The sequence below is a fragment of the Asanoa sp. NPDC049475 genome, assembly GCF_040676915.1.
Classification (GTDB): domain Bacteria; phylum Actinomycetota; class Actinomycetes; order Mycobacteriales; family Micromonosporaceae; genus Asanoa.
Genome location: NZ_JBFAPY010000001.1, coordinates 367538 through 480559 on the forward strand (window position 1 = coordinate 367538; position 113022 = coordinate 480559).

Here is a 113022-nt window from a genome sequence, read left to right on the forward strand (position 1 = left end):
ACGCCACCCTGGAGTCGTACGCCAAGATGGCGGTAGCCCAGGCCGAAGCAGGCGCCCACATGGTCGGCCCGTCAGGAATGATGGACGGCCAGGTAGGCGTAATCCGCCAGTCCCTGGACGCCGAGGGCTACCAGGACGTAGGAATCCTGGCGTACGCGGCAAAATACGCGTCAGCGTTCTACGGCCCGTTCCGAGAAGCAGTGGAGTCCTCCCTACAGGGCGACCGCCGCACGTACCAACAGGACCCAGCCAACTTCCGCGAGGCCCTACGCGAGGTAGCGCTAGACGTAGAAGAAGGCGCGGACATCGTGATGGTCAAACCAGCGCTCACAAACCTGGACGTAATCGCCGCGGTCCGAGCATCAGTAACAATCCCGGTAGCGGCGTACCAAATCTCCGGCGAGTACGCGATGGTCGAAGCCGCAGCAGCCAACGGCTGGGTAGACCGCGAACGCGCACTCCTGGAAACCCTGACCTCAATCCGCCGAGCCGGAGCCCAAATCATCCTGACGTACTGGGCCACAGAAGCAGCAACCCTCCTCCGCTCGCGCTACTAAAGATCACCCACCCCCGGGGGGTTACCCCCGGCTTCACCACATTTGCTCTGCACCCATATACGCACCACCCCCGCGTAGGGCCGGTGCGTATGTGGGTGCAGAGCAAATGTGCGGAAGTTATCCACAGGTTTTGGGGCGGGGTGTTGGCGGGCGGTTCTGGGCGGCATGCTTGCGTGATGGGTGGGATGGCCGGTTCTTTGGCGCTTCCGGTTTCTGGTCTTCTGCGCGCTGCTCGGCGGCAAGCCGATCTCAGTCAGCGGCAACTCGCTGCTCGGAGTGGGGCTAGTCATGGGACTGTTAGTCGGATTGAGGCTGGGGCGCTCGTGCCTAGTCTCGCCATGATGGAGAAGTTGCTCTCCGCTTGCGGGTACAAGTTCATCGTCGTCGATGAGCGGCGGCGGACTTTGCGGCCCATGGTGGATAGTGACAACACTTTGGATGGCGGGCGTCGGCGGTTTCCGGCTCATCTTGATGTGATTCTTGATCCGTTGCCTGGGGAGTGGTGGGCCGATATCTACGGGCTTGCTCGGCCTCCTGAGACCTTCTATCGAGACCGGGCCAAGCGGGATCGGCAGCGGCGGCGGAGTGTTTGGGAGGTTCGGGTCAAGCAGAATCGGTGGCGGCCGCCGCCTCCCGCGCGGGACGAGTTTTATGGCTGGACGCGAAACGGCCCGGCCGCAGTGGCCGGGCCGCTTCTCGGGTCGGTTGGTTAGTCGTCGTTGCGGATTGTTCCTACGCCGATCGGGTCTGCTAGAACGAGACCGGGGATTCCTGCTACTACCAGCGTCAGGGTTTCGTTCGGCTCGCGCTGCCGGTCGCCCTTGACTGTTACGTCGACCGTCGTTGACGTGGATCCTGCTGCCAGCGTGCGGCAGCCGATCACCGGGTCGTAGTCGCTGCCTGCTCGGGCCGTCAGGCCCAGGGTGGTGCCGCACAGTAGGACCGGCTGGGAGAGCGGGCGCGAGACCGAGACCGTGAAGGTGAGCTTTGTCGTGCCTGCGTTGCCTTCCGCGACCTCCGCGTCCGAGACTCGCAGTTCTGCCCTCGAGTTGAAGCGGGCTACCTGCGGGTCGTGGTCGCTGGAGCCCCTCGAGCCGTCTCCCGTGTAGTTGGCCGCCCAGTCCGCGTTGATGTGGGCCGCGCGCATCTGCACCAGGTCCTGGTGCAGCGGGTCGTTGACGAACAGGTGGTCCAGGGTCTGGGCCTGTCCTTCGAAGCTGTACGAGTACGCGCTGGCCGGAACGTCCTTGACCAGGTCCTCCCACAGGTTGTGCAGGCCTGCGTCGTACAGCGGGGCCAGTTGGTCGCCCTGGTTGATCTGCACCGGGTCGTCCGGGCGCGGGAAGACGTTGAGGTCGCCGCCGTAGACGACCCTCGCATTCGGGTCCGACTGCTCGATCGCCGTGACGATGGCGGCTCCGTAGCGGGCCTGTTCGCGGCGCTGGCCTACCCGGCCGTCCGGAGTCGACGAGTAGTGGTTGCTCACCGCCCACAGGACCGACTTCTCGTTGCCTCCAGGAGTTGCCGCCACCAGGAACTTGGCCACCTGGGGTGCGCGGGTGAAGACGTCCGAGCCGTCCACGCCCGTCGACGTGTCCACGTCCGCGGGGAGGTCGGCGTTCAGGGACTTCGGGTTCTGGACATCCGTGTTGTACGCCAGGCCCGGTGCCCGGTAGGAGACCGTCGGAGTGGCGCCGAGCACCGCGTCCGTCTCGGTCGCCGGCGCCAGGGTCACCCGGTCCGTGCGGTAGAGGAACGCCGCGGTGATGCCTCGGTCGTCGGCGCCGTCACGGTCGTAGGCTGCCGCGTACGCCGGGCCGCCCTTGGCCTTGATGGTGAGCGCGAGCTCCTGGATGGTGTCGGGCGCGCCGTCGGCGTTGTCTGTGGTGCCGCAGGACAGCGCGTTGCCCGCGACGGTGCAGATGTCCTGGTCCTCGGCTTCCTGCACCAGGATCACGTCGGGGCTGTGCAGGTCGGTGGTGACCTGGTCGGCCAGCGCGGCCAGCTGGTTGTCGTAGTCGGCCTGGTCGACCGGCACGTAGTCGAACGGCGGGCTCACGCCCGGGCAACCCGTGTTGCCGAGGAAGTCGCAGCCGTCGAACGGGTCGTCGCGGAAGTCATAGAGATTCTCGACGTTGTACGTGGCGATCGCGTACTCCGTGTTGCGGTTGGCGGCCTGCGGCGGGTTGTTCTTCGACGGGTCGGCGCCGCCCGCGAAGGTGACCTGGCCCGCCTGGATGCCGTACTTGTCGAACGAGAAGTACAGGCCGCCGACCGCGTCGTTGGTCAGGGTGTCGAAGGTGTGCGCCGGCGGGAGCAGCGTGAGGCTGTCGCCGGAGCTGTCCTTGACGCCCATCGAGCCGAACATGATCCGGTTGCCGTTCTCGTCGTCGAACCGGGCCGGGTTGTTGTCGAGCGGGTGCGAGTCGCGGAAGACCCGGCGGGCGTACGGGTCGGCCCGGTCGAGCAGCGGATCGTCCTTGTCGACGACCCACACCTCGGAGTCGGCGGTGCTGGCGAACACGTCGCGGCCGCTGACGGCCTGGGCGCCCGCCCGTACGCGCATCTGCATGCCCTCGTGCCGCTCCCAGAAGCGGTCGGCGCTGCCGAGGTCGACCGGCGGCACCGCGTCGGTGGCCGGGACCTGCACGCCGCTGGCCAGCTTGGTCACCAGTGAGGCGCTGGCGAGCTGGCTCAGGTTGAAGTACTCGGTGACCCGGGCGCGGACCACGATCTCGTCGCCGACGACCGGCTGGTAGCCGCCGATCAGCGTGGTGAACGTGCTCGTGTAGACGAAGATGCCGTCGGAGGTCAGCGGGTCGCCGTCCTCGGTGCCGGGGCGGCTCTGCAGGAAGAACCCGTACTGCAGGGCGCCGGCCGAGGTGCGGGACAGGGTCCGCTGGGTCACGACGCCGCGCACGTCGTAGAGCTGCTGGCTGTTGCCGCTGGCCGGGGCGAGGGGCGAGCGGTCGAGCTTGCCCTCCTCGGCGTCGGTTGTCTGGCCCTGCACCGCACCGATTGACAGCACGCCGTTGACCTGGACGGCCAGCGTGCACGTCGCGGGGGTGCCCGAGTCGTCGGTCGACGTCAGCCCGACCGTGTAGCTGCCGGCCGGAACGTCGGCGCTGACGGTGACCGTCGCCGTGGCGGTCGTACCCGGACCGGTGGCCGCCGTGAACGCCGTGCGGCTGATGGTGCCCGAGGCCGGGGAAGGTGTGACGCTGGTGACCGCGAGGTCGGTGATCGTGTCGTCCGCGTCGACCGCCGTCACGTCGCGGGCCGCCGCGCTGCCTTCGGCGGTGGTCAGCGCGCTGCCGCAGGTGAGCACCGCGGGCGCGTCGACGGGGCCGCCACCGGTGGAGTGGCTGCCCAGACCGTCGAAGGTGTCGGTGGCGAAGCCGTCCCACTGCACCGCAGGGTCGAAGGCGTCGCTCGGGTCGGTGTCACCCGCCTCCACCGTCGACTTGCGGCGCAACGTGTTGTCGGCCGTGCTCGTCAACCCCGTGCCCCACTCGGTGCCCGGGTCCACTCCGACCTGGCCGAGCGAGTCGACGACCGCGTCGCCCTTGCGGAGCACGACCGCGTCGTCGCCGTTCCAGAGCCCGGAACCGGTGGTCTGGTCCGCCTGGGCCAGGATCGCGGCCACCGAGGCGGAGTGGGCGAACACGAAGACGTCGCCCGCCGCGACGGTGCCGGTCAGCGACGCGTTGAAGGACGCCGCGGTCGCGCCGTTGAAGTAGACCGACAGCTGGTATCCGGTCAGGTCGACCGGGGCGCCGGTGCCGTTGTAGAGCTCGACGGCCTTGTTGTTGGACGAGCCTTCGACGTACTCGGAAATGATCAGATCGGTCGGTGCCGCGTAGGCCCCAGTGGACACGCCGAACAACGTGGCGGTCGTCGTGAGGGTCGCGGCAGCCAGCAGTGCGGGCGCGCGCAACGAGCGCAAGGAAGCCTCCAGGGGTGGTGGGGGCGTAACGAGGGGTTGAGCGATCAAGGGCTGTGTAACAGCCCCGTATGGCGATCCAGTGTCTGCCAGCTAAACGCCGCGCTCAAGGTGTCGGAGGACGTCGGCGACATCAGCGCCGTATTCGTACCATTCACGGTCCGGCTGGAAGCCGAGCTCCGCGTTGACCTTGAGCATCGACTCGTTGGCCTGTGCGTTCCAGGTCTGCACCTCGGCCAGTTTGGGCTCGGCCGAGCGCAACTCGAAGAGCATCCGGGCCTTGATGGCGCGGTCTATGCCGTAGCCACGGTGGTCCTGGGCCACGATCGTGTCGTACTGGTCGGCGCGGGTCGGGTGTTGGGCCGGGACGACGACCTCGGTCAGGCCCGCCACGTCGCCGGTCTTCTCGTGGATCGCGAGCACGATGTAAGGCTGCATGCCCCGGCGGTGCAGGCAGTCGAGGCTCGCCCGTAGTCGCTGGGGGTCGTAGGAGCTCGGTCGTAGGTCGAGGTCGCCGTCGTCGATGTCGCGGAGCTCCGCCTTGGCCTTGGCGTACGCGTCGAGCAGGTCGTCGGGCGGCCCGCCCGGGCAGAACTCGATGCGGTAGCCGGCGCCGATGCCGCGGGCCATCTCGCCGAGGGCCAACCAGTCGACGGAGTTGAGCCGAAGCACACTGCGGGTCTCGGTGTATTCGCGGACGAATCCCACGGACTCGAAGAAAGTGACGGCCGGGGTGCCGCCGACGACTTCGGCGCCGATAACGGAGAAGCCTTCGTGATACGTCTTGCGGGCGGCCTGGGCGAGCATTTCCCGGGCGAGACCGGCCCGCCGCGCTTTGGGGTGGATGAGGAGCTCGACCACGCCGATGTCGCCCAGGAGCAGCACGTTGGCGTGCCCGACAACCCGCCCTGCGGGTTCTTCGGCGAGCCAGGAAATGCGTCGCTCACCGGGCATCGTCTCCGCGAGATATTCACGGAGAAAACTCTCTTGCCACAGCGGGTCATCCGGGAGGTCCGCCATGAGCACCGCATTCAGGCTGTCCAGCATCGAACGGAGCTCGTCGGCGGAGGCGGTTTTCGGATCCCACTCGCGCACCATCACCTGTCTAGCTTGCCGCTAACAGACCCGACGCGAAAGGCCTTAGTTCTCCAAAGTGCCGATGCGGCTACGCTACGTGCGACTCTTGGTGCCGTAGTCGTTGGCCGTGTCGAACACGGCCTGGGCGTATCGCCGCACGTCGTTGTAGCTGAGGATGGCTCCCCACCAGTCCTGGGGGTTCTGCAGGTTCCGGCCGTTACGACACAGATAGTTAGCGGCTGCGAGGGCTGCGTCGTCGATGTCGTGCGGGTCCTTGATGCCGTCGTTGTCCGCATCCTCGCCCGCGTTGGCCCAGGTGGACGGGATGAACTGCATCGGACCGACGGCCCGGTCGTACGTGGGGTCGCCGTCCATCTGGCCGTCGTCTGTGTCGGCGATCCGCTGGCGCCCGCCCTGGCCGTCGAGCGGCAGGCCGATGATGTGCGGCAGCGACTGCCCGCTCGGCGTCAGGGTGGCTCCGTTCGCGGTGCCGTGCGCCGACTCGACCTTGCCGATCGCCGCGAGCGTGGTCCAGGTGAGGTGGCAGGACGGCGTCTTCTGGCCGACGACGAGCTCGGCGTAGCCGTAGGCGCGCACGGCCGTGGCGCTGATGCCGGTCTTCGTGGAGATCTGTTGCGCCCAGGAGTTGATGACGTCGGCCGGCTGACCGAAACCGCCACCCACGGGCGGCGGCACGCCCACGCCGGTGGACGTACCGGCGGTCGGGAACGCGGTCGGGAACCCGGTCGGGAAACCCGGGTCGCTCGGTGCCTGGCCGGTGGGGAACGCGGTGCCGGGCGCGGCGCCGGCGGACGGGTCGACCGACGGGTTGGTCGCCGGGCTGGGGTGCGCGGCGGGCGGCGCGTTGGCCGGCAGCACGACGGCACCCGCTACGGCGGTCAGCGTGACCAGTGCGAACAGCAGCACACCGGGCAGGACGAGCCGGCCGCTCGGGCGGCGGGACCAGGCGCCGACGGCGGTGGCACCGGACCGCACGGCGGCCAGGCCCGGGACTCCCCGGACGGTCGGACGCTCGATGCCGGGCGGCGGACGCTTCGCCGGGTCCCACTCCTTGTCGAGGTCTATGTCGACTTTGGTCGGTGGTGACGGCGACGGTGTCGGCTCCGGACCGGCCGGCGGGTCGCCCGGCGGTCGCTGGTCCGGCACGGAAGCGCGCAGCTTCTCCGCAGCCGTCGGTGACTCCTCCCCGGCACCCACATGAGCGAGCCTACCGATCCGGGTGAGGGTTTCGGCAACGCGGAGGCCGTACCCTGTCTGGCATGCCCCGGTATGAGTTCCGCTGCCGCGCTTGCGGGAGCACCTTCGAGGTCAACCGTCCGATGGCCGAAGCGTCCGAGCCGGCACAGTGCCCGGACGGCCACGGCGACACCGTCAAGCTTCTCTCCGCGGTCGCCGTCGGCGGTCGCGGCGGTGCGGCGCCCGCGCCGGCCGCGGGTGGTGGCGGCGGTGGTTGCTGCGGCGGCGCCTGCGGGTGTTGACCCCCGGTCCCTGACCCCCTGTCGATCATCCTTTGGGCCGGGAAGCTTGGCCGAGGGTGCCGCATCCACCCTTGGAACACCTCGTTACTCAGCCGTGTAACCACGGGCCGGACACCCGCGGTTAACCCCGGCGTGGCACGTTGCTCCAGGTGGGAGCGGGTTTTCGACCTTGGGCCCTGCCGGGCCAGCCGAACCTACGATGCGCCGGCGGTCCGGAGTGCGGCAGCATGGACCCGACTTCCAGGGGGGCGGAGGTTTCAGGCGTGCCGGGACGAGTTCACCTTCCCAGTGGGCTGGTGACTTTCTTGTTCACCGACATCGAGGGCTCGACGCGACTTGCCCAGATGCTCGGTGCGGGTTACCGGCCGGTGCTCACGGAGCATCGGCGACTCTTGCGCGCCACCCTCGCGGCCAATCACGGTGTCGAGCTGTTCACCGAGGGCGACTCGTTCTTCATCGCGTTCGACGACGCCGCCGCCGCGCTCGACGCGTGTGTCACCGCCCAGCGGGCGCTGGCCGACCACGAGTGGCCCACCCCTGAGGCCGCGCCGCGGGTCCGGATGGGCCTGCACACCGGACACGCGGTCCCGCTCGCCGGCGAGTACGCGAGCCCCGAGGTGCACCGCGCGGCCCGGATCGCGGCCGCGGCGCACGGCGGCCAGGTGCTGCTCTCCGCGTCGACCGCGCACCACGCGGCCCCGCTGCCGGCCGACGCTTCGCTGATCGACCTGGGGCTGCACCGGTTGCGGGGCTTCGACGACCGCGAACGCCTCTTTCAACTCGTCGCACCGGGCCTGGGCCGCGACTTCCCGCGCCCGCGCACCGTCGACGAGACCGCGCACAACCTGCCGACCCAGGTGACCTCGTTCGTCGGCCGGCAGACCGAGCGGGCCGAGCTTTCCGCCCTGGTGCGCGACAACCGGCTCGTCACGGTCGTCGGGGCCGGCGGCGCAGGCAAGACCCGGATCGCCGTCGAGGTGGCCGGCACCCTTGTCGACTCCTATCCGGACGGCGTGTGGTTCGTCGACATCGCCACGGTCACCGACCCGGGCCTGGTCGCCTTCGCGGTCGCCGCGGTCTTCGGCCTGCGCCCGGAACCCGGCCGGCCGATGATCGACACCCTGGTCGACTACGCCGCGGGCCGGCGCATGCTGCTCATGCTCGACACCTGTGACGCCCAACCGGGTGCGTCCGCCGAGGCCATCTCCCGCCTGCTGACCGGTGGCAGTGCGCTGCGCGTGCTGGCCACCAGCCGGGAGCCGTTCGGGCTGCCCGGTGAGGTCGTGTGGCGAATCCCTCCGCTGTCGACGGAGCCAGGCCCACACGGCGGGCCGAGCGACGCGATGGCGCTGCTGCTCGACCGCACCGCGGCAGCCCGTGGCGGCCGGCGCGGCGGCCTGACCGAGTCGTCCGAGCTGCACCGGGTAGTGGCCCGCCTCGACGGCCTGCCGCTCGCCATCGAGCTGGCCGCGGCCCGCCTCCGGGTGCTCTCCGCCAGCCAGCTCGCCGAGCGCCTCGACGACGTGCTCGGCACGCTCGACGCCGGCCGGGAGGACCCGGTCTATCCGGCGACCGAGTTCGCGGGCGGCCAACAGGAAGCTGGGATGCAAGAAGACACCGTCGACCTCAACGCTGCGGCGCTGGGTGGGGCGCGCAGCCCGCAGACCAGGGCCGCGTTGCGCTCGGCGACCCAACGGCACGCCACCATGCAGGCCACCGTCACGTGGTCCTACCGCACGCTCGGCCCGCGCGCCTCCCGGCTGCTGCGCGCTCTCGCGGTCTTCGCCGGCCCGGTCGACCTGGCCACTGTGGAGTGGCTGCTCGACGACGACCCGCTCGACCCGCTGGCCGTGCTGGTCGACAAGTCGATGATCCAGGTGGAGCCGAGCGGGGCCTCGAGCACCTACCGGATCCTCGACCCGATCCGGGCGTACGCGGCCCGCCGCCTGGTCGACGCCGGCGAGGAGCAGGGCGCCCGTGACCGCCACGTCGCGTGGTGCGCGCACGCGCTGCAGCGGGTGTTCCACGGCGCCGACGGCCGGCCGGTGACGCTGTCGCTGGCGACGCTCGACCCGCTGGCCGACGAGCTCCGCGCCGCACTGCGCTGGACGGCGACCGGTGGCAGCGCCCGGATGGGTCTGCGCCTGGCCGGCGGGCTCGACCAGTGGTGGCGCGAGCGCGGGCTCGCCCGGGAGGGCCGGCTCTGGCTGTTCCGGTTGTACGGCCGGATCGCCGAGACCGGTGAGCCGATCCCCGATGCCGAGCTGGCGGCGGCGTACCACATGCATTCGCAGCACGCGGCAGCCGACGGCGAGTTCGCCGAGGAGCTGCGGTTCGCCCAGCGCGCCGAGGCCGCCGCCCAGCAGGCGGGCGACGCGGGTCTGCTGGCCCGGGTGATCGCCGGTCGCGCCGGCCCGCTGATCGACATGGGCCGGCTCAGCGAGGCCGAGCGGGCCAGCCGCGACGTGATGGAGTGGGCCACCGACAACGGCGTCGCGAGCGAGGCGCTGGTCGCGGTGCTGAGCCTGGCCGAGCTGCTGTGGCAACGGGGCGCCCTCGACGAGGCCGCCGAACTGCTCGGCGCCGCCCGCCCGCTCGAGGCCGCCCGCCCGGCCGAACGCGGCCGGCGCACCGTCGACATGCTGCTCGGCATGGTCGCGCTCGCCCGCGGTGACCTCGTGGCGGCGCACGACCACCTGGTGGTGGCGCTGCGCTCGCGAATGGCGTACGGCTTCCGGAGCAGGGCCTGCGACAGCCTCAACGCCATGGCGGTCCGGTGCGCCCACGGTGGCGATCCGAGGACCGCGGCCCGGTTGTTCGGCGCGGCGCAGGCGACCCGACTGACCCAGCGCGGCGCGGGCGGGCTGTTCGCCGCCTACTGGTCGCGGGAGCAGGCCGCCATCCGGTCGGAGCTCGGCGACGCGGCGTTCGACGCGGCGTACGCGGGTGGTGCGGAGCTCACGCTCGAGCAGGCGGCGGGGATGGCGCTCGCGGTCGAGCACCCGGACCTGGCCGCCGGCTCGAGCCGGTTCGCCGCCGAGCCGGAGACCCCCGCGGTCGAGCCGGAACCGCGGCGCCCGGTCCAGGCACGGCACCGGGCCGACGGCGACGACAACACCACGATGGTCATCGGCGATCCGCGTCCTGGCCGCGGCACCGACCCGCAGCCCCCGCACCCCCGGCGGTCCCGCACCTATCGGGGCGCGCTGATCGGCGACGCCGAGTCCGACAAGGCCTAGTCGTCGTCACGGTGCGCGTCGTCGCGCGTACCGGGAGATATCGACCGCGGCTGGTGCATTCCCGGGCGTCGGCCGTCGCGGGGCTCGTTTAAGGTGTGGGCGTGCGGGAGACGGCGTGATCCACTTTCCCCGGGTACGCCAGAGTCCACTGCGCGCACTCGGCGTGCGGCTGTTGGCCGCGGTCGGGCTGGTGCTGGTGACGGTCCTGATCGTCTACGTCGACCGGGGCGGCTACCGCGACGTCACAGATACGCCGCTGTCGTTGCTCGACTGCGCGTACTACGCGGTGGTGACGCTCTCCACGACCGGCTACGGCGACATCACGCCGGTCAGCGAGTCCGCCCGCGTGGTCAACGTCTTCGTGATCACCCCGGCGCGCGTGCTCTTCCTGATCATCCTGGTCGGCACGACCCTCGAGGTGCTGACCGAGCAGTACCGCACCAACCTGCGGCTGACGCGGTGGAGGAGGAAAGTGAAAGACCACGTGATCATCTGCGGGTACGGGACGAAGGGCCGCAGCGCCGTCAATGTGCTGCTGGAGAACGGCCTGGACAAGCGCAAGATCGTGGTGGTCGAGCGCGACCAGACCGCGCTGCGGTCGGCGATCGCCAACGGCCTGGTCGGCGTCGAAGGCTCCGCGACCCGGTCGGCGACGCTGCTGGAGGCGCACGTCAAAGACGCGAAGTCAGTGATCATCGCCACCCACAGCGACGACGCGGCGGTGCTGGTGACGCTGACCGTGCGCCAGCTCACCGCCGGCAAGGTGCGGATCATCGCCGCGGCCCGGGAGGCGGAGAACGCTCCGCTCCTGCGGCAGAGCGGCGCGCACCACGTGATCGTCTCGGCGTCGACCGCCGGCCGGCTGCTCGGCCTGTCCACCTCGGCGCCGCCGCTGATCGAGGTCGTCGAAGACCTGCTGACCCCGGGCCAGGGCATGGCGCTGGCGATGCGCTCGGCCGAGCGCGCCGAGGTCGGCTCGGCGCCGCGCGACCTCGACCCGCTGGTCATCGCGCTGGTGCGACGGGGCAAGGTCGTCTCGCTGGCCGACCCGGCCGGCCTCACGGTCGAGACCGGCGACCTGCTGGTCTACGTCCGCGACGACCGACCGTCGACAATGGCCGAAAGCCGCCCCACCCCGAGCTAGCCGACAGCGTCAGCCGCCGGCCAGCCGGGGCGCCAGCTACAGGATCGTCCAGGTGTCGCCGGCCGTGAGCAGGCCCGCGAGCTGCTCGTCGGGCGTACCCGTGGCCTTGGCCTTGGCGGCTTCGACCTGCTCCACCACGCGCTCGTCGTAGGACGGCCGCTCGACCTTCCGGAACACCCCGATCGGTGTGTTGCGCAGGTCGAGGCCGGGGAGGCGGGACAGGGCGAACGCGTACGCCGGCTCCGACACGGTGGCGTCGTGGACCACGATGTCGGCCGGGTCGACCGACGCCGTGTCGCGGACCTCGAGGCCGAAGCCGCCCGGCGGGTGCACCACGCAGCGCTGGCCGTCGGCGCCGAAGGTGATCGGCTGGCCGTGCTCGAGCCGGATCAGGTATTCGTCGCGGGTGGCCGGGTCCTTCAGCGTCTCGAAGGCGCCGTCGTTGAAGATGTTGCAGTTCTGGTAGATCTCGACGAACGCGGAGCCGTTGTGCTCGGCCGCGGCGCGCAGCACCGACTGGAGGTGCTTGCGGTCGGAGTCGAGGGTCCGCGCGACGAACGTGGCCTCGGCACCCAGCGCCAGCGAGAGCGGGTTGAACGGCGAGTCCGCCGAGCCGACGGGCGTCGACTTAGTGATCTTGCCAAGCTCCGACGTCGGCGAGTACTGGCCCTTGGTCAGCCCGTAGATCCGGTTGTTGAACAGCAGGATCTTGAGGTTGACGTTGCGGCGCAGCGCGTGGATCAGGTGGTTGCCACCGATCGAGAGCGCGTCGCCGTCGCCGGTGACCACCCAGACCGACAGGTCGGGGCGGCTGACCGAGAGGCCGGTCGCGATCGCCGGCGCGCGGCCGTGGATCGAGTGCATCCCGTAGGTGTTCATGTAGTACGGGAAGCGCGACGAGCAGCCGATGCCCGACACGAACACGGTGCGCTCGCGCGGGATCTTCAGCTCGGGCATGAAGGACTGGACGGCGGCGAGGATCGCGTAGTCACCGCACCCGGGACACCAGCGAACCTCCTGGTCGGACTTGAAGTCCTTCTGAGTCAGCTTCACTGCGACGGGATCAGCCATTCTTAACGACTTCCTCGAGCATCGACTCAAGCTTCGCGGCCGTGAACGGCAGGCCGCTGACCTGGTTGTACGGGATGGCGTCGACGAGGTAGCGAGCCCGGATGACGTGGGCGAGCTGGCCCAGGTTCATCTCGGGGATGACGACGCGGTCGTAACGGCGCAGCACCTCGCCGAGGTTGGCGGGCATCGGCGACAGGTGCCGCAGGTGGGCCTGCGCGATGGGCAGGCCGCGCTGGCGCAGCGCCCGGCAGGCGGCACCGATCGGGCCGTAGGTCGAGCCCCAGCCCAGCACCAGCGTGCGCGCCTCGCCGTCGGGGTCTTCCACCTCGACGTCCGGCACCGGGATGCCCTCGATGCGGGCGGCCCGGGTGCGCACCATGAAGTCGTGGTTGGCCGGGTCGTACGAGATGTCGCCCGTCTTGTCGGCCTTCTCCAGACCACCGATCCGGTGCTCCAGCCCCGGCGTGCCCGGAATGGCCCACGGTCGGGCCATCGTGACCGGGTCGCGCAGGTAGGGCAGGAACGTCTTGCCGTCTTCGCCGTTGGGCTCGGTCGCGAAGTCGACGCGCAGGTCGGGCAGCGAGTCGACCTCGGGCAGCAGCCACGGCTCGGAGCCGTTGGCGACGTAGTTGTCGGACAGCAGGATCACCGGCGTGCGGTAGGTCAGGGCGATCCGGGCCGCCTCGAGCGCGGCGAAGAAGCAGTCGGACGGCGACCGCGGCGCGACGACGGCGACCGGCGCCTCGCCGTGCCGGCCGAACAGGGCCATGTTGAGGTCGGCCTGCTCCGTCTTGGTCGGCATGCCGGTCGACGGGCCGGCCCGCTGCACGTCGATGATCACCAGCGGCAGCTCCAGCGCGACCGCCAGCGAGATCGTCTCGCCCTTGAGCGCGACGCCCGGGCCGGAGGTGGTGGTGATGCCCAGGCTGCCGCCGTACGAGGCGCCGAGCGCGGCACCGATCGCGGCGATCTCGTCTTCCGCCTGCATCGTCGTGACGCCGAACCGCTTGTGCTTGCTCAGCTCGTGCAGGATGTCGGACGCCGGGGTGATCGGGTAGGCACCCAGGAAGACCGGCAGGCCCGAGCGCACGCCGGCGGCCACGAGGCCCAGCGAGAGCGCCTGGTTGCCGGTGATGTTGCGGTAGGTGCCGGGGCTCATCTTCGCCGGCTTGACCTCGTAGCGGACGCCGAAGTCCTCGGTCGTCTCGCCGAAGTTCCAGCCGGCCTTGAACGCCGCGATGTTGGCCGCGACGAGCTCCGGACGGGCGGCGAACTTGCGCTCCAGGAAGCGGATCGTCGAGTCGTAGGGCCGCGAGTACATCCAGGAGAGCAGGCCGAGGGCGAACATGTTCTTCGCACGCTCGGCGTCCTTCTTCGAGACGTCGTGCTCGGCGAGGGCGCCGATCGTCATCGCGGTCAGCGCGACGGGGTGCAACGAGTAGCCGTCGAGCGAGCCGTCCTCGAGCGGGTTCTCCGCGTAGCCCACCTTGGTGAGGTTGCGCTTCGTGAACTCGTCGGTGTTGACGATGATGTCGGCGCCGCGCGGCAGGTCACCGATGTTGGCCTTGAGCGCTGCCGGGTTCATCGCGACCAGCACGTTGGGCGCGTCGCCCGGCGTGAGGATGTCGTAGTCGGCGAAGTGCACCTGGAAGCTGGAGACCCCTGGCAGGGTGCCGGCGGGCGCCCGGATCTCCGCGGGGAAGTTGGGGAGAGTCGAGATGTCGTTGCCGAGCTGGGCGGTCTCCGAAGTGAACCGATCGCCGGTGAGCTGCATGCCGTCGCCGGAGTCGCCAGCGAAGCGGATGACCACGCGATCCAGTTGACGGACCTGTTTGGCCACGAGAAGCTGACCTCCTTGCCGGACGGCGGCGGCGGGGTCGCGCGTCGTTGGGCCGTCCCGCTCCATGTTGTGTCTTGGAAAAGCGTACGTCCCGGGAACAGCCTTTCCACGTACCGGGTCCCGCCCGGTGAGACGACCTTCTCACGTCGGGGTCAGGGTTACCTTACTTGTGAGCGAAAGCACTGCTAGTGGGCCTAGTCCCGGGACGCCGCATCGAGGGCCGCGGTGGTGTCGTCTTCTATACCGCGACGCAGCGACGTCGTGGCGAGGAAGATCGCCAGGATCACCAGGAGCACCGAGACGATCACCAGAGCGAGCGCCGTCTGCTGGACGCCGGTCAGACCGCCGCCGTTGTCGGACGCCTTGGCGAACCCGCCGCCGATCACGCCCTGGGACGCCGTCGGGTCGGCACCCGACGGGCTGGCCGTCGGCGTGGCGCTCGACGCGGCCGCGGTGATCCGGAAGCTCATCTGCACCTGCTTGGTGCGGCCACCCGAGGTCAGCATGCCGAACACCGCGCCCGACAGCGGAGCCAGCCGCTGTGCCTCGGCCGTAGCCCGCAGAGGCAGGGTGCTGGTGGCGGTGTCGCCGGCGGCCACCCGGCCGAGATCGCATCGGAAGCGCTCGCCGCTGGCCGCACAGCCCTCGGGCTGGCCGTCGATCGTCACTCCGTCGGGCAGCAGCACCTCGACCGCGCCCGTCGACGCCTCGTCACCGGTGTTGGTCAGCTTGATCTGGAGGTTGGCCGGGCCGTCCGGGGACTGGAAGTTGACCTCGCTGGCGGCCAGCCCGATGCCGGCGACCGGCGGGCCGGGCGGGAAGAGCACCGCGAAGCCCTGGTTGTCGGCGACCGTGCCGAGGTCCGGCCGGGAGACGGCGGCCGCGGTGACGTCGACGGAGCCACCCAGCGGCATCTGTCGCCAGGCGTCACCGGCCACCCGCACGCGGATCGAGGTCTCGAAGCGACGGCCCGGACCGGCGACCCAGGATCCGCAGACGTACGAGCGTCCGCCGGACAGCGAGCAGCCGGCCGTGCCGGCGTCGGTCACCCCGGTCGGCAAGGTGTAGCGCATGGTCAACCGCTCGACGATCGAGCCCGTGTTGGTGACCACCACCCGCAGCGTGGCCGGGCTGCTGGACCGCGACCAGTAGGACCAGCCCAGGTTGATGTCGCTGGTCCAGACGGCGGCACCGAGCCGCGGCTGCTGGCCGGGCAGCACAGGGCCGGGCTGTTCGGTGGGGTCGGCCGGCGGCACCGTCGGCCGCGTGGTCGGCCGCGATGTGGTCGGTTCTGCGGTCGGCTGCTCCGTCGGCTCCTCGGGCGTGGTCGGTTCGGTGGTCGGCTCCGGCGACGTCGGCTCGTCGGTCGGCACCGGGTTGGTCGGCGGGGAGTCGGGCTCCGTCGAGTTGGTCTCGGGCTCGCCCGGGTCGCTGCCCGTGTCATCGCCGGGGTCGAGCGCGGCCGTTACACCGACCGGGCCGGCCGCACCCGCGCCCACCGACGGGACGGTCACGACGAGCGCCATCACGCCGGCCGCGATCAGGCCGGCGACAGACGCGCGCAGCAGGGCGTACGCGCGCTCGCTGCTCGCCATGGATCCTCCGACCGTCGTGGGTGCCTCATTATTCGGTGATAGTTGCCGCCTGACACCCGTTCGGTCGGAAACAAAACCGTAACTCCCGCCCTTCGCCGCCTGACCCGAGATCATCGGCCGGCTCGAATCGCCCGATCGGCGGTAGAGTCCCGGCCATGACGGGTTACCTCGGGTCGTACGCGACGCTGGGGCTCCTCCTCCTGGCGAGCGTGCTGATCTTCGTGGGGGCGTTCACCGCCAACCGGCTGCTCAGCCCGGCCAACCCGGCCGAGCCGGCGGGCAAGCGCGCGACCTACGAGAGCGGCGTGGACCCGGTCGGTGGCGACTGGGCACAGATGCAGATCCGCTATTACGTGTACGCGTACCTTTATGTGCTTTTCGCGGTCGAGGCCGTTTTTCTCTTCCCGTGGGCGGTGGTCTTCGACCGTCCCGGATTCGGCGCGACGACCGTGGTGGAGATGGCCATCTTCGTGGCCGTCCTGGCGCTCGGCATCCTCTACGCCTGGCGCAAGAAGATCCTCAACTGGACCTAAGCCAGGCCCCGGCGGGAGACCGCTGGTGGGCGGTCGCCGCGGATCGACGCCACGGTGTCGAGCACGCGGCGGGTCTCGCGCACCTGGTGGGCGCGGAACAGCCGGGCGCCGAGCCAGGCGGAGACCGCGGTCGCCGCGAGGGTGCCCTCCAGCCGCTCCTCGACCGGCAGGTCCAGGGTCTCGCCGATGAAGTCCTTGTTGGACAGCGCGACCAGCACCGGCCAGCCGGTGGCCACCAGCTCGCCCAACCGCCGGGTGAGCTCCAGCGAGTGCCGGGTGTTCTTGCCGAAGTCGTGCGCCGGGTCGATGACGATGCCGTCCGCGCGTACGCCCAACGACTCCGCCCGGCGCGCCAGCGCGGTGACCGTCTCGACGGCGTCGGTGACGACGTCGGCGAACGCGGCCCGGTGCGGGCGGGTGCGCGGCCGCAGGCCGCCGGCATGGGTGCAGACCAGCCCCGCACCGGTCGCGGCGGCGACCTCGGCCAGTCGCGGGTCGGCGCCGGCCCAGGTGTCGTTGATCAGGTCCGCGCCGGCCGCGACCGCCTCGGTGGCGACCTCGGCGCGCCAGGTGTCGATCGAGATCACTGTGTCGGGGAAGGCCGCGCGGACCGTGGCCACGGTGGCGACGGTGCGGGTGATCTCCTCCGTCGGGTCCACGTGGTCGCCGGGGCCGGCCTTCACCCCGCCGATGTCGATGATGTCGGCGCCGTCGCGGACCGCCGCCTCGACCGCCCGCAGGGCCGCGTCGGCGGCATATGTCGCGCCCCGGTCGAAGAACGAGTCGGGTGTCCGGTTCACGATCGCCATCACCACGAGGTCCGTCGGGCCGAACGTACGCGGACCCAGCCGCAACTCGCCCGACATATCGATTCCTCCTGCCGCCGTCGTACCACTGGCTTGATCCTTGCCCGCGAAGGTGGACGACGGGGTGGCGGGGTCGACCCTCTCGGCGCGACATGCCACGATCGGGCGTATGGGTCAGCTACTCCTTATTGTGGTCGTCGCGGTCACCGTCGCGGCGGTCGTGTTCGGCGTGACCGTGCTGGTCAGCGGTCGCGACCCGGGCCTGTCGCCCGCCGAGCCCGACGGCCGGGCGTTACCGCTGCCCACCACCCGGCCACTGCTGGAGTCCGACCTCGGCGACGTGCGCTTCGACCTGGCCACCCGGGGCTACCGGATGTCCCAGGTCGACCAGGCGCTGCGCCGTGCCGCGTACGACATCGGCTACAAGGACGAGCTGATCGGAGTCCTGGAGGCCGAGGTCAACGCCCTGCGTGAGGGGCGGGTGCTCGACGCCGACGCGCTGCGCCGGGCTCGTGAGGCCGCCCAGGCTCCGCCGCCCGCACCGGTGGCGACCGAACCCGGCAAGCCGGGGTGGACCGAGTTCACCCGCCCGGCTGACCTTGGCGAAATCGCCGACGAGCCCGAGGCGGCCGCTCCGATCGAGACGGCTGCGTCGGAGGAGTCCGCGGACGGCGCTCCGGTGCCGGTCAGCGACGCTGCTCCGGTGGTCGAGGTGGCACCTGACCAGGCCGAGTCGGCCGCCGCCGAGCAGGACCCGAAGGCGGTCGCGGAGGCCCGGTCCCGCGGCCTGGCCGACGAGTCGGAGCCGGCCGAGTCGCCGGCCGCGGCCGAGCCGCCTATCGCGACCGGGTCGCCTATCGCGACCGAGCCGCCTATCGCGACCGGGTCGCCGGTCGCGACCGAGCCGACTGTCGCCGCTGAGCAGGCGGGCAAGGCCGAGGCGTCCACCGGGTCCGACCCGGCCGTCACCGAGAAGTCGATCTCGCCCGGCTCGACCGCGGCGGCCGCGACAGAGCAGCCCAGCGAGGTCGAGCCGGCCGCCCCGGCCAAGGCGCGGACCACGCGGCGAACGCCCGCGACCCGCACCTCGCGCCCGACCAAGCGCTCGGCCGCCGCGGCGCCGGCTGACCCCGAGTCTCCGGCCGTTTCGCCGGAAGACGCGCCAGTCAGGAAATCGGCCATCGAGTCGGAAACCTCGGAAGTCGCGACTCCGGCGGAAGACGCTGAATCGGCGCGCCGATGAACGAGGAGGACCTGCGGGAGGCCGCCCAGCCGGGTGCCGGTGAGGTCACCGCGACGGTCATCGTCCGCGCGCCCGCCAAGCAGGTCTACGAGGCGTTCACCGCCTGGCGCCGGCAGGGCGAATGGATCCCGTTCACCACCGTTCGGGTGATTTCGGGCGACGGCGGCGAGGGCTCGGTGATCGAGGCGGTCACGGCGCTCGGTCCGGCGGTCCTGCGGGACGAGTTCCGGGTGGCGCGGCTGGACCCGCCGTACGAGGTGCGGGTCATCCACCAGGGCCGGCTCCTGCGTGGCCCGGGCGTGCTGCGCTGCACCCCCATGGGCCAGGACCGCACCCAGGTCGTCTGGCACGAGTGGTTCCACCTGCCCGGCGGTGCCGCGGGCCGGGTCGCCTGGCCGGTGCTGTGGCCGGGCTCGAAGCTCAGCCTGACGCAGGCGCTCAAGCGCTTCGCGCGCCTGGTCGAGGCCGGCCGGCTGCCGTAAGAACTGTCGTACCCGGCTCATAGGCTCGGGTTCGTGAAAGACCTCGTCATCGGCGCCGACGGCAAGGCGCGCTGTCCGTGGGGCAGCAGCACCGACTACCTCGCCTACCACGACACCGAGTGGGGGCAGCCGTTGCACGGCGACGACCACCTCTACGAGCGGATGACGCTGGAGGCGTTCCAGTCGGGCCTGTCGTGGCTGACCATCCTGCGCAAACGCGACAACTTCCGGGCGGCGTTCGACCACTTCAAGATCAAGAAGGTCGCGGCCTACGACGCCGACGACGTCGCCCGACTGATGGCCGACGTGGGGATCGTGCGCAACCGGCAGAAGGTCGACGCCGCGATCGCCAACGCCCGCGCCGCCCTCGAGGTCGGCGGTGGCCTGAGCGAGCTGCTGTGGTCCTTCGCGCCGCCGCCCCGGCCACACCGCCCGCGGGGCTCGGCCGAGGTCCCGGCCATCACCCCCGAGTCGACCGCGATGGCCAAGGACCTCAAGAAGCGGGGCTTCAGGTTCGTGGGTCCGACCACCGCCTACGCGCTGATGCAGGCGACGGGCATGGTCGACGACCATCTGGAGGGCTGCCACGTGCCGCCGCACTGACCCGCCGACCCGCTGTGATGGGATGGTCCGCATGGCACAGTGGGCGGTCGTCATCCCCGAGGCGAGACTGGCAAGCGAGCGGCTTTTCCACCACGAGACGCTCGAGCTGTCCGACGGAGGAGACGTCCCGGGGCCGACCGAGGGCGACCAGGTGCTGGTGGTCGCCGAAGACCCGGCACCCCGCGTGGTGGCGCTCGGCCGCATCACGGCCGCGGCCGGCCGGGCCGACGACGACCCGGACAACGCCGACGTGGCGCCCGGCGGCCCGGTGGTCGTCACCTACACGCGTCGCTTCTTCGACGAGCCGGCCGACGCCGCCGAGCTGACCCTGGCCGGCCCGTTGACGCCGGTCGACGCACCGACCTTCGACGCCCTGTCGGCCCGGCTCGCGCCCGCCGTCGACAACCGCACCTGGCTGGTCAGCCTCGACCTGCCGATCGAGGCCCCCACCCCGGCCGAGGCGGTCCGCCTCTTCTGGTCCTACGTGATGGAGCTCGGCCCGCGCGAGCTGCCCACCTATGTGGCGCCCTCCGACGACGAGCTGGCGATGCAGGCCTTCGTCCTGGGCGAGGAAGCCAACCAGGACCCGGAAGAAGAGGACTAGCAGCGCTTCCCCCGCCCGGACGTCGGCCGCCTGCGGGGGACAACCGGCTGGCCGGCCTCGCCGGCCTGCGCCGGGCTGGACCCTGGTCGGCTTTGCGCGGTGCGCGCGGCTGGCCGGCCGTGCCCGCGCCGGCGGGCAGCCGACGGCGGGTCTAGCGGCCTTCGAAGGTGGGCTTCAGCTTGTTGACGAAGGCCGTCGTGGCGTTGCGGTGGTCGGCCGTGGCGCCGCTGATCGACTGGGCCTGGGCCTCGGCGGACAGGGCGTCCTGCAACGTCCCGGCGTCGCCGACCGAGAGCTCGCGCTTGATCGCCGCGTAGGCCACCGTCGGACCCGAAGCCAGCCGGGCCGCGAGCTCCTGGGCTGCCGACACCACGTCGGCGTCGTTCTCGACCACCCGGGTCAGCAGGCCGAGCCGGTGGGCCTCGTCCGCCTTGACCTGCTCCGCCAGCATCAGGAGCTCGATCGCCTTGGCGTGGCCGACCAGGCGGGGCAGCGACCAGGACAGGCCCGTGTCGGCGGCCAGGCCGACGTTGGCGAAGGCCATCAGGAACGACGTGCTCGGTCCGCCGATGCGGAAGTCGGCCAGCAGAGCCAGGCCGGCACCGGCGCCGGCCGCCATGCCGCCGACCGCGGCGATCACCGGCTTCGGCATGCTGCCGAGCTTGGACGCGATCGGGTTGTAGTGGCGGCGGACCGTGTCGAGGGCGTCGGCGCTGCCGGACTCCAGCACGCCGACGTGCTCGCGCAGGTCCTGGCCCGCGCAGAACGCCCGGCCGGCCCCGGCGAGGACGACCGCGCGGCAGGAGCGGTCGGTCTCGATCGTCGCCAGGGCCTCGCGGAGCGCCTCCTTGAGCGGCACGTCGAGCGCGTTCATCGCCTCGGGCCGGTTGAGGGTCAGCGTCACCACGGCGTCGGTGCGGTCGACGAGCAGCACGTCACTCACGTGTCAGGAACCTTTCGATCGGGCGGCCCGCAGGCCCGCGTCGAGACAGCTTTCCACGTAGCGGTCGGCGGCCGGGCGCAGCCTCGTGGCGTGCCGGTCGAAGAACGCGGCCGCGTTGGTGCCCGCCCAGCGCTCCGGCAGCAGCGCGGGCGGGAGTTGCGGGTCGCGGAAGAGGAACGTGCGCCAGGCGTGGACGAGCCGGAACCTGGCCGCGTACGCGAGCTCGTCCTCGCTGCGCGGCGTCACGTGCGCCAGCAGCGGGCGTTGTTCGGCGACGAAGGCCTCGTACGCGTTGCCGATCTCGGCCAGGTCCCAGGCCCGCCGGACGACCGCCATCGCGCCGGACGTGCCCGCGGCGTGGGTCGCGGTGAACCGCTCGTAGCCGATGCCGGTCTCGACCAGCAGGGCGTCGACGTCGACGCCGGGTCGGGTGGCGACCCACGTGCGCTCGTCGAGCATGCCGTAGCCGAGGTAGCTCAGGTTGGCGCCGAGGCGCTGGCGTTCGCGACGCGCCGCGGGGGCGTCCAGGACGATCAGGTCGAAGCGTCCGTCCCAGCCCGGCCGGTTGGTGCGGTAGATCCGGGCGGCGGCCTCGTCGAGCCGGCGGGCCGCCTTCGACGTGATCAGATAGCCCGGTCCCGCGGCCAGTCGCAGGGGGTGCAGCCAGCCTTGTCGCACCATGCGGGACACGGCGGTGCGGACCGCGGGCGGGGCGATGCCGAGGGGCGCGAGCAGGCGAACCAGCGCCGCCACGGGCGCCCGGCCGCCACGTGGGCGCAGGTAGTCACCGTAGAGGTCGAAGAGTGCCGACCGTGCCTGCATGACCGCACATTGTGACAGCCACTTTCAAGATAAGCTAGATGCTGTCACATCAATACCGGCTCGGTTTGGGCCCAGCGGTGGTTATCAGGGAAAATCATTGGTCGGCGCCCTGCGAGGCGCCCTCGGGTAATACGGTGCCACGGGCCGTAGCGTGGTGCCGCCGGTACGAAGAGGCTGTGGGACAACCCACCACCCTGGCGAGTCTGAGGGGAGACAACATGGCGGCGATGAAGCCGCGGACGGGCGATGGTCCGCTGGAGGTCACCAAGGAGGGCCGGGGCATCGTGATGCGGGTTCCGCTGGAAGGCGGAGGGCGGCTCGTCGTTGAGATGACCCCTGACGAGGCCAACGCGCTCGGTGACGCACTGAAGACCGCTGCCGGCTGACGTCCGAACCGCGCCCGCCGGCACGCCCCGCCCGGGCTGCCGGCGGGCTCCTTGTCCGAGGACCAGCGACAGCACAGCACAACCCGGAGGCCGGCGTGCCCACATTCCGTTTTATCGACCCCGCCGACGTAGCCGCCGACACGCTCGTCGTGCCCACCCGTGACGGCGCGCCGCTGTCCGAGGGGCTGCCGGCCGACGTGGTCGCGTTGGCCGCCGACCACAGCGGCAAGGGCGGCGTGGTCGAGGTGCTGCCCCGGCCGACCCAACGTCCGTCGAAGGTGCTGCTGGTCGGCGTCGGTGACGGCGGGGCCAGCGGGTGGCGCGCCGCCGGTGCCGGGCTCGCCCGGTCGGCGGCACGCACGAGCACCGTCACGGTCGTCCTGCCCGCGGCAGAAGACACCGACCTCCGGGCGTTCGCCGAGGGCGTCCTGCTCGGCTCCTACCGCTTCCGGCTCGGCGCGCCGCGCCCCGACGCGCCGCCCACGCTCGACGAGGTGCTGCTGGCCGGCGCGCCCGACGAGGCCGCGCTGGCCACCGCCCGCGCCACCGCCGAGGCCACCGCGCTGGCCCGCGACCTGACCAACATGCCGTCCGACCAGAAGACCCCCGAGTGGTTCGCCGAGCGGGTCAGCGCGGCCGCGGCGGCGTACGACGGACTGACCATCTCGGTTCGTGAGCCGGAGCAGCTCGAGGCCGAGGGCTTCGGCGGCATCCTGGCCGTGGGTGGCGGCTCGTCCCGCGGCCCGCGCCTGGTCGAGCTGACCTACACGCCGGCCGACGCGACGCAACACGTGGTGCTCGTCGGCAAGGGCATCACGTTCGACACCGGCGGCATCTCGATCAAGCCGCGCGACGCGATGAAGCTCATGCGCAAGGACATGGGCGGCGCGGCGGCCATCGTGGCCGCGACGATCGCCGCCGCGGCGCTGCGCCTCCCGGTGCGGGTGACGGCGCTGGCCCCCCTCGCCGAGAACCTGGTCAGCGGCTCGGCCTTCCGGCCCGGCGACGTGATCCGGCACTACGGCGGCCGCACCAGCGAGAGCAACAACAGCGACGCCGAGGGCCGGCTGGTGCTGGCCGACGCGCTCGCCTACGCGGTCGACCGGCTGGACCCCGACGTGATCGTCGACCTGGCCACGCTGACCGGCGCCAACGCGGTCGCGCTCGGCAAGCGCACCGCGGCGCTCTACAGCGACAACGACGGGCTGGCCAAGGCGTTCGCCGAGGCCGCCACCGACGCCGGCGAGCAGGTCTGGCGGATGCCGCTGACGACCGACTACCGCGACTTCCTCAGCAGCGACCTGGCCGACCTGAGCAGCATCGCCTCTGAGGGCGGCGCCGGCTCGGTGATGGCCGCGCTCTACCTGGCGGAGTTCACCGGGCGGCTGCGCGACAGGTGGGTGCACATCGACATGTCCGCCCCGTCCTGGATCGAGTCCGACAGTTCCGAACTGTCCAAGGGCGCGACCGGCTGGGGCGTACGCACGCTCCTGCGTTGGCTGGCGACGCTCTAACGGCGGACCGCGCTGAGCAGGCCGGCACCGGTGGGCAGCAGCGCCGGCACCCAGTCGTCGGAGTCGCGCAGGTCCTTGACCACCTCGCGGATCAGCACCGTCTCCGGGTCGCGCGCGGCCGGGTCACCGATCCGGCCGCCGGCCAGGGCGTTGTTGACGGCGAGCACGCCGCCGACCCGCAGCAGCCGGCGGGCGGCGGCGACGCAGGCCGCGTACTCGGTCGGGTCGGCGTCGACGAACACCAGGTCGTATCCGCCGTCCGTGAGCCGGGGGAGCACGTCCAGGGCGCGTCCGGTGATGATCCGCGTACGCGACGGCGCGAAACCGGCCTCCTGGAAGATCCGCCGGGCCACGCGCTGGTGCTCGTTCTCGACGTCGATCGTGGTCAGCACGCCGTCGCGGCGCATGCCCCGCAGCAGCCAGACGCCGCTCACCCCGGTGCCGGTGCCGATCTCGACCAGCGACCGGGCGTTGCCCGCGGCGGCCAGGAGCCGCAACGCCGCGCCGGCTCCCGGTGTCACGCACGGCAGGCCGACCTCGTCGGCGAGCCGGCGCGCGGTCTGCAGCACCAGGTCCTCCGGCGGGTACGCGTCGGCGAACTGCAACGCCTGCGCTGAGGTCGGGCCGGCGGTGCCCATGAATGAACCTCCGTGCGAGGGGGAGCGGGGGGACCGGGTATGAGCGTAGAGCGCACCGTCGGTGTTGGATGGACGGGCGGTGCCCAGAAGGCGTTCGGCAACTGCTGAATGCTCTTCAGGTATCCATGCAATCCTTGAGTCGGGGTTGTGGGCGGCGACCGGGAGGCGACGTGACCGACGGCTGGAACGGGTATCAGCCCGGCGGTGGCCGGCCTGCGGGCCAGCAGGTGCCGGGTCCGTTGCCGGCCAGCCCGCCGCCGACCAGCGCCGTGCCGTCCAGCCCCGCGCCGCCTTACCCGCCTCCGGCGTACCCCATGCATCCCGGCTCCGTGCCGCCCAGCCCGTGGTGGTCTGACGCGTTGGGTGATCCCTGGCGCGACCCGCACGCCCCGGCCGCGGTCATCCTGCCGCCCGGCCCGACCGGGGCCGCGGAGCCCGAGCCCGTGGTCGACCCGAACGCACCGCGCCCGCCCGGCAACCGCTCGGTCCTGCTCGTCGCCGTGGTCTCCGCGCTCCTCGCGGGCCTGCTCGGCGGTTCACTCGGCTACGCGTTCGCCGCCCGCAGCGGGGTGGGCGGGCGCACCGCGCTCGGCGGCAACGGCGCCAGCCCGCCGGCCGCCGCCAACCGTCCGCCGGACTCCCTCGCGGGCGTCGCGGCCCGGCTGCTGCCCAGCGTGGTCACCGTGCGGGTGGCGTCCAGCGAAGGCTCCAGCCTCGGCTCGGGCTTCGTGGTCTCGGCCGACGGCTACGTGGTCACGAACGACCACGTGGTCGAAGGCAGCGGCACGAAGACGTTCACGGCGGTCTTCAGCGACGGCAGCGTCGCCTCGGCCAAGCTGGTCGGCCAGGACCCGGAGTCCGACATCGCGGTGATCAAGCTGGCCCGCGAGGGCCTGACGCCGATCGAGTTCGGCGACTCCGACACGATCGCGGTCGGTGACCCGGTGCTGGCCATCGGCTCGCCGCTGGCGCTGGCCAACACGGTCACCTCCGGCATCGTCAGCGCGGTCGACCGCACGATCCAGGCCGGCGACCCGGGCGGGCCGGTCCGCTACTACGCGGCGATCCAGACCGACGCGGCCGTCAACCAGGGCAACTCGGGCGGCCCGCTGGTCGACGCCGGCGGCCGGGTGATCGGCGTCAACGCGGTGATCAAGTCGGTGTCCGCCGACGACCAGACCGCCGGCAACATCGGCCTGGCCTTCGCGATCCCGATCAACCAGGCGAAACGGGTGGCGCAGGACATCATCGACACCGGCAAGGCCCGCCGCACGGTGATCGGCGCCAAGGTGACCAACGGGCGCACGACCGGCACCGGCGTCCGCCTCGACACGGTCGAGCCGGGCGGCCCGGCCCAGTCGGCCGGCCTGCGCGCCGGCGACGTCGTCACCCGGATCGACCGGCACCCGCTGGAGGAGTCGATCGACCTGATCGCGCTGGTCCGCAAGTACGCACCGGGCGCGGTCGTGACGGTCGAGTACCGGCGCGGGACCGAGACGCAGACCGCTTCGGTGACTTTGGCCGCAGACGCCCAGTAGCCTCGGCCGTTCCCTTCCCGCTCGGCCCGCGCGTAAGGTTGCGCCCGGGGATCGCACGAGGGAGGCCCGGTTGTTCGAGAACCTGAACTGGTGGGAGATCGGCCTGCTCGTGCTGGTCGCCCTGCTGATCTTCGGCGACAAGCTGCCGAACGTGATCAGCGACGGCCTGCGCATGGTCCGCAACCTGCGCAAGATGGCCAGCAACGCGACCGGTGACCTGAGCCGTGAGCTCGGCACCGACATCCAGCTCGAGGACCTGCACCCGAAGGCGTTCATCCGCAAGCACCTGATGAGCGAGGAAGAGCAGGAGTCGCTGCGCAAGCCGCTGCAGAAGATGTTCGACGACGCCAAGTCCGACCTGAGCGGCGTGCACCAGGACCTCAAGGACGTGGCGAAGGCCGCCGACATCAAGTCACCGGCCACGGGCACGGCGAGCGCGCCGGCCCCGCCGGCGCGCCGCTCGTTCGACGACTTTACGTAGAAACCGCTAGCGGCCGGCCGGCTTCAGCCCCAGGGGCTTGCCGACCAGGGACTCGCGGCGGACCGCCAGCCGGTCGGCCACGGCCGAGATGGCCTTGGCGGCCGGGGCGTCCGGCTCGGCGAGCACGATCGGCAGGCCGGCGTCACCGGCCTCGCGGACCCGGGTGTCCAGCGGGATCTGACCCAGCAGCGGAACCTGCGCGCCCAGCGTGCGGCTCAGCTTCTCGGCGACCACCGCGCCGCCGCCCGAGCCGAAGATCTCCATCCGTTCGCCGGTCGGCAGGTCGAGCCACGACATGTTCTCCACGACCCCGACCAGGCGCTGGTGGGTCTGCAGGGAGATCGCGCCGGCCCGCTCGGCGACCTCGGCCGCGGCCGTCTGCGGCGTGGTGACCACCAGGATCTCCGCGTTGGGCAGCAGCTGGGCCAGCGAGATCGCCACGTCGCCGGTGCCCGGCGGCAGGTCGAGCAGCAGCACGTCGAGGTCGCCCCAGTAGACGTCGGCGAGGAACTGCTGGAGCGCCCGGTGCAGCATCGGGCCGCGCCAGACCACCGCCGCGTTCTGGGCGGTGAACATGCCGATCGAGATCACCTTCACGCCGTGCGCCTCGGGCGGCATGATCATGTCTTCCACCCGGGTCGGGCGGCCCGCGGCACCCAGCATCCGCGGCACCGAGTGGCCGTAGATGTCGGCGTCGACCACACCCACCGACAGGCCGCGGGCGGCCAGCGCGGCGGCCAGGTTGACCGTGACGCTCGACTTGCCGACCCCGCCCTTGCCGCTGGCGATCGCGTAGACCCGGGTGCGGGATCCTGGCTCGGCGAACGGGATCACCGGCTCGGCGCCGCCACCGCCACGCAGGCGCGTCTGCAGCTCCTGGCGCTGGTCCTTGCTCATGACGCCGAAGTCGACGACCACGCCGCTCACGCCGGGCACGGCACTGACGGCACTGGTGATGTCGTTGTTCAGCTTGTCGCGCAAGGGGCAACCCTGGACGGTGAGCAGCAGCTCGACGCGGACCAGCCCGTCTTCGTCGATCGTGAACGATTTGACCATGCCCAGATCCGTGATCGGGCGGCGAATCTCCGGGTCGTCGACGGTGGCGAGGGCGGCCTGGATGGCTTCCTCACGAGACGTGGCAGGCGCAGACATGCTGCAACTGTATGCCGGGCGTCAGGCGTCGGTGTCCGCGTGGTCGTCCGGTTCGGCCAGGTTGTGCTTTGACTTGCGCTTGCGGCGGCGCTGGGCCTCGTCGAGGTCCTCGGCGAGCCGGCCGAGCTCCGAGCGGAGGAAGTCGCGGGTGGCCAGCTCGCCGATCGCGAGCCGCAACGAGGCGATCTCCCGCGTGAGGTACTCGGTGTCGGCCTTCTGCGCCGCAGCCCGCCGCCGGTCCTCCTCCAACGACAGGCGGTCCCGGTCGGCCTGCCGGTTCTGCGCGAGCAGGATCAGCGGCGCGGCGTAGGACGCCTGCAAGGACAGGATCAGGGTCAGGAACGTGAAGGTGTACGGGTCGAAGCGCCAGCCTTCCGGCGCCAGTGTGTTCCAGCCCACCCACAGCAGGATCACGATGCTCATGTAGACCAGGAACTTCGCCGTGCCGAGCGCCCGGGCGATCGCCTCCGACCAGCGGCCGAAGGACTCCGGGTCGAAGCGGGGCAGCTTCAGCCGGCGCGGCTCGCGCGGCTGGTCGAGCCGCGCGGGTGGGCGCGGCTCAGCCATCGGTTCGGCCCCTGGGGGGCACGACGTGCGGTGGCACCGGCACGGGCGGGACGGGTTCGTCGTCGGGCACGTCCCGGTCGCGCCAGTCCGGCGGCAGCGAGTGGTCGAGCACGTCGTCGACGGTCACGGCGCCGACCAGCCGGTTGTTGGCGTCGACGACCGGCATCGCGACCAGGTCGTACATGGCCATCCGGCGGGTGACCTCGATCAGCGGGGTCTCCGGGCGCAGCGGGTTGATGCCACTGTCGACCACGCCGCCGATGATCTCCGAGGGCGGCTCCCGAAGCAACTTCTGGAAGTGCACCATGCCCAGGTAGCGGCCGGTCGGCGTGGCCATCGGCGCCCGCGCGACGAAGACCTGTGCGGCCACGGCCGGCGGCAGTTGCGGCTCGCGGATCCGGGCCAGCGCGTCGGCGACCGTGGCGTCCGGGGTGAGGATCACCGGCTCGGAGGTCATCACGCTGCCGGCCGTGCCGGCCGAGTATTTGAGCAGCTGCCGCACCGGCTCGGCCTCGTCGGGCTCCATCAGGTCGAGCAGCGCCTGCCGGTCGGGGCCGGACAGCTCACCGAGCAGGTCGGCCGCGTCGTCGGCGTCCATCTCCTCGAGGATGTCCGCCGCGCGCTCCTGGTCGAGCACGGCCAGGATCTCCACCTGGTCGTGCTCGGGAAGCTCGCTGAGCACGTCGGCGAGCCGCTCGTCGTCGAGGGCCGCGGCGACCTCGTTGCGCCGGGTGTCCGACATCTCCTGGAGCGCGTTGGCCACGTCGGCCGCCCGCATCTGCTCCAGCACGGCGAGCAGACCCGCGGTGCCCTGCGTGTCCGTGAGCCCGATCAGCCCACGCACGCGGTCCCATTCCAGTTCGACCAGTTGGCCGCGCCGGGTGATCCGGCGGCTCGGCTGGCGGACCGCGACCTTGGCCAGCGACCACTCGTCGAGGCGGTTGGCCTCCATCGCCAGGTCGACCACCACGCCCGGGGTCTCCTCGGGCAGGATCGTCACGCGGCGGTCCAGCAGGTCTTCGAGGACCAGCAGCTCGTTGGGGCGCTTCTCGAAGCGGCGCAGGTTGAGCGTGCCGGTGCTGAGCACCGCCGCGTCCGCGTCGATCGAGGTGAAGCGGCCCATCGGCAGGAAGATCCGGCGCCGGATCGTCATCTCCGCCACCAGCCCGACGACCTGGGGCGGGCGGTTGGTGGTGCGCAGGCGGGCGACGGCGTCACGGATCCGACCGACCTGGTCCCCGTTGGGGTCGTAGATCGGCAGGCCCGCGAGCCTGGCGATGTAAACCCGCGCCGTCGTCACTAGCCAAGACTAATTCCCTAGGCTGTCTCGCATGTCTAGCGTGGCGTACGAGATCGTCGACGTCTTCACCGACCGGCCGTTCACCGGCAACCCGCTCGCCGTGGTGTTCGGCGCCGAAGACCTGGCCGGGAGCCAGATGCAGGAGCTGGCCCGCGAGTTCAACCTGTCCGAGACGGTGTTCGTGCTGCCGCCGTCCGCCGGCGCGGCGGCCACCTACCGAGCACGGATCTTCACCCCCAACAGCGAGCTTCCGTTCGCGGGCCACCCGAGTGTCGGGGCCGCCGTGACCGCGAGCAGCCGTGGCATGTTCGCCGCCGGCGAGGTCGTCCAGGAGTGCGGTGCCGGCCTGCTCCCGGTCGTGGTCTCGGGGTCGACCGCCACGCTGACCGGCGGCACCGCCACCGTCGGCGAGCCGCTCGATCCCGCTCCGCTGCTGGCCGCCGTGGGCCTGACCGCCGACGACCTGGACCCGGCCGGGCCACCCCGGATCGCCGGCTGCGGACTGGAGTTCCCCTATCTGCCCGTGCGCGCCGACGCGGTGGCCAGGGCCCGGCTCGACACCGGCGCGGCCGAGGGCGTCGCGGCGCACAGCATCGACGTCTTCTCCTGGGACCCGCAGAGCCGCACCGCGCACGTGCGGGTCTTCGTGCCCGGGCTGTCCGTGCCGGAGGACCCGGCGACCGGCTCGGCCGCGCTCGGCCTCGGGGTCTGGCTGGTCACCAGCGGCCTGCTGCCGGCCGACGGCGAGAGCGGCTACGTGGTGCACCAGGGCCTCGAGTTGCACCGCCCGTCGGTGCTGGAGTGCGTGGTGACGGCGACGGCCGGAGCGGTGACGAAGGCCCAGGTGACCGGCAGCGTGGTGCCGATCGCCCGCGGCGAGATGGCGGTGCCGCCGTTCGTCGGATAAGCCGACTGGCGGTATATACCGACGGTCGGTAGCATCGGCGCGTGGCCATGCAGGAGCCGACCTTCTTCATCCTGACCGCGCTCGCCGAGCAGCCGTTGCACGGCTACGGGGTGATCCGCGCCGTGACCGAGCTGTCCGGCGGGCGGATCACCCTGCGTGCGGGCACGCTCTACGCCGCCCTCGACCGGCTGACCGAGGAAGGGCTGCTCGTCGTCGACCGCGAGGAAGCGGTCGACGGGCGGCTGCGGCGCTACTACCGGCTGACCGACGACGGCGGCACCGCGCTGTCCGCCGAGGTCGACCGCTTGCGGGCCAACGCGGCGATGGCCGCCGCCCGGCTGCGCGACATCCGACTCGCCTTCGGCCCGGCGTAGTGAACCGGCTCGAACGCGGCTACCGGCGACTACTGCTGGCTTATCCGCGCGCCTACCGCCGAGCTCGGGCCGACGAGATCGTGACGACGCTGATGGAGGGCGCACCGCCGGACCGGGTCCGGCCACCGGCCGGCGACGCGTGGGACCTGGTCCGCGGCGGCCTGCGCCAGCGGTTCGCGCCACCCCACGGGCGTGGCTACGCCGCGGTGGCTGTCGTCTGCGCGGCCGCGGCGGCATATCTCGCCCTCGGCGCGGCGATCCGGCTCACCACCACCTCCGAGGCCGGCAAGGACGCGCTGGTCGTGGCGGCCGCGATGCTGTTGCCGCAGGACGCACCCCTGGTCGGAGACCAGGAGCGCATGTTGACGGCCTTCGGTGGTCCGACCCGCCTCGACCTCACCTTCGCGCCGCAAGCGCGTTCCCTCGACGAGCTGACCGTCGTGGTTCGCGACCGCGCGATCGCGGACGGCTGGGTCGCGGGTCCGATCGGTGCGCATGGTTTCACGCTCGAACGCGCCGGCCAGACGTTCGACGTCACGGTCGCCAACGGTGTGCCAGCCGAGCCCGAGGCCGGCGGGTCGTTCCACGCACGTTATCCATGGCCGGCTCCGCTGCTGCCCGTGGGCATCGCCGCCGTCGTCCTCGGCGGCCTCGCCGGATGGCTGGCCGGGTCCTGGACGCTCCGGCGGTTCCGGTCCCGCACGCCGGCCGGCAAGCTCCTGATCGCGCTGACCGGAACACCGGGCCTTCTGCTCGTCTGCGCGGCCGCGGCCAGCACCCTCGCGGCCGCACTGGACGCGACGAGTGCGTCCGGGGCGACCCTCTTCACCGGGACGTTCGCCGAGGGGCTGGGTCTCGCCGGCGTGGCCGCGACGCCGCTGCTCGCGGGCATCCTGCCGGCCGCCGACGCGGCGGCACCGCCGCGCCCGCCCACCGACCTGGTGCGAGTGGGCATCCGTGCCGTCACGGCGGTCCACCTCGCGTTCGGCGTCGCGATCGCGACCGTCCTGGTCACCTTCACGGTGCGCATGCTGGCTACCGGGGCCGACCGCGTCGCGATGCTGAGCGGCGCGCACGATCCCAAGGACCTGCTGCCGCTGCCCGTGTACGTGCCGGTCGCCCTGCTCTACTTCACCGGAGTCGTGCTCTCCCCGCTGCTGTTGCTCGTCTCGATGCCGTTGCTGGGGGTCGGCCGGGGACGGGTCAGCCCGGTCGCCTGGCGGGTCCTGCTCGCGGCGGAGATCTCCGCCGTCGTCCTGCCGGCGTTGCTGTTGACCCCGTACGGCGGCGACGCCGCTCGCTGGTGGCTCGACTAGGACTTGCGCCCGCGGACCTTGTGCAGTCGGAACGGCTTGCGGGTCGGCCGGGTCGCCGGGGTGTCACGGGGCACCTCGGCGAGGCTGCCGTCGGGCAAATCGGGGCGGGTCACCACAGGCCCGTCGGGGGCCGGGCTCAGGCAGCTCAGCGTGCAGTCCATCGCCCAGCGCTCGACCAGCTTGTCGGTCGGCCCTGGCGCGTTGAGCCGCTTGCCGCCGACCTGCGGCGCGACCGTGTTCCACTCGTCGTCTCCGGGCTGCACCCGGCGCACGTCGGCCGTCCAGGTGACGATCCGCCCACCGTGGTCGCCGCGCAACGTCACCTCGGCCGTGGCGGCCCCGGCCAACCCGGCCAGCTGTTGCTCGCCGATGCCGGTGACGACGTAGAGCGCGCCGTCGACCGGGACGCACCAGAGCCCGCGCGCCGGGCCGCCGTCGACGGACACCCAGGCCACGGCCGCCTTCTTGATCGCCTCTTCCACCACGGCGTCGCTCATGCCCCCATCCTGCCCGGCAGCGCGGCGGGCGCGCCACGGTCGACCTCGTCCAGCACGCCGACGAGGCAGGTCACCGCGCGCCCGGGCCAGTCGATTTCGGCCGCGAAGACCAGGTGGTCGGCGAGGTCGGGCGCGGCCAGCCGGACGGCGGTCATGCCCACCTCCGCGGCACCGGTCAGCTCGTGGCTGCCGCCGTCACCGACGTAGAGGCACTCGGCAGGCGCCACCCCGAGCCGCTGGCAGGCCGCCAGGTAGATGCTCGGGTCCGGCTTGCACACCCCCTCCTCGACCGAGAACACGGCGGTGTCGAGCAGCGGCGCGACGGCGAGACTGGGCAGCAGCGCGGGCAGCTCGTGGGTGCAGTCGCTGATCAGCGCCGTACGCAGCCCTCGCAGCCGCAACGCCCAGAGCACGGGCACGGCGTCGTCGCGCAGCCGCGTGTCGCGCAGCAGCGCGTGCAGGCGGCAGTCGACCGCCGCCCGCACCGCGTCGTCGGGCGGGTCGGCCCCGGCATGGTTGGCGATCCACCGCAGGCAGTCCTCGGCGGACCCGAGCTCGCCACTGGCCCGGCGGTAGTACGTGGCGTCGAGCAGCGAGATCATGACCTGGGGATCGCATCCCAGGATGCGGGCGATCTCGAGGTGCTCGGGGCCGCGGTGGACGGACCGGGTGAGAGTGCCGAAGAAGTCGAACACGACGGCGCGTAATGCGGGCAACATCAGCCTCCACGGAATGACCTGGGGGCAGTAGCTGGCAAGACCGGGCGAGCCTATCGACGGTGACCGCTGCGCCCTATCGGCCGATCGACTGAGAGTAGTCGGATAGCCGCAGTACGTGATTTGTGAGGATGGTTCACTGTGCCCCGCCCCGCACCAGACCCGGCCGCGTCGCTCGCGCTCGTCGCCGCCGTCCTCGCCGTGTCCACCTCCGGTCCGCTGATCGCGTTCGCGACAGCGGCGCCGGCCCTGGCCATCGCGTTCTGGCGCAACGCGCTGGCGGTCGGCGTGCTCGGCCCGATCTCGCTGTTCGCCCGTCGCGGCGAGTACGCGAACCTGGCCCGCCGTGAAGCGGCGTTCTGCGTCTTGGCCGGGGTCGCCCTCGCGGCGCACTTCGCGGCCTGGATGCCGAGCATCCGGTTCACGACGGTGGCGGCGTCGACCGCCCTGGTGGCCACCCAGCCGGTCTGGCAGGGCCTGATCTCGGTCGCCCAGGGCCGCCGGCTCCGCACCGTGACCTGGGCCGGCATCGGCGTCGCGGTGCTCGGCGCGGTGCTGGCCACCGGCGCCGACTTCGGTGTCTCGTCCCGCGCGGTCGTCGGCGACCTGCTGGCCGTGCTCGGCGCGATGATGGCCGCGGCCTACACCGCGTTCGGCGAGCGGGCACGGGTCACACTGAGCACGACGACGTACACGACGATCTGCTATTCGGTCTGCGCGGTGCTCCTGCTGGTCATCTGCCTGGCGTCGGGCCAGTCGCTCGGCGACTGGTCGGGCACGACCTGGCTGGCCATCCTCGGCCTGGTCGCGGGCGCCCAACTGCTCGGTCACACGATGTTCAACTACGCGCTGCGCCGGGTCTCGGCCACCACGATCAGCGTGCTGATCCTGCTGGAGGTGCCGGGCGCGGGCCTGATCGCCTGGCTCTGGCTCGACCAGGTGCCGCCGGCCGAGTCCCTGGCCGGCCTCGCCCTGCTGATGGTCGGCGTGCTGGTGGTGGTGCTCGGTGGTGCGCACGCCGGCCGCCGGGAACGCGCCCTTCAGGTCGAGACCGCCGGCACCCTGCCCTGACTAGCCGATCGCCTGCTCGCTCGCCTTCCACAGCGCTGCGGCCAGCGCGGGGTCGGAGACCTTGTGGCCCACCCGGCGCGGTCTCTTGTCGACGTAGTAGGCGCCGTTGACCAGTCGCGTCGGGTCGGCCGTGGCCAGGAAGACCAGCGTCTCGGCGCCCTTCTCGGGGCTGCGCAGCAGTGGTGCGTGCCGCATGCCCCACGCGACCAGCGGGTTGTCGTTGTAGAACCGGGTGCGCACCGCGCCGGGGTGGAACGAGAACGACAGCACCCCGGGCCATTGCCGGGCCGCCTCGCCGGCGAACAGGATGTTGGCCTGCTTGCTGGTGCCGTACGCGCGGAACGGCACGTAGCGCTCCAGCGGCCGGTTGAGGTCGCGCGGGTCGAGGTTGCCCCAGCGGTGCGCGCCGGAGGCGGTCACCACCATCCGCCCGATCCGGTCGTGCAGCAGCACGGTGAGCAGGAAGCTGGCCAGGTGGTTGGCCTGGATGGTCAGCTCGTGACCGTCCACGGTGGTCGACGGGTGCAGCACGATCGCGCCGGCGTTGTTGGCGAGCACGTCGATCCGGTCGTACGCCGAGCGCAGCTCACCGGCCAGCTCCCGCACGTCGTCGAGAGCGGCGAAGTCGGCTCGGTACGACGCGGGCAGCGTGCCGGTGGCGTCGCGGACCTCGGCGGCAGCGGCGGCCAGCCGGGCCGGGTCGCGACCGACGAGAACGACCTGGTCACCCCGGCCGGCCAGGGCGACGGCAGCGGACAAGCCGATGCCTGAGCTGGCCCCGGTGATCACTACGACTCGCCCGGTGACTTCTTCCACAGCTTGGTTCTCCTCGGTCTTCGCGCGAGGTTACCGTCTGGTCAAGCCCTGTGCTGAGCTAACAATAACGATCGTGAGGAGCCGTCGATGGTTGCTGCGGGTCGCCCACGCCGGTCCTGTTTGGCCGTACCCGGATCCAGTCTGAAGATGCTCGACAAGGCGCGCGGGCTCCCGGCCGACCAGGTCTTCCTCGATCTCGAGGACGCGGTGGCCCCGCTGGCCAAACCGGAGGCTCGCAAGAACGTCGTGGCGGCGCTCAACGAGGGCGACTGGGGCACCAAGACCCGCGTCGTACGCGTCAACGACCTGACCACCGAGTGGACCTATCGCGACGTGGTCGAGGTGGTCGAGGGCGCGGGACCCAACCTCGACTGCGTGATGCTGCCCAAGGTGCAGTCGGCGGCGCACGTCGAGTGGCTCGACCTCACGCTCACGCAGATCGAGAAGGCGGTCGGCCTGCCGGTCGGCGGCATCGGCATCGAGGCTCAGATCGAGAACGCCGCCGGTCTGGTCAACGTGGACGCGATCGCGGCGGCGTCGCCCCGGGTCGAGACGATCATCTTCGGTCCGGCCGACTTCATGGCGTCGATCAACATGCGGTCGCTGGTGGTCGGCGGGCTGATCCCCGACTACCCGGGCGACCCGTACCACTACATCCTGATGCGCCTGCTGATGGCCGCGCGGATGCACGACAAGCAGGCGATCGACGGCCCGTTCCTGCAGATCCGCGACGTCGACGCGTTCCGTGCGGTGGCCAAGCGCTCCGCCGCGCTCGGCTTCGACGGCAAGTGGGTCCTGCACCCGGGGCAGATCGACGCGGCCAACGAGATCTACGCCCCGGCTCAGGATGACTACGACAGGGCGGAGCTCATCCTCGACGCGTACGAGCACGCGACGTCGGAGGCCGGCGGCAAGCTCGGCGCGGTGATGCTCGGCGACGAGATGATCGACGAGGCGTCGCGCAAGATGGCGCTCGTCATCGCGGCCAAGGGGCGGGCCGCCGGGTTGACCCGCACCTCCCGGTTCACGCCGCCGGAGGGCTGAGCACGGCGCCCATCAGCGCGTACGGGTCGTCGAACATGCCCTCGTTGGCGCCGATGATGATCATGACGACGACGAAGATGAGGTACGCCAGGATCAGCGCGGTCAGGATCCAGCCGACGATGATGCCGGCCAGCGCCATGCCGTCGCCGCTCTCGCCGCGCTCGCGGATCTGCTTGCGCGCGACGTGGCCGAGGATCGCGCCGACCGGTGCCGAGATGCAGGTGACCAGGCCGGCGAGCGCGCAGACCAGGGCCGCGATCGCGAGGCCGTTGGTCTTCTGCGGGGCGGGGTAGCCGTAACCGGGGTAGGCGCTGGCCGGAGCGGCGTACTCGTAGCCGGGCGCGGGCGGGTAACCCGGCGTCGCGGCATAACCGGGAGCCGGCGGGTAGGCCGGCGACGCGGGCTGGCCGGCGGCGGCCGAGTAGTCGGGCGCGGGATAGCCGGGCGCGGCGGGGTAGCCCGGGGTCGCGGGGTAACCCGGCGCGGCCGGGTAGGGCTGGGTGGCCGGGTAGCCCTCGGCGGCCGGGTACGCCGGCTGGGCCGGCGCGGGGTAGACCGGCTGGCTCGGCACCGTCGGGTCGGCCGGAGCCGCGGTGGGGTCGAAGGGTGCGTTCGGGTTCTGGTCGGTCATCGCGCTCTCCGAAATCGGGCCAGTGGGCGCCCGTAGGGTATCGGCCGAGCGCATTCTCCGACGTCCCGCGCGCTACCCGGACAGGGGGTGTCGTTGCCGGTGTTGCGCGGACCGGGCAGGATCTCACGCATGGGAATCGACACGCAGGCCGACGACGGGCTGACCACCGTGCGCCTCGACGGCCGGGTCGCGCTGGTCACGGGGGCCGGCAGTCCCGACGGCATCGGCTACGCGACCGCCCGGCGGCTGTGCCAGCTCGGCGCCAGGGTGGCCATCGTGTCGACCACCCGGCGGATCCACGAGCGCGCGACGGAGCTCGGCGCCACCGGGTTCGTCGCCGACCTGACCGACGAGGCCGAGGTGGGTGCGCTCGCCGACGCGGTCGCCGAGCAGCTCGGCGACGTCGAGGTGCTGGTCAACAACGCCGGCCTGGCGAGCCGGGCCAGCCCGGAGGTGCTCCGCCCGGTCGGCCAGCTCACGTTCGACGAGTGGCGGTCCGAGATCGACCGCAACCTCAGCACCGCGTTCCTGTGCAGCCGGGCGTTCATCGGAGGCATGGCCGAGCGCGGCTGGGGCCGCATCGTCAACCTCTCGGCCACGGCCGGCCCGGTCAACGCGCTGCCCACCGAGGCGGCCTACGCCGCTGCCAAGGCCGGTGTGATCGGCCTGACCCGGGCGCTGGCCATGGAGATGGTGGCCGACGGGGTGACCGTCAACGCGGTCGCGCCGGGCACCATCTACACCGCCGCGTCCACGGTCACCGAGATCAAGCAGGGTCTCGGCACACCGATCGGCCGCCCGGGCACGCCCGACGAGGTGGCCGCCGCGATCGCGTTCCTCTGCTCGCCGGCCGCGTCCTACATCACCGGGCAGATGCTGGTGGTCGACGGCGGCAACAGCGTGCGCGAGGCCCAGTTCCGTTAGCGCTTTCCCACCCCGCCCGGCCTCGTGACGAGGGAAGATGTGGGTCATGGCGCGCCTGGCCCAGACACCGAACCTCACCGACGTGCAGACGTCCATCATCGAGACGGTGCGGGAGTTCGTCGACAAAGAGATCATTCCGCACGCGCAACGGCTCGAGCATGCCGACGAGTACCCGGCCGACATCGTCGACGGCATGCGCGAGATGGGCCTCTTCGGACTCACCATCGACGAGGAGCACGGCGGCCTGGGTGAGTCGCTGCTCACGTACGCGCTGGTGGTCGAGGAGCTTTCCCGGGGTTGGATGTCGATCTCCGGGATCGTCAACACCCACTTCATCGTCGCGTATCTGATCGCGCACCACGGATCGGACGAGCAACGCGCGACGCTGCTGCCGAAGATGGCCACCGGCGAGGTGCGCGGCGCGTTCTCGATGTCCGAGCCCGGCTGCGGCTCGGACGTGGCCGCGATCCGGTCGACCGCCCGCCGCGACGGCGACGCCTACGTGCTCGACGGCCAGAAGATGTGGCTGACCAACGGCGCCTACTCGTCGGTGGTCGCCACCTTGGTGCGCACCGACGTCGGTGCCGACAGCGTCTATGGCAACATGACGTGCTTCCTGCTGGAGAAGGAGCCCGGCTTCGGCGAGACCGCGCCAGGGCTGACCATCCCGGGCAAGATCGCGAAGATGGGCTACAAGGGCGTCGAGACCACCGAGATGATCCTCGACGGCGTCGCGGTGCCCGAGTCGGCCGTGCTCGGTGGCCCTGACCAGCTCGGCCGCGGCTTCTACCAGATGATGGACGGCATCGAGGTCGGCCGGGTCAACGTCGCCGCGCGCGCCTGCGGCATCTCGATCAGGGCCTTCGAGCTGGCCGTCGCGTACGCGCAGCAGCGGCACACGTTCGGCGAGCCGCTGGCCGGCCACCAGGCGATCGCGTTCAAGCTCGCCGAGATGGCCACGAAGATCGAGGCGGCGCACGCGCTGATGGTCAACGCCGCGCGGCTCAAGGACGCCGGCGCCCGCAACGACGTCGAGGCCGGCATGGCCAAGCTGCTCGCCTCGGAATACTGCGCCGAGGTGGTGCAGGAGGCGTTCCGGATCCACGGGGGCTACGGCTACTCGGCCGAGTACGAGATCGAGCGGCTGATGCGCGAGGCCCCGTTCCTGCTCATCGGCGAGGGCACTTCGGAAATCCAAAAAACGATCATCTCGAGAGGCCTCCTCAAGGAGTACCGCCTCTAACCTGAGGCCGTGTCACTACGCAAGGACCGCAATTTCCTGCTGTTCTGGGTGCTCCAGACGGCGTCGGTCGCCGGTGACTCGCTGACCACCCTCGCGGTGCCGGTGCTGGTGCTCGCGCTCACGGGCTCGATCGTCCAGATGGGCCTGGTCACCGGCGCGATCGGCGCCGCCTGGCTGGTCTCCGGCGTGCTGGCCGGCTCGATCGTGGACCGCCTCGACCGCCGTACGGTGATGATCGCCTGCGACGTGGCCCGGGCCCTGCTCTACGGCCTGGTCCCGCTGGTCTGGCTGGTCGAGCCGCACGTGTGGGTGCTCTACGTCGCGATGCCGCTCGGCGCCGCGGCCGGGATGCTCTACCAGGTCGGCTACATCACTGCCGTGCCGGCGCTGGTTCGTAAGGACCAGCTCACCCAGGCCAACGGCCTGCTCTCGGCGTCGTTCGCGGTCGCGGGCATCACCGGCCCCGCGATCGCCGGTGCGCTGTTCGCCGTGCTCGACCCGGCGTGGGTCATCGGGATCGACGCGGTCAGCTTCGGGCTGTCGGCGGTCGCGATGTCGTTCGTGCGGCTGCGACCCCGGGAGGTCGAGGCCTCGCGCGAGTCGCCGGTCCGCGGGTTCGTCACCGGCGTGCGGTTCCTCTGGGGACACCCGGTGCTGCGCACGATCACGCTGCTGCTGTGCGGGGTCATCTTCCTCACGTACGCGATGGACGATCTGATCATCTATCGCCTCCGGGAAGACCTCGACCAGAGTGGTGGCGCGGTCGGCGTGGTCTTCGCGATCGGCGCGGCCGGCACCGTCGTGGCCGGCCTGGTCGTCGCCGTGCTGCGCCGGCGGCTCGGCTTCGGTGCCTGCTGGATCGGCGCGTACGCCCTGACCGCGATCGCCCTGGCCGGCGCCGGCAGCGCCACGGTAATCCCGGTGCTGGCCGGCCTGCTCGCGGTGATCCTGTTCTGCCAGGGCGTGGCCGGCACCTGCTCGATGTCGCTGCGCCAGGAGATCACCCCGGACCACCTGCTGGGCCGGGTCACCTCGGCGTTCTGGACCATCCACTACCTGCCCGGACCGCTCGGCGCACCGCTGGTCACGCTCGCGGCGGCGCGGGCCGGCGTACCCACGGTGCTGGTCCTGCTCGGTCTCGGCCTGGGTGTCGTCGCCCTGATCGCCGCGTTCTCGCCCCTGCGGACGCGCGCACCGTCGCTAGACCGGCCGGCGCATGGTGAAGCTCTGTAGGCGGGTCGCGTAGCCGAGGTGCTCGTTGAGCCGGCGCATGTCGGCGTTGCCCCGCTGGGTCCAGGTGTAGACCTCGGTGATGCCGGTGGTGGCGGCGTGCGCGAGCGCGATCCGCTTGAGGTAGGCGGCGACGCCCCGGCCGCGCCAGTCACGACGCACCACGGTCAGCGCGTTCTCGGCGCGGTGCGGGTTGTCGGGGTCGGCGATCAGGCCGGCCAGCGCCACCGGCTCGCCACCCGAGACGGCGAGGAACATCGCGGCCGGATCGCCGATCCAGCTGGTGCGCCACTCGTCGAGGGACGCGTGCATCGGCGCGATCAACGCCATGTCCTCGAACGCCTGCGCGGCCAGCACCTCGTAGGCGACGTCCCACAGGTCCGGCCGCTGCGCGACGGTGACCACCTCGACGTCGGTGCGCCGGGGGGGAAGGGGCTCGGCACCGACGGCGCGTACCTGCTCGACCTGGCGGTCGACCTCGGTGAAGCCGTGCCGTTCGGCGAACGCCTTCGAGCCCTGGTCGTCGGCGTGCGCGAGCACCTGCTCGACGCCCAGGGTGGCGGCGTGCGCCCAGAGGTGGGACAGCACCCGGGTGCCGACCCCCTGCCGGCGGAACTCGGGCAGCACCCGCGGCGTCACCACCGCGGCGCCCGAGATGCTGGAGTGGTCGGCCGAACCGCTGCCGATCAGCTTGCCGTCGTCTTCGACCACCAGCACCAACGAGTCGCGGGTCAACGACGCGCGCATCTCGGCGACCGTGGGCGCCCGCTCGTAGGGGATGACGGCCATGCGCACCTGCCGCACGAGCGCGTAGTCGTCGTCAGTACCGGCCCGGCGCACCGTCAGCATGTGCGGACGTTAGCTCCCCGGCCGGGCGGTCGCGACCGGTTTTGGGCGGCTCAGGCCCGGCTGAGGTTGCCGACCGCTCGTTCGACCGCGGTGCAGCGGTTCTCGACGTAGTCCAGGCCGGCCTCGGTGGCGAGCTGGCGCGCCTCGGGCGAGACGATGTCGAGCTGGAGCCAGACCGCGGGTGCGCCCGCCGCGATCGCGTCGCGCACCACGTCGGGTGCGTCCGCGGCCGGGCGGAAGACGTTGACCAGGTCGACCGGGAACGGGATCTCGGCCACCGAGCGGTAGACCCGCTCGCCGAACAGCTCGTCGACGAACGGGTTGACGGGGATGATCCGCCAGCCGTGGCGCTGCATCTGGAGGGGGACGGTGTGCGCGGCCTTGCGGGGGTCGCGCGAGGCGCCGACGACAGCGATCACTTTGGCGTCGGCGAGGAGTTGCTGAGCATCACGCACGCGTCCGACTCTATCTCCGGTGCGCGGCGGTCGACCTCTCGCTCGCGGGCGCCTGGGCCTGCCGCACCACGCTCACCGTCGGGCCGGCCGGCAGGGCGGGCGGTGCGCCACCGTCGCGGAGCCGCCGGGACAGCCGTTCGAGCTCGGCCGGGCGGCCGATCGACTCGCGGTGCTCGGGATGGGCGACGTAATAGCGGATCGCGTCCGCGAGAAACCACGGATGGATGTCGAGCACGTCGATCGGCACGTCCAGGCGCTGCCGGCGCTCGCTCGGCGGGCGCACGAGATATCCCTTGGTCACGCGCAGTTCGAGCCGTTGGGTGCGCAGCCGCGGCGCCCACGGCGTGCCCGGCTGGATCGCGCCCCACGGCACGTCGACGCGGTGCAGCCGACCCGGGATCCGCAGCCCTTCGGCGCGCACCTCGACGGTGTTCGGCACCAGGTACGACCGGACGAGCAGGGCCGCCGCGAGCAGGCCGAGCAGCAGCGAGACGATCCCGTCGAACGCTCCGCCGCTGTCGGCGAACCGGTCGATCGCGAGCGCGGCCTGCGACGTCAGCACCAACACCAGCGCGGCGAGCTCGATGGTGCGGCGGCGGTTGGTCGGCGCCACGAACGAGTCGGCCTGGACCTCGAAGCTCGCCGGCCCGGCGGGACGCCAGCCGATCAGCGCGACCAGCGCGCCGACCCCGATCAGCGTCGGGCCGAGATGCAGCACGAAGTCGAGCAGCAGCACGGGGATGTCGAACGCGATCGCGGCGGCACCCCAGACCGCTCCCAGGGCTGCGGCGCCGAGCAGCCATCGCTGGTGCATTACGGGAGGATACCGGGGGATCGGTGGACGTCAGTCGTCGTGTCCCTTCCGGACCGGTTGCCCGGAGCGGCACTCGAGCTTGATCTCGGACTGGACCCCGTCGCCCTCGAACTTGGCCTCGGCTTCGTCGTCGGGGCCTTCGTCCAGGTCACGAAGGGCGAAACCCTGCGCCGCCGACCACGTGTCGATCTTCACCAGCCCGTTCTCGCAGTGGGCCACCACCGTGCCACCCTGGAGCCGGAACGTCTCGCGTCGGAAGTCACCCGTCGGGGTGCTCGCGGGTTCGGTCCCGGCGCGGGTCGGGCTGCTGCTAGGTGCCGCTGCCAGGTCCCGGGCCACCTCCGCCTGGCTGCGCACGCCGCCGGGAGTGCTCGCGAGGCTGTCACCGACCAGCCGGATCGCGCCGATGCCGGCCAGGGTGGCGACGACGACGGCGGCGAGCCATCCGAGCGCGGCGAGACTCCGGCGGGACATCACCCGACTATGCCCGGTCGCGGCCCGGTCGCGCGCTAAGAACGGCACCGCGGGACGCTAAGAGCGGGTTAAGAGGACCGGCCGGCCGGGCGCCGGAGGGATACGGTGCGAGCTGTGCCGCGCCTGCTGCTCATCGAGGACGATCCGGCGATCCGTGCGCCCCTGCTGCGGGCGTTGCGGGATCGTGGGCACGCTGTCGCGGCCGCCACCACCGCGATGGACGGGCTGCGGGCGGCCCTCGACGACCGCCCGGACCTGGTGGTGCTCGACCTGGGCCTGCCCGACGTCGACGGCGCCGAGCTCCTGCGGATGCTGCGGGCGGTGAGCCGGGTTCCGGTGATCGTCGCGACGGCCCGGGACGCGGAGACCGAGATCGTGCGCGTGCTCGACGCGGGAGCCGACGACTACCTGGTCAAGCCGTTCACCGCCGCCCAGCTCGACGCGCGGGTCCGGGCGGTGCTGCGCCGCGGCGGGTCGGCCGCCGCGGTCGACGAGACCATCGTCGTGGGCGGCCTGGAGATCGACCCTCGATCACACGGGGTACGTCTGGACGGCAAGACCGTCGACCTCACGCCCCGGGAGTTCGACCTGCTCCACCACCTGGCCACCCGCCGGGGTGAGGTCGTCACCAAGCGGGAGCTGATGACCGAGGTCTGGCAGATTCCGTACGGCGGGGCCGACAAGACCGTCGACGTGCACCTGTCGTGGCTGCGCCGCAAGCTGGGCGAGACCGCCGCGGCGCCGCGCTACCTGCACACCGTGCGCGGTGTCGGAGTGCGACTGGCGCCGCCGTCGTGAGGCGCCGGCTGACCCTGTTGGTCGCGGCGACCACCATGCTGGTTCTGATCGCGTTCCTCGTGCCGCTCGCGCTGCTGCTGCGCGGTGTCGCCGAGGACCGGGCGACCGGGCGGGCCACCGCCGACCTCCAGGGCATCGTGCCGGTCGTCGGCACGGCCGACCGGGCGGCCATCGAGTTGACCGTCGACCAGCTGACCGCGTCCGGCCGCCGGGTCACGGTGTTTCTTCCGGACGGCGGGCCGCCGGTCGGTGACCCGGTCGCGCGTACGCCGGCCGTCGACCTCGCCGCGACCGGCACCAGCCTGACCGCCGCGCTCGACGGTGGGCGGGAGATCGTGATCGGGGTCGGTCGCACCGGCGGCACGGCGGTGATCCGCACGGTCGTACCCCAGGCCGACCTGCACGCCGGTGTGACCCGGGCCTGGCTCGTGCTCGCGGCGTTGGGGCTGTTGCTGGTCGTGCTCGGCCTGCTCGTCGCCGACCGGCTGGCGCGCAGTCTGGTGCGGCCGATCGCCGACCTGTCGCAGGTGTCGCACCGGTTGGCCCGGGCGGAGCTCGGCGCGCGCGCGGTCGTGCCGGACGGCCCGCCGGAGCTGCGCGAGGTGGCCGGCGCGCTCAACCACCTGGCCGAGCGGATCCAGGTGCTGCTGCGCGAGGAGCGGGAGCAGGTGGCGGACCTGTCGCACCGCTTGCGCACGCCGTTGACCGCGTTGCGGCTCGAGGTCGAGTCCGTGCGTGACCCCGACGAGCGCGCACGGGTCGCGGCCGGCGTCGATGCGTTGGAGCGGGCGGTGACCGGACTGATCCGCCAGGCCCGGTGGCGGAGCACGCCCTCGGGCTCGGCTTCCTGTGACGCGGTCGAGGTCGTACGCGACCGGGTGGAGTTCTGGTCCGTGCTGGCCGAGGACACCGGGCGGGCGCTCCGGTTGTCCTTGGCGGACGGGCCGCTGCTGGTGGGGGTGGCCGCGGACGAGCTCGCGGCCGCGGTCGACGCGCTGCTCGGCAACGTGTTCGCGCACACGCCGGACGGGACGCCGTTCGCGGTGTCGCTGTCCGCGGATCGGGTGCTGGTGGTCTCCGATTCGGGCCCTGGTCTGGCCGGCGCGGCCGTGTCGAGGGGCGTCAGCGCCGCTGGCGGAACCGGTCTGGGCCTGGACATCGCGCGGCGGGCGGCGGGCGGGGCTCTCGATATTTCGAACAATCCGGGTGGCGGCGCGGCGGTCACCCTGCGGCTGGCGGCGGCCTTAACCCGGGCTTAGCGATCGCGCAGCGCGCCGCTATCCGTGGTTGGCCGAACCTCGTCCGTATCACCCCGATACGGAGGTCAACCACATGAAGCGCACAACGGTGATCGTCACTCTGGCCGGCATGGCGGCGCTCGCCGTCACCGGCACGGCGCTGGCAGCGACGGCGGACGACGGCCCCAGCCCGCTGACCGGCCTCGGCAGCGCGGTGCCGACCGCCACCGCCGAGGTCTCCGCCGATCCGACGCCTACGGTCACGAGCACGACGCCGCCCTTGTCCGGCGACCTCGGCGCGGAGGAGGCGCGCCGGATCGCGCTGGCCAAGGTCGGCGGAGGCACGGTCAACGAGATCGAGTCGGAGTTCGAGCACGGCTTCTCGACCTGGAAGGTGGAGATCGTGCGGGGCGGCGTCGAGCACGACGTCTACGTCGACCGGGCCACGGGCACGATCGTGAAGCTCGACCGGGACGACGACCGCGTCGCCGGCGACCGCGACGACAGCCCGACGCACGACGCGAACGACGACCGCGTCGCCGGCGGCCGTGACGACAGCCCGACGCACGACGCGAACGACGACCGCGGCCGTCACGGTCGAGGTTCGGACGACGACCACGATGACGACCACGGCGGGCACGGCCACGGTTCCGACGACTGACCATTCGTGAGACCCGCGCCACCCCTGGCCACGGCGGCCGGGGGTGGTGGTCGTGTTCCAGACTGGCCCGGTGACCCTGCTCCTGAGCCGCGGCGATGTCGCGGCGGCCGTCGACCTCGACGCGGTGCTGGACCTGCTGGCCGCGGGTTTCCGCACCCCGGTCGCGGCCCCCGCACCGCTGCGGATCCGCACCGACCTGCCCGGCCCCGGCACGGCGACCTGCCTGCTGCCGGGCCTGCTGCCGGACGTGCCGGCGTACACGGTGAAGGTCAACGCCAAGTTCCCCGCCGCCATGCCGGCCCTGCGCGGCGTGGTCTGCCTGCACTCCCTCGTCGACGGCGAACTGCTGGCCCTGCTCGACTCGGCCAGCGTTACGGCGTGGCGAACCGGCCTGGCTGCGGCGCTGGGCACCCACACGCTGGCGCCGCCGTCAGCGCGGACGCTGGGCTTCGTCGGCGCCGGCGCACAGGCCACCACCACCCTGGCCGGCCTGCGCCACCTGCGACCGTGGTCCCGCATCGTGGCGACCGACCTCGACCCCACCCGCGCGGCGGCCCTCCCAGCGGAGGCCCTGTCGTCGCCGGCCGAGGTAGCCGCCGCGGCGGACGTGGTCGTCCTAGCCACCTGGTCGCGCGAGCCGCTGTTGGGGTTGGCGGACGTCCACCCCGGTCAGCACCTGACCTCGCTGGGCGCGGACGAGCCGGGCAAACGCGAGCTGACCGCGGACCTGCTGGCCGCTAGCCGGTTGATCGTCGACGACCTCGACCTGGCGCTGACGGGAGGCGCGCTGGGCAGCGCGGGCCTGAGCGCCGACACGTGCGCGGGCACGCTGGGTGCGGTGCTGCGTGGCGACTTGGCGGAGGTCGAGCCCGTTTCGCTGAGCGTCTACAGCCCGGTCGGCCTGCCGTGGCAGGACCTGGCGCTGTGCTGGGCGGTCTACCGCGAGGCGGTGCGCTCCGGCAGGGGCACGCGCGGGGACCTGCTCGGCTGACATGCTGTGCCGATGCCCGAGACAGAGTTGACCGAGCTGGTGCGCTCCAGCCCCTGGCTGATGACCGTGCTGGCGGCGGTGCGCGCGTCGAACCTGCCGGACGCCTGGACGGGAGCGGGCGTGCTGCGCAACCTCGTGTGGGACGAGCGCTTCGGCAAGGGCTTCGACCCCACTGGCGTACGCGACGTCGACGTGGCCTTCTTCGACCCGACAGACCTGACCCGGGACCGCGACCGCACGGCCACGGAGTCCCTGACCGCCCACCTCCCCGGGGTGCCGTGGGAGGCGACGAACCAGGCCGCGGTGCACACCTGGTACCCGGCACATTTCGGCACCGAGCCCATCCCGCCGCTGCGCGGAACCGCGGAGGCCATCGCCACGTGGCCGGAGACGGCGACCTCGGTTGCCGTCCGCCTGAACCCCGCCGGAGAGCTGGAAGTGTGCGCGCCGCACGGCCTGGCTGACCTGCTTGGCGGAGTCTGGCGGCGCAACCCCCGCCAGATCACGGTGGAACGCTCCCGCGAACGCCTGACCCGCCACGCCCCGACCACCCGATGGCCCGGCGTCCGCGTGATCGCCCCGGAAGATCCGCAGTGACCTACGCCTTAGAAGCGATCATCGGCGGCGTCGAGGTCCTTCGCGTGGTAGCCCGAACCGAGCCGCTCGCGGTCGTGGTCCCGCTGCCGCAGGCCATGGCCCTGGTGCCCATGACAGACAACCTCTTCATGGCGCTCGGCGCACCCCATGTCCGTCGAGGAGAACGAGCCATTCGAACCAGCCGGCAGCCCGATCTCGCAGGCCCTACGACGACTAGGCGTCGACCGCGGAGCCTGCCACGACGAGTTCGACGCCCTCGGCCTAGGAAGCCGCCGATCCACCAACGCCTGGCTGCGGTAACCCCCTCCCGCGGGCACGCGGCGTGCGCGGTCCGGGCCGTGCGCGCGGTGCGCGGTCCGGGGCGTGCGCGCGGTGCGCGGCGTGCGCGGTCCGGGGCCGTGCGCGCGGTGCGCGGTCCGGGACGTACCCGCAGGCACAGGCATGCCGTGGATGCCGGATCCGCGGACACCGCAGCGTCCACCGACCTCGCCGGGTGACCGAGCTCGGGAGATGACCGGGCACTGCCCGTCAGTGACAACCCGTCATGCGCTGTCCGTCGTCAGGGTGCGGTCGATGCCTGCCCACTGGTCCTTGTTCGGGACTTCGGCGCCCACTGGGCATGAGCGTTTGAAGTCGCACCAGCCGCACATCGGGCCTGGGGTCGTCGGGAAAGCCTCGTCCGGGTCGGTCCCCGCCGCGACCGCCTTCTCCGCTTCGATGATGTCTCGGGCCGTGTCCTCCGCGCGGGAGACCTGGCGGGCGATCGACGCCTCCGTGTGGTCGTGTGCCGCGACCGTGCCCGTCGGCAGGTGGTGCAGCTCCACCCGTCGGCACGGTCGTCGGAACACCCGCTCCGCCGCGTAGGCGTAGAGCGCCAGCGCCTGTGAGCCGCGCGCGTCGTCGGCGTCGAGGCCCGTGCGGCCCGTCTTGTAGTCGACGATGACCACCTCGCCGTCGCGGGCGTCGATGCGGTCGGCTCGGCCGTTGAAGGCCAGCACCGCCGTCTTGACCGCGACCACCCGCTCGACGCCAAGAGGCTCGAAGTCGGGGTCGAGGTTCGCGACGTAGCTCTCGAGCCAGTCGAGTGCCCGCCGATAGGCCGCGCGCTCCTGGTCGTCGTCGCGGTAGCCCTCGCGGACCCAGGTGCCCTTGAGCAGGCCCGGTAGCGCGGCCGGCGTGCGCCGCTCAGGCGCCAGCGCGAACCACCCGCGCAGCGCGGTGTGCACGCTCGCGCCCAGGGAGTTGTGTGCCCACGGCGGACCCTTCGGCGGCGCCGGACGGTCGACGTAGGAGTAGCGGTAGCGGCGCGGACAGTCGGTGTAGGCGCCGAGCTTGCTAGGCGTGCACACGAACAGCCGCTCCGGCATGCCGGCGAAGCCGAGCTGCTCGGAGCGGGGCGCCGGGGGCCGGCCAGCACGGGAGGATCGCACGGGAGAATCCTCCCATCCGGGTACGACAACCCCGACAACCCCGGACGGTCACCCCGCCTGGTACGAGTCGACGAAGGCGAAGACCGCGTCCGCGATCAGCTGGACGGCGATCGCGGCGAGCAGGAGGCCGGCGATGCGGGTCAGCACCTCGATGCCGCCCGGTCGGAGGACCTTGACCACCACGCCGCAGTAACGCAGGACGAGCCAGACCACCGCCATCGCGGCGATGATGCCCGCGTAGACCGCCACGTAGTCCGACGCCCCGTCCGAGCGCTGCACGAACAGCATCGTCGCGACGATCGCGCCCGGGCCGGCCAGCAGCGGCGTGCCCAGCGGCACCAGCGCGATGTTCGTCGTCGAGTGCGCGGTCGGGTCGTCGGTCTTCCCGGTCAGCAGCTCCAACGCGATCATGATGAGCAGCAGGCCGCCGGCGCCCTGGAGGGCCGGCAGGTCGACGTGCAGGTAGTCGAGGATGTTCTGCCCCGCCACCGCGAACAGGACGATCACGCCGAGTGCCAGGCACACCGCCTGCCAGGCCGCGCGGTGCCGGTCGCGCGCGGACATCGTGCCCGTCATCGCGACGAAGATCGGCACCATTCCCGGCGGGTCCATGATCACCAGGAGAGTGAGGATGACCTCGCCGAATACCTTCAGATCCACGCGGACACGTTAGGCGAAGGTCTTTCGCGTCAGCCAAGCACGGGTGTCTTTCCTGACGATGCGGCCACCAGGCGCTCGTACACGGATGGCGAAGTGGTCTCGGCCCCCAGGCCGACGGTCTTGTGCGTGCCGTGAAAATCGGACGATCCGGTCACCACGAGCCCGAGCGACGAAGCGAGCGTCCGCACGTGGCCCCGCTCAGAAACCGAGTGGTCCGTGTGGTCCGCCTCCAACCCGAAAAGCCCGGCCGCGGCCAGCGACACGATCAGCTCGTCGGAGACGATCCGGCCACGCCGCGTCGCCCGGGGGTGCGCGAAGACGGTCACCCCGCCGGCCTCCCGAACCAGCCGCACGGCTTCGAAGACGTCGATCTCCTCCTTGGGTACGCGATAACGCCGCCCCAGCCACTCCGGCGCGAACGCGGCGGCGGTCGTGGGGACCAGACCGGCCCGGATCAGCGCCTGCGCGATGTGCGGCCGGCCGACCGAGCCGCCGTCCGCGTACAGCAGCACCTCGTCCCATGTGACGTCGTAGCCGTCGGACCGCAGCAGCGAGACGATCCGCTCGGCCCGCACCTCGCGCGACGCCCGCACCCTGGTCAGCGCCGCGACGAGGTCGGGGTGCGTCGGGTCGAACAGGTACGCCAGCAGGTGCAGGGAGATCGGCGGCCGAGCCCCGTGCCACCGGCAGGAGAGCTCGGCACCACGCACGAGCGCCAGGCCGGACGGGCGGGCGGCGGCCGCGGCGGCCCAGCCCGCGGTTGTGTCGTGGTCGGTGATCGCGACCACGTCGAGCCCGGCGGTGGCCGCCGCCGACATCAGCTCGGCAGGCGTCAGCGTCCCGTCGCTCGCGGTCGAGTGCGCGTGCAGGTCAATGCGGCTGTCCATCGCCGCAGACGCTACCGGGGTCAGCGATCGGCCGAGCCCAGCCGGGGCACGAGGTCCCAGCTGCTGCCGGCCGCCACGGGCACCTCGAGCAGCTTGCGCGTGCCGTCGGTCTGGCAACGGACGACCCCGTCGTCGTACGACGCCACGACGGTGGTGTTGTCGATCCAGATCGGCGCGCGTACGCCGGCCGCCGCGCACACCTTGGTCGTCGGCGTGCCGATGAGGGCGTTGTCGACGTTGAGCAGGCGAAGCTGGTCGCCCGCCGGCTCGGCCAGCCAGCCACCGTCGGGGGAGAGGTTGTTCGTGACGCCCTCGCCGGGCGACTCGAACCCGCAGAGCTCGGTCATGGTGACCGTCATGCCCGGACTGCCCGGGCGCAGCGCGGCCAGGCAGAGAGCCTTCTCGCCGGCCGTCCAGGCCAGTCCGAGGGCGGCGTCGCTGCGGGTGCCGAGGACGCCGGAGACCGCGGGATTCCATGCGGGGTCGGCCCATCCGGACTGGTCGACGACGGTCACGAACTCGTAGCCGCGGCCCTTGGAGACCGTGCCCGTGGCCAGCACCCGGTTGCCGAGCAGGGCCGTCGGCGCGGTGTCGGCCGGCACGTTGACGACGCCGAGGCGTTTCGTGCCCTCCCGGGTCAGAGCGGCCATGCTCAGCTGGTTGTCGGCCACCACGGCGATCCGTCGGCCGTCGTCGCCGACGGTCCAGCGACTGCCCTCCGGTGCGACTTCCACGGACCTTCCGTCGACGGGCTGGAGGAAGGCACCCCCGCTCGCGTTGCCGTAGAGCCAGCCGGCGGGCACCCGGTAGACCATCTCGACGTCGCCGTGGGAGCCGAGGTCGAGGCGGCGGCCGTCGGTGGTCCAGAGCAGGTCGCCGATCCGCAGGTCGAGGCCGAGACTGGCGACGTCGTGCGGGTTGATCGACGCGGTGACCAGGGGCTGGGGCAGCGCGGTCGGGTCGGCCGCGAAGACCGAGGAGTCGTAGCCGGTGCGCGGCGAGCGCAGCAGTTGCCAGCCGAGCGTGCCCCCGAGCAGCAGGGTGAACGCGAAGACCGCCGCCAGCGAGGTGCCCACGCGCCGCCACCGCCGGCTCCGGCTGGTGCGGTGGATGATCTGATCCGCACGGTTCGTGCCGGCCGGAGTCAGCTCGACCCGGTCCTGGAATGCCTCGCGCAATCGTTCTTCGAGCATCAACGCCCCTCCACTCCTCCCGCCGGCGCGGGAATGCGGGGGGCGGGGGCACGCACCGGCCGCGTGGGCACCGGTGCTTGCCGGGGGATCGGGGGCGGTCCGGACTGGGCCGCAGCCAGCTCGTCGACCCGGGCCTGCTCCGCGGCGCGCTCGGCGCCGAGCCGGCCGCGCAGGGTGCTCAGGGCTCGGGAGGTCTGGCTCTTCACCGTGCCGGTGGAGATGTCGAGGATGGCGGCGGTCTGGGCCTCGGACAGGTCTTCGTAGAAGCGCAGCACCAGCACCGCGCGCTGCCGGGCGGGCAACGACTGCACGTGCCTCCACAGCGCGTCGCGTTCGAGCTGCTCGTCGACCCGGTCGGCGACGGCCCGCTCGGGCAGCACCTCGGTCGGGCGTTCGCCGTGCCACCGGCGGCGCCACCAGCTGATCGACGTGTTGACCAGGACCCGGCGGGCGTACGGCTCGACGGCTTCGATCTCACCCAGGCGCCGCCAGGCCAGATAGATCTTGGTGAGCGCCGTCTGCAGCAGGTCTTCGGCCGTGGCCCAGTCACCGGTCAGCAGGTAGGCGGTGCGCAGCAGGGCCGGCGAACGGGCGGCGACGAACTCCCGGAAGTCGTCTTCGACCGACTGCCTGCCCGTCACCGGACGCCCCCTTTGGTACGCGTGGGAGCAGACTGACACACCCACACCTGCGGGGTCTACGGGGCGAACGGTTGCCTAGTGGCGACCAATAGGCGTGTGACTATGCGCCGTCGTCGGCGCGGGCCTCGTCGGCGTCCTTGCCGAGCCGGGCCTCGACCGCCTGCGGCTCGTACATCTCCTCGACGACCCGGAGGTAGAGCTCGTTGGGGTTCGGCAGGTGCTTGATCTCGCGCAGCGCCTGCTCCTGGCCCGCGGACTCGAGCACGAACGTGCCGTAGTTGAGCGCTCGGCCGAGTGGCGACTGCTCGTATTTCATGTCGGTGACCCGCAGCAGCGGCATCATCGCGACCCGCCGGGTGATGATCCCGCTGACCACCATGACCCGCTTGTTGGTCAGGATGAAGCGGTCGAAGTACCAGTCGCCGACCTTCCACGCGACCCACCCGAAGATCGCCACCCAGACCAGGATGGCGGCGGTGGTCATGCCGGCGGCCTCCTGCCGGAACAGGAAGCCGGACAGGTAGCCGAGCACGAACGTGGCCACGACGATGATCAGGAGTGGCGTGCTCAGGTGGATCCAGTGCCGCTTCCACTCACCCCGGTAGCGCTCGGTCGGGAAGAGGTAGCGCGAGACCAGCGGCGTCGGCTCGTCTTCGAGCGGCAGCACCCGGCGCGGACCCAGCGGCAGGCCGGACGCGTCGACCTGGAGGCCGGCGAGCTCCTCTTCGGAGATCTCGGTCGCCGTGTAGCCGCCGGCCGTGCGTTGCCGGGCCGTGGGCTCACCGTGCGCGTAATCAGCCGAGTCGCCGAAGCCGGCGCTGTCGGAGTAGCCCGCGCTCGGCGAGTAGCCAGGGCCGGTGCTGAAGCCCGGGCCGTCGTCGACCGGGGGCGCGTCGTCGCGCGCCCAACGGTCGCGATCGGACTCGTCGGGGTCTGGTGGCGGTGCGGACGGTCGGCCCATAGGTGACGGCGGCGCCTAGGCGACGAGGCTCGTGAAGAAGTCGCCGAAGCCTTCCGCGACGTCCATGATGCCGCCGCCGATGTTCTTGAACACGTCGGCTGACTCGTTAGGACGGAAGGCGATGAAGAAAATGAGGAAGGCGATTCCACCCCAAGTGAGGATCTTCTTGAGCATTGCGGCCCAACCCCCTCTGTCGCGGCGCCGGCAACTTGCCGCGGCAGGCTCAGAGTATCAGTCGTTGCTCTCAGGTTGAATCAACTGAGCACAATCCGCACAAGCGGGAACGCCCCGCTCAGGCGAGCCCATGCAGGTACGGAGAAGGAGCACCGTACACCAGTTCCGGGGGCAACCATTCGCAAAGATCGTGCAACATCACGTCTTCTGCGAGAACGTACCCGGCGTGTGCCGGCCAAGCTATGGCATAAAGCCACATACCGCGCGCCTCACCGACGTACGCGCTGCGGTCCTCGGCTGTCGAGATCGACCACAGTGGAGTCGGGTGTCCATCCACCTTGATCTTGGCGTGCGGGCCGGCCGCCTCGCCCGGCCCCGGGTCCGTGGAAGTGAGGTCCCGCACCAGGTGGGCGCCGGGATCGCTGCCCCGCACCCCGGCGAACCGGTTGCCCAGCCCCACTCCCGGCTCCTCGGCGACGATCACCAGGTCGGCGGGGCCGCCGCCGAGCGGCGCGGGTCCGCTGCACGCGAGCGCCGCCGCGCGTACACCCGAATGGTCGTCACCCGCCCAGGCGACCCCGGTCACCGTCCAGTCGAGCAGCAGGGGCCAGGTGCACCAGAGCGGCACGGACGAGTGCCCGGCGGTGATCGTGTTCACCACGCTCTTCACGATCTCGGCGTTGTTGTGATCGGCGATGTGCAACGGAGGGACGTCGCCGCACTCGTCACACCGCCAGTCGTGCATCAGGTCCGGTGGCCGAACCGCTCCACCGCACCTCGGGCAACTCACCGACATGCCCACGCCCGTTACGTTCCTCGCGGTGCGGGTGGCGAGTCAAGCAATCCGGCTCTTTCGGTCAGCCGTCGGTGGGTGGTGGCTCCCCGTACGTCCGGATCCAGGCGTGCATGGCGATGCCGCTGGCCACGCCAGCGTTGATGGACCGGGTCGAGCCGTACTGGGCGATGGAGAAGAGCTGGTCACAGGCCCCGCGGGCGGTGTCGGAGAGCCCGGGACCCTCCTGGCCGAACAACATCACGCACCGGCGGGGCACGATCACCGTCTCCAGCGGCCGCGAGCCGGGCAGGTTGTCGATCCCGATCACCGGCAGGTCCGCCGCGTGCGCCCACGCCACGAACTCCTCGATCGTCGAGTGGTGGCGGACGTGCTGATACCGATCGGTCACCATCGCGCCGCGCCGGTTCCACCGCCGGTTGCCGACCACGTGCACCTCGGCGGCCAGGAACGCGTTGGCGTTGCGTACCACGGTGCCGATGTTGAAGTCGTGTTGCCAGTTCTCGATGGCGACGTGGAAGTCGTGCCGCCGCCGATCGAGGTCAGCCACCACCGCCTCGTGCCGCCAGTAGCGGTAGCGGTCGACGACGTTGCGCCGGTCGCCGCGTTCCAGCAGCTCCGGGTCGAACTTCGGATCGGTCGGCCACGGACCCGGCCACGGCCCGACCCCGACCTCAAGCTCCGCTTCCACATCGGCAGATTAGAGGTGTACGCACGACCGCCCGGAACTCGGCCCGATGATCAGACCATGCCCAGGGCGTGCCCGAGGTCGGCCAGGAACCTGCGGTCGACCGGGCCGAGCTGAACGGCGGCCGGCCCGCGGCCACCGGTGCAGACCCGGGCCGCGATCGACTGGACCCACTGCCGATAGGCGGCGGAGTCGGCGGGGTCGGCGCGCTCACCGAGAACCCGGACGGCGTCCCGGCACTCGTCGAGCAGGTCGCGGGCGGGCCGGCTGGGGCCGCTCGGCACGCGTTCGGCGAAGACGGCGGCGACCACCGCGCGGACCAGGTCGCTGTCGAAGACGCGGCCGGCCGCCATCGCGTCCAGGCCCGCCAACCCCTCGCGAACCGACCGCCCCGGGCGACCGGTGTGGGTGGCCGCGACGATCACCCGCCCGGGCAACCGCACCAGTAGCTCCCATTCCTGGGCGGTGAACACGTCGATCGCGACGTTGGGAAACGGCAGCGCTGACCTCAACGGCTGTGAGAGCGGATCGCCGGGCGCGGGCTGGCTTGGCATAACGACCTCCCAAGGTCAGCATATGCCGCATTTGGCCCAGCGCGACCAGCCAGTTCTCAGGGGGTACCCCGCAGCCCTGGCCGACGGGCCGTCCCCCTATCGAGGGACGGGCTCGGGGAAGCTCGGCCGTTCGGGGTCGCGTCCGTCGGGGGTCGCCGCGTGCGATCGCTTGGGCACCATCACCTTGCGGCGGAAGACGCAGATCATCGTGCCGTCCTGGTTGTAGCCGCGGGTCTCCACCGCTACGACGCCGCGGTCGGGCTTCGAGCCGGACTCCCGTTTGTCGAGCACGGTCGTCTCGCCGTAGACGGTGTCGCCGTGGAAGGTCGGCGCGACGTGCCGCAGCGACTCGACCTCGAGGTTGGCGATCGCCTTGCCGCTGACGTCGGCCACCGACATGCCGAGCAGCAGTGAGTAGACGTAGTTGCCGACCACCACGTTGCGACCGAACTCCGTCGACGTCCGGGCGTAGTGGGCGTCCAGGTGGAGCGGATGGTGGTTCATCGTCAGCAGGCAGAAGAGGTGGTCGTCGGCCTCGGTGACGGTCTTGCCGGGCCAGTGCCGGTAGACGTCGCCGACCTCGAACTCTTCGAAATAGCGCCCGAACCGCATGCCCGCACTTTAGCTGCGCAGGGCCGCGAAAAAGGTGCGGACGCAATGAGCGGCGGGGCCCTCCCCGGCACCCGCCGCCCACGCTTGTCCCTACGATTTTGCCGGACCAACCGGTACCAGAAAACCCTTCGGGAAGTGACGGGGGTCACCCGTTATGGTTCTGCAACATTACGTATCGTAAGAGTGATCGACTTTCGAACCGTTCGTCACCCGTGTCGTTTTCCCTTGCAACAACGGTGATCGGGGGATAACAGCAGCCTGATGGGCCTCACGCTATGGAATCGCTCCCATCACCGTACGCGATGCTGATCTTGACTGGTTCCAGAGTTGCCCAAGTGACCGCCGCCACCTTGCCCGAGGCTGGGCCGGTTCGGTGGGGAATGGCATGGGGCCTTGCGTCGTTATGACCCACGGATGCCTCAGGTGGGGCACGCATCAGCACCGATCGGAGTGATCAATGGCGACCGTTGAGCTGACCACGGAGAACTTTGACAAGGTCACCGGCGGTGACGGCATCGTTCTCGTCGACTTCTGGGCCAGTTGGTGTGGGCCGTGTCTGCGGTTCGCGCCGGTCTACGACAAGCAGAGCGAGAAGCACGAGGACATCGTCTTCGGCAAGGTCGACACGGAGGCCCAGGTCGAGCTGGCCGCCCGCTACGACATCCGCTCGATTCCGACCCTGATGGCGCTTCGCGACGGCGTGATCGTCTTCTCGCAGCCGGGCGCCCTGCCGGAGTCCGCGGTCGAGTCACTGATCTCCCAGGTCCGCGCTCTGGACATGGACGACGTGCGCAAGCAGCTCGCCGAGCACGCCTCCCACGAGCACTGATCCTTCCCTTTCGAACAGGGCGTCCCGCTTCGCGCGAGGCGCCCTGTTCGTGTCTGTGAGCTGCGTGCTTGCAATCTTGCTCGTACACGTGTTCGAATCGGGTAATGCGTTGGGACAACCTGTCGGCTCTCCCCGTCTCGGTCGTCCCTGACCGGGCGGCGCCGGCGACACCACCCCTGCCGCTGGCGCTGCCCGGCGCAGTAGCCCGCACCTTCGACACCCCCGGCTTCGCCGGCATGACCTTCTACGAGGTACGCGCAAAGTCGATCATCAATCGGGTCCCCGGCAACTCGCGGATGGGCTTCGACTGGACGATCAACCCCTACCGCGGCTGCAGCCATGCCTGCACCTACTGCCTCGACGGCGACACCCAGATCCTGATGGCCGACGGCCGCACCCGCGCGCTGCGTGACCTGGCGGTCGGCGACCGCATCTACGGCACGGTCCGCAGCGGCACCTACCGGCGCTACGCGATCACCGAGGTGCTCGCGCACTGGCGCACGACCAAGCCGGGCTACCGGGTCACGCTGGCCGACGGCACCGAGCTCGTGGCCAGCGGCGACCACCGCTTCCTCACCGAGCGCGGCTGGAAGCACGTCACCGGCTCGATGGGCGGCGCCGACCAGCGTCCGCACCTGACCAGCGGCAACAAGCTGATGGGAGTCGGCCGCTTCGCGTCGCCGCCGGCCGACACGACCGACTACCGGGCCGGCTACCTGTGCGGCATGAGCCGGGGAGACGTCAGCGTCACCGACCGCGAGCCGCTCGACCGCACCCGCCGCTACCTCGCCGAGGCGCCGCCCTCGGTGGCCCGGCTCGCCGCCGCCGGCCCCATGGTCCTGCCGGCGACCGTCACCGACGACTGGCGCAAGGGCTTCCTGGCGGGCGTCTTCGACGCGCAGGGCTCGCACGACGGCACGGCGCTGCGGATCGGCAGCATCGACCGCGACACGATCGACCAGGTCGCGGCGGCCCTGCGGGCCCTCGGCTTCGACTTCGCGGTGCGGCGCACGGGCGGGGCGCGCGGCTGGTACGTGCGGATCGTCGGCGGCCTGGTCGAGCGCCTGCGCTTCCTGCACACGACCGACCCGGCGGCGACTGGCAAGCGCTCGATCGAGGGCCTGGCGCTGAAGTCCAACGTCCCGCTGGACGTGGTCAAGGTCGAGCCACTCGGCGTCGACCTGCCGCTCTACGACATCACCACGGGCACGGGCGACTTCATCGCCAACGGCGTGGTCAGCCACAACTGCTTCGCCCGCAACACGCACACCTACCTCGACCTCGACCCGGGCCACGACTTCGACAGCAAGATCATCGTCAAGGTCAACGCGGGCGAGCTGGTCCGCAAGGAGCTCTCGGCCCGCCGCTGGCGGGGCGAGCACATCGCGATGGGCACGAACGTCGACGTCTACCAGCGCGCCGAGGGCCGCTACCGGCTGATGCCCCAGATCCTGTCGGCCCTGCGCGACTTCGCCAACCCGTTCTCGATCCTGACGAAGGGCACGCTGATCCTCCGCGACCTGGACCTGCTCCAGCAGGCGGCGTCCGTGACGTCGGTGGGCCTGTCCTTCTCGATCGGCTTCGTCGACGAGGACCTGTGGCGCCGGGTCGAGCCGGGCACCCCGAGCCCCCGCCGCCGCCTCGATGCGGTGCGCCGCTTGACGGACGCGGGCTTCCGGGTCGGCGTCCTGGTCGCCCCGATCCTGCCGGGCCTGACGGACAACGAGGAGTCCATCGACCGCACGGTGGCCGCGGTGGCCTCGGCCGGGGCGGCGGGGGTGACCGGCATCTCCCTGCACCTGAGGCCCGGCGCCCGCGATTGGTACGCGAGGTGGCTGGGCCGCGAGTTCCCGGAGCTGGTGCCGCGCTACCGGGAGCTCTATCGATCCGGCTCCTACGTGCCGAAGGACTACCAACGCGAGATCACGGCCCGGATCCGCCAGGCCGCCCGCCGGCACGGCCTGGACCGCCAGGAGAGCTTCGAGTCGCGGCAACTCCCGGAGCAACCGCCGGAGCCGGAGCAGCTCACCCTGCTCTGACTGTTCGGTGTTCGGTAATGACCGGACAGCGAACACAGTGTGCTGACAGCCATGCGGGTCGGCCCTGGGTTGAACGGCGTCGAGGAGCTTCGGGACGCCGCCCTGTCGGTGGGCCTGGCGGTCGAAGACCCGGCGATCGATTCGGGTGTTGACCTGATCCTGGTCAACACCGCCGGTGGGCGGATCTCTGTGCGGATCAAGCGGTTGTCACTCGCCGCTGGGGACGGCTTGGCACAGCGGCTGGACAAGTGGCAGGGCCAGGACGCCGGCATTCGCGTGATCGTTGCCGACCGGGTCACCGAGCAGGCACGGCAAGTCTTGCGGGCGGCCGGCTGGGGCTGGCTGGACCTCCGTGGCCACCTGCACCTCGCCGGTGCGGGCTTCTTCGTCGACGCGGATGTGCCCAAGCTCGGACCATTGCCGGACCAGTCCGCGCCGCTGGCCGGGCGGGTGAGCGAAGAGGTGGCGGCGCTCATGCTGCTGCGGCCGGCCGAGCCGGCAGCCGTCCGGGAGATCGCGCGAACGCTCGGGCGCTCGGCGAGCACCGTCTCGAAGGCGATTTCGGACCTGCGTGCGGCTGGTCTGGTCGACGTGCGGCGAAAGCCCGCAGTTCCGGACCTGTTCTGGCAACTCGCCGACCGATGGAAGCCGATACGTGTGGATCTAGGACGCTCGCCCGTGCTGGGGACGGCCGGTCCGGTCAACGACGCACTCCGGTTCGGGCGCGACGACGTCACGGGAACGCCAGGCTGGGCGCTCACCGACAGCGTCGCGGCTGCGGCTTACGGCGCACCCATCGGGATCAGAGCGGATCATCCACCGGATTTCTACGTGCCGGACCAGACCGTCGCGCGCAGAGCAATGCAGTTGCTCGGTGCCGCGCAGATCCGTGAGTCACGCGCCGCGACGATTCGGGTGGCGCCCTTTCCACTGGTCTGCAACCGCCGCGTCGAATGGCCAGGGGAGACCTGGCCGCTCGCCCAGCCGCTGTTCGTGGCGCTCGACCTGGCCAGCGATCCGGGACGGGGACACGAGGTCCTGGCGGGCTGGACGCCGCCGGCGGACGCGGGCCCTCGTGTCTGGTAGCGAAGCTCGGCCGCTCGTCAATCTGGTGGGCACGTCGATGTCAGCACTCGCCCTCGCCATACCTGTTGTCGCGGAACGCACGGGCCGCCAGGTCACCGTCGTGGGCGGCCTGGCGGTCGTCTGCCGGCTGAGCCGACTGTCGCACGCGTGGGCCGCCGCGACCGCCACGCCGGTGACGATTCGTGCGGCCGGGTTTCCCGATCTGGCCGTCGACGTCGCGGAGCCAGGAGCGCTTGTCGCGATGAAGCTCCAGTCGGTGATGAACCGCGGTCGCGCCAAGGAGGCCACGGACCTACTCGACATCATCCGGCTCTGCCTCGACCCGGTCTCCGGACCGACGGTGCTCACCGCGCTGGCACACAGCGAACCGCAGCTCCGGGAGGACGCATGTCGCCGTGCCGGGCGATGGTTCGACCAGCAAGCGGAAAGATCATTGCGACTCGTACGCGCCGTGCCCGAAGGTCAGGGAATCGAGTTGGACGACCTGCACCTCGTGGGTGAACTGCTGCACAACGTGCTGCCTGTTGGTGGAGCTGAGGGGATTTGAACCCCTGACCCCCTCGATGCGAACGAGGTGCGCTACCGGTCTGCGCCACAGCCCCGCCGCCAAACTTGCGTCTGGCGAACCGGCGATAAGGCTAACAGGTGGACCGTCCAGACAGCGAACCAGCCCCTCAGGCCGTGTTGCTGCGGCGCGCCTCGTATGGGCGGCCGCGTAGGCCGCCGGCGCGGCGGTACGAGACCGAGCCCGTCGCGGCCGGGGGCAGGTCGGCCGGGCGGTCCAGGCCCATCGCGGCGCGACGCACGGCCTCGCGCTGGGCCGCCAGCCGGCGCTGCTGTTCCCGGCGGATCTCCGCCCGCCGGGCCTGCTCCGCTCGGACCTCCGCCTGACGGGCGGCCAGCCACGCCGCCCGGCGGGCCGTCCGGCGCCGGCGAGCCCGGTCGGCCAGGGCCCGGCTGCGCAGGTGAGCGAGGTAGATGAACAGCAGGGTCCCGGTCACCGCGACCCCGACCCAGAAGCCCGGCCCGACCAGGAAGACACCGACGAGCTCGACCAGGTTGAGCAGGACCAGTGCGGCCAGCACCCGCCGGCGGCGGTAGATGGCGGTCGCATGCCGTTTGGCCGGGCGCTGGCGGCGGCTCGGGCGGGCCATGACGCCCGGCGGCACCGCGCGCAGGCGGGGCGAACGGCGGGAAAAAGGTGGCGCCGAGACGGGCGGTGCCGAGACCGGGGGAGCGGACACCGGCACTTCCGGGCGCAGCGGAGGGAGCACCGCCCGCGAGCCGCGGATCGGGCGGCGGCCGGGCACGGTGCGGCGCCGGCGGCGGCGGGACAGCACCCGCGCGCTCGACTGTGCCCTCTCCGCCACCAATCGCTCGGTGGCGTCGTACCGGCGGACCAAAGCCGGTGCCAGAGCGAGCAGCCCGGCTGCGGCGAGGACAGCGAGGAGCACCGAGGTCGGCACCCTCACCCCTCCCGTCAAGATACGGTGACAACCCGATCATGCGGATTGATGAGGTTGCCGTACATTCGTAATTCGAGGTTACGGCCGGCTACCGAACAATGTGGCGCAACGCGCCGACTTGCTCAAGATCAGGATGTGGCCGTGCGTACGCGGTGCCAGCGGGCCAGCAGGCCGCCTTCGGCCGCGACCTCCTCGCTGGTCATCGCATATCCGATGTGGTCGCGCCACGCGCCGTCGATGTGCATGTAGCGCGGGTGGTAGGCCTCTTCGCGGAAACCCAGCTTCTCGACCACGCGCCGGGACGGCTTGTTCTCCGGACGGATGTTGACTTCGATGCGGTGCAGGCCGCCGTAGCGGAAGGCGTGGTCGACCACCAGCGCCAGGGCCGTGGGGATCACCGCGCGGCCGGCGGCGCGGCCGTCGATCCAGTAGCCCACATAGGCCGAGCAGAACGCCCGGCGTACGACGTTGCCCAGGTTGATGTGCCCGACGAAGCGGTCCTCCAGGCACACCGCGAACGGCATGCTCTCGCCGCGCCGGGCCGACTTGCGCTGGTCGCGGTGCACGAACCGGTACGCCGCGACCGAGTTGAGCTCGTTCCAGTCGCCCGGCGCCGACGGCTCCCACGGTGCGAGCCACGCCCGGTTCGCCCGGCGCACCTCCGACCAGGCCGCCGCGTCCGAGCGGCGGTAGGGGCGCAGCAGGACCGGCCCGTCACGCAGGACGGCGGGCCACCCCGGAGCAGCGCCGAACGACATCACTTGCGTCTGTCCAGCAGCAGAACATCCACAGTGGAGCCGGCGGCGGCGGCGGTCACGCGCTCGCCCAGCACCACGAGGCCGTTGGCCTCCATGAGACCCGACAACGTGTACGGGCCACCGTGCAGCGGCTGAACCGTGTAGCCACCGCCGCGGCGCTCGGCGACGTGGGCCGGGCGGAACTCGCGCAGGCCGGCCGGCGAGGTGACCGTGTCGAGCAGGTGGGCGCGCACGCTCGGGCGGAACACCGGCTCCGCGCCGGCCAGGAGCTGGATCGCGGGGCGAGCCAGCACCTCGAAACCGATCAGGGCGGCGCCGGGGTCACCGGGCAGGCAGACCACGGGCACCTCCTCCGCACCGACGGTGCCGAATCCGAGCGTGGTGCCAGGGTAGAGGGCGACCTCGGTGAAAGCCACGGGGCCGGTGCGCCCGCCGTCGCGGCGGGAGAGGATGCGGCGGACCATGTCGCCCGGGCCGGTGCCGGTGCCGCCGGTCGTCAGGATCAGGTCGGCCCGCAGCGTCTGGTCCTCGAGCAGCGCGCGCAGCCCCTCGGGGTCGTCGTCGCAGATGCCGACCCGGTAGGCCAGCGCGCCCACCTCGGCCGCCGCCGCGGTCAGGGCGTGCGAGTTCGCGTCGACCACCTGGCCGGGCTGGCTGCCCCGGCCGACCTCGACCAGCTCGTCGCCGGTGGCGATGATGACCACGCGCGGGCTGGACCGGACCACCACGTGGCCGATGCCGGTCGCGGCGAACGCGGCGACCAGAGCCGGCGTGATGGTGGAGCCGGCGCGGCCCAGGATCGACCCGGCGGCCAGCTCGTCGCCGGCGCGGCGCAGGCCGGAGCCGCGCTTCGGCGGCTGGAAGATCTCGACCGCGGCCATGCCCTGGTCGGTCCAGCTGATCGGGACGACCACGTCCGCGCCTCCGGGCAGCGGGGCGCCGGCCGCGACGGAGAAGCACGTGCCCGGGGTCAGCCGCACCGGCCGCCAGCTCGACGCGGACAGGTCGCCGATCACGTTGAGCCGCACCGAGGTGCCGCGGCCCGCCGTGGCGACGTCCTCCCAGCGGGCCGCGTAGCCGTCGATCGAGGCGAGGTCGAAGGCCGGGAACGGGTGCGGCGCCACGACGTCCTGCGCCAGCACGTTGCCGTACGCCTGGGTGAGCTCGAGGTCGAGCGGCGGAAGCGCGCGCAGCCTCCGCAGCGCGCTGCCGAGATAGTCGGCCAGGGGTGTGAGCTCTCTGGCGGCCACCTCCGCGTCGGCTGTCTGCGTCATGAGCCGACCCCTCCCGCTCGCACGAACTCTTCGAGCCAGGAACGGAACGCCGGGCCCAGGTCTTCACGCTTGCACGCGATCTGCACGACGGCCTGCAAATAGCCCAGTGGCATTCCCGTGTCGTAGCGGGTGCCCCGGTAGACGATGCCGTGCACCGGCGTGCCCTCGTCGAGCAGCGTCTGCATCGCGTCGGTGAGCTGGATCTCGCCGCCGCTGCCCGGCTTGGTGTGCTTGATCGTCTCGAAGATCTTGCCGGGCAGGACATAGCGGCCGAGTACGGCGAGGTTGCTCGGCGCGTCCTCCGGCGCCGGCTTCTCGACGAGGCCGGTCACCTTCACCACCTCGGCGCCGGGCACCAGGTCGGCCTCGGCCGGCGCCACCGATGCGATGCCGTAGCGCTTGACCTCTTCGCGCGGCACCTCCAGGAACGCCAGCACGATGCCGCCCGTGCGCGCCTGCAGGTCGAGCATCGCCGGCAGCAACGGCTCGGACTCGTCGACGAACTCGTCGCCGAGCAGCACCGCGAACGGGTCGTCGCCGACGTGCGAGTCGGCCATGCCGACCGCGTGCCCGAGACCGAGCGGCTCGCCCTGCCGGCACGTGTAGATCTCGGCGAGCTCGGCCGGTCGACGGACGGCCGCGAGTCGTTCCGCGTCGCCCTTCTCCTCGAGCCGGCTCTCCAGATAGGGCTGGCGGTCGAAGTGGTCGACCATCGAGGTCTTGCCGCGGCCCGTCACCAACAGGATGTCGGTGATGCCGGCGGCCGCCGCCTCTTCGACGATGTACTGGAGGACGGGCCGGTCGACGACCGGCAGCAGCTCCTTGGGTACGGCCTTGGTCGCGGGCAGGAAGCGGGTGGCGAGGCCGGCGGCCGGGATGACCGCCTTGACCGCGCGCCTGCGCGACTCGTTAGACGGGGATGGCGGTCGTGGGGTCGCTGGCTCGTCCGACATTCCGCGAGACTATCCGCCCCTCGTCTGTCGCGGTGGCTGCGTCCCGCGTGACGCGCCGCCAGCAGGTCGGATCGGCTGTCCACCCCCGGCCCGGGGCAGGTTGTCGTCGGGTGGCACGGCGCCCGCCGCGACGGGTATCTCGGCCACCACCGCGGGCGCACCCGTGGCGGTGCGGAAGTCGTCGCGGCCCGCTGCCTTGGCGGCATACAGCGCGTTGTCGGCCGCGGTCAGCACCGCCTGCGCGGTGGCGGCGTGACTCGGGAACACAGCGATTCCAATGGAGACGGTCACGTCGATTCCGACGGTGCCGTCGATGTCGAATGTGTCGTCCCGCACGGCGGCGCCGATCCGGCGCGCCACGATGGCAGCGCCCTCGGCGTCGGTCTCCGGGAGCAGCACCACGAACTCCTCGCCGCCCTGACGGAACGCCAGGTCCACCTCGCGCACGACGCCGCGGATCCGGTGCGCGAACTCGATTAGCACCGCGTCGCCCGCGGTGTGGCCGTAGGTGTCGTTGACCTCCTTGAACCGGTCGAGGTCGAGGGCGAGCACGGCCAGCATCCGCCCGAACCGGCTGGCCCGCTCGACCTCGCGACGGATCGACTCGCGCAGGTAGCGGTAGTTCCAGAGGCCGGTCAGCGGGTCGGTCAGCGAGAGCCGCTGCGCCTCCTGGTGCACGCGCACGTTGTCGACGGCGACCGCGGCCTGGCCGGCGAACGTGCGCAGGGTGATCAGGTCGGCGTCGTCGAACTCGTCGGAGCCCAGCCGGTCGTAGAGCGCGAGCACGCCGGACGCGGTCGGCGGCTCCGGCGGTTGCACTCCGGGCACCAGTGCGGGCTCGGAGACAGGACCGGTGACGTTGAACGGCACCACGACGTACGTGCGGCAGGGCGGCTCGAACGGCGACAGCACCGGACCGTCCCGGTCGATCCGGCCGCGCCGCGGCACCCCGGTCGCGGCGACGCCGCCGAGCAGGCCTTCTCCGACGGGCACCCGGCGGCCCGCCACGTCGACCGCCAGCCCGCACTGACCGACCAGCGTGGCCGTGGCGGGGTCGAGCAGCAGCACGCCGCCGCCGCTGGCGCCGGTGGCGGCCTGGGCCGTCTCCAGGATCACCTGGAGGATCCGTTGCAGGTCGTGGGTGCTCGACAGGGTGTCGCCCAGCACCGCCAGGTGCCCGCGCAACTGGTCGCGACTGGTGGTCAGGGCGCGCACGTACGCCTGCGTCTCCCGGGTCATCCGGTTGAACGCCAGCGCCAGCCGGCCGACCTCGTCCCGGCCCCGCACCGGCACCCGGGCGGCGAGGTCACCGCCGGCCACCCGGCCGACCGCGGCGGCGAGCTCGGCCAGCGGGCGGGTGGTCGACCGGGCCAGCCACCACGCGGCGGCGACCGCGAACAGGCCGGCGAGCACGACGGCGGCGATCAACAGCGCGTAGAGCCCCTGCGGCTGGCCGGTCGGCACGGACAGCACGACCGGCAACGGCTGGCCGGGCGCCGGGCCGACCCGCCGCACCACGCGGCCGCCGGCGGTCTCGGCCACCGCGTCACCGCGTACTCCCGACGCCGCGGCGACCACCGCGGGCAGGGTGCCGGCCGCCTCTGTGCTGTGCACGGCAGTCGGCGGATTGCCACCGAGCAGGGTGACCGCCGTGCCGGTGGCGCCGGCGAGCCGGCCGATGGTGCCGGTGCCGAGGTCGTGGGTGGCCCAGACCGTGCCGAGCGGCACGCCGGCCGCGTCCCGTGCCTCGATCCCGACGGCCAGAGCGCGGAACGGGCCGGCGTCCAGGGTGGGCTGAGCGCAGTCGGCCCAGGGACGATCCGGGGACCCGGAGGTGCGCAGCGTCTGTGCGCCGTCCGCCCCCTCGACGACGACGCCGGAGGCCAGCCCGCGGGCGACCACCTGGCCGGCGATGTCGGTCTGCCGGGCCGGGTCGGCGGCCACCGCTACGGCGTCCGCGGCGGCCTGGAGCTGCTGGCAGAGGGAGCTGACCGAGGTGCGCAGCGCGGTGGCGGCGGCGGCGAGCCGATCCTTGGCCCGGTCCTGTGCCACGGCGGCGACGGCGCCACCGACGAAGAGCGCTCCCAGCAGCACCGGTCCCAGCACGACGGCGAGGAACGCGGCGGTCAGCCGCCCGCGCAGCGTCACAACTCCCCCTTCGGACCTGCCATGCTCGTTGTCCTTGAGGGTCTAACCGGGTAACGGTCGGGAGTGTTGCGTGCCGGATTTATCGCATAGTGGGGCGACTAAGGCTGACATGCGGGCCGCGGTGCTCGCTGGCCGCCGATCGCTGTCCCCGGCCGACCTGGCCGGGGCGGCCGCCGCGGTGACCGCCACGTTGGCCGAGTTGATCCGGTCGACCGCGCCGAGGCTGGTCTGCGGGTACGTGCCCGTCGGCAGCGAGCCCGGCGGCGCCGACCTGGCGGCGGCGGTGCGGAGGGCGCTGACCGGGGCCGCCGATCTGCTGCTGCCCGTGCTGCGGGAAGACAACGACCTGGACTGGGCGCGGTACGTGGGCACCCTCGTGCCGGCTGGGCGGGGACTGCGAGAACCCGACGGCGAGCGGCTCGGTCGCGCGGCGGTGGCGGATGCCGACCTGATCGTGGCGCCGGCGCTCGCGGTGGACCGGCGCGGGATGCGACTGGGTCGGGGCGGAGGATCCTACGACCGGGCGTTGGCCCGGGTGCCGGCCGGCGTGCCCGTCATCGCGCTGCTGCACGACGGGGAGCTCGTCGACCGGGTGCCGGAAGCGGCGCACGACCAGCGGGTGACCGGGGTGATCACCCCGGCCGGCGGGCTGGTGCGGCTCTAGGAGGTGGCGGCCGGAGCGCTGGCCTTGGCCGGCTCGGACTTCGGCTTCGACTCGGTCTTGGTCTCGGTCTTCGACTCCGACTTGGTCTCGGTCTTCGACTCGGAGGACTTGACCTTGGTGTCGCTGCCGGTGGAGCCGTTGCGGGAGTCGGTGCGGTAGAAGCCGGAGCCCTTGAACACGACGCCTACGGCGCTGAAGACCTTCCGGAGGCGGCCCTCGCACTCGGGGCACACGGTCAGCGCGTCGTCGGAGAACGACTGCACGGCCTCGAGCTGGTGGCCGCACTCGGTGCAGGCGTACTGGTAGGTCGGCACGGCTTCCTCCGGATCTTGCTGGGGCCTTTCGGCACTCAGCCTAGCTGAGTGCCAGAACAACGAGCTTCGGCAATATCAACCCCAGTGCGGGGGCTTGTCTTCCCAGAGGCGCTCGTCGTTGGTGTCGGTTCGCTCACCCCAGCCCCGATCGGTGTCGTCGGAGGTCTGGTCGGGGAGCACGAACTCGTCGTCGCTGAGGTCGACGGGACGGTCGTCGTCGGGTGTGGCGGGCGATTGCGCGCGGTTCACGCACGCAGCGTACCCGCGCGTTCGGTAGCGTCGTTCGCCGTGACGTACGACGACCCGAACGCCGCACCGTGGCAGCGGCCCGGCCCCGGCGGCGAACCCGGCCCGGCGAGCACGGGTGGACCCGTACCCCCGGTCGGCTATTCGGGGCCGCCGCCCACGGAGCCGCCGCCGACGGGGTGGCGACCGCCGACGTACCTGCAGCCGACACCGCCCCGCCAACTCGCTCCGCAGGACCTCGACAAGATCGAGGCGCAGGAGAAGGACGCTCGGACGGTGACGTACGGCATCGGCCTGGTCGCCGCCGCCGTGCTGGTCGTCCTCTCCTGCCTGCTCTGCTCGCGGGTGCTCTTCTAGCTAGGGGACGGCGCCTTCCCAGACCGCGTGCGCGCCGCTGTCGCCGGTGAGGAAGACGTAGATCGCGGTGGCGACGGCCAGCGCGATGACCACCACGCTGATCGCGAGCGTGACGCCGATCGGCAGGTGGTGCGGCGCCCGGCGGCTGCCGCTGGTGACGAACAACAGGACGAGCGTCACGACACCCAGGGCGAGGGTGAACCACCAGGTGCGGTCGCCGTAGCTCTGGTGCTGGTTGACCTTGTCGAGGATCTCCTGGGAGAAGCCGGCGGCCACCAACCGGTCGCGCAGGTTCTCGCCGGACTCCATCGCGAACCAGGCGGCGATGGGCGAGATCACCGCGAGTGCCCCGACCGCCCACCCGATCTTGCCGCGGACCCGCGGGACCACCGCGTAGACCACGGCGCCGAGGCAGAGCAGGGGGATGAACACGACAGCCACGTGGATGATCAGCGGATGGGCCGGTATGCCCAGGATGTTGTTAAGCACGCGGCCTCCTGTGAATTCTGTGACAGCGTACGGCCGGTTCCGTCGCTGAACAGTCCTTACGAAGGGGACACGTGAGGCAGGCGGCAAGTGGTTCAACGCTTGACCAAAACGGCGGTTGAACCCGACGTATCTTGAACGTTTCCAGCTTGCGTGCTTCCATTGCGGCATGTCAGAGCCGGCGGAGGACCAGGGCGCGGCCCTGTTGCGCGCCCGCGGCATGCGGGTGACGCGGCCGAGGCTCGCCGTGCTCGAGGTGCTGGCCGGCGGTGGGCACCTCGAGGTCGACGAGATCGCGACCGCGGTGCGCACCCGGCTCGACTCGGTCTCCACCCAGGCGGTCTACGACGTGCTCGGCGCGCTGTCCCGGGCCGGCCTGGCCCGCCGGATCGAGCCGGCCGGCAGCCCGGCCCGATTCGAGGCCCGCGCCGGCGACAACCACCACCATGTGGTCTGCCGGGCCTGCGGAGCCATCGCCGACGTCGACTGCGTGCACGGTGCCGCTCCCTGCCTGGACCCCGTCGGAGCCGGCGGGTTCCTGGTCGACGAGGCGGAAGTGACCTTCTGGGGCCTCTGTCCCGCGTGCCAGCAGGCCAGAGCGGCCGACGACTAAGCTGGTCAGATGGCGGACCTGGGGCTTTTCGGACCCGACACGGTGACGTGGCGGGTGCACGCCGAGCCCATCTTGTTCGTCGGCGGCCTGCGCTCGCTCTACCTCCAGGCGCTGCATCCCCGGGCGATGGCCGGGGTGGCGCAGAACTCGCACTACAAGGACGACCCGTGGGGCCGGCTGGTCCGCACGTCGATCTACGTCGCGACCGCGGTCTACGGGACCACGGCGGAGGCCGAGGCGGCCGGTCGCCGGCTGCGGGCGATCCACGCGAAGATGCGCGCCCGCGATCCGTTCACCGGCGAGGAGTTCCGGATCGACGAGCCGGACCTGCTGCGCTGGGTGCACGTGGCCGAGGTCGAGTCGTTCATCACCACGGCTCGCCAGGCCGGTGTGCCGCTGACCGACGCCGAGGTCGACACCTACTACGACGAGCAGCGCCGGGTCGCCGCGCTCGCCGGGCTGGACCCGGCGAGCGTGCCGGGGTCGGCGTCGCAGGTCGCGGCCTACTACAAGTCGATGCAGCCCGAGCTGCGGGTCACGAAGGACTCCGCCGAGGCCCTGATCTTCCTGACCGCCCCACCGGTGCCGTGGAAGCTCAACCCGGCCGCCCGGCTGGGGTTGGAGCTCGGCGGTCCGCGCCTGGCCTACCTCGGGGTGGCCTCGACCGCACTCGGTCTGCTGCCGCCGTGGGCGCGCCGGCTCTACGGGGGTCTCGGCCTGCCGCTGGAGGGCTTCACGGCCGGCCTGTCGGCCCGGGCGCTGCGCGCCGCGCTGGCCGCGCTGCCGCGCCGCTACGTAGAAGGCCCCATCTACAAGGGCGCGATGGCCCGGGCTGCCGCCGCCGCGGCGATCTAGCCGTTCGGGAAGCGGTCAGTCAACGCGACGGTCCTGCCCGTCGCCGCGACGGAGGGCGGCCGCGTCAGCCAGGCCGCGCGACGCTCATACCGGGACGTAGGCCCGCGCCAACGCGGTCAGCTCCGGATCCGATCGCCCGGCGATCACCCGGACGGTGCCCGCGACGATGTCGGCGACCTGGACCCGGGGGTCGTCGTTCGAGTCGACCAGGGTGAGCTCGGCGAGGTCCGGCGCGGCCGCGCGGAGCCAGGCCACCCGGGTCGGGGTCAGCGTGCTCTGGAAGTCGTGCGTGATCCGCACCGGTCCCCAGTGCGCCACCGCGTTGACGATCGCCGGCGCCAGCAGGTCCACCGGCGCGAACGCGGGCGGGTCGGTGCGGCGCCGGTCGAGGAACTCGTCGGCCCGCGCGCGGTTCTTGCCGAGCAGGGCCAGCGTCTCGTCGGCGGCGGGCGGGACGCCGGTGCGGCGCAGGTCGTCGATCGCCTCGAAGAGCACGTCCGCCGCGGTCGGGTCCAGGGGCTCCCGGGTGCGCAGCAGGGCGTTGCCCGCCATCAGGAAGCGCCGCCAGCGCGGCTCCTCGGTGACCGGCAGGGTGTCGACCCGGTCGGGCGCGCCGATCAGCTGGTCGAGCAGCGTGCGCGCGAGGAAGCGGGGCTTGTCGACCAGCTGGACGTACGCGTGGCCGTGCACCGGGCCGCCGGGGCCGAGCAGCCAGACCAGGACGGCGCGGTGCTTCTCGCGCAGCAGGTGGTTGGCCTTGTATTCGGTGGCCGGCGACTTGATCCGCGCCCGGAGCTCAGCCATGCACTCGGCCGCGGCGGCCCACGACAGATGCACGCTGCCGTGGGCGAACACCGTGGTCGGCGAGCTGACGAGCTGTTGGCCCTCGTAGCCGGACTCGTCGCAGGCGATCTCCCGGATCTCCGCCGCCATCCAGCCACACTCCCACAGCGGGGTCAGCCGGTGACAGCGGATTTCCGTGATCGCCGGATCGCCAGTGCCACAAAGATGATCAATGCGAGCACGCCCGGGCCACAGTGGACGGCCAGCACGCCGGCCAGGCCAGGCCCACCCCAGTCGTTCTGATAGGTCGAGGGGTCGTTGAAGTCGATCACGAACGGCTCCAGTGCCGCCCGCCCGATGGCGTAGACCCCGAACACGATCCCGATGACCGCCAGCACCTTCTTCATGGGCTCCAGCGTCGTCGCAGGGGAACCGGCCTTCCAGCCGGCTGGCCCCCACGTCGATGGTGCGGTCAGCCGTACCTTCTAGAGGTCGGCGCAGACCTCGCGCAGGTAGCGCAGCCCGTTGGTGGCCAGGTCGTCCTGGGACGGCGCGAACGGTCGCCAGATCGAGGCGGCCACCGCGATCGACTCGTTCTCGCCCGTGAAGGACTCGATGCAGATCGGTCCTCGGTAACCCGTCAGCGCCAGCGTGCGCAGCCAGCGCGGCCAGTCGATGTGGTCGTCGCCGGGTGCGCCGCGGTCGCTGCCGCTGACCTGGACGTGCACCAGGCGTGGGCCGGCCGCCCGGATGGCCGCGTACGGGTCGGACTCCTCGATGTTCATGTGGTAGCTGTCGAGCATGATCCCGATGCTGGGCGGCAGGCCCTCGACGGCGGTCAGCGTCTGCTCGACGGTGTTGAGCACCGAGGTCTCGTAACGGTTGAGCGCCTCCAGCCCGATCCGGACCCCGCACGCGCTCGCATGGTCGGCGACGGGGGCCAGCGCGTCCCGCAACGACGCGTAGCAGGCCACCCGTTCCGCGGGCGTCATCCGCCAGACGCGACCGACCGCCGCGTAGGCCGGGCCGCAGACGCTCGGTGCGCCCAGGACCACCGCCGCGTCCACAAGGGAGCGGAGGTAGTCCTGGGTCGCCCGAACCGTGCCGGGATCGGTGTTGACCAGGTCGCGCCCGGGCGGCGTGACCGAGAGGACGGCGGCGGCGGTCAGCCCGTGTGCCGCGAGCAGGTCGCGGGTCTTCTCGGGCTGCCAGTCGCCGAGGTTCTCCACCGGGATCTCGATCGCGTCGAATCCCCAGTTGGCGATCTTCGGCACCAGCGAGGCGAGCGCCGCGTCGTCGACGGGGGACGTCCAGATCCAGGGGTTCGCACCGATCGTGAACATGATGGCTACTTACCGCCCCAGTCGCCCGGGTAGCCCGGGAGGTCGCTGCACCCGCACATCGCGTAGTGCAGCGGCGGCATGCTGGGGTCGACGTACTGCGACAGGTTGGCGTCCGTGATGGTCGGCTGGGGCAGCTTCCACGGGCTCGGCACCTGCTCGCCCTTGAGGATCTTCAGAGCGGCGATCACCGGCGTACGCCACTGGTAGGTGGGGTAGGTCGGCGCCACCGCGGTGAGCTTCTTGTCCTGCCACATGCGCAGGAAGTCCTGCTGGTCCTCGCCCACGATCGCCGGGAACGGCTTGCCGGCGTCCTCGAACGCCTCCGCCGCGGCGACGGACGTGGCGCCGGCGTCCATCCAGACGCCGTCGATGTTGCCGAAGCGCTGGATGTAGTTGTTGACGATGGTCTTGGTCTTGGCCGCGTCGCCGTCGGTGAACTCCACGCCGACGACCTTGAGCTGCGACTTGTCGAAGGCCACCTTGGCCGCACCCCAACGGGCTTCCAGCACGTCGACGCCCGGCAGGATGCGCAGCGCCAGGATGTTGCCGCCCGGCTTGACCTTCTCGACCAGGAACTCGGCGCCGGCGGCCCCGAACGCGTACCCGCCGATCGGGTTGATGAACGTGACCGGGCACTTGGTGTTGACGCCGCGGTCGAAGACGATCACCGGCACCTTGGCGCACGCCTGCTCGACGGCCGGGGTGAGCGTCGCGGTCGTGTTGGGCGACACGATCAGCGCGTCACAGCCCTTGCCGAGCAGGTCGGTGATGTCGGAGATCTGCTTGTCGTCCTTGCTCTCGGCGTCGGCCACCTGGAACGACTTGATCTCCGGGTGCAGCTTGACCTCGGCCTGCATGTTCTTGAAGCCGACCTGCCGCCACGGGTTGCCGACGCCGGCGTTCGAGAAGCAGAGGTTGTACGGCCCGGCCTTCTTGTATTTGGCCGTGTCGGCGTTCTGTGGGTTGAGCGCCTGTTCCCACGGCTTGTCCGAGGGTCCGGTCGCGCTGGCCGTGCGCAGTGCGATCTCGTTGTCGTAGTCCGCTTGGACGAAGAATTCCGACGTCTCACCGGTGCCGGCTCCCGCGTCCGCGGAAGCGCTGGCGCTCGGGTTGGTGGCCGGCACGTCGCTGGCGCAGCCCGCCAGGATCATGGCCGTGCCGGTCAGTGCGGCAAGGGCAGTACCTGTTCTTTTGCGCAACTCTCCTCCTGGAGGTGGTGGGTGCGTGGGTCAGGTGCGTGCCCGTAGCCCGCCGATGGCCACGGCAGCGAGGATGATCAGGCCCTGCACCGCGGACGCGAGCGCGCCGGCGACGCCGAGCAGGTTGAGCAGGGTCAACAGGGTTTGCAGCGTGAGCGCGCCGAGCATGGCGCCCACGACGGAGCCGCGACCGCCGCCGAGGACCACGCCGCCGAGCACGACCGCGGTGATCGCGGTGAACTCCAGCCCGGCACCGACCTGGAAGCTCACCCCGCCGAAGCCGCCGAGCAGGATCGCCGCGACGGCCGCGCAGCCGCCGCTGATCACGAACGCGATGGTGCGCACGCCGGCCACCCGCCCGCCGGCCAGCCGGGCCGCGCGCGGGTTGTCGCCGACGGCCAGCAGCACCTTGCCGAAGTCCGAGCGCATCGCCAGGATCGCCAGCGCGGCCAGGACGAGCAGGATCAGCACCGCATAGGGAATTTCGCCCAGCCAGGGCACGCCCTCGATGCCGCGCCGGCCGAGCATCCGGAACTCCTCGGACAGCGCGCCGCGGGGCGAGCCGCCGGTCCAGGTGTAGACCGCCCCGACCAGGATCAGGTACATGCCGAGGGTGGTGATGAACGACGGCACCAGCAGCCGCGTGGTGACCAACCCGTTGACCAGGCCGACCAACAGGCCGAAGCCGAGCACCAGGGCGACCACCGGCCACGTCGCGGACGGGTCGCCGTCGATCATCCGGGCCGCGATCACCACCTCGGCGGTGACCAGGGAGCCGACCGACAGGTCGAAGTCGCCGGCGACGATCACGAAATATTGCCCGGCGGCCAGGATGATCAGCGGTGCGGCGCGCTTGAGGAAGGCGAGCAGGGCCGGCGGGTCGTAGAAGTCGGGTTGCCGGATGCCGACCGCGATCAGCAGCAACGCCAGGATCACCACGACGGGCAGGATGCTGCCGGCACCCCAGCGGCCGCGGCGGGACTGGCCGAGGGTGGCGGGTCCGGTGGGTGCCTCGACCGTCATGCCGCCGCCGCCTTCCGGACCACCTTGCGGCGCAGCCGCAGGGCGTAGATCGCGACCGCCGCGACGATGACCACGCCGCGGACCACCTGCTTGAAGAACGGGTCGACGGCGAGCTGGTTGAAGATGCCGTCGATGACGGCGAGCAGCAGCACGCCGCCGACCGTGCCGGCGACCCCGCCCTTGCCACCGGCCAGCACCGTGCCGCCGAGCACCACCGCCGCGATCGACTCCAGGTCGTAACCGCCCTCGGCGCCGACCCGCGGCGCGCCGGCGCCGAGCCGGCTGGCCAGGTAGAGACCGGCGATGCCGGCGCAGAGCGAGCAGACGATGTGCGTGCGGATCAGCACCCAGTCGGTGCGGACCCCGGAGAGCCGGGCGACGTCGAGGTCGCCGCCGGTGGCGATCAGGTGGTGCCCGAAGCGGCTGCGCTTGATGACCAGCCAGGCCACCGCCGCGACGCCGATGAAGAGCAGGAACGCCACCGGCACCGGGCCGACGCGGTCGTAGCCCAGGTGCTGGAACGAGACCGGGACCGATCCGGCCGGGCCGGCGTAGCCCTGCTCCAGGTAGCCCTTGATCAGGAGCCCGACGCCCAGCGTGGCGATGAAGGCGTTGATCCGCAGCTTGGTGATCAGCAGACCGTTGACCAGGCCGATCGCGCCGGACACGGCGACCACGGCCAGGATCGCCGGCAGCACCCGGCCGTCGCTGCCGGCCATCGTCTCGGCCGCGATCAGGGAGGTCAGGCTGATGACGTACGCGACGGAGAGGTCGAGCGAGCCGGCCAGGATCGCGAACGTCTGCCCGACGGCGACGATGCCGAGCCCGGCCGCGCGCTGCAAGAGGCTCACAGTGCTGTTCTGGCCGAACAGCGAGCCGCCGTCGGTCGCGACCAGGATGCCGCCGATGATCAACGTCATGCCGAGCGCGAGCCAGACGCCGTTCGTGGAGTCGATTCGCGGCCGGCGCAGGGTTTCCGAGAGGGTGGTCATGCGGGCACCTCGTGCGGGGTGCCGGTGGCCAGGCTCAGGACCGCCTCCTCGCTCGCGTCGCCGGGCAGCTCCCCGGCCAGGGCACCGTCGCGCATGACGACGATCCGGTCGCTCATGCCGAGCAGCTCGGGCAGCTCCGACGAGATCATCAGAACGGCGGCTCCCTTGTCGGCCAGGTCGCGGATCAGCTCGTGGATGGCGGCCTTGGCGCCGACGTCGATGCCCCGGGTCGGCTCGTCGAACAGCAGCACGCGCGGCTTCATCGCCAGCCAGCGGGCCAGCACGACCTTCTGCTGGTTGCCGCCGGACAGATAGCGGACCTCCTGGTCGGCGCCGGCCGCGTGCACCTCGACCGCCGCGAGCAGGTCGCGCACGCTGGTGGTGCGGGCTCCGCCGCCGAACCACCGCGGTGTGGCGGCGCGGCTGGCCAGCAGGGCGTTGTCGAGCACCGACTGGCTCAGCGCCAGACCCTCGCCCTTGCGGTCCTCGGTGACGTACGCGATGCCGGCCCGGACCGCCTGTCGCGGCGACCGCGGTCGCACCGGTTTGCCGTCGAGGGTCATCTGCCCGGCGCTGAAGCCCGGGGCGCCGAACAGCGCGCGGGCCAACGCTGAGCGTCCTGACCCTTGCAGGCCGCCGACCCCGAGCACCTCGCCGGAGCGCAGCTCGAGGTCGATCGGGCGGAGGCGGCCGTTGCCGGCTCCGGCCAGCGTCACCAGCGCGGTGCCGGGCTTGCTGGCCTTGGGCGGGTAGTAGCTGGCGAGCTCGCGGCCGACCATGTGCCGGACCAGCGCCTCCGGCGTCGCGTCGGCCGTGTCGACGGTGACCACCCGGCGGCCGTCCTTGAGCACGGTGATCCGGCTGGAGAGGTCGAACACCTCGGCGAGCCGGTGCGAGACGTAGAGGATGCCGATGCCCCGGGCCTGGAGGCGGCGGACCAGCGCGTAGAGCAGCTCGACCTCGTGGTCGGCCAGCGCCGCGGTCGGCTCGTCCATGATCAGGACACGGGCGTCGAGGGAGAGCGCCTTGACGATCTCGACCACCTGCTGCTGCGCGACGCCGAGCGCTCCGACCCGGTCGGTGGGACGCACCGTCTCGGCGCCTACGGAGGCCAGCAGCTCGGCCGTGCGTTCCCGCATGGTCCGGCGGTCGACCAGGCCGCGCCGCGTGGGCTCGCGGCCCAGGAACACGTTCTCGGCGACGGTGCGCTCCGGGAGCAGGTTGAACTCCTGGTGGATGATGCCGACTCCGGCCGCCTGTGCCGCGCGGGGGTTGTGCAGGAGGACCGGCTCGCCGCCGATCCGCACGCTGCCGCTGTCGGGCTGGTACACGCCGGACGCGATCTTCATCAACGTCGACTTGCCGGCGCCGTTCTCGCCGACTACGGCATGTACTTCGCCGGGATGCACGTCAATGTCGACATTGGACAATACGGACACACCGTAGAACGACTTTCCGACGTCGTGCATCGCTAGGAGCGCGTCCGGTGGTTCAGGCGAATCCATTGTGATCACCGAAACTTTCGCTTGCCAGGCATGAGCTTTTGCTGAGCTGACCGAAAGCGCCATTGGCGTCGCATCGTAAGCGGCTGAACACAGGCCGATCAAGACCGTAACCGGCCGGACGCGATCACAGTTCTGCATTGATTGATCTATAGGCGCGACCGGAGGCCGTTGACGGGCCGCCGGGAAACGCGCCAGACTCATTCGCGTCGATGCGCAGCGATGCCTCGACCCTCACGCGCGGACTTCGGCGGACGCGTTGCACCCCACGCCCTCCTGTACGCCCTGGCACGGCATCCCAGAAGGAGACCGCATGCGCCGCCGCAGACCCGTCCTCACCCTGCTCACGATCGTCGTCACGCTGCTCGGCCTCGGCATCGTCCAGGCACCCGCCCAGGCCGCACCCGCCTTCCGGGCGCTGGTGTTCAGCGAGACCGCCGGCTACCGGCACGACTCGATCGCCGCGGGCGTCACGATGTTCACGCAACTGGCCTCGGCCAACAACTTCGAGGTGGTGTTCAGCGAGGACTCCACCGTGCTCAACACCAGCAACCTCAACACGTTCGACGTGCTGGTGATGTTCCAGACCTCGGGCATGGTGTTCGACAACGACTCGCAGCGCACCGCTGTGCAGAGCTATCTGCGGTCGGGCAAGGGGATCGTCGCGATCCACAACGCGACCGACATGGGCATCGACACCACGTTCCCGTGGTGGGACCAGACGATCAACGGCGGCGCGCACATGCCGTCGCACTCGCCGGGCTCGTTGCAGGGCTACGCGCGCGTCGCCGACAAGGCCCACCCGTCGACCGCGGGCCTGCCGGACAACTGGCAGCGCACCGAGGAGTGGTACAACTTCGACGTCAACGCGCGGGGCAACGTGCACGTGCTGGTCACCGCCGACGAGCGCACCTACAACCCCGGCTCCGACGCGATGGGCATCGACCACCCGATCTCCTGGTGTCGCGAGACCGAGGGCGGCAAGGTGTGGGCGACCGCGATGGGGCACGACATCGCGTCGTACAGCGAGACGAACTTCCGCAACCACATCCTCGGTGGCGTGCGGTACGCGGCGGGCAACCTGCCCGGCGACTGCGGCGGCACGGTGTGGGGCAACTTCGAGAAGGTCAGCCTCGACTCCAACACGGTCGACCCGATGGCGCTGGACATCGCACCGGACGGCCGGGTCTTCTACGTGCAACGGGCCGGGCAGATCAAGATCTTCAAGCCGGCGCAGCAGAGTACGGTCACGGCCGGCGCGCTGTCGGTCTACACCGGCGGTGAGGACGGTCTGGTCGGCATGGCGCTGGACCCGAACTTCGCCAGCAACGGCTGGATCTATCTCTACTACTCGCCGTCCTCCTCGTCGACGGACGTCAACCGGCTGTCCCGGTTCACGGTCAGCGGCGACACGGTCAACCTGTCCAGCGAGGTCGTGCTGCTGTCGGTGCCGGCCTATCGCGACCGGACCTTCCCGGAGCCCGGGCACACCGGCGGTTATGTCGCCTTCGGGCCGAACGGCAACCTGTACCTGTCGACCGGTGACGACACCCCGCCCAACCTCGACCCGGCCTGGCAGGGTTACGCGCCGCTCGACTGGCGGTCCGGCAAGTCCAACCTGGACGCCGCTCGCAGCGCGGGCAACACCAACGACCTGCGCGGCAAGATCCTGCGGATCCACCCCGAGACGAACGGGACGTACACGATCCCGAGTGGCAACCTGTTCGCGCCCGGCACCGCGCTCACGCGGCCGGAGATCTACGCGATGGGCTTCCGCAACCCCTTCCGGTTCGAGGTCGACAAGCAGACCGGCTGGATCAACATGGCCGACTACGGGCCGGACCGCGGCCTGCCGACCACCAACCGCGGCCCAGAGGGCCTGGTCGAGCTCAACGTCATCAAGCAGGCGGGCAACTTCGGCTGGCCGTTCTGCCATGGCAACAACCAGGCGTACGCGCCGTACAACCCGGACACCGGCGTGGTCGGCTCGAAGTTCAACTGCAACGCGCCGGTCAACGACTCACCCAACAACACCGGGCTGCGGGTGCTGCCGTCCCTGGTGCAGCCGCAGATCTGGTACGGGTACGGCGCCTCGTCGCAGTTCCCGGAGATGGGCGAGGGCGGTGCGGCGCCGATGGGCGGGCCGGTCTACCGCTACAACGCCTCCAGCACCTCGGCGACGAAGTTCCCCGCGTACTACAACGGCGTCCACTTCTTCTACGAGTGGGCGCGCAACTACGTCAAGGAGATCCACTTCGACTCCTCGGGCAACCTGGTGAAGATCAACCCGTTCCTGCCGGGTGAGTTCTTCAACAAGCCGATGGCGATGCGGTTCGGACCGGACGGGTCGCTCTACCTGCTCGAGTGGGGTGCCAACTTCGGCGGCGGCAACAACGACTCCGGGCTCTACCGGATCGACTACGTCAAGGGTGGTCGGGCTCCGGTCGCGGTGGCGACGGGCACGCCGACGAACGGCCTCTCGCCGCTGACCGTGCAGTTCTCCAGCGCTGGCACGCACGACCCGGACACCGGCGACACGGTCAGCTACGCGTGGGACTTCGAGAGCAACGGCAGCACCGACTCGACGGCCGCGAACCCGTCGAAGACGTATACGACCAATGGGAACTACGTGGCGAAGCTGACCGTCACCGACAACACCGGCCGGTCGTCGTTCGCCAACGTGCCGATCACCGTCGGCAACAACGCGCCGGTGGTGACCATCACCGGGCCGCCGAACGGCGGGATGCTCGACTTCGGGCAGAACGTGGCGTATTCGGTGACGGTGACCGACGCGCAGGACGGCACGGTCAACTGCCAGCGGGTGCTGACGAACCCGGCGCTCGGGCACGACGACCACGAGCACGGCACCACCGACCTGCCCGGCTGCTCGGGCACCGTGTCGACCGGCAACCTCGGTGGGCACCCGGACGGCGCCAACCTGTTCTACGTGCTGAACGCCCGTTACCAGGACAACGGGAACGGCTCGGTGTCGCCGCTGACCGGCTATGCCAAGGCGATCCTCCAGCCGAAGCACAAGCAGGCCGAGTACTACACGGCGCAGTCCGGCACCCGGATCGTCGCGCAGTCCGGCGCGGAGAGCGGTAGCCGGATCGGCGACATCAGCAACAACGACTGGATCATGTTCGACCCGATGAGCCTGTCCGGCATCAGCACGGTCAGCTACCGCGTCTCGTCGCCTTCGGGCGGCGGCAGCATCGAGCTGCGGGCGGACTCGCCGACGGGCACCTTGCTGGCCACGAACACGGTTGCGGCAACCGGGGGCTGGGACACCTACGTGCAGCAGGCCGCGGTCAACGTGGCGGCGCTGTCCGGCACGCACAAGCTCTACATGGTGTTCAAGACCAGCTCGGGGAACAACTTCGACGTGGACTCGTTCACCTTCGGCGGCAACGGCGTCGGCACCACGCCGGCCGGCGGCATCGCGGGTCGGACGTACACGTTGACCGCCAACCACAGCAACAAGCTGGCGGATGTCAGTGGCGTCTCGACCGCGGACAACGCGGTCGTGCACCAGTGGGCCGCGACCGGCGGCGCCAACCAGCGCTGGCAGGCCGTCGACGCCGGCAGCGGCAGCGTCTATCTCAAAGCTGTCCACAGTGGCAAGTGCATGGCGGTGACCGGCGGCTCGACCGCCGACGCCGCCGCGGTGGTGCAGCTGACCTGCAACAACCAGACCAACCAGCAGTGGACGCCGGTCTTGTCCAGCGGGGTCTACCAGTTCCGGGCGGTGCACAGCGCCAAGTGCCTCGACGTCAACGGCGGCTCGACGGCCGACGGCGCGGCGCTGATCCAATGGCCCTGCCGCACCGCGACGAACCAGCAGTGGCGCTTGACGCAGCAGTGAGAGCGGAAGGGACCCTGGTCAACGCGCTGTGTTGACCAGGGTCCCTTCCGCTGCGGAAAGCCTCAGTACGGTGCCCGCGCCTCCCGGCGGCGGAGGCCGGGGGTGATGGGCATGTCGAGGCGGATCGGCTCGGTCGCCGTCGTTCTCGCCGTCGCCGGCGCGGCGAAGCCGGCGACGGCCAGGCCGACCGGTTCCGGCTCGGTCACCGTCGCGGGGCCGTCTCCGGCGAACTCCTCGGTGGTCATCGCCTGCAGCGCCACCGTCGCCATCACCGTCATCGTCACCGCGGCGATCACGGCGACGGCGACGATCAGGACGAGCGGCCGCACGCCCGTCACCACGGTCAGGCCCGTCTGGTCGAGCTCGAAGCCGATCCCGGCCATCGCGGTGTAGTGCATACCGCTGACGCCGGCCGCCAGCACGGCGGACGCGGCGGCGATCGGCAGCCGGCCGGTGACCGTGACGCTGAACCACAGCGCCGCGGTGGCCGCGAGCACCGCGATCACCGCGGACAACGCGACCAGCTGCGGTTGAAAGGTGAGCTCGCCGGCCACGTTGACCGCGGCCATGCCGGTGTAGTGCATGCCGAGCAGCCCGGTGCCGGTCATCGCGCCGGCCCGCAGGATCTGGGCCAGGCTGGGCTGGCCGTGACCGACGAGGAAGAGCCCGACCCCGACGGCGGCCAGCGAGAGGGCGAGACTGATTGCGGTCAGCCCGGAGCTGTAGCGCACGGCGCTGCTCTCGACGTCGAAGCCGAGCATGGCGGTGAAGTGGGCGAGCCAGACGCCGGCGCCGCCGATCGCCACGGTCGCGATGGTCAGCCACTTCACGCGGGCGGCACCTTCGCGCACCGACCGGGCGCGGGCGGTGCAGTAGAGGCCGACCAAGGCACCCGTCACGGAGACCGCGTACGCGAAGCCCGGGTTGAGCCAGCCGTTCGTGAAGTGGTGGACGTCTGCCATGCGAGCAGTGAGCCAGCTGGATAAGGTGGGTTGTCGCACATCTCGTCCGTCACCCACCCGATCGAGGTGGCTTAGGGTAAATGTCCTTTTGGCCCGTTGACCCGCGCAAGTGGCCGCGCATACGGTCGCTCGCCGTGAGACCACACATTCGACGGCACGGCTGGCCGGTCGCCGCGGTGGTGAGCGGTGCGGCCGTCATCGCGCTGGCCGGCACCCTCTCCGCACACGCCGAACGCTCCCCGGACGCGTCCGGAGGCCTGGCCGAGCGCACCGGCACCGGTTGGCGCGACTCCGACAACGGCTGGTCGCAGCCCGCTACGCCACCGTCGACCCGGTCAGCGACCGCCCGCCCGGCGCCGCCGGAAGCCGTGCCCGAACGGTTCGTCACCCTGCCCCCGGGCGCCGAGCTTCCGTCCGGGGCGCAGTGCGCGACCTGGGTGCGGGCGAAGCCGTCGGCGGAGAACAAGCGCATGAACCTCATGGCGAACGCGGCCACCGGGCACCGGATCGGGGCCGACATCTTCGACGACGACCGCGCGGACAGCCTGGTCGCGACGCGGGTCGACGGCGCGTTCACCGGCTCCACGAAGGACATCCTGCGGTGGGCGGCATGCAAGTGGGGCGTCGACGAGGACCTGGTCTTCGCCCAGGCCGCGATCGAGAGCTGGTGGCGGCAGACGGTGTACGGCGACTACACCAGTGACCGCCAGCGGTGCGCGCCCGGGCACGGGTTGGGCGACGACGGCCGGCCCGGGCAGTGCCCGGAGAGCTTCGGCATCTTGCAGGACCGGCATCCGTACCAGAAATCGGCCTGGCCGGGCGTGGCCCGCTCGACGGCGATGAACGCCGACCTGGCGTACGCCATCTGGCGGGGTTGCTTCGAGGGCTATGAAGGTTGGCTGGGCAAGGAGGAGCGGGGCAGCGCCTACGCCGCCGGTGACCAGTGGGGCTGTGTCGGGCGCTGGTACAGCGGGCGCTGGCACACGGCCGACAGCGAGGACTACATCGCCAAGGTCAAGGACTACCTGAAGCGCCGGATCTGGGAGACCCGCGACTTCCAACAGCCGTGATCTTTCGTACGGCCGGATGCAACCGATCTTCGTGAGGCGGAGTTCTGGGTGGCATGCGGGTTGATCCCACCTCCGAGGCCTTCGTCGAACGGCTCTACCGCGTCCTTCTCGGGTCGGCTCTGGCGATCGGCGTCTTCCCTACCTCGCGCTGACCGCGAACCTGCACTACGACCAGGTCGCGCCGGTCGGCTGGCTCTGGTTGGAGAAGACCCTGCTCGAGGTGGTCGGATCCGACGACCGGGTGATCCGACTTCCGGCCTGTCTGGGTGCGCTGGCCGTGCTCGGGCTCGGTGCCTTCATCGCCCGCCGGGCGATCGGGCGGGCCGGCGCGGTCGCGGTCGCCGCCCTGCTGGCGGTGTCTCCGTCGTTGCTGGTCTACGCGGGCGAGCTCATGCAGCACGCCTTCGAGGCCGCGGTGGCGCTCGCGCTGCTGGTCGCCGGCGCTTGGGCGCACTCGGCGATTCCCGGCGAACCCCTTCGTTCGCGGGCGTCGCTCGTGTGGATCGCGGTGACCGGGGTCGCGGTGTTCGTGTCCTACAGCGCGACCCTGGTGACGGCGGCGGTCACGGTCGCCCTCGTCGGGCTGCACGCGATGCGGCGGGCGTGGGGCGACGCCGGTCTGCAGGCCGCGCTGTCCGCACCGGCCGGTCTCACCGCCGCGTTCCTGGTGAGCTGGCGCCACCTGTTCTCGTTCTACCCGGACCAGGCCGACTATTTCGACTACGGCACGGCGCCCGAGGGCGCGGGGCCGGCCGAGATCGTGGCCTAGCTGCCGAAGATGTGGACCACGTTCGTCGCGTCGCCGTTGATGTGGCGGTTCGGCGGGCTGGTTCTGCTGCTCATGGTCATCGGGGTCGGCGCTCTGTGGCGCCGTGACCGGAGGGTCTGGGCAACCATGCTGGCCATGGTCTTCCTCGCCGCGGTCGGTGCCGCTGCCCTGCGAGGGTTTCCGGCCGTCGCCCGGCCAGCGATCTATCTCATCGCAAGGGTGCGGCGATCAAGACCGCGGTCGACAGCGCCGAGGGTGACTACCCGGTCATCCTGGACATCCCCAAGCTGCTCGCGCCGGTGCTGGACGGGCGGGCTCAGGTGGCAACCGGACCTTCGGCAGCCACAGCGCCTACAGCTTCTGGTACGTGATGGGCAAAAAGGCCGTCACCACGGCGGCGAACGTGCTCTTCAACTCGTACATCGGTGATCTGGAGACGTGCTTCAAGCTGTTGCCGGTGTCGTTGTACCGGTCTCTGGACGTCAGGTCGCGGGGCTTCGGCACGGAGGCCGAGGTGACCGGCAAGCTGCTGCGGCGCAAGATCCGCCCGTACGAGGTGCCGATCAGCTACCGCGTCCGTGGTCGCGAAGAGGGCAAGAAGATCACCTGGAAAGACGGCGTCGAAGCACTGTGGATTCTCGGTCGCGAGCGCGCCCGGAGGCGCTGACCAGGCTCAGCGCAGCGAGGTGGCGACCAGCTCGGCGAACGCCTTGGCGGCCTGGTCGTCGCGGCGGCGCTCCGACCATTGCATGTGGCCGAGGAAGGCGTGCTGGAAGCAGGCGCCGACGAGCAGGGCGGCGGCCGCGTCCAGATCGGCCTTCGGGCCGACTGAGCCGTTGGCCTGTTGGCGGCGCAGGTAGTCGACCACCTCCTCGTTGACCTTGTGTGGGCCGGCGCCGACCTGGCGCAGCGCCGCGGTGTGTGCGGCCAGGATCGTCGGCTCGGAGAAGATCGAGGCGAGCATCGGGAAGCTGTCGGTGTAGAACGCGATCGCCGCTTCCGCGATCGCGGTCAGGCCTTCCACCAGGTCGTCGTCGTCGCGCCCCGTCGCGCGGACGAGCTGTGCCATGGCCGGCGACCGCTCGCGCAGCACGGAGACCAGCAGGTCGACCTTGTTCTCGAAGTACTTGTAGAGCGTGGCCTCCGAGTAGCCGGCCTCCCTGGCGATCTCACGGGTAGTCGTCTTGGCCATGCCACGGTGGCGGATGACCCCGGCGGCTGCGTCGAGGATCACGTCCCTGGTGTCCACTGGGCTCCCTTGACAGGTTAGTAAGCGCTCACCATCCTAGTGGTTAGTAAGCGCTCACTAACCACGGGAGGCAGCCATGAAACTGACCGTTCTCGGAGCGACGGGCGGCACGGGCCAGCACGTCGTGCGCCGAGCGCTCGATGCGGGCCACCATGTCACGGCGGTGGTACGCGACCCGGCCCGGCTGCCGGTCCCCGCCGACCCGCGGCTCGAGGTGGCCGTCGCGGACGTGTTCGACCCAGACTCGATCGCGGCCTCGGTGAGCGGGCGCGACGCCGTCGTCGACACCCTGGGTCCGCGGCCCAAGACCGAGGCGACCGTGTGCTCGCGGGGAGCCGCGGCGGTGGTGGCCGCGATGAGCGCGAGCAACCCGGCGGCCCGGCTGCTGGTGGTCACCGGCAGTGGCCACGTGCGGGACGCGGGGGACGGGCCGTTCACCCGCTACCTGTTCAAACCGCTGATCGGGAGCACTCTGCTGAAGAAGCAGTTCGACGACTTCGCGCTCACCGAGCGGATGGTCTTCGGCAGCAAGCTGCGGTGGACGGTGCTCCGGCCGCCGCAGCTCACCGACGGGCCGCGCAAGCCCTACCGGACCGCCGTCGATCGCAACGTCCGCGGCGGGCTCCGGCTGTCGCGGGCCGACCTGGCCGACGCGATCATGGTCGCGCTCGGCGACCCACGGACGGTGGGCCGCGTCGTCGGCCTCGGCTACTGAGGGCGGTACGTGTCGCCGTAGTAGTTCGCCAGGCGGTCCCGGTAGTCGGGGGCGTCGGCGTACTCGGGTGCTTCACGGATCTGTTCCTTGGTGCGGTCGATGTGCACCGTGCGCTCGCGGTGGTCGACCCGCTCGACCACGCCGGCCGGCAGCAGGACCTTGCGGCCGAAGATCCACGGACCGGTGTCCACCACCAGGTCGGTGTCGGTCGCCTGGTCGACCTGGCCGATCTCGCCGTCGACGGCCTGCACGGCGTAGCCCGTCAGGTCGAGGGAGAAGCCGGGGCCGCCCTCGTCGGCGGCCTCGACCGTGCGGGCGCGGTCCCGGTCGCCGGGTTCGTCTGGTCCGTTGTCCGGCGTGGTCTGGTCGTGGCCACCCCCGAGAGCGGGGGTGGGCCACGCCCACGCGTTGAAGGTCTCCACGAGACCCATCTACCCCGAACTCACCAGGCCAGAACCCCGTTCTGGTCACCGTCGTGGGTGATCAGGTGGCCCCAGAGGAGCCCGGACGGGCCGTCGGCGGGCAACGTGGCCAGGTGCGCGCACACCCGCGCCGCCTGCTCCGGCGTACGGAAGCCGTGGTGGGAGTTGAAGTCGGTCGCGGTGTAGCCCGGGTTCGCCGCGTTCACCTTGATCGGGGTGTCCCGGAGCTCCTTGGCGTACATGGCGGTGATCATGTTGAGGGCCGCCTTCGAACTGGGGTACGGCACGGAGGTCAGCGCGAACAGCGGGCTCGCCAGGTCCGTCATCGAGGAGATCGAGCCCACCTCGCTCGACACGTTGACGATCCGAGCCGCCGGTGCCAGCCGCAGCAGCGGCAGGAACGCGTTGGTGACCGAGACGACGCCGTACACGTTGGTCTCGAAGACCTCCCGCATCGTCGGGAGGGTCGTCGCGCTGGGGGCCCCGGTGGCGCCGTCGGCGCGCACGATGCCCGCGTTGTTGACCAGGACGTCGAGCCGGCCGAACTCGGCCGTGACCAGGTCGGCCGCCGCCGCGACGCTGCCCTCGTCGGTGACGTCCAGGGCGACGAACCGGGCATCCAGCCCGGCGCCGGTCAGCTCCTTGGCGGCCGCCGCGCCGCGGCCCTCGTCCCGGGCGCCGACCAGGACGGTCATGCCGAGCTCGCCGAGGGCGCGCGCCGTCGCGTACCCGATGCCCTTGTTCGCGCCGGTGATCAAAGCGATCTGTGTCATGCCGTCGAGCCTCGCGGCCCCGAGCGCGGCGCGGCAGGACTGGTGCTGCCTGGTATCGGCCGTACCACCCACGTCGCCGCCGGACGAGGCACCCTTGAGCGGTGACGGTCAACCGGTCCGAGCTCGCCGCATTCCTGCGCACCCGCCGCGCGCGACTGCGGCCCTCCGACGTCGGGCTGCCCGGCAGCGGCACCGGGCCGCGGCGCACGCCCGGCCTTCGTCGCCAGGAGGTCGCCGAGCTGGCCGGGATGTCGATCGACTACTACATCCGGTTGGAGCAGGGGCGCGGGCCGCAGCCGTCCCGGCAGGTGCTGGCCGCGCTCGCGCGGGCGCTGATGTTGACCATCGACGAGCGGGAGTACCTCTTCCGGATGGCCGGTGAGACGCCGCCGTCCGTGGTCGGGCCGAGCCGCGAGCTGCTGCCGGCCATCCGCCACCTGCTCGACACGATGCCGCTGACGCCGGCGTACGTGGTCGACGCGAAGTACGACCTGCTGGCCTGGAACTCGCTCGCGACCCGCTTCATCGGCGACCTGTCGGCGTACCCGCTGGACGACCGCAACATGATCCGCTGGATGTTCCGCCGGCCGCCGGACGACATGCACTGGCGCGACGAGGACGCGCTGGCCTTCACCGCCGCGTCGGTCGCCGACCTGCGAGCCGCGTACGCCCGCTATCCCGGTGATCCAGGCATCGAGCAGCTGGTCACGGAGCTGCTGCTCTCGCCGCTGTTCGCCCGGCTCTGGGCCAGCCACGACGTGGCCGTGCGGCGCGGGGTGCGCAAGCGGGTCGACCATCCGGACGTCGGCCCGCTCGAGTTCGAGTGCCAGGTGCTGCACATCAGCGACAGCGACCAACGCATGATCGTCTACTGTGCCGAGCCGGGCTCACCGACCGAAGCCGCCTTCCGCCGCCTGGCGTCCCTGCCCGCGCCGCGCCCGGCCTAGGGAGTCGTCGCGCCCCAGTCCTCGGGCTTCGTGTCGTGCAGGTGCTGGCTGAACATCCAGCGGTGGCCCTCCGCGTCTTCGACCCGGTAGCTGCGGACGCCGTACGGCTGGTCCTCGGGCTCGCTGAGCAGCTTGGCGCCGGCGGCCCGGGCGCGTTCGGCGTGGGCGTCCACGTCGTCGACGTAGATCATCACTCCGTTGACCACCCACGGCTGCTCGGTCCAGCGCATCGCGACCGTGCAGTGCTCGCGGTGGTGTCTCGGGCTCGCGTAGCCGATGCCCTGCGGCGTCGCGAGCGCGATCACCGCGTCGCCGAGGGCCAGCTCCGCGTGCCCGATCGAGCCGTCGTCCGCGGTCAGCCGCATCCGCTCGGTGAAGCCGAACGCGGCACACAGGAACTCGATGGCCGCCACGCCGTTCTCGTACGCGAGCATCGGGATGATCGCCGCCGGGTAGTCGCTGGGGCGGGTGTTGCGCTCCGGCCCCGTCTCGGTCTCTGTGGTCATGTCCCGAACGGTATCGATGCGGGCCGCGTCACGCTTGGACAAATGGGAACCCGGCGCAACCCTTGATCGGTCCGCGCGTTAGCCGTTTCGTGGGTGTGGCCGGCACGCTGACCGCGCGGCTGGTCGAGGTGGTCCTCGCCGTCGGCGGGCTGTTGTTCACCATCATCGGCAGTGAGAGCGAGCCGAACGTCGTGCTCTTCCTGCTGTTCTGGAGCCTGCTCGCGTCCGCCTACCTGTTCGTGGGCACGCTGCGGGTGCGGCGGGAGCGGCTGACCGACCCGAACGTGCCACCACCACCGGTGACCGGCATGAACGCCCGGTTGACCGGCCGCAGGTTCAGCTTCTTCTTCACCGTCGCGGCCAGCATCACCGGGCTCGGAGCCTCGCTCGACGTGCTGGCGGTCGACGAGAACAGCGACTACAGCGGTCTGGTGCAGGGGCTCGGCGCGTTCGTCACCATCTGCGCCTGGCTGTTGCTGCAGCTCGGGTACGCCCGCTTCTATGCACAGTGGACGGCCTGGCGGTTCCCCGAGTGTCCGTACCCCCGGCTGATCGACTTCCTGTACTTCTCCGTGACCGTCGGCGTCTCGTTCGCCGCCTCGGACGTCGAGGTGCGGGGTCGCACGGTGCGCTATCACGTGATGGTGCACAGCGTGATCAGCTTCCTTTACAACGCGATCGTGCTCGCGATCGCGGTCAACATCATCACTGGATAGCCGTCCTCCGATCAGGGGATTCCATTCGGACCTATTGGGTGTGTTCCGGCATATACCCTGTTTGGCGAGTATGACTGTCAAGTGACGTCCGAACCCCCGAAGACGCCCGCGCCCGAGGAACCCGAGCCCGAGCCCGTTCCCGCACCAGGCAAACCCTGCGCACGCGTGGTCGGCGGCTGCTACGAGCTGGTCGAACAGATCGGCGGCGGTGCCAGCGGCACCGTGTGGCGCGCGCGGAGCCAGGCGACCGGCGAACAGGTCGCGATCAAGTTGCTCCACGAAGAGCTGCTGCCACAGCCCAAGGCGGTGACGCGTTTCGTGCAGGAGCGGGCGATCCTCGCCGCGCTCGAGCACGAGAACATCGTGCCTGTCCGCGAGCTGCTCACCATCGGCCAGTCGCTCGGCCTGGTGATGGAGCTCGTGCCCGGCGGCAGCGCGCGCGAGCTGCTGCGGGCCCGAGGGACGCTGATGCCCGCCGAGGCGGCGACCGTGATGGCGGCGGTGGCCGACGGCCTCGGGCACGCGCACCGCCTCGGTGTCGTGCACCGCGACCTCAAACCCGACAACATCCTCGTGGGTACGCCCGACGCGCTGGATCGCGATCCCCAGGTGCGGCTGACCGACTTCGGAATCGCCCGGGTCGTCGACGCGCCCACGCTCACGACCACCGGAGCGTTGCTCGGCACGCCGAACTACCTGGCCCCAGAGATCATCAGCGGCGCGCGACCGTCCCCCGCATCCGACATGTACGCGTTCGGGATGGTGCTCTACGAGCTGCTCACCGGACGGCCGCCGTACGCCGGGCACACGCCGCGCTCGGTGTTCCGCCGGCACGTGGAGACCCGGCCGCGGCGCAACCCCGGCATCCCGGACGTGCTCTGGAAGCTCGTCGCGTCCTGTGTGGACAAGAACCCGTCCCGCCGGCCCGACGCGGCCTCGATGGGCTTGGCGCTGCGCACGGCGGCGCTCCGGCTCGGCGCCACCCCGGCGTTGCCGAAGATGCCCCGGCTGCCGATGCAGTCGGCGCGCACTGCCCGGCCGTGGGTTCCGACCCAGCGCCGCCGGGTGCCGGCCTGGCACGCGATCACCACCGTGACCACCGCGTTCGTGCTGATCGCGGTCGCGCTGGTCGCCCTCGAATGGCCCGGGAAGGGCAGCGGGAGCACGGCCGACGCCAGCCGTCCAACCGCGTCGCCGCACGCCTCGGCGAAGGCCAAGGGCACGAAGCCGGCGCGCGGCGGCGGGCCGGTGGAGACCGCCGCGGCCGGGTTGACCGCCAACCGGATGGTCAAGCCCCAGCAGGCCACGGCGCGGTCTTCGAAGGAGGCCAAGGTGGCGCCGCTGCCGACCGCGTTCGGCGCGGCGAAGTGCACCGGCTACCAGTGGAAGTTCCTGCAGCCGGCGTTCTACAACACCTGCTACGCGACCGGCCCGGGGGTGCGGATCTCCGGTGGGCTGCAGTCCAAGCGGGTGCGGGCGGACGTCACGCTCACCCTCAAGGACACGGCCGGCCGGGTCGTCGGCAGTCCGCACACCTGCGCGGGCCTGGTCTTCGGGCCGGAGCTGTCCGAGCGCACCTGCGGCCCGGCCACGCTGACCCCGCCACGCGGCCGGCGGTACGTGCTGGTGCAGAGCTGGCGCGTGTACGACAACGACGGCACGGCGATCAGGGGCGAGGCGAAGAGCGCGGAGTTCGCGTACTGAGCGGGGCAGCGCGCCGGGGCGGCGGTGGGCTACGGTCTCGTCTCGTCGTTTGCCGCCTTGCCCGAGGAGCCCCGCCATGCGCCGGATCCTGGTCACCGCCCTAGCCGTCTCCGCCCTGGCCCTCGCCGCCTGCGGGTCCTCGTCTGACGACCCGCCGCCGACGACCGGAGGGTCCGCGCCCGCGGCCGGAGGCGAGGCGGCCGCCACGGCCAGCGCGTGCGGTGAGGCCGTCGCGGTCAGCAAGACGGGCGCGAGCGGCTTCGACGCGGGCGTCGACAACCTGCTCAAGGTGGCGCTGGAGGGCGACGAGGCCAAGACCGACGCGGCCGAGAAGGAGTTCCGCGCGGTCCTGACGAGCTGGTCCGACAAGCTGACCGCGCTCGCCGCGGAGCCGGTCGCGGCCGACGTCAAAGCCGCCCTGACCGAGGGCGCGGCGACCGTCAAGAAGATCGCCGACCCGGACGACAACACGCCGGTCAACGCGGCGAAGGAAGAGCTCGCCGGCGTGGCCGACAAGATCGGCGCGGCCTGCGCCTAGGGCCGGCCCGCATCGGTGCGCAGTCGGCGACGTGGGGCCGCACCGGTGCTATCTGCTGCCCTGCCCGGTCGTGCTCAGGTCGCGTTGGGCGAGCCAGCGGGTGTACTCGGCCCGGTCCAGCGGGTTGCCGTCCGTGCGGGGGCGTTTTGGCGGGCGGCCTTCGACGGGGCGGTCGCCGGTCTGGGCCGAGGTCCACAGACCCTCGCCGTTGGTCAGGTTCGGCAGCTGGCGCTGGGCCTCGGCGACGGCGCGCGCCGGAATGGAGCCGGTGATCCGCCACGTCTGGCCGCCCTGAACGGCCGGCCCGGCTGGCCTGGCCTGCGCGGCCGGCCCGGTCATCCTGGTTGGCCCGGTCGGCGACGGCTCGCTTGTCGGTGCTGTCTCGTCGACGCGGCCGCCGAGTCGGGCCAGGGCGCCGATGACCGGGCCCAACGCCGAAGCCGGCACGTCCGCCTCGAAGTGGTGGCACGGCTCGAAGACCTGGGTGCCGGCGGCCGCGAGTGCCTGCATCAGCACGTGCGGGGTGAGATCGCGGAAGTGGCCGCCGTTGGTGATCGGGGACCAGTAGCCGCTGTGCGTCAGCGTCACCCGGATGTCCGTCACCGGCCAGCCGCACAGGCCCTGCTCCAGCGTCTGCACGACGGAATCCTCGATCGCTCGGTGGTACGCCAGCGGCAGCGATCCGAGCTCGACCTCCAGGCCGTACTCGATGCCCGTGCCGCGTTCGACGCGCAGGCCGACCGTACCGAAGAAGCCGTTCCCGATGATCTCCAGGGCGCTGCCGACGCCGGTCGGGCGTTCCAGGTGGACGAGCTGGCTCGGCGCGAACTCGGCCGCGATGCCCTGGTCGGCCAGCGTCGCCGCGATCACCTCCTTCTGCACCTCGCCGTAGAGCCGCAGCTCCGTCTCGCCGGACGCGCTCACCCGGGCCTGGATCAGCGGATCCTCGTCGGCCATCCGGAGCAGCGCGGCGTGCAGGGCCGTGGCCGCCCCGCCGTCGCGGCGTCTCACCACCGTCTCCAGGCTGGGTCGCGGGAAGTGGCTGGCAGCGTCCAGGCCCGCGGCGGAGCCGAGCTGGTCGCCGATCCGCACGGTGGACAGCCCGTGCAGCGCCGCGATGTAGCCCGCGGTCAGCGCCGGCGCCTCCGGCTCGCCCACGACCGCGACGTCCGTGAGCTGGGCGCGGTGTGACTCCACCCGACCGTCGGCGCCGCGCCGGAACACGGGGATGCGCTGGCGGGCGGTCAGGGCGCCTCCGTAGGAGCGGGCGTACGCGACCTTGGCGCCACCGGCGCCGCGGGTGATCGCGAATACCCGTGCGCGGGGTGACGGCTCGGCCGGCGGCGCCGGTGGCAGGAGGTCGCCGATGGCGTCGAGCAACTCCGGGACCCCCGTGCCGGACAGCGCCGAGCCGAACAGCAGCGGATGCACCAGCCCGGCGGCGGTCTGGGTGCGCAGCGCCACCCGCAGCGCGGCGGACGACACCGGGCGGTCGTCGACAAAGGCCGCCAGCAGCTCGTCGTCATGCTCAGCGAGCAACGGCAACCAGTCGAGCGTCTCGCCGAGCCGATCAGGCGTGGCCGGCGGGCCGGCGGCCGCACCAGCACGCGCCTCCGGCGGGCCGGCCGCCGTAGCACGCGCCTCCGGCGGTCTGGCCGCTCTAGCACGCGCGTCAGGCGGGCCGGCGTCCATAGCACGCGCCTCTAGCGGGCCGGCGGCCCCAGCACGCGCCTCTGGCGGTCCGCCGGCGCGGCCGGAGCCCGAGGCTGACGGGCCGTCCACCGCGTACCCGGTGAATCGGGCCTCCGCGGTGCCGATCGCGCGGACCGTGCCCAGCGGTGCGATCGCGGGCGTCAGCAGCCGGCGGATGTCCGCCAGCAACTCGGCCTCGCGTGCCCCGCCCCGGTCGATCTTGTTGACGAAGAGCAGCGTCGGCAGGCGCAGGGCGCGGCAGGTGCGCATCAGCAGGCGGGTGTGCGGCTGCACGCCCTCGACCGCCGACAGCACCAGGACCGCGCCGTCGAGCACCGCGAGGGCGCGTTCGACCTCGGCCATGAAGTCGCGGTGGCCGGGGGTGTCGATCAGGTTGACCTGGCGGTCACCGGTGCGGAACGCGGTGACCGCTGACCGGATCGTGATGCCACGCCGGCGCTCCAGCTCGCCCGTGTCGGTCTGGGTGGTCCCCGAGTCGACGCTGCCGAGCCGGTCGATCACCCCGGTGTCGTACAGCAGGCGCTCGGTCAGGCTCGTCTTACCGGCGTCGACATGCGCCAGAATCCCGATGTTGACGGTGTGCATGGGCAACGGTGTCCTCGAAAACTCGCTCGGATGGGCGGAAGTCTTCGATGCCTCGCATTGCCATGCTCCTGTCGTCGGGACCCGTTGCTGCCGAGCCTGGCAGACGAGCGCCGAGCCGGCCAGCGGTTTATCCGCCCTGGTCAGCCACCCAGGCGCCGGTCAGGCCGCGGAAGTGAGCCACGAACCTCTCATGCTCATGTTCCGGGTACGTCGCCCGCACGGTCTCCACGAGCAGCGTGTCGAAGTCCGGCGAGCGGACCCAGTCGTAGACGACCTCGTCGACGTGCGCGAGGCGGGACGCGCAGAAGTCGGCGTACCGCTCGGTCTCGAAGTACTCGTCGGTGAGCTTCCGGTACGCGGCGAGCTTGTCCCGGTAGCTCAGGTCGGTGCGGTCGGCGATCTCGAAGTACTGCCGGGTGTTGAGGTCGACGTTGAACCGCCGGCCGGTCACGACGCAGAACGTGGTCCAGCGCAGCAGCGCCTTCATCGCCCACGGGAAGTAGTAGTGCAGCGAGGTCAGCGCCACGTCCGGGCACGCGTTGGCGTAGTCGATCGGGTAGACCTCCGTGCCTCGGACCAGCGACTCGCACGAGTTGAACTCCCAGCCGAAGAACGCGTTGACCAGCCGCGAGATGGTCACCACCTCGTCGCCGGTCTCGGCGCTGAGGAAGTCGTGCTCCACCGCGTACCGGTCGTGCATCGGAAGCTCCGGCCGGAACTTCATCACCATCGTCTCGGGACCGATCGAGAGCGACCGGCTGAACACGTCGTAGCCCTCGACCGACTGCTGAAGGTGCATCAGCCGCTCACCTGACGCGTCGTACGCCGCGTGCAGTTCGGCACTGTCCTTGATCTTCGACACGCCGACCCACGCGCCACCGTCGTAGGGCTTCATGAACAGCGGATAGCCCAGCTCCGAAGCCACGGAGTCGAGGTCGAACGGCTGGTTGTAGCGGGCCGCCGTGTAGGCCCAGCGCGAGTTCTCCAGCGGGTGCTTGTAGGGGACCAGCACCGTCTCCGGCACCTTGAGCCCGAGCCGCATCATCGCGCAGTAGGCCGCGTGCTTCTCCATCGACTGGAAGGTGAAAGGGCTGTTGAGCAGGTAGACGTCGTCCATCATGGACACCTTCTTGAGCCACTCGCGCGGGTGGTAGTACCAGTACGCGAGCCGGTCGATGACCAGCGAGTGGCGCGGCTTGTCACGCAGGTTGAACGGCTCGATGGTGACCCGGGTCGTCTTCAGCCGGTGCTTTCGCCCGGAGCCGTCGACCACCGGGCCGAGCCGGTCGACCAGCGCCTCGTACGCGCGCGGCCAGTCGTCCTCCGTGCCCAGCAGCAACCCGATGATGTGTTCCACGTCGGCCACGTGATGCCTCCCCAGTCAACAGAAACGCGGCAGGTGATGCGCCCATTGCGCGCGCCACGACGGCCAGTCGTGCGGCACGTCGTGGCCCCACAGATCCAGCTCGTGCCGGATCCCTTTGGCGGCAAGCAGTCCGGCCACGTGCCGCGTGGAGCGCAGGGCTCCGGTGGTGTCCTCCCATTGCCCCTGGCCACAGACCAGGAGCACCGACAGCCGCTCGCGCAGCCAGTCGAGATGGTCGCCGTGCAGGTGCCCGAGATAGTCGGGAGGGCTGTTGAAGTACGTCGCGTCGCCGCGGTCGCCCCAGCCGTGCCAGGCCGCCGGGTCGTAGTTGCCCGAGAAGCACATCGCCAGCGGGAACAGGTCGGCCCTCCGGCAGGCGAAGTTGAGCGAGTGGAAGGCGCCCATCGAGCAGCCGGCCACGGCGATGTCGGCGTCGTCGCCGCCCTGGTCCTGCCGGATGAACGGAACGACCTGGTCGACGATCCACGACTCGAACGCGCCGTGCCGCCGCGCCCGTTCCTCCAGGGGCAGGTCGCGGGCCGCCCACGACGCCGCGTCGTACGAGTCGACGCAGAACAGCTTGACCCGGCCCGCGTTCACCAGATCGGCCACCGCGTCGACCATGCCGTTGCCGGCGAAGTCGCTCGCCCGGCCCTGCTCGGACGGGAACACCAGCACGGGACGGCCGTAGTGTCCATATCGGACCACGGACCCGGCCGTGCCGATGGCCGGGGAGAACAGCTCGACCCAGTGTTCCCGCACGCTAGCCTCCCGACGGCCCACCCCACGAGCCCGGGCCGAACGAGCCCAGGCTCCACGACGTCTCGCCCCACGACCGGGCCAGCAGCCGGGTCAGGTGCGGGTCGAACGCGTCCCGCCAAGCCGTGAAGTGGTGCCCGTCGGGCACCTCGACCAGCTCTGCCGGATAGCCCTGCCGGGCCAACGCGTCCGCCATCTCCCGGTTGTTGGCGAGGTTCTCCTCGACGGTGCCACAGGTGAGCCGAGTCGGCACGGGATGCGCGGCGAACGCGGACGCCACCACCGGCCCGGTGAACCGGGTGATCCGCTGGAAATAGGGGAAGCCGGACTCCTGCGGGTCCAGCCTCGGCCGGAAGAAACTGCCGGATTGCAGGAACAGGCCGGCGAACGCGGTCGGGTGGCGGCGCTGGGCGTGCAGCATCGCCAGCCCGCCGAGGCTCGCGCCCATCCCGGTGACCGGCCCTTCGAAGCCAAGCTCCTTTCGGAGAGCATCGAGCACCGGGCCCGTCAGCGCGGCGGCGTAGGCGTTGTTGGCGGAGTACCAGTCGTCGCGCGCGCCGGGAGCGAGCAGCACGAGGTGGAACGGTGGCAACGTGCCCGAGCCGACCATCGCCGCGGCGTAGTGGCCGAGGTCGGCCAGCTCGTCGAACTCGGGACCGTCGTGCGCGACCAGCACGCGCTCGCCGGCAGTCGGTGGCGACCACGTGCGCATCGTGACGTCGGCGTCGAGCGCGGGCGCCGGCACGGTCAGCTCGCGCCAGGTGCCGCGGGCTCCCGGCAGGTCCAGCCAGACCGGCTCGACGTAGTCGGCACGATGCAGCACCGACTTGTCGCCGAAAGCGCCACCGACCCGGGCCGGGTTGGCCGGGTCGTTGACCCACTCCGCGCGGCCGTCGAGGTGGCGAAGCTCGAGCTGATATTCGAGCCGCCAGGCCGCCGGCGCCGGCACGTCGAGGAGCCAGGCGTGGTCGCGGTAGTCGAAATCCAACTGGTCGCCGGGCAGACCGGCGTGCTGTGCCAGGCGTACGCCGGCCAGCCGGTGGTGCGGATCGGCGTAGCGGAACGTCAGCCGGCCGTCGACCCATCCCATCGGGGAACCTTAGCCCTGATCACGGTCGGACCGCGAGAAAGATGAATGCGGCGAGCAGCGACAGGTGTACGCCGCCCTGCAGTGGCGTGGCCCGCCCCGGCACGACGGTGAGGATGCCGATCACCACGGTGAGCGCGAGCAGCACGAGCTCCGTGGCCGGCAGACCCAGCGTGAGCGGCCCGTCGAGCCAGATCGACGCGATCGCGATCGCCGGGATGGTGAGTCCGATGCTGGCCATCGCCGACCCGTACGCGAGGTTCAGGCTGGTCTGGACCCGATCGCGCAGCGCTGCCCGCACCGCGGCGAGCGTCTCCGGCAACAGCACGAGGAGCGCGATGACGACACCGACGACGGTGGGCGGGAAGCCGGCGGCGGCGACGCCCCTCTCGATCGTCGGCGAGACCGCCTTCGCGTCGCCGACCACCGCGACCAGTGCGACGACCAGCAGCGCGAGGCTGCCGAGAGCGGCCTTGGTGCTGGGCGGGTCGGCGTGCTCCTCGGTGTCGACGACGGTGCCGCTGGTGGTGATCGGCAGGAAGTAGTCGCGGTGCCGGACCGTCTGGACCGCGACGAACAGGCCGTAGAGGGCGAGCGAGGCGACGGCGGCGAAGGCCAGTTGGGAGGTCGAGAACTCCGGGCCGGGCTCGCTGGTGGTGAAGGTCGGGAACACGAGGCTCAGGGTGGCCAGCGTGGCGACCGTGGCCAGGGCGCCCCCCGTGCCCTCGGGGTTGAACACGGCGACCCGCCGCCTGAGCGCACCAAGCAGCAGGCTGAGCCCGACGATCCCGTTGCAGGTGATCATCACGGCCGCGAACACGGTGTCGCGGGCGAGGCTCGCGGTCTTCTCGGGCGTACCGCTGATCATGAGCGTGACGATCAGCGCGACCTCGATGAAGGTGACCGCGACGGCCAGGACGAGCGAGCCGAAGGGCTCGCCGACCCGCGCGGCGACCACCTCGGCGTGGTGCACGGCGGCCAGAACGGCGCCGGCCAGACAGATCGCCACGAGCGTGACGGCCCACCCGGGCAGGTCCCGGTTCCAGCTCAGGAAGAGCGCGACCAAGGCGATGATCGGTACACTGATTGTCCAGTTTGTCAGGTACGCACGTCTGGTAACCGCTGCTGCCATGCCGACAAAGGTGCCAGACGTTTCACCTTTCAGCCCGACGGCGAAGCCGGGACGGGCCTGGTCAGCATGCCCCCGATGTGCTGGAACGCCTGCGGCACAACGGATTTCCAGTAGGCCATATGGTGACCGCCGTCGGTGTAACCGCCCGCGATCGGTGGCAGGGGCAGTGCCATCTGGAGGGCCTGGACGTCCTCGAGCAGGGGATCGTCGAGCCCGCACCAGAGTCCGACGGGCTGGGCTTTGAGCCGGTCGACGCGCTCGAAGACGTCGTCGCCCTTGCTGACCGCGGGCGAGAACGCGGCGACGGTCTTGACGAACCCGCGGAAGTCCTCGGCCAGCCGCAACGCACCGGCGCCGCCGATCGACCAGCCCCAGACAGCGAGCCGGGCGATGTCGAAGCCGCGCTCGGCGCACCAGTTGGGGATCTCCTCGTACACCATGCGCTGGGGATCGTCGCCGTCATGGGGCCGCCACCCGCGCCGCCCGCCGTCGGCGCCGGCCAGCACGAACGGCGGGGTGCCCTTGTTGACGGCCCGGGTCAACGCCCGCCCGAAGCCCACGCCGCGGAAGTCCCTGGGCCTGGTGGACGCGCCGTGCATGACGAGGCAGACGGGAAGGCCCTTGCCGTCCCCATGACCGGCCGGGACGGCGGTGTAGAAGTCGACGGTCCTGCCCCGGGTCGCCGACTCCTTGCGCTCGACCCGCTCATCCCCGGCGGCGACCTCGGGTTCGGTCGTCTGGGCGTTGGAGAGCCCGCCGACGGCGGCCACCCCGAGTCCGGCAACACCGACAATGGCCGCATTGAGCAAGGTCCGACGTCTCACACCTGATCAACGCGCAGCCGTGATCACCCGTTATGCACAATCTGCCGGCTGGACCTTGGCTGGGCCAGGAAATAGACCTAAGCTGCTGCGTCGGGACCCGGGCGCTGGCGCCGGGTGTGGGGGTTGTCCCTCTACTCAACCCTTCATCTGACCCTTGTCGGGAGCTTTGAGGGTTCAGCCCGCGTCTATGCGGCCCATAGTCTGCCGTCCATGTTGGGCATCCCTCGTGCCGGGCGGCGTCGCTCGGCTGTCGCGCTGGTCGCTGTCGCGACCCTGTCCGCGTTCACCTTGACCAGCGCGCCCGCGCAAGCCGCACCGCCTGCGGCTGCCGCGGTGGGTGCGCCCACGCAGACGTACATCGTGCAGACCTCCGATGCTCCCGCCGCCACCTACAACGGTGGTGTCGCGGGGCTGGCGCCCACCCGCGTCGCCGCCGGGGACAAGCTCGACAGTTCCAGCAAGAACGTCCGGGCGTACCGACAGCATCTCGCTCAGGCCAGGGACCGCGTGCTCGACCGCGCCGGCCTCAGCAGCAGCAAGGTCAAGTACGACTACACGCTGGTGTTCGCCGGGTTCTCCGCCGAGCTCACCGCGGCCGAGGCGCAGCGGCTCGAGAAGACGCCCGGTGTCGCCAACGTCTGGAAGAACGAGGTCGTTCACTCCGAGACGTTCACGACGCCGGCGTTCGTCGGGCTCGACGGGAAGAGCGGCGCCTGGCGCAAGGAGTTCGGCAGCCCCGAGCGGGCCGGCGAGGGCATGATCATCGGTGTCATCGACTCCGGCTTCTGGCCCGAGAACCCCAGCTTCGGGCCGCTGCCGACGCCGCGTCGCGACCAGAAGACGATCGACGCCAAGTGGAACGGCACCTGTGTCGCCGGTGTCGAGCGGCCCGTCACCTGCAACAACAAGGTGATCGGCGCCCGGTGGTACGCCTCCGGCGGCATCTCCCGCGTCAACCCCGGCGAGTTCGACTCGCCGCGTGACTACTACGGGCACGGGTCGCACACCGCCAGCACCGCGGGCGGCAACCACAACGTGACCGCGACCATCAACGGCGCCGTCGCCGGTGTCATCTCCGGCATGGCGCCTGCCGCCCGACTGTCGATCTACAAGGTGCTCTACGCGAACGCGGCCGGCACCCAGTCGACCGGTAACAGCGTCGACATCGTCGCCGCGATCGACCAGGCCGTCGCCGACGGGGTCGACGTCATCAACTACTCGATCGGTGACAACAACGACGGGTTCGGCGCCGTCGAGTTCGCGTTCCTCAACGCCGCCAACGCCGGAGTCTTCGTCGCGACCTCGGCCGGCAACGCCGGTGCGGGCGCGTCCACCGTCGACAACGGCATGCCGTGGACGACCACCGTCGCCGCGGGCACGCACGACCGGTCGGCGACCAAGACCCTGACGCTCGGCAACGGGCAGGTCTTCCAGGGTGTCGGCACCGGGCCGACCCCCGTGTCCGCGCCGATCGTCGACGCCCGCACCAGCGGCGCCGCCGGCAGCAACGAGCAGTTCGCCGCGCAGTGCGTGAGCAACCCGCCGCAGCTCGACCCGGCCAAGGTGGCGGGCAAGATCGTGCTCTGCGAGCGCGGCAACAACAACCGCGTCGACAAGAGCCTCGCGGTCAAGAACGCCGGCGGTGTCGGCATGGTGCAGTTCAACCCGACCGCCAACACGCTCAACGCCGACTACCACGCGGTGCCGTCGATCCACGTCGACTCGGCCACCGGTGCGGCGGTCAAGGCGTACATCGGCGCCGGCGGCAACCCGACCGCGACGATCTCGGCCGCGAGCAACGCCAAGGTCCGCGCGCCGGTCGTGGCGACGTTCTCCAGCCGCGGCCCCGGCCCGTCCAGCGGCGGAGACCTGATCAAGCCCGACATCATGGCGCCCGGCGTCGACGTGGTCGCCGCGACCGGCCCCGAGAGCCACAGCGGCAACCTCTGGGACACGAACAGCGGCACCTCGATGGCCAGCCCGCACATCGCCGGCATCGGCGCGCTGATCCTGGCCAAGCACCCCAACTGGTCGCCGATGATGGTCAAGTCCGCACTGATGACGACGGCCGGCGTGCTCGACAACGAGGGCAAGCCGATCCAGGACGAGTCCGACGCCAGCAACGCCAACCCGCTCGAGATGGGTTCCGGGCAGGTCGCGGCCAAGGAGGCGTTCGACCCGGGCCTGGTATACGACTCCGGGATCACGCAGTGGCTGCAGTACTCCTGCGGCATCGGCGTCCATCTCACCTCGGGCGGCGCGGACGTCTGCGACAGCGTCGGCACCGTCGACCCGAGCGACTTCAACAACCCGTCGCTCGCCGTCGGTGACCTGGCCGGCAAGCAGACCCTGACCCGCACGGTGACCAACGTGAGCAAGCTGCCGGCGCTGTACCTGCCGACCGTGCAGGCACCGGCCGGCTTCAAGGTCGACGTCTCGCCGAAGATCATCGCGCTGCTGCCGGGCAAGAAGCAGACGTTCAAGGTGACGATCACGCGTACCACCGGCGCGTTCGGTGAATGGTCCTTCGGTTCGCTGCGCTGGCGCGACCTGCTCGGCCACGACGTGCGCAGCGCGATCGCGGTGCGGCCGGTGCCGGTATCCGTGCCGCTGGAGGAGAGCGGGGCGGGCGCGTCCGGTCAGGTCGCGTTGCCGGTGACGGCCGGCTACGCGGGCACGCTCACCGCGACGGGCAACGGCCTGCAGGCCGCCACCGTCGACGAGTGGACGCTGACGCCGAACCAGAGCGCCTCGGTCACCGCCACCGTGCCGGAGGGCACCAAGGTGGCCAGGTTCGCGACGTTCGACGCCGACTACCCGGCCGGGACCGACATCGACCTCACCGTCTCCCGGCAGAACGCCGATGGCACCCTGACCGAGGTCGGGAGCAGCGCCGGCGGCACGGCGGAGGAGTCGGTCACGCTGACCGAGGCCGGCACGTACGTGGTGTCCGTGGTCCTGTTCGCCGCGTCGGGTCCGGTGGACGTCAAGCACCACCGCTGGGCTGTGCCGGCCAGCAACGCCGGCAACCTGACCGTCACGCCGGCCAGCCAGCAGGTGACGGTGGCCGGGCGGGCCACCGTCACGGCCGCGTGGAGCGGCCTGGCCACGGGCCAGCGGTACCTCGGCGTCATCGAATACACCGACGGCACCACGACAGTTGGCCGCACCAATCTCCTCGTCGTGGCGTAACCGAGGTTGAGGGGGCGTCCGCGATCTCGCGGGCGCCCTCTTCATGTGCACGTCATTTCCCGGGTCCGCGACGGGCACGACCGTCGCTCCCGCCGGAGATCGCTCCGCTTCGCTGCGCTTGCCAGGTCCGCCGCCGGTCACCCGCGGGCGATACGTTTCTTGGGTGGCGCTGAAGATCTCGATCGAACGATCCGTTGACGTCGCGCGGGTCGCCGAGCTGATCAACCGGGTTTATGCCGATGCCGAGAAGGGGCTGTGGCAGCCGGGCACCGATCGCACCGATGTCGCCGAGGTCGCGACCATCGTCCGGGCCGGCGAGCTTGGGGTCGCTCGGCTCGACGGTGATGTCGTCGGGGTTGTGCGGGTGCGGCGGTTGGTTGGTGGTGAGGGGGAGTTCGGGATGTTGGTCGCCAGTCCCGAGCATCGCGGCTCAGGGATCGGGCGCGACCTGGTGGCGTTTGCTGAAGGGTGGGCGAGGGGCGCCGGGTCGCGGGTCATGCAGCTCGAGTTGCTCGTGCCGCGGGGGTGGGCGCATCCCGTCAAGGAGTTTCTGCGGGAGTGGTACACGCGGCTCGGCTATCGCGAGGTCCGCCGCGACCCGTTCGAGCTCGCGTATCCGGCGCTCCAACCCCGCCTGGCCACGGAGTGCGACTTCGTCGTCTATCACAAACCGCTTTAGGCCCTGCCTCGCCTCGACCTCCGACACGAAACAGGGCCTAGCGCTCGAGGCGCCGGACCAACGGCAGGGTGGCCTCGACGACCCGTTCGCGGTCGTAGCAGATCCCCGCCTCGTAGCCGGCGCCCTGCTCGCGGGCGAACACCCCGCTCGCATAGTGGCTGCCGATGAACAGCACCGTGCGCTCGTGCACCAGCGGGTCGTCCGCCCGCAGCGGCACGCCGCGCGCCCGGCCCGCGGGGGTGGGGTCCATGTCGCGGCCGAGCAGGTACACCTCGATGCCCCTGGTCGTTATGTAGCTGTACCGCAGCCGCGCCTCGTCGTCGAGGTTCGCGGCGTCCGCGAGGTTGACCACCAGGATGGCCGCGTCGGAGGTGTGCAGCGCCTGGTTCTCGATGTGACCGGTCATCGCCGCCAGCAGGGGCGCGGTCGTGAAGTTCACGGCGTCGGTGCGGGAGAGCATCTCGAAGGGCGTCTCGTGCGGAACCTGCCGAGATGTCACCCGGGCCAGCTCCAACTTGGAGAGGTTCGCCGTGGCCGGCAGCGGCCCGGGGCGGCCGAACAGGTAGCCCTGCGCCAGGGTCGCGCCCAGCGACTGGGCCACTTCGAGGTTGGCCTCGTCCTCGATCCCCTCGGCGAGGATCTGCGCGCCGCTCCGGGAGGCCTCGTGCAGCACCGCGTTGACCACGTGCGACACCGCCCAGGTCGACGAGTGCGCCTGCACGACGCTTCGATCGATCTTGATGATGTCGGGGTTGACGAGCGGCATCGCGGCCAGGCTCGACGGCTCGACGCCGACGTCGTCCAGCGCCACTCGGGCAGACAGCCGGCGCGCCTGCATGACGGCGTCCATCAGGGCCGGCGGATCCTGGGTCACCGCCCGCTCGGTGATCTCGATGACCACCTGCCGCTCGCGCATCAGGTCGGCGAACACGCCGAGCAGCCTGTCCCGGAACGGGCCGCGCAGCGTGAGCGGGTCGAAGTTGACGAACAGCGCGAAATCGGCGAAGTCCGAGGCCAGGAAGTGCTCGCCGGCCACGCCCGCGCAGAGCCAGTTGAGGTCCGCCGAGCGGCCGAGCCGGGCCGCCACCTCGAAGAGCGCCGGCGCGGTCTCGTAGCGACCCGCCGGACCGCGGGCCAGCGCCTCGAACCCGACGACGCACCTGTCGGCGATCGAGACGACCGGCTGGAAAACTGGATAAACCGCGCGATCACGCAGGATCGCCTCGAACTCGTCGTCTCGTGGCTGTTCGGCGGCCATCGCGCCAGGCCTCCTCGCTCCGGTGAAGACCTTCGCCCCTTGGCGAACGTAACAAGCACCGGACCGCTTGACCTGGTTTCCGCTAGCCCCCCTGGCCCGACGCGCCCAGCGCCCGGGTCAGCTGCGCCCGGTTGCGCACGCCGTGCCGCCGGTAGAGCCGGGTCAGCTTCGCCTCGATCGCCTTCACCGACAGGTGGGTCGCCCGGGCGATCTCCCGGTTGGTCGCGCCGGACAGCACGAGGTCGACGATCCGCCGCTCGGTCTCCGAGAGCCCCGGACCCTGCCCACCGTCGAGGCGCGACAGCTCGGCCTCCGCCGCGGCGAGCCACGGTGCCGCGCCGACCGCGGCGTAGCCGGCGATCGCCTGGACCAGCGCGGACCGCGAGGCGCCCCGCCGGTGCGCGCGCCGCTCGAGCGTCGCGAGGGTGTGCCACGCTTTCGCGATCTCCAGCGGGTACGGGTGGTCGCCGGCCTCGGCCAGCGCCTCCGCGAGCTCGATCGCCGCCTCCCGCGGCTCGCCCTCGGCGGCCCGCACCAGCGCGCCCGCCCGGGACAGTCCGAGCCGGACGACGTCTCGGCCGAGCGCGGCCGCCACCGAGCGGGTCTCGGTCAGCACCTCGACCGCCTCGGCGAGCTCACCGACGGCGGCCAGCGCCTCGACGAAGTCGGCGTGCCACAGGAAGATCGCCGGGTCGTTGCGGCCGTGGCGGCGTTCGAGCTCCTGCGCCTTGCGGAACTCGGTCACCGCCGCCTCGGGCGCGCCCTGGAAGAGCAGCACCTGCCCGTACGCCGCGTAGGCCAGGCGCAGCCAGTCTTCGTCGCCGGCCGCGGAACAGGCCTCGATCGCCTGCACGAGCAGCCCGGCCGCGACCGTGGGCGAGCCCGCGAGGGTCTCGCCGATCGCGCCGGCCACCAGCCCGTGGCCCGTCGTCGCCTCCATGTCGAGGATCAGCCGCATGCCCTCGCGCCCGGCGCGCAGCGCGTCGGCGCCCCGGCCCGACCGGAAGTAGATCGACGCGGACGCGAGCAGCACGCTGGACAGGTCGCGCAGGGTGCCCGACCGCAGCACCGCGTCGCGCTGCGCCTCGATGACCCGGGTCGCCTCGGCCATGTCCCCGGCGTACGCCCGGCCGCGAGCGTAGATGGCCGCCGCGTGCACGCTCTCGGTGCTCGGCGGCAGGTCGGCGGCGAGCGACGCGACGTCGCTGAGCAGCCGGGCGCTCTCCGGGTCGTGCGCGCCGCGGATCAACGACCGGCTAGCCAGCAGGGAGACGAGCTGCTCGGTCGCGCCGGCCTCGCGAGCGTCCTCCTCGCCCCGCTTGAGCTCGGCGTCGGCGAACTCGATCTCGCCGTCGTAATAGGCCTTCAGCGCCCGGTAGTGCCGGACCCGGCAGAGCAGCCCCGGGTCGTCGCCGGCGTCGGCGAACGCGGCGTCGAGCACCGGGCCGACGGCCGACTGGTCCTGGCCGGCGAGGTCGACGATGAGCAGCCGCGCGCCGACGCGTACCGCCGGGTCGTCAGAGGCGGCGAGCGCCGCGGAGGCCAGGCGGTGCGCGTCGGCGGTGAGGCCGGCGGCGTCGGCATGCCCGGCGGCCGCGTAGCGACGCGCGGCACCGACCTCGCGCAGCGACTCGGGTGTGCGCTCGGCGGCGCGTTCGGCGAGGTCGGCCGCGACCGCGGGGGCGCCGCGCATGCGGGCGGTGGTGGCCGCCTCGGCGAGCTGCGCGGCCAGGTCCTCGTCGGCGTGCGGCCGGGCCAGCGCCAGGTGCCGAGCCCGCTCGACCGAGTCGTCGGTGCGCCCGGCGATGTGCTCGTGGGCGGCGGCCCGGGCGCTCGGGGCGGCGTCGGCGTAGACCAGCTCGCGCAGCAGGGGATGGGCGAACCGGACCGTGTCGTCGGGGCCGACGGCGGCCACCCCGGCCTCCACCGCCGCGTCCAGCCCGGCCTTGGCGCTGTCGTCGCCTCCGATCAGGGCGACCGTCGGTCGCGCGGCGGCCGCGGCGCGCAGCAGCACCGGCCCGCTGTGCGCGGGCAGGCTGGCCACGCGCTGGGCGAGCAGCGGGCGGAGCCGTTCGGGCACCGGCAGCGGCTGGTCGACCCCGATCGTGCCGCCCCGCGCGACCAGCGTGCGGCTCAACTCGACCGCGAGCAGGGGGTTGCCCTGGCTGGCCTCGTGCACCCGGGCGATCGTCGACAGCGACAGCACCGGGCCGAAGCGGACGCGCAGGAGGTCGGCGGTGTCATATTCCGTCAGCGGAGGGAGCAGGAGCTCGGAGACCGGTGCCGGGCAGAGGTCGGTGTGCCGCGGGCCGGCCGACTCGACCCGTTCGGCGCCGAGCAGCCGGACCCGGGCGGCGCCCAGCCGGCGGCCGACGAAACGCAGCACGCCGGCGCTGTGCGGGTCGACCCACTGGAGGTCGTCGACCAGCAGGAGCACCGTGCGGTTGGCGGCGAGCCGGCGGAGCACCTCGAGCGTGGCCAGCCGGACGGCGAGCTGGTCCTGCGCGGTGACCGGCGCGGCGCCGCGGAGCAGCGCGCCGTCGAACGCGGCGCGCAGGTGCCGGGGCAGGCCGTCGCCGCTGATCCCGTCGAACAGGTCGACCAGCGTGAGGTAAGGCAGGCCGGACTCGACCTCGGCGGCGTTGGCGCGCAGCACCAGCGGGTCGCCGGCGAGCGCCGGGTAGGCGGCGAGCACGGTGGACTTGCCGATGCCGGCGGGTCCGTAGACGACCACGCTCTCGCCGGCGGTAAGCCGGGCGTGGAGCTGGTCGAGCACGTCGGACCGGCCGACCGGCGCCGTGTCGCGGTTGACTCCCACCTCAGCGAGTCTGCCTTGCGTTTTGCCTGTTGTCGGTCGCCGATCCGGCCTTTTTGCGAAAGCGAAACGCTATTTGCTAGCGACGGTCCTGGATGGTCACGCAGTTCCCTGTTTCGTAGCCGCCCTTCTCGTCCTTGACCAGGTGGTCCGCGGCGTCGGCGATGCGGGCGCAGACCTTCGGATTGGTGCCGATGATGTCGCGGTAGTTGCCGCCGTCGACCGACCGCACCGACGGCTGCTTGTCCTCCAGGTAGAACCGGCCGGGCTGGTCGGACTGGAAGCCCATCCGCTCGGCCGGCGGGTTCGTGCCGTCACCGCCGTAGATGTGCAGGTGGAAGCCGCCGACGTTCCGCGGGGTGGCGCCGCCCCACTCGGCCTGGTACTCGACGACGAACTTCGTGTCGTCGACGAACGCCTGGGTGATGCAGACCCAGCGGGCGTTGGTCTGGATGGCGTCGGTGCACTGCTCTTCCGGTGGCAGCACGGCCGCGGTCGCGCCTCCCGTGTTGTTGGGTGTCGGGATCGGGTCCGCGCCGCCGCCGAACCCGAGGTTGTCGCGGTTGATCCAGATCGCCGCGCCGGCCAGCGCGAGGACCGCCACCACGACGCCCGCGATCAGGGCGGTCCGGTTGCTGCCGGGCCTGGCCGGGGCCGGCGCGGGTGCGGGTGGCGCGGACGGGTAGGCGTACTCGACGTGGTGCGGGCGCGGGTCGATACCCGGCGCCGGGCCGGACTCGGCGCGGCCCTGGGCGAACGCCGCCGTCCGAGGGGTGGCCCCGGTCGGCTGAGCCGCACGCGGCCGGTAACCGGACATCGGCTGGGACACGGGAGCGCCGGACGTCGGCCGCGGGGCCGGCGAGACCGGGCGAGCGGGGGAGACGGGGCGCGCCGGGGAGACCGGACGGGCCGGGGAGACCGGACGGGCCGGGGACACCGGGCGGGCAGGCATCGGCGGAGGGCTGACCGGGGCGCTGGGCATCGGCGCCTGGGGGACAGGCGCGTTGGGCATCGGGGGCGCGCTCACCTGGGCCGAGCCCGTCGCCCGCGTCGGCGGGTGGTGGATGACGACGGTGGCGGAGCCGCGCGCCGCGCCCGCGTCCGGCGCCTGCGCGGCGCCGTCCAGCGGCGCGGCGGCCAGGCGGGCCGCGCCGAGCGCCACCGCGTGCTTGGGGTGGGCGTCGACCGCGACGGGCCGGTTGAGCTCCGCGGCCACGAGCTGGGCGACGATCGGCATCCGCGACGAGCCGCCGACCAGCAGCACCGAGTGCAGCTGCTCGGCGTCGACCCCGGCCGAGCGCAGCGCCCGGCGCAGCGACTCGATCGAGCCGTAGAGGGCCGGCCGGACCATGCCCTCCAGCTCGCCGCGGGTCAGCCGCACCTCGGTGGACAGGTTGGGCAGCAGCACCGGGATGGACGCGTCGGTGTCCGCGGAGAGGGCCTCCTTGGCCGCCACGCACTCCTCGCGCAGCCGCGCCACGGCGGCGATCGCGGCCGGGTCGTCCTCGTCGAGCTCGGCCAGCTTGCCGCCGAGGGCCTGGGTGACGTGGTGGAAGACCGCCGCGTCGAAGTCGATGCCGCCGAGCCGCTCGATGCCCTCCGGCTGGCCGAGGATCTCGAAGCCCTGGGCGGTCTTGCGCAGCACGGCCGCGTCGAACGTACCGCCGCCGAGGTCGTAGACCGCGACCGTGGCACCCGTGTCGATGCGCTGCTGGCTCGCGTAGAAGACCGCGGCCGCCTCAGGCTCCGTGATGAACGAGACGGGCTCCTCGACGCCGGACAGGCGTACCGCCTGGCGGAGCAGGTCTGTCTTGTAAGGACCCCAGTTGGCCGGGTGCGACACGGTGATCGCGCGGGGAGCGCCGCCCTCGCGGCTGGCCACCTCGTCGATGGTCCAGCGCAGGAGGCGGCCCATCAGCGCCTCGGCCGAGTACGGAACGCCGCCGAGCAGGATCGGCGTGGTGTCACCGAACCGGCGCTTGAACTCGCGCGCGACGCGATGCGGCTCGGTCAGCCCGCGCCGGTTGGCCGGCTCGCCGGTCAGGAACGTCTCGTCCTCGCGCAGCAGCACCACCGACGGCACGGCGGCCGCCCGACTGCCCAGCGAGGCGATCTCGGCGTGGCCCGCACGCCAGGTCGCGGCCGCCGTGAAGGTGGTGCCGAGGTCAACGCCGAGTGCGTACATCGCGGTCGCTCCGGTGGTCGTGGGCAGTTGCTGGATCGAGTGTTCTTGATGGCAGGACGGCGGTCCGGATGCTGTCGGGAGTCCGACCACGGCCGGGCGAAGGGGGTGCGGGAGGGGGATGTCCCCGACGCCGGCCACCGCCCGCCGCCCTAGGGTTGGGCACATGGACGCGCGACCGCTGAAGGACGTTTTCACCGACCTCGTCGGTGATCCCTCGGCGGCTGCGGAGGCGCTGGCGGGAGCGGGTCACGACCTGCCACCGGACCTGGTGGCGGAAGCGGTGGTCAGCTTCGCCGGCAGCGCACCCGCGGAGGTGGCCGAGCACCTCGCGCCGTTCGTCACCGCGCACAGCGGCGTCCCCGTGGAGTCCGAGCTCGACGAGCCGGCCGGCTGGGCCGAGCTGCTGGCGACCGCGCCCGAGCCGGGCACCGACCTCGACGACGACGTGCCGCTCGACCTGCCCCAGGGTGACCACCCCGGCGCCGGCGAGCTGGCCTTCGGCTCTGGCGACACCTCCGGGCCGGACCCGGACCTCGACCTCGATGTGGACCCCGGCGGCGACCTGGACGACGAGCCGGTCGCCGTCGGCGGGGGTCCGGCGGACTACGCCGACGACGCCCCGGACTTCAGCGACCTCGACGCGGCGGACGGCACCGACGAGCCGGTCGACGGGGACGACGCGGACGAGGCCGACGACCTCGACGACCTCGACGGCTGAGCCGGCCATGGTCAGCGCGCCCGGCCGTTGAGGTCGGCCAGCAGCCCCTCGCACGAGCGCACCGCCACCCGGGCGGCGACGGCCATCTCGTGCGCGGTCATCGGGTTCTCCGCCCGTCGCTGCCAGCGCACCAGCGCCTCGGTCGCCGACGAGCGGAGCTGGCCCGCGGCGGCGTCCGGTGGCAGGTCGAGGCGCACGTGCGGCGCGGTGCCCGTGCCACCGATGACCCGTTCCAGCTCGTCCACCACGGCCGGCTTGCCACCCAGCCAGCCGGCGCGCAGAGTGGCCAGCACCCGCAGCTCGTTGAAGGGGTGCGCGGACGCGACGATCTCCTCGACCTCGGCCGCCACGGCCGGGCTGCCGGGGCGGGGCTTGGTGCGCGTCAGCGAGTCCAGGGCGAGCAGCGCCGAGCGGGCCTTGAGCACGTCGCGACGCTCGAAGAACAGCGAGCCGAGCACCTCCTGGAGGTCGGTCAGCCCGCTGCGCTCGGTCAGCTGGCGGGCCAACCCGGTGGCGGTGATCCGCGGGTCCTGGCGCAGCAGCGTGCTGGCCAGCCGGATGCCGTAGAGCCCGAAGCGGCCCAGCAGCGCCTCGCGCTCGATCGAGGTCAGTCCGAGCTCGGGCAGCGTGTTGACGAACCGGTCGGCGGTGAGCAGCAGCTCCTCGGCCGGCTTGACCTCGAGCGCCGCGACCGCCCGGAGGTGCCGGACCTCGGACTCGGTCAGCGTGGCCGCCGTTTCCGCGAGCAGACCGGCCACGGGTACGACGGTCTGCACCACCCGCCGCACGTTCGCGTCACCGGCCAACCGGGCGGCGATCCGCCGCGCGGAGGCCATCGCGTCGAGCCGGCCGACGCCGATCTCGTCGGCCCGGGACAGCACGCCGATCGCGTTGACCGGATTGGGCCGGGACACCTCGGTGTCGTGGAACGCGTGCAGGAACTCCAGGTCGTTGGCGTGCAGGTGGCGCATCAGGTAGAGCACCGCGTCGGCCGGCGTCTCCTCGTCGTCGGGCGCGAGCAGCTCCCAGGCCCGCCGGGTGATCCGCTCGGAGAGCGAGCCGATGCCGGGCGTGTCGATCAGGGTGGCCCGGCGCAGGGCCTGGGACGGCCAGGTGATGTCGAGCGAGTGGACGTCCTCCGGCGCGGTGCCGCCCAGGTCGACCTCGATCGCGCCGTCGTCGCGGGTGAACCGGAGTTGGCGCGCGGCGCCGGTGTGCGGGTGCAGGGTGACGCGGTAGGTGTGGCCGTCGCGGTACCAGGTGACGATCCGCGTGCACTCGCCCGCGTCGGTGGGCGCCAGCCGGTCGGCGACCAGCGCGTTGAGCAGTGTGGACTTGCCGGACTTGACCCGACCGGCGATCGCCACCCGCAGCGGCTCGTCGAGCCGCTCCCGCACCTCGGCGATCCGCCCGTCGAAGCCGCTGCCCCGATAGACCTGCGCGGCCCGGGTCAATGCCGCCCGGGTGCGATCAACGAGCGTCATGCTGCGCTCAGCTTGAGGGCGCGCTCGCGGAGCTGGCCGAGCCGGGTCAGTTCGGCGTCGAGGTCCTTCAGCCGTTTCTGACGCTCGGCCTGCGAGCGTTTGGCGGTGTCCGCGGCGCCGGCCACCGCGGCCGCCGTCGACCGGTTGAGCTCGTCGGCCAGCCGGGTGTAGTGGTCGCGGAGCTGGCGCTGCACCCGGCGCACGGTGTCCCGGCTGTCCTTGCCGCTGACGAAGCTGATCTCGTCGCAGTAGCGGCGCATCGCGTTCTTCCCCTGGGCGCGGCGCTTCTCCAGCTGCCTCTTCTTCTCGTCCTTGAGGCCGCGATGGCCCATCACCACACCGATGCCGATGCCGATCGGCCCGAGCGCGACGCCCATCAGGCTGCCCAGCATGGTGAACATCAGGGCGCCGCCGTACGCGCTCTTGAGCGCCACCATCGCCTGCTTGCCCGCGGTCATCCGGGCCAGCTCGATCCGGTGCTCCACCGGCCGCTCCTCGACCATCGGGGTCGGGTTGTAGACCTTAAGCAGGCCGACCGCCTCGCCGGACGCCTCGTGGAAATGGCCGGCGACCAGCTCGCTGAGCTCCTTGGCCCGCCGGCGCAGGTAGGTGTAGTTGCCGAGCAGGTCGTAGGAGATCCGGGCGCGCAGCCACTCCTCCATCTCGGGCCACATGTCGGCGGGGTCGACCTCGTCGATCGCGTCGTCGGCCTCCGATGTGATCTTGCGGATCCGGTCGCGCAGGTCGAAGTCGACGTCGGCCGTCAGGTCTGCGGTGCCGTCGTTGAGGGTCACGCTCCACCGGGCGGCGGCGGTCTTGAGCTCCTCGACGCGGCGCTTGGCGGCGTTGAGGTCGTCGACGATCCGCTGGGCGTTGGCCGGGTCGGCGAGCGCGTCGCGCTCCGCGCTGAACTGGCCGGTGAGCTGGTCGCAGACCGCGAGCACCTCGGCCGCCGCGTCCGCGGCCCGGCGGGCCGCGGCGCCACCGCCGACCCGCTCCTGCACGAACTTGACCAGGTCGGGGAAGCCGGACTCGACGTTGAGCGCCTGGTCGTTGGCCCGCACCGCGCGGGTCCGCAGCGGCGAGGAGACCGGCAGCAGTGGCAGGTCGCCGACCATCCGCAGGTGGCCCGCGTCGAGGTCGCGGATCCGCCGCCAGGCCGGGTAGAAGTCAATCTTGGTCAGGACGCAGACCACCGTCGGGCACAGCTCGCGCGCCTGGCGGAGGAACTCGACCTCGCTGCGGGTGAGCTCCTGCGCGGCGTCGGTGACGAACAGGACGGCGTCGGCGACCGAGATCGCGGCCAGCCCGGCCGCCGCGTGGGCGGAACCCAGCCCGCCGACGCCGGGGGTGTCGACCAGGACCAACCCGCCGCCCAGGATCTTGCGAGGCACGGTCACGTCGACCCGCGCGGGCCGGCGACCCTCGTCACCCTCGACGACGTGGCGGCGCAGGTCGGCGAAGTCGACCTGCTCGCGGCGCGGCGGGTTGCCGTCGTGCACCACGGTCGCGGTCTTCTCCTCGCCGTGCCGGACGAACATGGGCACCGCGGTCGCCACGTCGTCGTCGACCGGGCAGACCGCGATGCCCAGCAACGCGTTGATCAGCGAGCTCTTGCCCTGTTTGAACTCGCCCGCCACCACGATGTGCACCGCCGGGTCGTCGAGCGCGGTGCGGGTCCGGCCGAGCCGCTCGGCCAGATCCTCCCGCCCGTACGCCGTGCAGGCCTTGATGCCGAGGTCAACCAGGGCAGTGGCTGGCTGGGTCATCGCTGCGATCCCTTCGGTGTACGGCGCAGCGGCCGGCCGGACCTTCCGGTCCGGCCGCCCGCTGTCGGCGAGTGTTCTGGAGTTGGCTGGATCAGGCGGGGGCGTCCTCGTGGTCGTCGGCGTCGCGCAGCGACGGCTCGTCGGATTCCTCGAGCGTCCGCACCGGGGGCAGGCCGCGGTCGAAGTCCACGTCGACCTCGAAGTCCTGGTCGAAGTCGGCGTCCTGGTCGCCGGGGCCCTGCTCGGTGTTGACGACCGAGTCCTCGGCGTTGACGTTCGTGTTCTCGGTGATCGTGGTGTCGTTGTCCTCGTTGGTGACGTCGCCGTCGCCGAGACCGATCGCGGAGTCGTCGTTGTCGGCGATGTTGGTGCCGGAGCCGACGTTGGAGTTGTCGAGCGTCGAGTCGTTGACGTTGTTGACGTCGCCGTCGCCGAAGTTGATGACGCCGTCGTTGTCGCCGTCGACGTCCACGT

Annotated in this window: 109 protein-coding genes, 1 tRNA gene and 2 pseudogenes (2 of these 112 only partly in view); 47 read left to right on the plus strand and 65 right to left on the minus strand. The window is 71.7% G+C overall.

The genetic code is table 11. The features are described 5' to 3' along the window. On the plus strand, nt 1-557 hold the 3' portion of the coding sequence (hemB, locus tag AB0J88_RS01795) for a porphobilinogen synthase (protein WP_364359931.1). The gene continues 427 nt to the left of window position 1, outside the view; the window shows 557 of its 984 coding nt (coding positions 428-984); the start codon falls outside the window, past its left edge; the stop codon is at nt 555-557. Nucleotides 558-742: 185 nt separating this feature from the next. Next, complete coding sequence (locus tag AB0J88_RS01800) at nt 743-1270, plus strand: helix-turn-helix transcriptional regulator (RefSeq protein WP_364359934.1); 528 nt, start codon at nt 743-745, stop codon at nt 1268-1270. Here AB0J88_RS01800 and AB0J88_RS01805 read toward each other — a convergent pair. The 3 genes from AB0J88_RS01805 to AB0J88_RS01815 form a co-directional block, all read right to left on the minus strand. Beyond that, nucleotides 1267-4494 carry a lamin tail domain-containing protein gene (locus AB0J88_RS01805; protein WP_364360203.1) on the minus strand — a complete coding sequence of 1076 codons (3228 nt, stop codon included), beginning with the start codon at nt 4492-4494 and terminating at the stop codon, nt 1267-1269. The genes AB0J88_RS01800 and AB0J88_RS01805 overlap by 4 nt on opposite strands. A gap of 99 nt (nt 4495-4593) precedes the next feature. Next, nucleotides 4594-5598 carry a GNAT family N-acetyltransferase gene (locus AB0J88_RS01810; protein WP_364360206.1) on the minus strand — a complete coding sequence of 335 codons (1005 nt, stop codon included), beginning with the start codon at nt 5596-5598 and terminating at the stop codon, nt 4594-4596. Between the two features lie 72 nt (nt 5599-5670). Beyond that, nucleotides 5671-6795 (minus strand): lytic murein transglycosylase, encoded by a 1125-nt coding sequence (locus AB0J88_RS01815; protein WP_364359937.1) that lies wholly within the window; start codon nt 6793-6795, stop codon nt 5671-5673. A gap of 62 nt (nt 6796-6857) precedes the next feature. On the opposite strand from AB0J88_RS01815, the gene AB0J88_RS01820 reads away from it, so the two are divergent. From AB0J88_RS01820 to AB0J88_RS01830, 3 genes are all read left to right on the plus strand, one after another. After that, a complete protein-coding gene (locus tag AB0J88_RS01820) occupies nt 6858-7076 on the plus strand; it encodes a zinc ribbon domain-containing protein (RefSeq protein ID WP_364359940.1) in 219 nt (72 codons plus the stop codon). 263 nt (nt 7077-7339) lie between these two features. After that, nucleotides 7340-10315 (plus strand): adenylate/guanylate cyclase domain-containing protein, encoded by a 2976-nt coding sequence (locus AB0J88_RS01825; RefSeq protein ID WP_364359943.1) that lies wholly within the window; start codon nt 7340-7342, stop codon nt 10313-10315. A gap of 115 nt (nt 10316-10430) precedes the next feature. Further along, a complete protein-coding gene (locus AB0J88_RS01830; RefSeq protein WP_364359945.1) occupies nt 10431-11459 on the plus strand; it encodes a potassium channel family protein in 1029 nt (342 codons plus the stop codon). Between the two features lie 36 nt (nt 11460-11495). Here the strand turns inward: AB0J88_RS01830 and AB0J88_RS01835 are convergent, their stop codons facing one another. From AB0J88_RS01835 to AB0J88_RS01845, 3 genes are all read right to left on the minus strand, one after another. Then, complete coding sequence (locus AB0J88_RS01835; RefSeq protein WP_364359948.1) at nt 11496-12530, minus strand: 2-oxoacid:ferredoxin oxidoreductase subunit beta; 1035 nt, start codon at nt 12528-12530, stop codon at nt 11496-11498. Then, nucleotides 12523-14370 (minus strand): 2-oxoacid:acceptor oxidoreductase subunit alpha, encoded by a 1848-nt coding sequence (locus tag AB0J88_RS01840; RefSeq protein ID WP_364359951.1) that lies wholly within the window; start codon nt 14368-14370, stop codon nt 12523-12525. The genes AB0J88_RS01835 and AB0J88_RS01840 overlap by 8 nt, the downstream gene beginning before the upstream one ends. 194 nt (nt 14371-14564) lie before the next feature. Continuing rightward, nucleotides 14565-15965: a hypothetical protein gene (locus AB0J88_RS01845; RefSeq protein ID WP_364359954.1), complete on the minus strand. Its 1401-nt coding sequence runs from the start codon at nt 15963-15965 to the stop codon at nt 14565-14567. 155 nt (nt 15966-16120) lie between these two features. On the opposite strand from AB0J88_RS01845, the gene ndhC reads away from it, so the two are divergent. Next, nucleotides 16121-16498, plus strand: coding sequence for an NADH-quinone oxidoreductase subunit A (gene ndhC, locus AB0J88_RS01850; RefSeq protein ID WP_089253528.1), 378 nt, complete (start codon nt 16121-16123; stop codon nt 16496-16498). Here the strand turns inward: ndhC and folP are convergent. After that, on the minus strand, nt 16495-17364 hold the full coding sequence (gene folP, locus AB0J88_RS01855; RefSeq protein ID WP_364359957.1) for a dihydropteroate synthase: 870 nt from the start codon (nt 17362-17364) through the stop codon (nt 16495-16497). The two genes, ndhC and folP, sit on opposite strands and share 4 nt — an antisense overlap. 109 nt (nt 17365-17473) lie before the next feature. Between folP and AB0J88_RS01860 the strand changes: the two are divergent. From AB0J88_RS01860 to AB0J88_RS01875, 4 genes and pseudogenes are all read left to right on the plus strand, one after another. Next, nucleotides 17474-17851, plus strand: a pseudogene (locus tag AB0J88_RS01860) (DivIVA domain-containing protein); the annotation flags it as partial. A gap of 692 nt (nt 17852-18543) precedes the next feature. Then, entirely contained in the window at nt 18544-19029 is a 486-nt protein-coding gene (locus AB0J88_RS01865; protein ID WP_364359960.1) for an SRPBCC family protein, read from the plus strand. Nucleotides 19030-19062: 33 nt separating this feature from the next. After that, a complete protein-coding gene (locus AB0J88_RS01870; RefSeq protein ID WP_364359962.1) occupies nt 19063-19632 on the plus strand; it encodes a DNA-3-methyladenine glycosylase I in 570 nt (189 codons plus the stop codon). 31 nt (nt 19633-19663) lie between these two features. Then, the gene (locus AB0J88_RS01875) at nt 19664-20236 is read left to right on the plus strand and encodes a hypothetical protein (RefSeq protein ID WP_364359965.1); all 573 of its coding nucleotides are present in this window, start codon (nt 19664-19666) and stop codon (nt 20234-20236) included. Between the two features lie 151 nt (nt 20237-20387). Here AB0J88_RS01875 and AB0J88_RS01880 read toward each other — a convergent pair whose 3' ends face one another. Further along, nucleotides 20388-21179 carry an enoyl-CoA hydratase-related protein gene (locus AB0J88_RS01880; protein WP_364359968.1) on the minus strand — a complete coding sequence of 264 codons (792 nt, stop codon included), beginning with the start codon at nt 21177-21179 and terminating at the stop codon, nt 20388-20390. 3 nt (nt 21180-21182) lie between these two features. Further along, nucleotides 21183-22001 carry a PaaX family transcriptional regulator C-terminal domain-containing protein gene (locus AB0J88_RS01885; protein WP_364359971.1) on the minus strand — a complete coding sequence of 273 codons (819 nt, stop codon included), beginning with the start codon at nt 21999-22001 and terminating at the stop codon, nt 21183-21185. Between the two features lie 218 nt (nt 22002-22219). Here AB0J88_RS01885 and AB0J88_RS01890 point away from each other — a divergent pair, with 218 nt between their 5' ends. Then, nucleotides 22220-22387: a DUF3117 domain-containing protein gene (locus AB0J88_RS01890; RefSeq protein WP_089253522.1), complete on the plus strand. Its 168-nt coding sequence runs from the start codon at nt 22220-22222 to the stop codon at nt 22385-22387. Between the two features lie 113 nt (nt 22388-22500). Next, nucleotides 22501-23901 carry a leucyl aminopeptidase gene (locus tag AB0J88_RS01895; protein ID WP_364360208.1) on the plus strand — a complete coding sequence of 467 codons (1401 nt, stop codon included), beginning with the start codon at nt 22501-22503 and terminating at the stop codon, nt 23899-23901. Here AB0J88_RS01895 and AB0J88_RS01900 read toward each other — a convergent pair. Continuing rightward, nucleotides 23898-24539: an O-methyltransferase gene (locus AB0J88_RS01900; RefSeq protein ID WP_364359974.1), complete on the minus strand. Its 642-nt coding sequence runs from the start codon at nt 24537-24539 to the stop codon at nt 23898-23900. The two genes, AB0J88_RS01895 and AB0J88_RS01900, sit on opposite strands and share 4 nt — an antisense overlap. A 170-nt stretch (nt 24540-24709) precedes the next feature. Between AB0J88_RS01900 and AB0J88_RS01905 the strand changes: the two genes are divergently transcribed. Further along, nucleotides 24710-26077 carry a trypsin-like peptidase domain-containing protein gene (locus tag AB0J88_RS01905; RefSeq protein WP_364359977.1) on the plus strand — a complete coding sequence of 456 codons (1368 nt, stop codon included), beginning with the start codon at nt 24710-24712 and terminating at the stop codon, nt 26075-26077. Between the two features lie 70 nt (nt 26078-26147). Further along, entirely contained in the window at nt 26148-26558 is a 411-nt protein-coding gene (locus AB0J88_RS01910; protein ID WP_364359980.1) for a preprotein translocase subunit TatB, read from the plus strand. Nucleotides 26559-26564: 6 nt separating this feature from the next. On the opposite strand, the gene AB0J88_RS01915 is transcribed toward AB0J88_RS01910, so the two are convergent. Genes AB0J88_RS01915 through AB0J88_RS01925 form a run of 3 tightly spaced genes read right to left on the minus strand, consistent with a single transcriptional unit; the run spans nt 26565 to nt 29577 of the window. Next, on the minus strand, nt 26565-27710 hold the full coding sequence (locus AB0J88_RS01915; RefSeq protein ID WP_364359983.1) for a P-loop NTPase: 1146 nt from the start codon (nt 27708-27710) through the stop codon (nt 26565-26567). Between the two features lie 21 nt (nt 27711-27731). Further along, on the minus strand, nt 27732-28277 hold the full coding sequence (locus AB0J88_RS01920; RefSeq protein ID WP_364359986.1) for a DUF1003 domain-containing protein: 546 nt from the start codon (nt 28275-28277) through the stop codon (nt 27732-27734). Next, a complete protein-coding gene (locus AB0J88_RS01925) occupies nt 28270-29577 on the minus strand; it encodes a CBS domain-containing protein (protein WP_364359989.1) in 1308 nt (435 codons plus the stop codon). The genes AB0J88_RS01920 and AB0J88_RS01925 overlap by 8 nt, the downstream gene beginning before the upstream one ends. 31 nt (nt 29578-29608) lie before the next feature. On the opposite strand from AB0J88_RS01925, the gene AB0J88_RS01930 reads away from it, so the two are divergent. The 3 genes from AB0J88_RS01930 to AB0J88_RS01940 are packed head-to-tail and all read left to right on the plus strand — an operon-like array spanning nt 29609 to nt 32174. Further along, nucleotides 29609-30484: a PhzF family phenazine biosynthesis protein gene (locus AB0J88_RS01930; protein WP_364359992.1), complete on the plus strand. Its 876-nt coding sequence runs from the start codon at nt 29609-29611 to the stop codon at nt 30482-30484. Nucleotides 30485-30531: 47 nt separating this feature from the next. Then, entirely contained in the window at nt 30532-30858 is a 327-nt protein-coding gene (locus AB0J88_RS01935) for a PadR family transcriptional regulator (RefSeq protein WP_364360211.1), read from the plus strand. Then, complete coding sequence (locus tag AB0J88_RS01940; protein WP_364359995.1) at nt 30858-32174, plus strand: hypothetical protein; 1317 nt, start codon at nt 30858-30860, stop codon at nt 32172-32174. The genes AB0J88_RS01935 and AB0J88_RS01940 overlap by 1 nt, the downstream gene beginning before the upstream one ends. Here the strand turns inward: AB0J88_RS01940 and AB0J88_RS01945 are convergent. Both AB0J88_RS01945 and AB0J88_RS01950 read right to left on the minus strand, forming a co-directional pair. Further along, nucleotides 32171-32671, minus strand: coding sequence for a hypothetical protein (locus tag AB0J88_RS01945; protein WP_364359998.1), 501 nt, complete (start codon nt 32669-32671; stop codon nt 32171-32173). The genes AB0J88_RS01940 and AB0J88_RS01945 overlap by 4 nt on opposite strands. Beyond that, nucleotides 32668-33387 carry an HAD family hydrolase gene (locus tag AB0J88_RS01950; protein WP_364360214.1) on the minus strand — a complete coding sequence of 240 codons (720 nt, stop codon included), beginning with the start codon at nt 33385-33387 and terminating at the stop codon, nt 32668-32670. Before AB0J88_RS01950 ends, AB0J88_RS01945 begins: the two co-directional genes overlap by 4 nt. Before the next feature lie 141 nt (nt 33388-33528). On the opposite strand from AB0J88_RS01950, the gene AB0J88_RS01955 reads away from it, so the two are divergent. Further along, nucleotides 33529-34458 carry a DMT family transporter gene (locus tag AB0J88_RS01955; protein ID WP_364360001.1) on the plus strand — a complete coding sequence of 310 codons (930 nt, stop codon included), beginning with the start codon at nt 33529-33531 and terminating at the stop codon, nt 34456-34458. Here the strand turns inward: AB0J88_RS01955 and AB0J88_RS01960 are convergent, their stop codons facing one another. After that, complete coding sequence (locus AB0J88_RS01960; protein WP_364360004.1) at nt 34459-35274, minus strand: SDR family NAD(P)-dependent oxidoreductase; 816 nt, start codon at nt 35272-35274, stop codon at nt 34459-34461. It lies immediately after the preceding gene. A gap of 87 nt (nt 35275-35361) precedes the next feature. Between AB0J88_RS01960 and AB0J88_RS01965 the strand changes: the two genes are divergently transcribed. Next, complete coding sequence (locus AB0J88_RS01965) at nt 35362-36318, plus strand: CoA ester lyase (RefSeq protein WP_364360007.1); 957 nt, start codon at nt 35362-35364, stop codon at nt 36316-36318. On the opposite strand, the gene AB0J88_RS01970 is transcribed toward AB0J88_RS01965, so the two are convergent. Then, nucleotides 36299-36949 carry a DUF4190 domain-containing protein gene (locus AB0J88_RS01970; RefSeq protein ID WP_364360010.1) on the minus strand — a complete coding sequence of 217 codons (651 nt, stop codon included), beginning with the start codon at nt 36947-36949 and terminating at the stop codon, nt 36299-36301. The genes AB0J88_RS01965 and AB0J88_RS01970 overlap by 20 nt on opposite strands. Before the next feature lie 129 nt (nt 36950-37078). Here AB0J88_RS01970 and AB0J88_RS01975 point away from each other — a divergent pair, with 129 nt between their 5' ends. Genes AB0J88_RS01975 through AB0J88_RS01985 form a run of 3 tightly spaced genes read left to right on the plus strand, consistent with a single transcriptional unit; the run spans nt 37079 to nt 40349 of the window. Continuing rightward, nucleotides 37079-37873, plus strand: a complete 795-nt coding sequence (locus AB0J88_RS01975; RefSeq protein WP_364360013.1) for an SDR family NAD(P)-dependent oxidoreductase — start codon at nt 37079-37081, stop codon at nt 37871-37873. 46 nt (nt 37874-37919) lie between these two features. Further along, the gene (locus AB0J88_RS01980) at nt 37920-39116 is read left to right on the plus strand and encodes an acyl-CoA dehydrogenase family protein (protein ID WP_364360016.1); all 1197 of its coding nucleotides are present in this window, start codon (nt 37920-37922) and stop codon (nt 39114-39116) included. Nucleotides 39117-39125: 9 nt separating this feature from the next. Next, nucleotides 39126-40349: an MFS transporter gene (locus AB0J88_RS01985; RefSeq protein ID WP_364360019.1), complete on the plus strand. Its 1224-nt coding sequence runs from the start codon at nt 39126-39128 to the stop codon at nt 40347-40349. Here AB0J88_RS01985 and AB0J88_RS01990 read toward each other — a convergent pair. The 4 genes from AB0J88_RS01990 to AB0J88_RS02005 are packed head-to-tail and all read right to left on the minus strand — an operon-like array spanning nt 40317 to nt 42938. After that, the gene (locus tag AB0J88_RS01990; protein ID WP_364360022.1) at nt 40317-41195 is read right to left on the minus strand and encodes a GNAT family N-acetyltransferase; all 879 of its coding nucleotides are present in this window, start codon (nt 41193-41195) and stop codon (nt 40317-40319) included. The genes AB0J88_RS01985 and AB0J88_RS01990 overlap by 33 nt on opposite strands. A 50-nt stretch (nt 41196-41245) precedes the next feature. Continuing rightward, nucleotides 41246-41650: a CoA-binding protein gene (locus AB0J88_RS01995; protein ID WP_364360025.1), complete on the minus strand. Its 405-nt coding sequence runs from the start codon at nt 41648-41650 to the stop codon at nt 41246-41248. Between the two features lie 10 nt (nt 41651-41660). Further along, the gene (locus tag AB0J88_RS02000; RefSeq protein ID WP_364360028.1) at nt 41661-42464 is read right to left on the minus strand and encodes a hypothetical protein; all 804 of its coding nucleotides are present in this window, start codon (nt 42462-42464) and stop codon (nt 41661-41663) included. Between the two features lie 30 nt (nt 42465-42494). Then, complete coding sequence (locus AB0J88_RS02005) at nt 42495-42938, minus strand: septum formation initiator (protein ID WP_364360031.1); 444 nt, start codon at nt 42936-42938, stop codon at nt 42495-42497. A 114-nt stretch (nt 42939-43052) separates the two neighbouring features. On the opposite strand from AB0J88_RS02005, the gene AB0J88_RS02010 reads away from it, so the two are divergent. From AB0J88_RS02010 to AB0J88_RS02030, 5 genes are all read left to right on the plus strand, one after another. After that, nucleotides 43053-43736 (plus strand): response regulator transcription factor, encoded by a 684-nt coding sequence (locus tag AB0J88_RS02010; protein ID WP_364360034.1) that lies wholly within the window; start codon nt 43053-43055, stop codon nt 43734-43736. Beyond that, nucleotides 43733-44995, plus strand: coding sequence for a HAMP domain-containing sensor histidine kinase (locus AB0J88_RS02015; RefSeq protein WP_364360037.1), 1263 nt, complete (start codon nt 43733-43735; stop codon nt 44993-44995). Before AB0J88_RS02010 ends, AB0J88_RS02015 begins: the two co-directional genes overlap by 4 nt. A 73-nt stretch (nt 44996-45068) precedes the next feature. Continuing rightward, nucleotides 45069-45635 carry a PepSY domain-containing protein gene (locus AB0J88_RS02020; protein ID WP_364360040.1) on the plus strand — a complete coding sequence of 189 codons (567 nt, stop codon included), beginning with the start codon at nt 45069-45071 and terminating at the stop codon, nt 45633-45635. A gap of 70 nt (nt 45636-45705) precedes the next feature. Continuing rightward, a complete protein-coding gene (locus AB0J88_RS02025; RefSeq protein WP_364360043.1) occupies nt 45706-46626 on the plus strand; it encodes an ornithine cyclodeaminase family protein in 921 nt (306 codons plus the stop codon). A gap of 12 nt (nt 46627-46638) precedes the next feature. Further along, entirely contained in the window at nt 46639-47223 is a 585-nt protein-coding gene (locus tag AB0J88_RS02030) for a nucleotidyltransferase family protein (RefSeq protein WP_364360045.1), read from the plus strand. A 542-nt stretch (nt 47224-47765) separates the two neighbouring features. Here the strand turns inward: AB0J88_RS02030 and AB0J88_RS02035 are convergent. The 11 genes from AB0J88_RS02035 to AB0J88_RS02085 form a co-directional block, all read right to left on the minus strand. Then, nucleotides 47766-48590 (minus strand): PD-(D/E)XK nuclease family protein, encoded by an 825-nt coding sequence (locus AB0J88_RS02035; protein ID WP_364360217.1) that lies wholly within the window; start codon nt 48588-48590, stop codon nt 47766-47768. 111 nt (nt 48591-48701) lie between these two features. Further along, on the minus strand, nt 48702-49313 hold the full coding sequence (locus AB0J88_RS02040; RefSeq protein WP_364360048.1) for a MarC family protein: 612 nt from the start codon (nt 49311-49313) through the stop codon (nt 48702-48704). Nucleotides 49314-49342: 29 nt separating this feature from the next. Further along, nucleotides 49343-50200 carry a PHP domain-containing protein gene (locus tag AB0J88_RS02045; RefSeq protein WP_364360051.1) on the minus strand — a complete coding sequence of 286 codons (858 nt, stop codon included), beginning with the start codon at nt 50198-50200 and terminating at the stop codon, nt 49343-49345. Between the two features lie 20 nt (nt 50201-50220). After that, on the minus strand, nt 50221-51393 hold the full coding sequence (locus AB0J88_RS02050) for a hypothetical protein (protein ID WP_364360054.1): 1173 nt from the start codon (nt 51391-51393) through the stop codon (nt 50221-50223). After that, complete coding sequence (locus AB0J88_RS02055) at nt 51393-52034, minus strand: SigE family RNA polymerase sigma factor (RefSeq protein WP_364360057.1); 642 nt, start codon at nt 52032-52034, stop codon at nt 51393-51395. Before AB0J88_RS02055 ends, AB0J88_RS02050 begins: the two co-directional genes overlap by 1 nt. A gap of 100 nt (nt 52035-52134) precedes the next feature. Further along, entirely contained in the window at nt 52135-52995 is an 861-nt protein-coding gene (locus tag AB0J88_RS02060) for a PH domain-containing protein (protein WP_364360060.1), read from the minus strand. A 15-nt stretch (nt 52996-53010) separates the two neighbouring features. Then, nucleotides 53011-53169, minus strand: coding sequence for a hypothetical protein (locus AB0J88_RS02065; RefSeq protein WP_170215836.1), 159 nt, complete (start codon nt 53167-53169; stop codon nt 53011-53013). Nucleotides 53170-53287: 118 nt separating this feature from the next. Continuing rightward, complete coding sequence (locus AB0J88_RS02070) at nt 53288-53965, minus strand: DUF6758 family protein (protein ID WP_364360220.1); 678 nt, start codon at nt 53963-53965, stop codon at nt 53288-53290. A 61-nt stretch (nt 53966-54026) separates the two neighbouring features. After that, complete coding sequence (locus AB0J88_RS02075) at nt 54027-54653, minus strand: RNA methyltransferase (protein WP_364360063.1); 627 nt, start codon at nt 54651-54653, stop codon at nt 54027-54029. A gap of 50 nt (nt 54654-54703) precedes the next feature. Next, nucleotides 54704-55204 carry a hypothetical protein gene (locus AB0J88_RS02080; RefSeq protein ID WP_364360066.1) on the minus strand — a complete coding sequence of 167 codons (501 nt, stop codon included), beginning with the start codon at nt 55202-55204 and terminating at the stop codon, nt 54704-54706. 96 nt (nt 55205-55300) lie between these two features. Next, nucleotides 55301-55816, minus strand: coding sequence for a MaoC family dehydratase (locus AB0J88_RS02085; RefSeq protein ID WP_364360069.1), 516 nt, complete (start codon nt 55814-55816; stop codon nt 55301-55303). Nucleotides 55817-56273: 457 nt separating this feature from the next. Here AB0J88_RS02085 and AB0J88_RS02090 point away from each other — a divergent pair, with 457 nt between their 5' ends. The 4 genes from AB0J88_RS02090 (at nt 56274) to AB0J88_RS02105 (ending at nt 60317) form a co-directional block, all read left to right on the plus strand. Then, nucleotides 56274-56645, plus strand: coding sequence for a thioredoxin domain-containing protein (locus tag AB0J88_RS02090; RefSeq protein ID WP_364360072.1), 372 nt, complete (start codon nt 56274-56276; stop codon nt 56643-56645). A 104-nt stretch (nt 56646-56749) separates the two neighbouring features. Next, the gene (locus tag AB0J88_RS02095; protein WP_364360075.1) at nt 56750-58684 is read left to right on the plus strand and encodes an intein-containing Rv2578c family radical SAM protein; all 1935 of its coding nucleotides are present in this window, start codon (nt 56750-56752) and stop codon (nt 58682-58684) included. A gap of 108 nt (nt 58685-58792) precedes the next feature. Beyond that, on the plus strand, nt 58793-59770 hold the full coding sequence (locus tag AB0J88_RS02100) for a helix-turn-helix domain-containing protein (RefSeq protein WP_364360078.1): 978 nt from the start codon (nt 58793-58795) through the stop codon (nt 59768-59770). Nucleotides 59771-59807: 37 nt separating this feature from the next. Then, nucleotides 59808-60317 (plus strand): hypothetical protein, encoded by a 510-nt coding sequence (locus tag AB0J88_RS02105; protein ID WP_364360081.1) that lies wholly within the window; start codon nt 59808-59810, stop codon nt 60315-60317. Here the strand turns inward: AB0J88_RS02105 and AB0J88_RS02110 are convergent. The 6 genes from AB0J88_RS02110 to AB0J88_RS02135 form a co-directional block, all read right to left on the minus strand. Continuing rightward, nucleotides 60296-60372: transfer RNA gene (locus AB0J88_RS02110), tRNA-Ala, on the minus strand. The genes AB0J88_RS02105 and AB0J88_RS02110 overlap by 22 nt on opposite strands. Before the next feature lie 72 nt (nt 60373-60444). Next, a complete protein-coding gene (locus tag AB0J88_RS02115) occupies nt 60445-61242 on the minus strand; it encodes a hypothetical protein (protein WP_364360084.1) in 798 nt (265 codons plus the stop codon). Between the two features lie 122 nt (nt 61243-61364). Then, the gene (locus AB0J88_RS02120) at nt 61365-61994 is read right to left on the minus strand and encodes a GNAT family protein (RefSeq protein ID WP_364360087.1); all 630 of its coding nucleotides are present in this window, start codon (nt 61992-61994) and stop codon (nt 61365-61367) included. Continuing rightward, entirely contained in the window at nt 61994-63268 is a 1275-nt protein-coding gene (glp, locus tag AB0J88_RS02125) for a gephyrin-like molybdotransferase Glp (protein ID WP_364360089.1), read from the minus strand. Before glp ends, AB0J88_RS02120 begins: the two co-directional genes overlap by 1 nt. Beyond that, nucleotides 63265-64221: a UTP--glucose-1-phosphate uridylyltransferase gene (locus AB0J88_RS02130; protein ID WP_364360092.1), complete on the minus strand. Its 957-nt coding sequence runs from the start codon at nt 64219-64221 to the stop codon at nt 63265-63267. The genes glp and AB0J88_RS02130 overlap by 4 nt, the downstream gene beginning before the upstream one ends. Before the next feature lie 9 nt (nt 64222-64230). After that, entirely contained in the window at nt 64231-66369 is a 2139-nt protein-coding gene (locus AB0J88_RS02135; protein WP_364360095.1) for a diguanylate cyclase, read from the minus strand. Between the two features lie 109 nt (nt 66370-66478). Here AB0J88_RS02135 and AB0J88_RS02140 point away from each other — a divergent pair, with 109 nt between their 5' ends. Continuing rightward, nucleotides 66479-67033, plus strand: a complete 555-nt coding sequence (locus tag AB0J88_RS02140) for a 5-formyltetrahydrofolate cyclo-ligase (RefSeq protein WP_364360098.1) — start codon at nt 66479-66481, stop codon at nt 67031-67033. Here AB0J88_RS02140 and AB0J88_RS02145 read toward each other — a convergent pair. Next, nucleotides 67030-67347 carry an FmdB family zinc ribbon protein gene (locus AB0J88_RS02145; protein WP_364360101.1) on the minus strand — a complete coding sequence of 106 codons (318 nt, stop codon included), beginning with the start codon at nt 67345-67347 and terminating at the stop codon, nt 67030-67032. The two genes, AB0J88_RS02140 and AB0J88_RS02145, sit on opposite strands and share 4 nt — an antisense overlap. Before the next feature lie 75 nt (nt 67348-67422). Beyond that, nucleotides 67423-67596, minus strand: a complete 174-nt coding sequence (locus AB0J88_RS02150) for a hypothetical protein (RefSeq protein ID WP_364360104.1) — start codon at nt 67594-67596, stop codon at nt 67423-67425. A 39-nt stretch (nt 67597-67635) separates the two neighbouring features. Between AB0J88_RS02150 and AB0J88_RS02155 the strand changes: the two genes are divergently transcribed. Then, nucleotides 67636-67950 (plus strand): hypothetical protein, encoded by a 315-nt coding sequence (locus AB0J88_RS02155; RefSeq protein WP_364360107.1) that lies wholly within the window; start codon nt 67636-67638, stop codon nt 67948-67950. On the opposite strand, the gene AB0J88_RS02160 is transcribed toward AB0J88_RS02155, so the two are convergent. Further along, entirely contained in the window at nt 67951-68439 is a 489-nt protein-coding gene (locus AB0J88_RS02160) for a DUF2231 domain-containing protein (RefSeq protein WP_364360110.1), read from the minus strand. 166 nt (nt 68440-68605) lie between these two features. Here AB0J88_RS02160 and AB0J88_RS02165 point away from each other — a divergent pair, with 166 nt between their 5' ends. Next, nucleotides 68606-69049, plus strand: coding sequence for a Fur family transcriptional regulator (locus AB0J88_RS02165; protein ID WP_364360113.1), 444 nt, complete (start codon nt 68606-68608; stop codon nt 69047-69049). 9 nt (nt 69050-69058) lie between these two features. After that, nucleotides 69059-69904: an oxygenase MpaB family protein gene (locus AB0J88_RS02170; RefSeq protein WP_364360116.1), complete on the plus strand. Its 846-nt coding sequence runs from the start codon at nt 69059-69061 to the stop codon at nt 69902-69904. A gap of 84 nt (nt 69905-69988) precedes the next feature. On the opposite strand, the gene AB0J88_RS02175 is transcribed toward AB0J88_RS02170, so the two are convergent. From AB0J88_RS02175 to AB0J88_RS02205, 7 genes are all read right to left on the minus strand, one after another. Then, nucleotides 69989-70837, minus strand: coding sequence for a hypothetical protein (locus AB0J88_RS02175; protein ID WP_364360118.1), 849 nt, complete (start codon nt 70835-70837; stop codon nt 69989-69991). Nucleotides 70838-70860: 23 nt separating this feature from the next. Beyond that, nucleotides 70861-71094: a hypothetical protein gene (locus AB0J88_RS02180; RefSeq protein ID WP_364360121.1), complete on the minus strand. Its 234-nt coding sequence runs from the start codon at nt 71092-71094 to the stop codon at nt 70861-70863. 78 nt (nt 71095-71172) lie between these two features. Further along, a complete protein-coding gene (locus tag AB0J88_RS02185; protein ID WP_364360124.1) occupies nt 71173-72030 on the minus strand; it encodes a sugar phosphate isomerase/epimerase family protein in 858 nt (285 codons plus the stop codon). Nucleotides 72031-72035: 5 nt separating this feature from the next. After that, nucleotides 72036-73229, minus strand: a complete 1194-nt coding sequence (locus AB0J88_RS02190) for a substrate-binding domain-containing protein (RefSeq protein ID WP_364360127.1) — start codon at nt 73227-73229, stop codon at nt 72036-72038. Between the two features lie 30 nt (nt 73230-73259). After that, entirely contained in the window at nt 73260-74252 is a 993-nt protein-coding gene (locus AB0J88_RS02195) for an ABC transporter permease (protein ID WP_364360130.1), read from the minus strand. Continuing rightward, complete coding sequence (locus tag AB0J88_RS02200; RefSeq protein ID WP_364360133.1) at nt 74249-75244, minus strand: ABC transporter permease; 996 nt, start codon at nt 75242-75244, stop codon at nt 74249-74251. Before AB0J88_RS02200 ends, AB0J88_RS02195 begins: the two co-directional genes overlap by 4 nt. Continuing rightward, nucleotides 75241-76713 carry a sugar ABC transporter ATP-binding protein gene (locus tag AB0J88_RS02205; protein WP_364360136.1) on the minus strand — a complete coding sequence of 491 codons (1473 nt, stop codon included), beginning with the start codon at nt 76711-76713 and terminating at the stop codon, nt 75241-75243. The genes AB0J88_RS02200 and AB0J88_RS02205 overlap by 4 nt, the downstream gene beginning before the upstream one ends. A 346-nt stretch (nt 76714-77059) precedes the next feature. On the opposite strand from AB0J88_RS02205, the gene AB0J88_RS02210 reads away from it, so the two are divergent. Further along, on the plus strand, nt 77060-80611 hold the full coding sequence (locus AB0J88_RS02210) for a ThuA domain-containing protein (protein ID WP_364360139.1): 3552 nt from the start codon (nt 77060-77062) through the stop codon (nt 80609-80611). Between the two features lie 62 nt (nt 80612-80673). Here AB0J88_RS02210 and AB0J88_RS02215 read toward each other — a convergent pair whose 3' ends face one another. Then, nucleotides 80674-81573 carry an MHYT domain-containing protein gene (locus AB0J88_RS02215; RefSeq protein WP_364360142.1) on the minus strand — a complete coding sequence of 300 codons (900 nt, stop codon included), beginning with the start codon at nt 81571-81573 and terminating at the stop codon, nt 80674-80676. Between the two features lie 134 nt (nt 81574-81707). Between AB0J88_RS02215 and AB0J88_RS02220 the strand changes: the two genes are divergently transcribed. The 3 genes and pseudogenes from AB0J88_RS02220 to AB0J88_RS02230 form a co-directional block, all read left to right on the plus strand. Then, nucleotides 81708-82643 carry a hypothetical protein gene (locus AB0J88_RS02220; RefSeq protein ID WP_364360145.1) on the plus strand — a complete coding sequence of 312 codons (936 nt, stop codon included), beginning with the start codon at nt 81708-81710 and terminating at the stop codon, nt 82641-82643. A 160-nt stretch (nt 82644-82803) separates the two neighbouring features. After that, nucleotides 82804-83412, plus strand: coding sequence for a glycosyltransferase family 39 protein (locus AB0J88_RS02225; protein ID WP_364360223.1), 609 nt, complete (start codon nt 82804-82806; stop codon nt 83410-83412). 215 nt (nt 83413-83627) lie between these two features. Then, nucleotides 83628-84079, plus strand: a pseudogene (locus AB0J88_RS02230) (glycosyltransferase family 2 protein); the annotation flags it as partial. Nucleotides 84080-84085: 6 nt separating this feature from the next. On the opposite strand, the gene AB0J88_RS02235 reads toward AB0J88_RS02230, so the two are convergent. After that, nucleotides 84086-84661 (minus strand): helix-turn-helix domain-containing protein, encoded by a 576-nt coding sequence (locus AB0J88_RS02235; protein ID WP_364360148.1) that lies wholly within the window; start codon nt 84659-84661, stop codon nt 84086-84088. Nucleotides 84662-84737: 76 nt separating this feature from the next. Between AB0J88_RS02235 and AB0J88_RS02240 the strand changes: the two genes are divergently transcribed. Then, nucleotides 84738-85376: an NAD(P)H-binding protein gene (locus AB0J88_RS02240; RefSeq protein WP_364360151.1), complete on the plus strand. Its 639-nt coding sequence runs from the start codon at nt 84738-84740 to the stop codon at nt 85374-85376. Here AB0J88_RS02240 and AB0J88_RS02245 read toward each other — a convergent pair. Then, nucleotides 85370-85798: a PRC-barrel domain containing protein gene (locus AB0J88_RS02245; RefSeq protein WP_364360154.1), complete on the minus strand. Its 429-nt coding sequence runs from the start codon at nt 85796-85798 to the stop codon at nt 85370-85372. The genes AB0J88_RS02240 and AB0J88_RS02245 overlap by 7 nt on opposite strands. 20 nt (nt 85799-85818) lie before the next feature. Beyond that, nucleotides 85819-86571 carry an SDR family oxidoreductase gene (locus tag AB0J88_RS02250; RefSeq protein WP_364360157.1) on the minus strand — a complete coding sequence of 251 codons (753 nt, stop codon included), beginning with the start codon at nt 86569-86571 and terminating at the stop codon, nt 85819-85821. 101 nt (nt 86572-86672) lie between these two features. Here AB0J88_RS02250 and AB0J88_RS02255 point away from each other — a divergent pair, with 101 nt between their 5' ends. Next, the gene (locus AB0J88_RS02255; RefSeq protein WP_364360160.1) at nt 86673-87518 is read left to right on the plus strand and encodes a helix-turn-helix transcriptional regulator; all 846 of its coding nucleotides are present in this window, start codon (nt 86673-86675) and stop codon (nt 87516-87518) included. On the opposite strand, the gene AB0J88_RS02260 is transcribed toward AB0J88_RS02255, so the two are convergent. Next, nucleotides 87515-88024, minus strand: coding sequence for a VOC family protein (locus tag AB0J88_RS02260; RefSeq protein WP_364360163.1), 510 nt, complete (start codon nt 88022-88024; stop codon nt 87515-87517). The genes AB0J88_RS02255 and AB0J88_RS02260 overlap by 4 nt on opposite strands. 95 nt (nt 88025-88119) lie before the next feature. Between AB0J88_RS02260 and AB0J88_RS02265 the strand changes: the two genes are divergently transcribed. From AB0J88_RS02265 to AB0J88_RS02275, 3 genes are all read left to right on the plus strand, one after another. After that, complete coding sequence (locus tag AB0J88_RS02265) at nt 88120-88740, plus strand: DUF1345 domain-containing protein (protein WP_364360166.1); 621 nt, start codon at nt 88120-88122, stop codon at nt 88738-88740. Nucleotides 88741-88821: 81 nt separating this feature from the next. Continuing rightward, on the plus strand, nt 88822-90444 hold the full coding sequence (locus AB0J88_RS02270) for a serine/threonine-protein kinase (RefSeq protein WP_364360169.1): 1623 nt from the start codon (nt 88822-88824) through the stop codon (nt 90442-90444). Between the two features lie 76 nt (nt 90445-90520). Then, nucleotides 90521-90982, plus strand: coding sequence for a hypothetical protein (locus tag AB0J88_RS02275; RefSeq protein ID WP_364360172.1), 462 nt, complete (start codon nt 90521-90523; stop codon nt 90980-90982). Between the two features lie 48 nt (nt 90983-91030). Here AB0J88_RS02275 and AB0J88_RS02280 read toward each other — a convergent pair whose 3' ends face one another. The 6 genes from AB0J88_RS02280 to AB0J88_RS02305 all read right to left on the minus strand — a co-directional run bounded on the left by AB0J88_RS02280 (nt 91031) and on the right by AB0J88_RS02305 (nt 98448). After that, complete coding sequence (locus AB0J88_RS02280; protein ID WP_364360175.1) at nt 91031-93280, minus strand: GTP-binding protein; 2250 nt, start codon at nt 93278-93280, stop codon at nt 91031-91033. 127 nt (nt 93281-93407) lie between these two features. Beyond that, on the minus strand, nt 93408-94646 hold the full coding sequence (locus AB0J88_RS02285; protein WP_364360177.1) for a hypothetical protein: 1239 nt from the start codon (nt 94644-94646) through the stop codon (nt 93408-93410). A gap of 15 nt (nt 94647-94661) precedes the next feature. Then, nucleotides 94662-95408 (minus strand): alpha/beta hydrolase-fold protein, encoded by a 747-nt coding sequence (locus AB0J88_RS02290; RefSeq protein WP_364360180.1) that lies wholly within the window; start codon nt 95406-95408, stop codon nt 94662-94664. 1 nt (nt 95409) lies between these two features. Further along, on the minus strand, nt 95410-96495 hold the full coding sequence (locus AB0J88_RS02295) for an alpha/beta hydrolase-fold protein (protein WP_364737777.1): 1086 nt from the start codon (nt 96493-96495) through the stop codon (nt 95410-95412). A gap of 19 nt (nt 96496-96514) precedes the next feature. Then, nucleotides 96515-97624: an ionic transporter y4hA gene (locus AB0J88_RS02300; RefSeq protein ID WP_364355934.1), complete on the minus strand. Its 1110-nt coding sequence runs from the start codon at nt 97622-97624 to the stop codon at nt 96515-96517. A 29-nt stretch (nt 97625-97653) separates the two neighbouring features. After that, nucleotides 97654-98448, minus strand: a complete 795-nt coding sequence (locus AB0J88_RS02305; protein ID WP_364355931.1) for an alpha/beta hydrolase-fold protein — start codon at nt 98446-98448, stop codon at nt 97654-97656. A 210-nt stretch (nt 98449-98658) separates the two neighbouring features. On the opposite strand from AB0J88_RS02305, the gene AB0J88_RS02310 reads away from it, so the two are divergent. Together AB0J88_RS02310 and AB0J88_RS02315 are read left to right on the plus strand one after the other, a co-directional pair. After that, nucleotides 98659-101640 carry a S8 family peptidase gene (locus tag AB0J88_RS02310; RefSeq protein WP_364355928.1) on the plus strand — a complete coding sequence of 994 codons (2982 nt, stop codon included), beginning with the start codon at nt 98659-98661 and terminating at the stop codon, nt 101638-101640. Between the two features lie 163 nt (nt 101641-101803). Then, nucleotides 101804-102319, plus strand: coding sequence for a GNAT family N-acetyltransferase (locus tag AB0J88_RS02315; protein ID WP_364355925.1), 516 nt, complete (start codon nt 101804-101806; stop codon nt 102317-102319). 37 nt (nt 102320-102356) lie between these two features. On the opposite strand, the gene AB0J88_RS02320 is transcribed toward AB0J88_RS02315, so the two are convergent. The 3 genes from AB0J88_RS02320 to AB0J88_RS02330 form a co-directional block, all read right to left on the minus strand. Then, entirely contained in the window at nt 102357-103577 is a 1221-nt protein-coding gene (locus AB0J88_RS02320) for an EAL domain-containing protein (RefSeq protein WP_364355922.1), read from the minus strand. 82 nt (nt 103578-103659) lie between these two features. Beyond that, nucleotides 103660-106395 (minus strand): LuxR family transcriptional regulator, encoded by a 2736-nt coding sequence (locus tag AB0J88_RS02325; protein ID WP_364355919.1) that lies wholly within the window; start codon nt 106393-106395, stop codon nt 103660-103662. 76 nt (nt 106396-106471) lie between these two features. After that, entirely contained in the window at nt 106472-108577 is a 2106-nt protein-coding gene (locus AB0J88_RS02330) for an Hsp70 family protein (RefSeq protein WP_364355916.1), read from the minus strand. Between the two features lie 163 nt (nt 108578-108740). Here AB0J88_RS02330 and AB0J88_RS02335 point away from each other — a divergent pair, with 163 nt between their 5' ends. Further along, nucleotides 108741-109295, plus strand: coding sequence for a hypothetical protein (locus AB0J88_RS02335; RefSeq protein WP_364355913.1), 555 nt, complete (start codon nt 108741-108743; stop codon nt 109293-109295). 11 nt (nt 109296-109306) lie between these two features. Here the strand turns inward: AB0J88_RS02335 and AB0J88_RS02340 are convergent, their stop codons facing one another. The 3 genes from AB0J88_RS02340 to AB0J88_RS02350 all read right to left on the minus strand — a co-directional run. Next, nucleotides 109307-110779, minus strand: coding sequence for a dynamin family protein (locus AB0J88_RS02340; protein WP_364355910.1), 1473 nt, complete (start codon nt 110777-110779; stop codon nt 109307-109309). Then, nucleotides 110776-112548 carry a dynamin family protein gene (locus tag AB0J88_RS02345; RefSeq protein ID WP_364355907.1) on the minus strand — a complete coding sequence of 591 codons (1773 nt, stop codon included), beginning with the start codon at nt 112546-112548 and terminating at the stop codon, nt 110776-110778. The genes AB0J88_RS02340 and AB0J88_RS02345 overlap by 4 nt, the downstream gene beginning before the upstream one ends. Before the next feature lie 91 nt (nt 112549-112639). Then, nucleotides 112640-113022: the final stretch of a hypothetical protein gene (locus tag AB0J88_RS02350; protein WP_364355904.1), read on the minus strand. The gene runs 685 nt beyond the window's last position; only the last 383 of its 1068 coding nucleotides appear in the window; its start codon lies off the right edge, out of view; its stop codon occupies nt 112640-112642.

What these genes read in the sequence shown, in the direction of transcription:
- AB0J88_RS01800 (WP_364359934.1), top strand. Translation starts at nt 743, where the DNA reads ATGGCCGGTTCTTTGGCGCTTCCGGTTTCTGGTCTTCTGCGCGCTGCT.
- AB0J88_RS01810 (WP_364360206.1), bottom strand. Translation starts at nt 5,598, where the DNA reads ATGGTGCGCGAGTGGGATCCGAAAACCGCCTCCGCCGACGAGCTCCGT.
- AB0J88_RS01820 (WP_364359940.1), top strand. Translation starts at nt 6,858, where the DNA reads ATGCCCCGGTATGAGTTCCGCTGCCGCGCTTGCGGGAGCACCTTCGAG.
- AB0J88_RS01835 (WP_364359948.1), bottom strand. Translation starts at nt 12,530, where the DNA reads ATGGCTGATCCCGTCGCAGTGAAGCTGACTCAGAAGGACTTCAAGTCC.
- AB0J88_RS01845 (WP_364359954.1), bottom strand. Translation starts at nt 15,965, where the DNA reads ATGGCGAGCAGCGAGCGCGCGTACGCCCTGCTGCGCGCGTCTGTCGCC.
- ndhC (WP_089253528.1), top strand. Translation starts at nt 16,121, where the DNA reads ATGACGGGTTACCTCGGGTCGTACGCGACGCTGGGGCTCCTCCTCCTG.
- folP (WP_364359957.1), bottom strand. Translation starts at nt 17,364, where the DNA reads ATGTCGGGCGAGTTGCGGCTGGGTCCGCGTACGTTCGGCCCGACGGAC.
- AB0J88_RS01865 (WP_364359960.1), top strand. Translation starts at nt 18,544, where the DNA reads ATGAACGAGGAGGACCTGCGGGAGGCCGCCCAGCCGGGTGCCGGTGAG.
- AB0J88_RS01875 (WP_364359965.1), top strand. Translation starts at nt 19,664, where the DNA reads ATGGCACAGTGGGCGGTCGTCATCCCCGAGGCGAGACTGGCAAGCGAG.
- AB0J88_RS01885 (WP_364359971.1), bottom strand. Translation starts at nt 22,001, where the DNA reads ATGCAGGCACGGTCGGCACTCTTCGACCTCTACGGTGACTACCTGCGC.
- AB0J88_RS01890 (WP_089253522.1), top strand. Translation starts at nt 22,220, where the DNA reads ATGGCGGCGATGAAGCCGCGGACGGGCGATGGTCCGCTGGAGGTCACC.
- AB0J88_RS01900 (WP_364359974.1), bottom strand. Translation starts at nt 24,539, where the DNA reads ATGGGCACCGCCGGCCCGACCTCAGCGCAGGCGTTGCAGTTCGCCGAC.
- AB0J88_RS01915 (WP_364359983.1), bottom strand. Translation starts at nt 27,710, where the DNA reads ATGTCTGCGCCTGCCACGTCTCGTGAGGAAGCCATCCAGGCCGCCCTC.
- AB0J88_RS01920 (WP_364359986.1), bottom strand. Translation starts at nt 28,277, where the DNA reads ATGGCTGAGCCGCGCCCACCCGCGCGGCTCGACCAGCCGCGCGAGCCG.
- AB0J88_RS01930 (WP_364359992.1), top strand. Translation starts at nt 29,609, where the DNA reads ATGTCTAGCGTGGCGTACGAGATCGTCGACGTCTTCACCGACCGGCCG.
- AB0J88_RS01935 (WP_364360211.1), top strand. Translation starts at nt 30,532, where the DNA reads ATGCAGGAGCCGACCTTCTTCATCCTGACCGCGCTCGCCGAGCAGCCG.
- AB0J88_RS01945 (WP_364359998.1), bottom strand. Translation starts at nt 32,671, where the DNA reads ATGAGCGACGCCGTGGTGGAAGAGGCGATCAAGAAGGCGGCCGTGGCC.
- AB0J88_RS01965 (WP_364360007.1), top strand. Translation starts at nt 35,362, where the DNA reads ATGGTTGCTGCGGGTCGCCCACGCCGGTCCTGTTTGGCCGTACCCGGA.
- AB0J88_RS01970 (WP_364360010.1), bottom strand. Translation starts at nt 36,949, where the DNA reads ATGACCGACCAGAACCCGAACGCACCCTTCGACCCCACCGCGGCTCCG.
- AB0J88_RS01975 (WP_364360013.1), top strand. Translation starts at nt 37,079, where the DNA reads ATGGGAATCGACACGCAGGCCGACGACGGGCTGACCACCGTGCGCCTC.
- AB0J88_RS01980 (WP_364360016.1), top strand. Translation starts at nt 37,920, where the DNA reads ATGGCGCGCCTGGCCCAGACACCGAACCTCACCGACGTGCAGACGTCC.
- AB0J88_RS01990 (WP_364360022.1), bottom strand. Translation starts at nt 41,195, where the DNA reads ATGCTGACGGTGCGCCGGGCCGGTACTGACGACGACTACGCGCTCGTG.
- AB0J88_RS02000 (WP_364360028.1), bottom strand. Translation starts at nt 42,464, where the DNA reads ATGCACCAGCGATGGCTGCTCGGCGCCGCAGCCCTGGGAGCGGTCTGG.
- AB0J88_RS02005 (WP_364360031.1), bottom strand. Translation starts at nt 42,938, where the DNA reads ATGTCCCGCCGGAGTCTCGCCGCGCTCGGATGGCTCGCCGCCGTCGTC.
- AB0J88_RS02020 (WP_364360040.1), top strand. Translation starts at nt 45,069, where the DNA reads ATGAAGCGCACAACGGTGATCGTCACTCTGGCCGGCATGGCGGCGCTC.
- AB0J88_RS02030 (WP_364360045.1), top strand. Translation starts at nt 46,639, where the DNA reads ATGCCCGAGACAGAGTTGACCGAGCTGGTGCGCTCCAGCCCCTGGCTG.
- AB0J88_RS02035 (WP_364360217.1), bottom strand. Translation starts at nt 48,590, where the DNA reads ATGCCGGAGCGGCTGTTCGTGTGCACGCCTAGCAAGCTCGGCGCCTAC.
- AB0J88_RS02045 (WP_364360051.1), bottom strand. Translation starts at nt 50,200, where the DNA reads ATGGACAGCCGCATTGACCTGCACGCGCACTCGACCGCGAGCGACGGG.
- AB0J88_RS02050 (WP_364360054.1), bottom strand. Translation starts at nt 51,393, where the DNA reads ATGCTCGAAGAACGATTGCGCGAGGCATTCCAGGACCGGGTCGAGCTG.
- AB0J88_RS02060 (WP_364360060.1), bottom strand. Translation starts at nt 52,995, where the DNA reads ATGGGCCGACCGTCCGCACCGCCACCAGACCCCGACGAGTCCGATCGC.
- AB0J88_RS02065 (WP_170215836.1), bottom strand. Translation starts at nt 53,169, where the DNA reads ATGCTCAAGAAGATCCTCACTTGGGGTGGAATCGCCTTCCTCATTTTC.
- AB0J88_RS02070 (WP_364360220.1), bottom strand. Translation starts at nt 53,965, where the DNA reads ATGTCGGTGAGTTGCCCGAGGTGCGGTGGAGCGGTTCGGCCACCGGAC.
- AB0J88_RS02080 (WP_364360066.1), bottom strand. Translation starts at nt 55,204, where the DNA reads ATGCCAAGCCAGCCCGCGCCCGGCGATCCGCTCTCACAGCCGTTGAGG.
- AB0J88_RS02085 (WP_364360069.1), bottom strand. Translation starts at nt 55,816, where the DNA reads ATGCGGTTCGGGCGCTATTTCGAAGAGTTCGAGGTCGGCGACGTCTAC.
- AB0J88_RS02090 (WP_364360072.1), top strand. Translation starts at nt 56,274, where the DNA reads ATGGCGACCGTTGAGCTGACCACGGAGAACTTTGACAAGGTCACCGGC.
- AB0J88_RS02095 (WP_364360075.1), top strand. Translation starts at nt 56,750, where the DNA reads ATGCGTTGGGACAACCTGTCGGCTCTCCCCGTCTCGGTCGTCCCTGAC.
- AB0J88_RS02105 (WP_364360081.1), top strand. Translation starts at nt 59,808, where the DNA reads ATGTCAGCACTCGCCCTCGCCATACCTGTTGTCGCGGAACGCACGGGC.
- AB0J88_RS02120 (WP_364360087.1), bottom strand. Translation starts at nt 61,994, where the DNA reads ATGTCGTTCGGCGCTGCTCCGGGGTGGCCCGCCGTCCTGCGTGACGGG.
- glp (WP_364360089.1), bottom strand. Translation starts at nt 63,268, where the DNA reads ATGACGCAGACAGCCGACGCGGAGGTGGCCGCCAGAGAGCTCACACCC.
- AB0J88_RS02130 (WP_364360092.1), bottom strand. Translation starts at nt 64,221, where the DNA reads ATGTCGGACGAGCCAGCGACCCCACGACCGCCATCCCCGTCTAACGAG.
- AB0J88_RS02140 (WP_364360098.1), top strand. Translation starts at nt 66,479, where the DNA reads ATGCGGGCCGCGGTGCTCGCTGGCCGCCGATCGCTGTCCCCGGCCGAC.
- AB0J88_RS02165 (WP_364360113.1), top strand. Translation starts at nt 68,606, where the DNA reads ATGTCAGAGCCGGCGGAGGACCAGGGCGCGGCCCTGTTGCGCGCCCGC.
- AB0J88_RS02170 (WP_364360116.1), top strand. Translation starts at nt 69,059, where the DNA reads ATGGCGGACCTGGGGCTTTTCGGACCCGACACGGTGACGTGGCGGGTG.
- AB0J88_RS02175 (WP_364360118.1), bottom strand. Translation starts at nt 70,837, where the DNA reads ATGGCGGCGGAGATCCGGGAGATCGCCTGCGACGAGTCCGGCTACGAG.
- AB0J88_RS02180 (WP_364360121.1), bottom strand. Translation starts at nt 71,094, where the DNA reads ATGAAGAAGGTGCTGGCGGTCATCGGGATCGTGTTCGGGGTCTACGCC.
- AB0J88_RS02185 (WP_364360124.1), bottom strand. Translation starts at nt 72,030, where the DNA reads ATGTTCACGATCGGTGCGAACCCCTGGATCTGGACGTCCCCCGTCGAC.
- AB0J88_RS02195 (WP_364360130.1), bottom strand. Translation starts at nt 74,252, where the DNA reads ATGACGGTCGAGGCACCCACCGGACCCGCCACCCTCGGCCAGTCCCGC.
- AB0J88_RS02200 (WP_364360133.1), bottom strand. Translation starts at nt 75,244, where the DNA reads ATGACCACCCTCTCGGAAACCCTGCGCCGGCCGCGAATCGACTCCACG.
- AB0J88_RS02205 (WP_364360136.1), bottom strand. Translation starts at nt 76,713, where the DNA reads ATGCACGACGTCGGAAAGTCGTTCTACGGTGTGTCCGTATTGTCCAAT.
- AB0J88_RS02210 (WP_364360139.1), top strand. Translation starts at nt 77,060, where the DNA reads ATGCGCCGCCGCAGACCCGTCCTCACCCTGCTCACGATCGTCGTCACG.
- AB0J88_RS02215 (WP_364360142.1), bottom strand. Translation starts at nt 81,573, where the DNA reads ATGGCAGACGTCCACCACTTCACGAACGGCTGGCTCAACCCGGGCTTC.
- AB0J88_RS02240 (WP_364360151.1), top strand. Translation starts at nt 84,738, where the DNA reads ATGAAACTGACCGTTCTCGGAGCGACGGGCGGCACGGGCCAGCACGTC.
- AB0J88_RS02250 (WP_364360157.1), bottom strand. Translation starts at nt 86,571, where the DNA reads ATGACACAGATCGCTTTGATCACCGGCGCGAACAAGGGCATCGGGTAC.
- AB0J88_RS02260 (WP_364360163.1), bottom strand. Translation starts at nt 88,024, where the DNA reads ATGACCACAGAGACCGAGACGGGGCCGGAGCGCAACACCCGCCCCAGC.
- AB0J88_RS02275 (WP_364360172.1), top strand. Translation starts at nt 90,521, where the DNA reads ATGCGCCGGATCCTGGTCACCGCCCTAGCCGTCTCCGCCCTGGCCCTC.
- AB0J88_RS02280 (WP_364360175.1), bottom strand. Translation starts at nt 93,280, where the DNA reads ATGCACACCGTCAACATCGGGATTCTGGCGCATGTCGACGCCGGTAAG.
- AB0J88_RS02295 (WP_364737777.1), bottom strand. Translation starts at nt 96,495, where the DNA reads ATGGGATGGGTCGACGGCCGGCTGACGTTCCGCTACGCCGATCCGCAC.
- AB0J88_RS02300 (WP_364355934.1), bottom strand. Translation starts at nt 97,624, where the DNA reads ATGGCAGCAGCGGTTACCAGACGTGCGTACCTGACAAACTGGACAATC.
- AB0J88_RS02310 (WP_364355928.1), top strand. Translation starts at nt 98,659, where the DNA reads ATGTTGGGCATCCCTCGTGCCGGGCGGCGTCGCTCGGCTGTCGCGCTG.
- AB0J88_RS02320 (WP_364355922.1), bottom strand. Translation starts at nt 103,577, where the DNA reads ATGGCCGCCGAACAGCCACGAGACGACGAGTTCGAGGCGATCCTGCGT.
- AB0J88_RS02330 (WP_364355916.1), bottom strand. Translation starts at nt 108,577, where the DNA reads ATGTACGCACTCGGCGTTGACCTCGGCACCACCTTCACGGCGGCCGCG.
- AB0J88_RS02335 (WP_364355913.1), top strand. Translation starts at nt 108,741, where the DNA reads ATGGACGCGCGACCGCTGAAGGACGTTTTCACCGACCTCGTCGGTGAT.
- AB0J88_RS02340 (WP_364355910.1), bottom strand. Translation starts at nt 110,779, where the DNA reads ATGACGCTCGTTGATCGCACCCGGGCGGCATTGACCCGGGCCGCGCAG.
- AB0J88_RS02345 (WP_364355907.1), bottom strand. Translation starts at nt 112,548, where the DNA reads ATGACCCAGCCAGCCACTGCCCTGGTTGACCTCGGCATCAAGGCCTGC.